93 protein-coding genes, 1 other RNA gene and 2 pseudogenes (1 of these 96 running past the window's edge) are annotated in these 115,343 nt (G+C 42.2%); 48 read left to right on the top strand and 48 right to left on the bottom strand.

Features of this window, described 5'->3' with window-relative positions; translation table 11 throughout:
• The 3 genes from lptA to radA form a co-directional block, all read left to right on the top strand.
• A protein-coding gene (gene lptA, locus JMX07_RS07940; protein WP_057760441.1) for a lipopolysaccharide transport periplasmic protein LptA crosses the window boundary here: on the top strand, positions 1–91 show its 3' end. 467 nt of this gene lie to the left of the window's left edge; only the last 91 of its 558 coding nucleotides appear in the window; its start codon lies beyond the left edge, outside the window; the stop codon is at positions 89–91.
• 143 nt (positions 92–234) lie between these two features.
• Positions 235–945, top strand: coding sequence for an LPS export ABC transporter ATP-binding protein (gene lptB / locus JMX07_RS07935; RefSeq protein ID WP_413786667.1), 711 nt, complete (start codon positions 235–237; stop codon positions 943–945).
• A gap of 377 nt (positions 946–1,322) precedes the next feature.
• The gene (gene radA / locus JMX07_RS07930; RefSeq protein ID WP_201607296.1) at positions 1,323–2,759 is read left to right on the top strand and encodes a DNA repair protein RadA; all 1,437 of its coding nucleotides are present in this window, start codon (positions 1,323–1,325) and stop codon (positions 2,757–2,759) included.
• Between the two features lie 161 nt (positions 2,760–2,920).
• On the opposite strand, the pseudogene JMX07_RS13750 reads toward radA, so the two are convergent.
• Together JMX07_RS13750 and rodA are read right to left on the bottom strand one after the other, a co-directional pair.
• Positions 2,921–3,262: pseudogene (locus tag JMX07_RS13750) on the bottom strand (septal ring lytic transglycosylase RlpA family protein); the annotation flags it as partial.
• Positions 3,263–4,369: 1,107 nt separating this feature from the next.
• Positions 4,370–5,512 (bottom strand): rod shape-determining protein RodA, encoded by a 1,143-nt coding sequence (gene rodA / locus JMX07_RS07920; protein ID WP_201607295.1) that lies wholly within the window; start codon positions 5,510–5,512, stop codon positions 4,370–4,372.
• A gap of 284 nt (positions 5,513–5,796) precedes the next feature.
• Here rodA and JMX07_RS07915 point away from each other — a divergent pair, with 284 nt between their 5' ends.
• Complete coding sequence (locus JMX07_RS07915; protein ID WP_201607294.1) at positions 5,797–6,744, top strand: D-Ala-D-Ala carboxypeptidase family metallohydrolase; 948 nt, start codon at positions 5,797–5,799, stop codon at positions 6,742–6,744.
• Between the two features lie 268 nt (positions 6,745–7,012).
• Positions 7,013–7,588 (top strand): hypothetical protein, encoded by a 576-nt coding sequence (locus JMX07_RS07910; RefSeq protein ID WP_102093395.1) that lies wholly within the window; start codon positions 7,013–7,015, stop codon positions 7,586–7,588.
• A gap of 148 nt (positions 7,589–7,736) precedes the next feature.
• Here the strand turns inward: JMX07_RS07910 and JMX07_RS07905 are convergent, their stop codons facing one another.
• From JMX07_RS07905 to JMX07_RS07895, 3 genes are all read right to left on the bottom strand, one after another.
• Entirely contained in the window at positions 7,737–9,314 is a 1,578-nt protein-coding gene (locus JMX07_RS07905) for a M16 family metallopeptidase (protein WP_201607292.1), read from the bottom strand.
• 67 nt (positions 9,315–9,381) lie between these two features.
• On the bottom strand, positions 9,382–10,878 hold the full coding sequence (locus JMX07_RS07900) for a M16 family metallopeptidase (RefSeq protein WP_201607290.1): 1,497 nt from the start codon (positions 10,876–10,878) through the stop codon (positions 9,382–9,384).
• A gap of 65 nt (positions 10,879–10,943) precedes the next feature.
• Positions 10,944–11,093, bottom strand: coding sequence for a hypothetical protein (locus JMX07_RS07895; RefSeq protein ID WP_201607288.1), 150 nt, complete (start codon positions 11,091–11,093; stop codon positions 10,944–10,946).
• A gap of 294 nt (positions 11,094–11,387) precedes the next feature.
• On the opposite strand from JMX07_RS07895, the gene ftsY reads away from it, so the two are divergent.
• Together ftsY and JMX07_RS07885 are read left to right on the top strand one after the other, a co-directional pair.
• Positions 11,388–12,779: a signal recognition particle-docking protein FtsY gene (ftsY, locus tag JMX07_RS07890; RefSeq protein ID WP_201607287.1), complete on the top strand. Its 1,392-nt coding sequence runs from the start codon at positions 11,388–11,390 to the stop codon at positions 12,777–12,779.
• Positions 12,780–12,833: 54 nt separating this feature from the next.
• Entirely contained in the window at positions 12,834–13,400 is a 567-nt protein-coding gene (locus JMX07_RS07885) for a methylated-DNA--[protein]-cysteine S-methyltransferase (protein ID WP_201607285.1), read from the top strand.
• Between the two features lie 74 nt (positions 13,401–13,474).
• Here the strand turns inward: JMX07_RS07885 and JMX07_RS07880 are convergent, their stop codons facing one another.
• Complete coding sequence (locus JMX07_RS07880; RefSeq protein ID WP_102091781.1) at positions 13,475–14,224, bottom strand: YebC/PmpR family DNA-binding transcriptional regulator; 750 nt, start codon at positions 14,222–14,224, stop codon at positions 13,475–13,477.
• Between the two features lie 317 nt (positions 14,225–14,541).
• On the opposite strand from JMX07_RS07880, the gene JMX07_RS07875 reads away from it, so the two are divergent.
• Positions 14,542–15,372, top strand: coding sequence for an ion transporter (locus JMX07_RS07875; RefSeq protein WP_057760421.1), 831 nt, complete (start codon positions 14,542–14,544; stop codon positions 15,370–15,372).
• 41 nt (positions 15,373–15,413) lie between these two features.
• On the opposite strand, the gene JMX07_RS07870 is transcribed toward JMX07_RS07875, so the two are convergent.
• Positions 15,414–16,715 carry an ABC1 kinase family protein gene (locus tag JMX07_RS07870; RefSeq protein ID WP_201607282.1) on the bottom strand — a complete coding sequence of 434 codons (1,302 nt, stop codon included), beginning with the start codon at positions 16,713–16,715 and terminating at the stop codon, positions 15,414–15,416.
• A gap of 123 nt (positions 16,716–16,838) precedes the next feature.
• Complete coding sequence (aroQ, locus tag JMX07_RS07865) at positions 16,839–17,375, bottom strand: type II 3-dehydroquinate dehydratase (RefSeq protein ID WP_201607280.1); 537 nt, start codon at positions 17,373–17,375, stop codon at positions 16,839–16,841.
• A 445-nt stretch (positions 17,376–17,820) separates the two neighbouring features.
• Between aroQ and JMX07_RS07860 the strand changes: the two genes are divergently transcribed.
• Positions 17,821–18,036 (top strand): cold-shock protein, encoded by a 216-nt coding sequence (locus JMX07_RS07860; protein WP_057760416.1) that lies wholly within the window; start codon positions 17,821–17,823, stop codon positions 18,034–18,036.
• A 290-nt stretch (positions 18,037–18,326) separates the two neighbouring features.
• On the top strand, positions 18,327–19,481 hold the full coding sequence (locus JMX07_RS07855; RefSeq protein ID WP_102091784.1) for a DEAD/DEAH box helicase: 1,155 nt from the start codon (positions 18,327–18,329) through the stop codon (positions 19,479–19,481).
• Between the two features lie 106 nt (positions 19,482–19,587).
• Here the strand turns inward: JMX07_RS07855 and JMX07_RS07850 are convergent, their stop codons facing one another.
• From JMX07_RS07850 to ilvA, 7 genes are all read right to left on the bottom strand, one after another.
• Positions 19,588–20,487, bottom strand: coding sequence for a sulfite exporter TauE/SafE family protein (locus JMX07_RS07850; RefSeq protein ID WP_201607278.1), 900 nt, complete (start codon positions 20,485–20,487; stop codon positions 19,588–19,590).
• Positions 20,488–20,584: 97 nt separating this feature from the next.
• Positions 20,585–20,845 carry a cbb3-type cytochrome oxidase assembly protein CcoS gene (gene ccoS / locus JMX07_RS07845; RefSeq protein ID WP_227684706.1) on the bottom strand — a complete coding sequence of 87 codons (261 nt, stop codon included), beginning with the start codon at positions 20,843–20,845 and terminating at the stop codon, positions 20,585–20,587.
• A gap of 115 nt (positions 20,846–20,960) precedes the next feature.
• Complete coding sequence (locus JMX07_RS07840) at positions 20,961–21,689, bottom strand: YdcF family protein (protein ID WP_227684704.1); 729 nt, start codon at positions 21,687–21,689, stop codon at positions 20,961–20,963.
• Positions 21,690–21,738: 49 nt separating this feature from the next.
• On the bottom strand, positions 21,739–22,779 hold the full coding sequence (gene murB / locus JMX07_RS07835) for a UDP-N-acetylmuramate dehydrogenase (RefSeq protein WP_265088360.1): 1,041 nt from the start codon (positions 22,777–22,779) through the stop codon (positions 21,739–21,741).
• A gap of 315 nt (positions 22,780–23,094) precedes the next feature.
• A complete protein-coding gene (locus JMX07_RS07830) occupies positions 23,095–23,595 on the bottom strand; it encodes a low molecular weight protein-tyrosine-phosphatase (RefSeq protein ID WP_102091789.1) in 501 nt (166 codons plus the stop codon).
• 207 nt (positions 23,596–23,802) lie between these two features.
• Positions 23,803–24,231 (bottom strand): RNA-binding S4 domain-containing protein, encoded by a 429-nt coding sequence (locus JMX07_RS07825; RefSeq protein WP_057760405.1) that lies wholly within the window; start codon positions 24,229–24,231, stop codon positions 23,803–23,805.
• A 244-nt stretch (positions 24,232–24,475) separates the two neighbouring features.
• Positions 24,476–26,029 (bottom strand): threonine ammonia-lyase, biosynthetic, encoded by a 1,554-nt coding sequence (gene ilvA, locus JMX07_RS07820; protein WP_201607273.1) that lies wholly within the window; start codon positions 26,027–26,029, stop codon positions 24,476–24,478.
• A gap of 306 nt (positions 26,030–26,335) precedes the next feature.
• On the opposite strand from ilvA, the gene rpiA reads away from it, so the two are divergent.
• Positions 26,336–26,995, top strand: coding sequence for a ribose-5-phosphate isomerase RpiA (rpiA, locus tag JMX07_RS07815; protein ID WP_057760400.1), 660 nt, complete (start codon positions 26,336–26,338; stop codon positions 26,993–26,995).
• 136 nt (positions 26,996–27,131) lie between these two features.
• Here the strand turns inward: rpiA and argF are convergent, their stop codons facing one another.
• The 3 genes from argF to dnaB all read right to left on the bottom strand — a co-directional run bounded on the left by argF (position 27,132) and on the right by dnaB (position 30,961).
• Positions 27,132–28,055 (bottom strand): ornithine carbamoyltransferase, encoded by a 924-nt coding sequence (gene argF / locus JMX07_RS07810; RefSeq protein WP_057760398.1) that lies wholly within the window; start codon positions 28,053–28,055, stop codon positions 27,132–27,134.
• Between the two features lie 216 nt (positions 28,056–28,271).
• Positions 28,272–29,378, bottom strand: coding sequence for an alanine racemase (gene alr, locus JMX07_RS07805; protein WP_201607271.1), 1,107 nt, complete (start codon positions 29,376–29,378; stop codon positions 28,272–28,274).
• Positions 29,379–29,557: 179 nt separating this feature from the next.
• Positions 29,558–30,961 (bottom strand): replicative DNA helicase, encoded by a 1,404-nt coding sequence (gene dnaB / locus JMX07_RS07800; protein ID WP_057760393.1) that lies wholly within the window; start codon positions 30,959–30,961, stop codon positions 29,558–29,560.
• Between the two features lie 298 nt (positions 30,962–31,259).
• Between dnaB and pdxA the strand changes: the two genes are divergently transcribed.
• Positions 31,260–32,360, top strand: a complete 1,101-nt coding sequence (gene pdxA / locus JMX07_RS07795; RefSeq protein WP_201607269.1) for a 4-hydroxythreonine-4-phosphate dehydrogenase PdxA — start codon at positions 31,260–31,262, stop codon at positions 32,358–32,360.
• Between the two features lie 161 nt (positions 32,361–32,521).
• On the opposite strand, the gene JMX07_RS07790 is transcribed toward pdxA, so the two are convergent.
• Positions 32,522–33,301: a transglutaminase-like domain-containing protein gene (locus JMX07_RS07790; protein WP_201607268.1), complete on the bottom strand. Its 780-nt coding sequence runs from the start codon at positions 33,299–33,301 to the stop codon at positions 32,522–32,524.
• A 520-nt stretch (positions 33,302–33,821) separates the two neighbouring features.
• On the opposite strand from JMX07_RS07790, the gene rsmA reads away from it, so the two are divergent.
• From rsmA to JMX07_RS07760, 6 genes are all read left to right on the top strand, one after another.
• The gene (gene rsmA, locus JMX07_RS07785) at positions 33,822–34,685 is read left to right on the top strand and encodes a 16S rRNA (adenine(1518)-N(6)/adenine(1519)-N(6))-dimethyltransferase RsmA (protein ID WP_102091795.1); all 864 of its coding nucleotides are present in this window, start codon (positions 33,822–33,824) and stop codon (positions 34,683–34,685) included.
• A 141-nt stretch (positions 34,686–34,826) separates the two neighbouring features.
• Positions 34,827–35,663, top strand: a complete 837-nt coding sequence (locus JMX07_RS07780) for a symmetrical bis(5'-nucleosyl)-tetraphosphatase (protein ID WP_201607267.1) — start codon at positions 34,827–34,829, stop codon at positions 35,661–35,663.
• 188 nt (positions 35,664–35,851) lie between these two features.
• Positions 35,852–36,193: a hypothetical protein gene (locus JMX07_RS07775; protein WP_058024042.1), complete on the top strand. Its 342-nt coding sequence runs from the start codon at positions 35,852–35,854 to the stop codon at positions 36,191–36,193.
• Positions 36,194–36,342: 149 nt separating this feature from the next.
• On the top strand, positions 36,343–36,789 hold the full coding sequence (locus JMX07_RS07770; RefSeq protein WP_102076270.1) for a MerR family transcriptional regulator: 447 nt from the start codon (positions 36,343–36,345) through the stop codon (positions 36,787–36,789).
• Between the two features lie 240 nt (positions 36,790–37,029).
• The gene (locus JMX07_RS07765; RefSeq protein WP_201607266.1) at positions 37,030–37,983 is read left to right on the top strand and encodes a hypothetical protein; all 954 of its coding nucleotides are present in this window, start codon (positions 37,030–37,032) and stop codon (positions 37,981–37,983) included.
• Between the two features lie 16 nt (positions 37,984–37,999).
• Positions 38,000–38,521: an endonuclease V gene (locus JMX07_RS07760; protein ID WP_201607265.1), complete on the top strand. Its 522-nt coding sequence runs from the start codon at positions 38,000–38,002 to the stop codon at positions 38,519–38,521.
• Positions 38,522–38,660: 139 nt separating this feature from the next.
• Here the strand turns inward: JMX07_RS07760 and JMX07_RS07755 are convergent, their stop codons facing one another.
• From JMX07_RS07755 to JMX07_RS07700, 12 genes are all read right to left on the bottom strand, one after another.
• Positions 38,661–41,105 carry a site-specific recombinase gene (locus JMX07_RS07755; protein WP_201607264.1) on the bottom strand — a complete coding sequence of 815 codons (2,445 nt, stop codon included), beginning with the start codon at positions 41,103–41,105 and terminating at the stop codon, positions 38,661–38,663.
• Positions 41,106–41,614: 509 nt separating this feature from the next.
• Positions 41,615–42,028, bottom strand: a complete 414-nt coding sequence (locus JMX07_RS07750; RefSeq protein WP_201607262.1) for a roadblock/LC7 domain-containing protein — start codon at positions 42,026–42,028, stop codon at positions 41,615–41,617.
• Positions 42,028–42,561 carry a GTP-binding protein gene (locus JMX07_RS07745; RefSeq protein ID WP_201587188.1) on the bottom strand — a complete coding sequence of 178 codons (534 nt, stop codon included), beginning with the start codon at positions 42,559–42,561 and terminating at the stop codon, positions 42,028–42,030. The genes JMX07_RS07750 and JMX07_RS07745 overlap by 1 nt, the downstream gene beginning before the upstream one ends.
• Before the next feature lie 3 nt (positions 42,562–42,564).
• Positions 42,565–43,311, bottom strand: a complete 747-nt coding sequence (locus JMX07_RS07740) for a BLUF domain-containing protein (protein ID WP_201607261.1) — start codon at positions 43,309–43,311, stop codon at positions 42,565–42,567.
• Between the two features lie 148 nt (positions 43,312–43,459).
• The gene (locus tag JMX07_RS07735; RefSeq protein WP_201607260.1) at positions 43,460–43,819 is read right to left on the bottom strand and encodes a hypothetical protein; all 360 of its coding nucleotides are present in this window, start codon (positions 43,817–43,819) and stop codon (positions 43,460–43,462) included.
• A gap of 1,090 nt (positions 43,820–44,909) precedes the next feature.
• Complete coding sequence (locus JMX07_RS07730; protein WP_201607259.1) at positions 44,910–46,694, bottom strand: acyl-CoA dehydrogenase C-terminal domain-containing protein; 1,785 nt, start codon at positions 46,692–46,694, stop codon at positions 44,910–44,912.
• A gap of 348 nt (positions 46,695–47,042) precedes the next feature.
• A complete protein-coding gene (locus tag JMX07_RS07725) occupies positions 47,043–48,836 on the bottom strand; it encodes an acyl-CoA dehydrogenase C-terminal domain-containing protein (protein ID WP_201607258.1) in 1,794 nt (597 codons plus the stop codon).
• A gap of 604 nt (positions 48,837–49,440) precedes the next feature.
• Complete coding sequence (locus JMX07_RS07720) at positions 49,441–51,153, bottom strand: putative bifunctional diguanylate cyclase/phosphodiesterase (RefSeq protein WP_201607257.1); 1,713 nt, start codon at positions 51,151–51,153, stop codon at positions 49,441–49,443.
• A gap of 171 nt (positions 51,154–51,324) precedes the next feature.
• A complete protein-coding gene (locus JMX07_RS07715; RefSeq protein WP_201607256.1) occupies positions 51,325–52,221 on the bottom strand; it encodes a 16S rRNA (uracil(1498)-N(3))-methyltransferase in 897 nt (298 codons plus the stop codon).
• Between the two features lie 300 nt (positions 52,222–52,521).
• Entirely contained in the window at positions 52,522–53,370 is an 849-nt protein-coding gene (gene metF / locus JMX07_RS07710) for a methylenetetrahydrofolate reductase [NAD(P)H] (RefSeq protein WP_201607254.1), read from the bottom strand.
• Positions 53,371–53,383: 13 nt separating this feature from the next.
• On the bottom strand, positions 53,384–54,808 hold the full coding sequence (gene ahcY, locus JMX07_RS07705) for an adenosylhomocysteinase (RefSeq protein ID WP_201607252.1): 1,425 nt from the start codon (positions 54,806–54,808) through the stop codon (positions 53,384–53,386).
• Between the two features lie 352 nt (positions 54,809–55,160).
• Positions 55,161–57,107 carry a TonB-dependent receptor plug domain-containing protein gene (locus JMX07_RS07700; protein ID WP_201607250.1) on the bottom strand — a complete coding sequence of 649 codons (1,947 nt, stop codon included), beginning with the start codon at positions 57,105–57,107 and terminating at the stop codon, positions 55,161–55,163.
• Positions 57,108–57,571: 464 nt separating this feature from the next.
• On the opposite strand from JMX07_RS07700, the gene JMX07_RS07695 reads away from it, so the two are divergent.
• On the top strand, positions 57,572–59,497 hold the full coding sequence (locus JMX07_RS07695; RefSeq protein ID WP_201607332.1) for a mechanosensitive ion channel family protein: 1,926 nt from the start codon (positions 57,572–57,574) through the stop codon (positions 59,495–59,497).
• Positions 59,498–59,558: 61 nt separating this feature from the next.
• Here JMX07_RS07695 and JMX07_RS07690 read toward each other — a convergent pair whose 3' ends face one another.
• The 5 genes from JMX07_RS07690 to JMX07_RS07670 all read right to left on the bottom strand — a co-directional run bounded on the left by JMX07_RS07690 (position 59,559) and on the right by JMX07_RS07670 (position 64,119).
• The gene (locus JMX07_RS07690) at positions 59,559–60,191 is read right to left on the bottom strand and encodes a DNA-3-methyladenine glycosylase family protein (RefSeq protein WP_201607248.1); all 633 of its coding nucleotides are present in this window, start codon (positions 60,189–60,191) and stop codon (positions 59,559–59,561) included.
• 206 nt (positions 60,192–60,397) lie between these two features.
• Entirely contained in the window at positions 60,398–61,129 is a 732-nt protein-coding gene (locus JMX07_RS07685; RefSeq protein WP_179798976.1) for a Smr/MutS family protein, read from the bottom strand.
• 107 nt (positions 61,130–61,236) lie between these two features.
• A complete protein-coding gene (trpC, locus tag JMX07_RS07680) occupies positions 61,237–62,106 on the bottom strand; it encodes an indole-3-glycerol phosphate synthase TrpC (protein ID WP_201607246.1) in 870 nt (289 codons plus the stop codon).
• Positions 62,107–62,276: 170 nt separating this feature from the next.
• Entirely contained in the window at positions 62,277–63,398 is a 1,122-nt protein-coding gene (gene trpD / locus JMX07_RS07675; RefSeq protein WP_201607244.1) for an anthranilate phosphoribosyltransferase, read from the bottom strand.
• Between the two features lie 97 nt (positions 63,399–63,495).
• Positions 63,496–64,119 (bottom strand): anthranilate synthase component II, encoded by a 624-nt coding sequence (locus tag JMX07_RS07670; protein WP_201607243.1) that lies wholly within the window; start codon positions 64,117–64,119, stop codon positions 63,496–63,498.
• A gap of 827 nt (positions 64,120–64,946) precedes the next feature.
• Here JMX07_RS07670 and glnA point away from each other — a divergent pair.
• The gene (glnA, locus tag JMX07_RS07665) at positions 64,947–66,356 is read left to right on the top strand and encodes a type I glutamate--ammonia ligase (RefSeq protein ID WP_057760355.1); all 1,410 of its coding nucleotides are present in this window, start codon (positions 64,947–64,949) and stop codon (positions 66,354–66,356) included.
• A gap of 201 nt (positions 66,357–66,557) precedes the next feature.
• The gene (locus JMX07_RS07660) at positions 66,558–67,301 is read left to right on the top strand and encodes a DUF4124 domain-containing protein (RefSeq protein WP_201607242.1); all 744 of its coding nucleotides are present in this window, start codon (positions 66,558–66,560) and stop codon (positions 67,299–67,301) included.
• 122 nt (positions 67,302–67,423) lie between these two features.
• Here the strand turns inward: JMX07_RS07660 and JMX07_RS07655 are convergent, their stop codons facing one another.
• Positions 67,424–68,140: an SIMPL domain-containing protein gene (locus tag JMX07_RS07655; protein ID WP_201607241.1), complete on the bottom strand. Its 717-nt coding sequence runs from the start codon at positions 68,138–68,140 to the stop codon at positions 67,424–67,426.
• Between the two features lie 334 nt (positions 68,141–68,474).
• Between JMX07_RS07655 and ffs the strand changes: the two genes are divergently transcribed.
• From ffs to serC, 5 genes are all read left to right on the top strand, one after another.
• An RNA gene (gene ffs, locus JMX07_RS07650) (signal recognition particle sRNA small type) lies at positions 68,475–68,571 on the top strand.
• Positions 68,572–68,839: 268 nt separating this feature from the next.
• Positions 68,840–69,436 carry a LemA family protein gene (locus tag JMX07_RS07645; protein WP_101204994.1) on the top strand — a complete coding sequence of 199 codons (597 nt, stop codon included), beginning with the start codon at positions 68,840–68,842 and terminating at the stop codon, positions 69,434–69,436.
• A 13-nt stretch (positions 69,437–69,449) separates the two neighbouring features.
• Positions 69,450–72,410, top strand: coding sequence for a M48 family metalloprotease (locus tag JMX07_RS07640; RefSeq protein ID WP_227684700.1), 2,961 nt, complete (start codon positions 69,450–69,452; stop codon positions 72,408–72,410).
• Positions 72,411–72,524: 114 nt separating this feature from the next.
• Positions 72,525–73,451 carry a DNA polymerase III subunit psi gene (locus JMX07_RS07635; RefSeq protein ID WP_201607240.1) on the top strand — a complete coding sequence of 309 codons (927 nt, stop codon included), beginning with the start codon at positions 72,525–72,527 and terminating at the stop codon, positions 73,449–73,451.
• A 92-nt stretch (positions 73,452–73,543) separates the two neighbouring features.
• Positions 73,544–74,671 (top strand): 3-phosphoserine/phosphohydroxythreonine transaminase, encoded by a 1,128-nt coding sequence (gene serC, locus JMX07_RS07630; RefSeq protein ID WP_165596967.1) that lies wholly within the window; start codon positions 73,544–73,546, stop codon positions 74,669–74,671.
• Between the two features lie 261 nt (positions 74,672–74,932).
• Here serC and tnpB read toward each other — a convergent pair whose 3' ends face one another.
• Positions 74,933–76,087, bottom strand: a complete 1,155-nt coding sequence (gene tnpB / locus JMX07_RS07625) for an IS200/IS605 family element RNA-guided endonuclease TnpB (RefSeq protein WP_201607239.1) — start codon at positions 76,085–76,087, stop codon at positions 74,933–74,935.
• A gap of 233 nt (positions 76,088–76,320) precedes the next feature.
• Here tnpB and JMX07_RS07620 point away from each other — a divergent pair, with 233 nt between their 5' ends.
• From JMX07_RS07620 to msrB, 7 genes are all read left to right on the top strand, one after another.
• Positions 76,321–78,153 (top strand): extracellular solute-binding protein, encoded by a 1,833-nt coding sequence (locus JMX07_RS07620; protein WP_201607330.1) that lies wholly within the window; start codon positions 76,321–76,323, stop codon positions 78,151–78,153.
• Between the two features lie 152 nt (positions 78,154–78,305).
• Positions 78,306–79,085 (top strand): hydroxyacylglutathione hydrolase, encoded by a 780-nt coding sequence (gloB, locus tag JMX07_RS07615; RefSeq protein WP_201607236.1) that lies wholly within the window; start codon positions 78,306–78,308, stop codon positions 79,083–79,085.
• Positions 79,086–79,188: 103 nt separating this feature from the next.
• A complete protein-coding gene (gene yejB, locus JMX07_RS07610; RefSeq protein WP_057760341.1) occupies positions 79,189–80,259 on the top strand; it encodes a microcin C ABC transporter permease YejB in 1,071 nt (356 codons plus the stop codon).
• Between the two features lie 62 nt (positions 80,260–80,321).
• Positions 80,322–81,371 carry an ABC transporter permease gene (locus JMX07_RS07605; protein ID WP_102093033.1) on the top strand — a complete coding sequence of 350 codons (1,050 nt, stop codon included), beginning with the start codon at positions 80,322–80,324 and terminating at the stop codon, positions 81,369–81,371.
• Position 81,372: 1 nt separating this feature from the next.
• Positions 81,373–83,052 (top strand): ABC transporter ATP-binding protein, encoded by a 1,680-nt coding sequence (locus JMX07_RS07600; RefSeq protein WP_413786666.1) that lies wholly within the window; start codon positions 81,373–81,375, stop codon positions 83,050–83,052.
• Positions 83,053–83,325: 273 nt separating this feature from the next.
• Complete coding sequence (locus JMX07_RS07595; protein WP_201607231.1) at positions 83,326–84,630, top strand: iron-containing alcohol dehydrogenase; 1,305 nt, start codon at positions 83,326–83,328, stop codon at positions 84,628–84,630.
• Between the two features lie 279 nt (positions 84,631–84,909).
• The gene (gene msrB / locus JMX07_RS07590) at positions 84,910–86,124 is read left to right on the top strand and encodes a peptide-methionine (R)-S-oxide reductase MsrB (protein WP_201607228.1); all 1,215 of its coding nucleotides are present in this window, start codon (positions 84,910–84,912) and stop codon (positions 86,122–86,124) included.
• Between the two features lie 98 nt (positions 86,125–86,222).
• On the opposite strand, the gene folE is transcribed toward msrB, so the two are convergent.
• On the bottom strand, positions 86,223–86,819 hold the full coding sequence (gene folE / locus JMX07_RS07585; RefSeq protein ID WP_201607223.1) for a GTP cyclohydrolase I FolE: 597 nt from the start codon (positions 86,817–86,819) through the stop codon (positions 86,223–86,225).
• Positions 86,820–87,360: 541 nt separating this feature from the next.
• On the opposite strand from folE, the gene JMX07_RS07580 reads away from it, so the two are divergent.
• Together JMX07_RS07580 and JMX07_RS07575 are read left to right on the top strand one after the other, a co-directional pair.
• Positions 87,361–88,170, top strand: a complete 810-nt coding sequence (locus JMX07_RS07580; RefSeq protein ID WP_201607220.1) for an enoyl-ACP reductase — start codon at positions 87,361–87,363, stop codon at positions 88,168–88,170.
• 134 nt (positions 88,171–88,304) lie between these two features.
• Positions 88,305–89,000, top strand: a complete 696-nt coding sequence (locus JMX07_RS07575) for a YoaK family protein (RefSeq protein ID WP_201607219.1) — start codon at positions 88,305–88,307, stop codon at positions 88,998–89,000.
• Positions 89,001–89,093: 93 nt separating this feature from the next.
• On the opposite strand, the gene JMX07_RS07570 is transcribed toward JMX07_RS07575, so the two are convergent.
• On the bottom strand, positions 89,094–89,246 hold the full coding sequence (locus tag JMX07_RS07570; RefSeq protein ID WP_166739249.1) for a hypothetical protein: 153 nt from the start codon (positions 89,244–89,246) through the stop codon (positions 89,094–89,096).
• Between the two features lie 408 nt (positions 89,247–89,654).
• On the opposite strand from JMX07_RS07570, the gene JMX07_RS07565 reads away from it, so the two are divergent.
• The 6 genes from JMX07_RS07565 (at position 89,655) to JMX07_RS07540 (ending at position 98,569) form a co-directional block, all read left to right on the top strand.
• A complete protein-coding gene (locus JMX07_RS07565) occupies positions 89,655–91,076 on the top strand; it encodes an SLC13 family permease (protein ID WP_201607218.1) in 1,422 nt (473 codons plus the stop codon).
• A 158-nt stretch (positions 91,077–91,234) separates the two neighbouring features.
• On the top strand, positions 91,235–92,233 hold the full coding sequence (locus tag JMX07_RS07560) for an alpha/beta fold hydrolase (RefSeq protein ID WP_201607213.1): 999 nt from the start codon (positions 91,235–91,237) through the stop codon (positions 92,231–92,233).
• Positions 92,226–93,020 (top strand): metallophosphoesterase family protein, encoded by a 795-nt coding sequence (locus JMX07_RS07555; protein WP_201607212.1) that lies wholly within the window; start codon positions 92,226–92,228, stop codon positions 93,018–93,020. Before JMX07_RS07560 ends, JMX07_RS07555 begins: the two co-directional genes overlap by 8 nt.
• 85 nt (positions 93,021–93,105) lie before the next feature.
• On the top strand, positions 93,106–93,696 hold the full coding sequence (locus JMX07_RS07550; RefSeq protein ID WP_102091714.1) for a DUF1543 domain-containing protein: 591 nt from the start codon (positions 93,106–93,108) through the stop codon (positions 93,694–93,696).
• Positions 93,697–93,855: 159 nt separating this feature from the next.
• Positions 93,856–98,088, top strand: a complete 4,233-nt coding sequence (gene hrpA / locus JMX07_RS07545; RefSeq protein WP_227684699.1) for an ATP-dependent RNA helicase HrpA — start codon at positions 93,856–93,858, stop codon at positions 98,086–98,088.
• Between the two features lie 40 nt (positions 98,089–98,128).
• On the top strand, positions 98,129–98,569 hold the full coding sequence (locus JMX07_RS07540; RefSeq protein WP_057760321.1) for a hypothetical protein: 441 nt from the start codon (positions 98,129–98,131) through the stop codon (positions 98,567–98,569).
• Positions 98,570–98,668: 99 nt separating this feature from the next.
• Here JMX07_RS07540 and JMX07_RS07535 read toward each other — a convergent pair.
• From JMX07_RS07535 to JMX07_RS07525, 3 genes and pseudogenes are all read right to left on the bottom strand, one after another.
• Positions 98,669–99,912: pseudogene (locus tag JMX07_RS07535) on the bottom strand (IS256 family transposase).
• Between the two features lie 133 nt (positions 99,913–100,045).
• Positions 100,046–100,375: a hypothetical protein gene (locus JMX07_RS07530; RefSeq protein WP_102091713.1), complete on the bottom strand. Its 330-nt coding sequence runs from the start codon at positions 100,373–100,375 to the stop codon at positions 100,046–100,048.
• A gap of 262 nt (positions 100,376–100,637) precedes the next feature.
• Positions 100,638–101,489 carry an AraC family transcriptional regulator gene (locus JMX07_RS07525; protein WP_201607211.1) on the bottom strand — a complete coding sequence of 284 codons (852 nt, stop codon included), beginning with the start codon at positions 101,487–101,489 and terminating at the stop codon, positions 100,638–100,640.
• A gap of 166 nt (positions 101,490–101,655) precedes the next feature.
• Between JMX07_RS07525 and JMX07_RS07520 the strand changes: the two genes are divergently transcribed.
• Positions 101,656–102,069, top strand: a complete 414-nt coding sequence (locus JMX07_RS07520) for an organic hydroperoxide resistance protein (RefSeq protein ID WP_201607210.1) — start codon at positions 101,656–101,658, stop codon at positions 102,067–102,069.
• A 185-nt stretch (positions 102,070–102,254) separates the two neighbouring features.
• Here JMX07_RS07520 and JMX07_RS07515 read toward each other — a convergent pair whose 3' ends face one another.
• Complete coding sequence (locus tag JMX07_RS07515) at positions 102,255–103,172, bottom strand: DMT family transporter (RefSeq protein ID WP_102091711.1); 918 nt, start codon at positions 103,170–103,172, stop codon at positions 102,255–102,257.
• A 322-nt stretch (positions 103,173–103,494) separates the two neighbouring features.
• Between JMX07_RS07515 and JMX07_RS07510 the strand changes: the two genes are divergently transcribed.
• The gene (locus tag JMX07_RS07510; RefSeq protein WP_201607209.1) at positions 103,495–104,178 is read left to right on the top strand and encodes a DUF421 domain-containing protein; all 684 of its coding nucleotides are present in this window, start codon (positions 103,495–103,497) and stop codon (positions 104,176–104,178) included.
• Between the two features lie 137 nt (positions 104,179–104,315).
• Here the strand turns inward: JMX07_RS07510 and creD are convergent, their stop codons facing one another.
• From creD to pnuC, 4 genes are all read right to left on the bottom strand, one after another.
• Positions 104,316–105,953 (bottom strand): cell envelope integrity protein CreD, encoded by a 1,638-nt coding sequence (gene creD, locus JMX07_RS07505; RefSeq protein WP_201607208.1) that lies wholly within the window; start codon positions 105,951–105,953, stop codon positions 104,316–104,318.
• Positions 105,954–106,122: 169 nt separating this feature from the next.
• Positions 106,123–106,647 (bottom strand): TIGR00645 family protein, encoded by a 525-nt coding sequence (locus tag JMX07_RS07500; protein ID WP_101204361.1) that lies wholly within the window; start codon positions 106,645–106,647, stop codon positions 106,123–106,125.
• A gap of 95 nt (positions 106,648–106,742) precedes the next feature.
• Positions 106,743–107,330 carry an ATP-binding protein gene (locus tag JMX07_RS07495; RefSeq protein ID WP_265088358.1) on the bottom strand — a complete coding sequence of 196 codons (588 nt, stop codon included), beginning with the start codon at positions 107,328–107,330 and terminating at the stop codon, positions 106,743–106,745.
• Positions 107,302–108,012: a nicotinamide riboside transporter PnuC gene (gene pnuC, locus JMX07_RS07490; RefSeq protein ID WP_102093029.1), complete on the bottom strand. Its 711-nt coding sequence runs from the start codon at positions 108,010–108,012 to the stop codon at positions 107,302–107,304. Before pnuC ends, JMX07_RS07495 begins: the two co-directional genes overlap by 29 nt.
• 296 nt (positions 108,013–108,308) lie before the next feature.
• Between pnuC and JMX07_RS07485 the strand changes: the two genes are divergently transcribed.
• The 5 genes from JMX07_RS07485 to dnaX all read left to right on the top strand — a co-directional run.
• Positions 108,309–109,454, top strand: a complete 1,146-nt coding sequence (locus JMX07_RS07485) for a beta-ketoacyl-ACP synthase III (RefSeq protein WP_057760302.1) — start codon at positions 108,309–108,311, stop codon at positions 109,452–109,454.
• A gap of 235 nt (positions 109,455–109,689) precedes the next feature.
• Positions 109,690–110,781: a peptide chain release factor 1 gene (gene prfA / locus JMX07_RS07480; RefSeq protein WP_057760300.1), complete on the top strand. Its 1,092-nt coding sequence runs from the start codon at positions 109,690–109,692 to the stop codon at positions 110,779–110,781.
• Positions 110,782–110,911: 130 nt separating this feature from the next.
• On the top strand, positions 110,912–112,450 hold the full coding sequence (gene lysS / locus JMX07_RS07475; RefSeq protein ID WP_165596983.1) for a lysine--tRNA ligase: 1,539 nt from the start codon (positions 110,912–110,914) through the stop codon (positions 112,448–112,450).
• 115 nt (positions 112,451–112,565) lie between these two features.
• Complete coding sequence (locus JMX07_RS07470; protein ID WP_201607204.1) at positions 112,566–113,828, top strand: hypothetical protein; 1,263 nt, start codon at positions 112,566–112,568, stop codon at positions 113,826–113,828.
• 69 nt (positions 113,829–113,897) lie between these two features.
• Positions 113,898–115,343: DNA polymerase III subunit gamma/tau (gene dnaX, locus JMX07_RS07465; RefSeq protein ID WP_227684698.1), on the top strand; the 1,446-nt coding region annotated here is incomplete at its 3' end.

Here is a 115,343-nt window from a genome sequence, read left to right as displayed (position 1 = left end):
AGGTGATGTTGAAGCGACTGCTGGTGGTAATCAGCGCGTTGAATTGGTATTCCCGCCTAACAATGGTACAAATCAGAGTGGCGTACGTTAATCCAAATAAACAGGCTATGAGTAAATCAGTCTGCCTTTAGCAATGCTTAAATTTTGTGAAAGTAAGAGTAAGTTATGAGCGATGATAAAAATCTAGACCTATCGGCATCAAATACTAATACGGCGCCTGTCGCTCGATTGACTATGCAAAATCTAGGCAAGCGCTATGGAAAGCGTTGGGTGGTCAAAGACGTTTCATTTTCTGTCGAACAGGGTCAAATTGTCGGATTGTTGGGGCCTAACGGTGCTGGTAAAACGACAAGTTTCTATATGGTGGTGGGACTGGTCAATATGGATAAGGGCCGTGTTACGCTAGGTAAAATGGATTTATCTAAATACGCAATGCACGAGCGTGCGCGTGCGGGTATCGGCTATCTACCACAAGAGGCATCAATCTTTCGTAAATTATCTATCGAAGATAATATCTTAGCTATCCTACAGACTCGTACAGAATTAAGTAAAGCTGAACAGCATCAAGAACTTGAAAAGTTGATTGGCGAGTTCCATTTAGAACATGTGCGCAAGTCTCAGGGTATGAGCGTGTCAGGCGGTGAGCGTCGACGCTGTGAGATTGCGCGAGCATTGGCCGCTGATCCTAAGTTTATCTTATTAGATGAACCTTTCGCAGGGGTAGATCCTATCTCTGTCGGTGATATTAAAGACGTTATTTTGACGCTTAAAAATCGCGGTATTGGCGTTTTAATCACCGATCATAATGTTCGAGATACATTGGCGATTTGTGAAAAGGCTTATATCGTATCAGAAGGCGCTATCATTGCAGAAGGCACTTCGGCTGAAGTGTTAGAAAATGATTTAGTCAAATCTGTTTATCTAGGTAAAGACTTTCAAGTATAAGTGAGAGCATTAAATTCCTTATCTCATACTCTATTTTATATAGTGCATTCAGAACAAAAAGATGCCGTTAAAGTAGAGTTGTGGTGGCATAGGTTTTCCTTACTTCCTATGTATTTGCTTTCCAAACGCTGCGTAAAATTTATACCAATAACTTTGTAATTTCTAATTAACTAATAGAGCTAGCTAAAACTATTTTATATAGAGCTTATAAGCCAGTTACTATTTATACCTACAATTAACATCATCCTCTTTCAAGTACAGCTTACAAAACCAATGGCTGACTTATCATAATAAATATTTTTGAATCAGCGCTTATAAAGCGTGACAATACTTTCTTCATTATTCTTGATTGATTCTCTGAATAAGGCTTATAAGCTATGGCAAAAAATAAAAGCAGCTATGTCTGTCAGCATTGTGGTGCACATTTTGGTAAATGGGCTGGACAGTGTACGGATTGCGGGGAATGGAATAGCTTGGTCGAAGCCCCAAATGTTAGCATGCCTCATCACAATAAGAGCACCGCGAAGCCCAATAACGCACGAGCTACTACTCGTGGTACCAGTGCGCCAGCTGGTAACTACTCTGGTACTCACAGTGCTGTCATGCCGCTTAATGCAGTAAGTGTCACGCTCGACACGCGCCTACCAACCGGTATCAGTGAGTTTGATCGCGTACTCGGCGGTGGACTAGTGGCAGGCTCTGTGGTTTTAATCGGTGGTGATCCGGGTATTGGCAAATCAACTATCTTGCTGCAAACAGCGACCAGTATGGCACGAGCTGATTCATTGGCAGGTAGTGCGTTATACGTGACGGGTGAAGAGTCGCTTGCACAGGTGGCCATGCGAGCCAAACGCTTAGACTTGCCTGCTGATAGACTGCTTGTACTGGCCGAAACTAACGTAGAAACCATTTGTGCTGCATTAACGCAAGAGCAGCCAGCCATCGCTATTATTGATTCTATTCAGACAATTTATACAGACGCTATTAACTCTGCACCAGGTGGTGTCAGTCAGATTAGAGAGTCTGCAGCGATTTTGACGCGCTATGCTAAGCAAACAGGGACAGCGCTATTTTTAGTAGGACATGTAACCAAAGAAGGTACGTTAGCGGGTCCGCGAGTATTGGAGCATATGGTTGATACGGTACTCTATTTTGAAGGCCAGTCTGACTCGCGTTTTCGTATGATTCGTGCGGTCAAGAATCGCTTTGGTGCGGTTAATGAGTTGGGTATCTTTGGTATGACTGATATGGGACTCAAAGAAGTCGCCAATCCATCAGCGATATTTTTAAGTCGTTATGACAAACCTGTTGCGGGTTCTGTGGTGATGGTCAGCCGTGAAGGTACAAGGCCGTTACTAGTAGAAGTGCAGGCCTTGGTCGATGACTCACAAGGCTCGCCTAGAAGAATGGCATTGGGTCTAGATTTCCAACGTTTATCTATGCTACTAGCAGTGATGCATCGCCACGGCGGGATACATACCAGTGGACAAGATGTCTACGTCAACGTCGTTGGTGGCGTCAAAGTCATAGAGACAGGATCTGATTTGGCCGTACTGTTGGCCTGTGCTTCAAGTATTAAAGAGAGAGCGTTACCATCTTCATTAGCAGTATTCGGTGAAGTTGGTCTATCGGGCGAGATACGCCCAGTACCTAACGGACAAGAGCGCCTGAAGGAGGCGATGAAACATGGGTTTAAGCATGCCATCATTCCAAAGGCCAATGCACCTGCTAAGGATGCGCCTCAGTTTAAAGGTATCAACGTGATTGCGGTTGAGCGACTCGATGATGCTATTGAAAGCGCATTTGAGTTATAAAGTACATAGGACTAATAGCACTTTGTTTTGAGTAGTTCAGTCGCTACTATGAGCCTAGAGCGATAAATATGAACCATAAAAAAAGCCTAACTAATTATTAGTTAGGCTTTTTTGCTATATGGGCTAGTAATATTATTGGTCTTTAAAACTGATACCTAAAATTAAGGTCCTGCAACGCGCTCAATAGCAACGTTACCCACACCTTTGCTCGTAATACCGAGTTTTTTGGCAGCACCATAAGATAGGTCTAATACACGGTTACCATGGAATGGGCCGCGATCGTTCACTTTTACCACGACACTTTTGCCATTGGTCTTGTTAGTGACTTTGACATAGCAGTTTAATGGTAATGAGCGATGCGCTGCAGTTAAACCGTTCATGTCAAAAGTTTCGCCACTGGCAGTCTTGCGACCATGAAACTTACGACCATACCAAGACGCAAGACCAGTCTGCTTAAATTTGCTGACAGAGTTAGAGGCAACAGCTGTTAAGCGCTCTAGTACGTCTTCATCATTGGTGACTTGTGTCGTATCATTGGCTAACAATGAGCTGCTAAGTGCCAATGAAGTCGGCTGACGGGCTGACTTTACCAAACTTGATGCACCATCATGTTGACGGCTTAATTCACCAAGTACACGGTCAATGTGGGAGGCGTTATCTTGCGAAATCATAGCAAGTGTGGTCTTTGCTTCTACAGCATTTGCATTGGTCGCGACTGCAGAGCCAGCAAATAACATTGCTGACATTGTAAGTAAACCAGATAAACGCTTGTTCATAAATACCTCTATAACTTATACATCAAAACCTAACTCTAAATATTTTAGATTGAGCATGGCATTAATCTATTATTTTCATATTGATTAATGAGCGGCTCTTATAGATATTAATATATGGTAATTTTTCATTTCATTATCATCAGTATTCAGTACATCTAATAGATAGAGTGACTGATGATACGCTCAAATGATAGTTAGCGATAAGCATTGAATACAAAGTCCAAAATCAGGACTAAGTGACAATGTCACTATATGTTGTATTTACATGATGTGCGATCTACAAACTTCTTTAGAGTGCTACGTTAATAAAAGGTTCAGAGGACATCGCGTATCGCTTTGTTATCAAACCGTTAATTAAGTAGTGTATTTGAAAGTCTGGAATCTACAAGATGCTAACTATACGGCTACGCTACAACCTAAATATATTTAAATGCAAAGTTTATTAGTAGCTATGTACGGGTTATGTATCAGAGTACAGTAAAACGAGGTTAACGCAATTTTTTGTAAAAAACAAGGAATAAAATCTTTCTGAACTTATAGGCGATTAACTCATATTGAAAATCATGTCTATTTACTATTAAAAATAAGAGGCACTAAAACGAACAATTATTTCGGATTTGTAACTATTCTAGTGATTAATACAAACATACATTATATGAAAAATATTAAAATAAAAAAGCCATAGCGCTAAGAATAAAACTTTGCTTCGCGCCATGGCTCATTGTCTTTTATCAAATCATTAGTAGTACAAAACAATTTATCTTAATGGTACTACCATAATTATTATAACGACTTACTTGAAAGACGAATTATACAGAAAGTATATTATACAAGTTAGCTGGATTTATGTGTATGGATAGACATGAGTAGGCCAAATCCTGCCATCAAAGTCACGATAGCCGTACCACCATAACTAATGAATGGTAGTGGAACACCTACGACAGGCAAAATACCGCCAACCATGCCGACATTGACGAATATATAAACAAAGAAAGACATAGCTATAGCACCAGCCAACAATCTACTATAAACATCAGGATGGGTGAAAGCGATATATAAGGCGCGTGATAGAAGGCAAAAGTAAATGAACATCAGTAGCATCACACCGAGCAAGCCAAACTCTTCGGAGAAGGCGGCAATAATAAAGTCAGTATGGCCTTCTGGTAGGAAATGTAAGTGCGATTGTGTGCCTTCTAGATAGCCTTTTCCAGTGAGGCCACCAGAACCAATGGCTGTCTTCGATTGAATGATGTTCCACCCAGCACCTTGTACATCTGCTTCAGGATTAAGGAGTGTCAATACTCGCGTACGCTGATAGTCGTGGAGTAAAAAATTCCAAGCAAAAGCAATAAACGGCACAGCTAAAATTACAGCAGCAGAAATCAATCGCCATGAAAGGCCTGCTAAGAAAAGCACAAATATACCACTAGCAGCGACCAGTAACGACGTACCAAGATCAGGCTCTTTAGCAATTAATAGCACCGGTACAATGATCAATGCTAAGGTGATAGCAATGCTAGATGCTGACGGTGGCAAATCACGCTTAGACAAAAACCAAGCACACATCATTGGCATACCAAGCTTCATAAACTCTGAAGGCTGCACACTACCGAACCCAGGCAAATTGATCCAGCGCTGAGCACCCATACGTACTTCACCAATAATATCTACCAATACCAATAAGATAAGTCCTAAGACATAAAATATGGGTGTGAAAGTACGATAGAGACTAGGCGGTATCTGCGCCATAGTAAACATTACCGCGAATGCCACTCCATAACTGACCATTTGGCGAATGACCATACCAATATCTTGGCTTGCGGCGCTGTATAGAATCGTCAGACCAATACAACAGACCGTCAATAACAGTAAAGTTAACCATGGGTCGATATGAATGCGTTGCCATAGTGTCGGTGCATGACCTTGACCCAAATGATGGCTCTGACGTGAAAAACGATATTGCGGGTTAGAAGACATAGGCAGAATTTGGCTAACAATTGGTGTAGGAGGGAAGTACTAACTAAATTATCTCATTATAAATAATGATGAGAAGCGTACTTAAAATTACCGATTTTAATAAAAGTATGCGAGCACGCGATGGCTATATAATTCACAAATAATAATAAAGTCACTCAATTATAAAAGTTGTAAGGATAAGTGTTAATTATCAATATTGGACTTCAAATTAGAAGCGATAGTTTAGCCTGCTTGTTGAAAATTTGATAGTATCGATAAAACGTTTTTAGCGGTAGTTTATTGCAATGATAAAATCAAAAATCCATGCGTATAGGCAAATTTGCCAACCTATTATCACCCTTATCCTATGTGCTGGCAGTGTCAGTGCTCATGCCGTTATCATCAGTGATGATAGTGAACGCCGTATTCAAATACGTCAAAGTAGCAGTACAAGCAATAACAGTAATGCGTATATAACGCCCTCTACTAACAGCTCAAATCAGCGTCCTGGTGTTACCATGTTGAGTGGTGCGAACGCATCAAATAGCGACAGTATGCAAAACTTGATTGTACAAAAACAGCGTGATTTCGAAATTGATGCTAGGTTGTCCATTGAAGAAAACAAACGTGTGAATGTAGTGAGACGCGGTACTACTTATAGTACAGCAAACAACACCTATAATGGTGCTTATAACGATTCTATGAATATGGACTTTAATGCATGGTTAAATAGCAATAGTTATCGTGCCAGACAAGTAGCAGAGTATGAGCGTTATCTTAGCGCACGAGTCGGATCACAGAATGTACCGCCATTGTCTCAACTGCTGACGACTGCCCGTAGTTGGAGTAAATGCGGATATGAGCCTTATCAACTGCCACCTCAAGAACTATGGTCTAACATTGTACCAACATTACGCCTTTATAGTGAGTTGAAAAACCAAGGCATTTTACCACTCAGCAGTGAGATACGTTCGGTATATCGTAACCCAGGTTTGAATGATTGTGCAGGCGGGGCAGACGGTAGTAAGCATATGAATGCAAGTGCTATCGATATCTGGGTACCTGAGTATGAAGACAATCTATGGCGCTTGAGTACTATGCATGATGGCTTATGTCAGTTTTGGCAGTATCAAGGACAGCCTTATAACTTTGGCTTAGGATTATATGCGACAGGGGCTATTCATTTAGATACTGATGGTTATCGCAAATGGGGATTCAATCACGCTAGTAGTTCCTCTTCTTGCCGCTATTAATTGATTTATCAAGAATCGAGAATTCAAATAATTATAAAGTTAGCCGAGATAACGCTAGATATATATTCATTTTTATATATACTATTCCGGTGTTTACTAAAAATAATAATTTTGTAATTATTTGGTAGGATTCATAGGATAGACGCATGAGTTCATTAAAAATTTGTTTGGTCTTTAAAAACTATGCTTTAATAATATCTGTTATCAATCGCCTTTATATTTTCATGGCTTATAAAGAAAACCACCAAATTTACTTTAAGCGAAAACTATGAAAAATCAGCGCTTGACAATGAAAAACTATCATAAATTAAATAACGAGAAGCAAAGTTTTTTGCACTCGAACTATAAGTATGGCGCTTTGTTTACTTCTGCACTTATGTCGGTATTATTGATTAATGCGTGTAGTACAGAGATGTCCTCTGAAAACAATATGATAGTGACGGATAAAGCTGATAGACATATACAAAGCTCTAAAGAGATAGAAGATAGTATCAAGAACTCTTACGCTCGTTTAGCCTCTAAGCGCTCTGATGTCTGTCCAAAATTAATTCAAGAAGAAACAGGTAATCAGGTTATCGAACGTATATCAGAGGTCATGGTAAATGACTACTGTGATTATTTCTTATATCCGCGAGAGGGTCAGCGCCTCAATGTTAAAGTAGATAACCGTCAAATAGAAGCGCTATTAATTGTGCCGACGCTACATAACTTTGCCAATGGTAATTATAAAGTGACGTCTTATGATAAGCATGTTATCCGTTTGAGCTATAACGGGGCTACCCATAAGCCTGAGCATTTTGTCTATGATGTTGCGCTAAAAATTTCTGACGCCAAGTATTCCTAATGCCAAGCATTAAGAATGTTCTGCTTCTTATTTAAAGATTATAGCCGTTCAAATATTTAAATGGACATATTATGAGTAGTATTTTTTACCATTTATAATACGTCCATTGGATTGATAACGCTTATTTCTAATATTGCTTCCTAGCGATTTATTTCTTGCTGGTTTTTTCTACCACTTTCTTTTCTTTCCAAGGATCTTCTTGCCCAACCGTAACTATTAAAAAGTTATCAGGCTTTAGCGTATCTCGCATGGTTTGATTGACCTCTGAAAGTGTGACTTGATCAATGCGATTGGTATAGTCAGCTAAGTAATTATTCGGTAATTGGTAAAAATTCATCATTCCAAGTAAGCTATTGATACCTACATTGCTCGCAAATCCCATCGGGAAGCTATTTTTCAGATTATCTGTAGTTAAGCGCATCTCCTCAGTGGTGATACCCTTGTCCAGCGTTTCGTTGATAACCGCTAAGCTTGCATCAATGGCCGCACGCGCCTTGTCATTACGTGTCGAAAAACCAATCTGGTAGGGACCTCGAGAGAGCATTGGGTTCATCGATCCTGAGATTCCATAAGTATAGCCAAGGTTTTGTCTCACCTCAGTCATTAGTCTCGCATTAAAATCACTGCCTGCCATGACTTCGTTTCCAACAGCAAAGTTGGTTTGCTGCTGCTGTGCTATTGGGTCGGTAGCTCGTTTGCTACCTAGCTGTCCCATGAGTACAGTGGTTTGAGTGCTTGGGAATGGAATATGAACGTGCTGCGCTTTGGTAAGCGGTTTCGGCTCAGGTAAATCAGTGGCAGCTTGGCCAGTAGGCAATTTAGCAGTGATGTCTTCTGCCAGTTTTTTGGCTTGTTTTAATGTCAGGTTGCCGGTCATAGCAACAGACGCGTTTGCTGCAACTAGATATTTATTTTTAAAGTCTATCAGTTGTTGCTTCTCAATCGTAGGAACGCTTTCTAGCGTGCCGACTGATGGATGCGCGTAAGGGTGAGTACCATATAGAGCCTCGTTGAAAGCGATACTTGCTAAGCTATTAGGATCTTGTTTTTGTTGCTGCAGGCCTACCAACAGTCTTGCTTTATTGCGAGCTAGAACTTGCTCGTCAAAGTTAGGTTCACTCACCATCTGTGTCATTAAGTCAATGGCTGGCAGGAGATGCTTATCATCAGATAGGCTACGCAGTGAAACAATAAACATATCCTTATAGGCGCTACTGCTTAGATTGATGCCCAACGTTTCCACTGCACGAGTAAATGCATTTTCATCTAGGCTTTTTGAGCCCTGTTCGAGCATCGTCGCTGTCATATTCGCAATACCGAAACCATCCTTTTTGATACTACCATCACGCGCGCTACCAGCATTAAAACGCAAATCAACATCGACAATTGGCAAGGTGGTCGTTTGTACAAACATAACAGGTACGCCAGACTTGGTCTTAAACTGTTGAATGGTCGGTACGGTGACTTTTAAAGGTTTGTCATCGGCTAAGCTGGTCAGTTTAGATAGAGCAGCAATTGGCGCACTTGCATCGACTGCAGCAGGTGCCCGGTAATCTTCAGCAGCTGTTGTATCAGCTTGAGCAGTAGTAGCCAAGACGCTAAAAGCGAGAATTACGCTAGCACTGAGGTAGGCTCGCTTTTTAGATGCGATAGTGCTTCTTACAGAAGGTGAAGCAATCTTAAAAGCTTGTTGTCTGACTTTATAGTCGTATTTATTCTGAATCATGAGTTTCTTCTTATTAAGAATACGGTGTTATGGTCATTTCTATGAGACGTTTGATAATAGGCAGCGACTATTTCGCTGAGGTTTTATTGTCTTTAGGTGGTACGACATGCATCACCGTTAAGTTGTCCTTGACCAAATATTTTTTACTGGCAGTTTGAATATCAGCCACACTAATACCGTCGAGCTTAGTTGGCAACTTAGCAAGCAGTCTGTCATCTAGACCGATAGATTGTAACGAGCCAATCATACGTGCCTGTCCTTCCATGCTGTCTTGCGCATAAATCAAACCAGTAACCGTATTGGTCTTGGCGCGACTGATCTCGTCATCGGCAATAGGATCGGTTTTTAGCTTTTCTATTTCCGAAGTTATAGCTTGTTGTGCTTGCTCTAAGCTGACGCCTTCACGCGGTGTTGCTTGAATCAAAAACAGCCCATCACCGCGATCTAGCAAGTCGTAAGAAGTACCAACCGTCGTCAATATACCTTGCTCACGTATCAGTCGACTCTCTAAGCGTGCAGATAAGCCGCCATCGAGCACATCTTGCGCAAGTGACAGGGCATAAGCTTGTTTTTCATTGTTGGTGCCTGCCGTGGCAAGGCTTGGCACGTTGTAACCCATCAGTAGAACGGGCACTTGAACGGCTTGCTCAGAGTCTACCTTTTGATAACCACGGAAGCCTTTTTGAGTCACAGAGGTACGTTTGGGTAGGTTGCTTTTTTCTAAATCACCAAAGTAACGTTTGACTTGAGTAAGTACTTCTTGTGGTTGCACGTCGCCGACGATGACTAACGTTGCATTATTTGGTGCATACCACGTCTTATACCAATTTTTTAGATCTGAAAGTTTAATCGATTCTAGCTCGTTCATAGGTCCAATGACAGATTCGCCTTTTGGGCTGTCAGGTAAGGCCAGCAGACGAAATGACTCATACGCTTTAGCAAGCGGATTGTCATCAGTACGTTGGCGACGCTCTTCCATGACCACTTGATGCTCTTTAGCAAATTCTTTGTCATCAAATATAAGGTTTTTCATGCGATCTGCTTCAAGCTCTAGCGCTAACGGCATACGATTGGCAGGGAATAGCTCGTAGTATCCGGTATAGTCATAGCTGGTAAAGGCATTATTGACACCACCAAACTTAGCAATTAGCCGCTCATAATCATCACTAGAAACGTTGGTCGTGCCCTTAAACATCATGTGCTCGAGTAAGTGAGAGATACCGCCTTTATCAAGAGGCTCATCTGCCGAGCCCACTCGGTACCAGATTTGTGTCATAGCGACTGGGGCACGGTGGTCTTCTTTTATGACGACTTTTAGACCATTTTCTAACTGATATTCATGTCGACCTGACATGTCCATTGTCAACTCAGACGGCTGAGTGTCTTTGCTCGTTTTATTTTCATCTGATATGTTTTGAGCCAAGCTATCTGTTGCGATTGAGCTTGTCACGGTTGCAGAGTCAGTAGGCATCGTATTGGTTTGACACGCAGCAAGTGACGCTGCTACTGCTAAGGCACAAGCCATGCGTAATGGCGCAGCTGCTAGAGGTAAAGACAATGGCATGATATGGTCTACTTATATAAAATAATAATAGAAGAATTAAATGCTAATCATAGTGATAGCAGGCATTACAAAGAGGTCTGAGCACCAACCATAACACTAGCAGTCGGTCTGAACTCTTGCGTCGTGGTGCAACCTGTCACCAATGTAGTCGTCGTTAATAAAACAGCCACACTGATGCTGCTGATTTTCTTATAGTGCTTAGAGAGTAATGACATAACGGATTCCTAATAAGTTTTTATCGAATAAGTCTTGGTAGAGTAGGCGAAGTCTGACAAGTAACAGGTCAGAATTTTGTGTCTAAACCTTAAGCAAAACTTTCTCAAATCATCGAGTGATTTTTTAAACAGATAAATTTTGACGATAGTCTAATAGGGTAAGGGCTGAGCATGACTTGAATTATGCTAAAATAGGTCAAAATTAGATGTCATGTCGCTCGTAGCCAGATGACAACCTATGAATCCATTAACAATAAACAAATAATTGATCGTGATAACTTTTAGGGCAAATTTATGAACAACCCAAACAATAGCAACCGCGTAGTCATTAACCTTGATGCTGGTCTTGACGACTTAGATGACGATGATATTACCTTACCCAGTCTACCGGTGCAATCTGTGCCCATTATTGATGAAACAGAAAATATTGCTCCGCAAAAGGACAGTATGGTAAACCAAGACGTCTCTAGTAATGATGCTGCGGACAATATTGCTTTAGCGACGCCAATTGTTATGACAGAAGAGCATAATGTCCCTAAAGGTAATTCTGAAAGCTTTTCAAGCGCTACAGAGACAGCCGCTGCTACAAGTCAAACTAATACTGCGTCAACCATTCCTGCTATGCCATTGCAAGAGCAATTGGGTGATACACCAAGCGTAAACCCAGTGGCTGACAGTAATGTACAGGCAGCTACTACCAAAGAGCCTGCTACAGAGTTACAAGAGTCACAAGAGACTAAAGAAAATAAGAAAAAGGGCAGCTGGTTTAACCGTATGAAAACGGGCCTCAGTAAGTCACGCAAAAACTTAGCCGAAGGCATGGTCAGTATCTTAATCGGTGGCAAAGAGATTGATGACGAGCTCTTAGAAGAAGTCGAAGATCAGCTATTGGTAGCCGATATCGGCGTCAACGCGACGAACCGTATCATCAAGAGCCTTACCGAGCAGACAGATCGTGGTGACTTGATTTACGCACACTCTCTATATAAAGCATTGCAAAGTGAGTTGGTTGATATCCTCACACCAAAAGTTGAGCCATTGGTGATTGATACTAGCAAAAAGCCGTTTGTTATATTGGTAGTAGGTGTCAATGGTGTAGGGAAAACTACAACGATTGGTAAGCTTGCCAAGCGTCTGCAGGGCGAGGGTAAATCAGTCATGCTGGCAGCGGGTGATACGTTCCGTGCGGCAGCTACTGAGCAGTTACAGATTTGGGGCGAGCGCAATCATATTCCAGTGGTAGCGCAAGGTCATGGTTCTGACAGCGCTTCTGTCATTTTTGATGCGATGCAGTCAGCCAAAGCAAAAAATATCGATGTGCTCATTGCCGATACTGCGGGACGTCTGCAAAACAAAACGCATTTGATGGCAGAATTGGAGAAGGTCGTACGTGTCATGCGTAAGGCGGATCCAAGTGCTCCGCATGAAGGTATGATTGTGCTGGATGCTGGCACGGGTCAAAATGCTATCAACCAAGTCGAACTGTTTAATAAAGTTGTGCCACTGACAGGCATCACCATTACTAAGCTAGACGGTACTGCTAAAGGTGGTGTGGTGTTTAATATTGCCGAAACGACAGATGTGCCTATCCGTTATATTGGTGTGGGTGAGTCGATTGACGACTTACGTTCTTTTAGTCCGAAGCAATTTGTCGCCGCCTTATTCGAGACCGACGATAAAGAATAAGAGAGCCAGTTTTATCTGGTAAATTATTTTGAAGACAATAGGGAAGTAGACGCTATGATAGTTACCACAGCAGCCTTTGGGTCACATCGATTAACACTGATTGCTCGTGTCAATGTGCATGGTCAGCCTATGCTCGTTGAAGCCAACTGGCTGCTGGCAGGTAACTCATGGCATAGCTCAAAATCTGTACCTAAACTTAAAAAGTACTATGGTCTGACAGATGAAGACTTTACTTTTATAGATAAAAATAGCCTAAGCATGAATGAGCCTGCTCAAGCATTATTAATAGAAACGATTTTCCAGCTCAAAGACTATGCTAATGGTAAACGTAAGACGTTGGATTTACCTTTAGACTTCTCTATGGGTACTGAGTTCCAGCAAAGAGTATGGCAGGCACTACAAGGTATTGAGTACGGCGAAACCATCAGCTATGCCACACTCGCGCAGCGTGTCAACAGTCCAAAGGGATTCCGTGCGGTTGCGCAGGCCAATGGCAAAAATCCTTTTAGCATTATCGTGCCTTGTCATCGAGTGATTGCGAGCGACGGTAAGCTTGGTGGCTATACAGGCGGGCTAGATAAAAAAGAGTATTTACTAGCACTAGAAGGAAGTTGGACGTAAAACTAAATCTATCTTAATAAAAAAGGGCCAAATACTTTTAGCATCTGGCCCTTTTTACTGAACAATTAATAAGTTTATGCTTCAAGCTGAGCCATGACGTCAGCAGAGAAGTTCACGTTAGTATAAACTTCTTGCACATCATCAGCATCTTCTAGCATATCAATCATCTTCATGATCTTTTCAGCATCATCGACATTGTCGATCTCAGCCGTGGTAGATGGTGACATAGTGACCTCGGCGTTGTCAGAAATCAGACCAGCCGCATTAAGGGCATCTTGGACTTGACCGAAACTTTCCCATTCTGTGATAACGAGTAAGCTTTCGCCATCATTTTCAATATCAACGGCGCCCGCATCTAGTGCAACGAGCATGACTTCATCTTCTAAGCTGACATCGTTAAAAGTGATTTCGCCACGTTTGGTGAATAGATACGCCACTGAGCCTGATGTGCCAAGATTACCATCATTCTTGGTAAAAGCATGACGTACTTCGCTGACAGTACGGTTAAGGTTATCAGTCATGGTTTCGACCAATACAGCCACACCACCAACACCGTAGCCTTCGTAACTGACTTCTTCCATATTCTCATTATCACCGCCGCCTGTACCACGGTCGACAGCACGATTGATCGTGTCGCGCGTCATATTGACGGATAGGGCTTTTTCGATAACGGCACGTAAGCGTGGGTTTTTGTCAGGATCGGGATCGCCTTGTTTGGCAGCTGAAACGATTTCACGAATAATTTTGGTAAATATCTTACCCCTTACTGCATCCTGACGGGCTTTACGGTGTTTAATATTTGCCCATTTTGAATGGCCTGCCATATAACATCCTTAAGTTCTACGTACTATTTTTATGGGTAAAAAAAGTGATTAACAACAACCTTCGATATCTGATTGCCTGATTTTATACTATCATTACTTTGTCTATTTGAGGTAGTAGCGCTACTGGCACGTTAACGATTTGTATGTTGTTGAGAGTGCTTTTTTGCTACACTGTGGCAACTTATAGATTGTATTCACTGTGATAGGTGAGCGATATTATAAACCAGTTTTAGCTATTTTGACCAACTTGCCCTTATCCATCACATTTTAAGTCATTGCGTGCTATCAAGCCATTGATTTTATAAAGTACTGATTCTATGAAGCAACCAACCGCCGAAGCTCTTACACACTTGCGTAACCGTACGCATATCATTATTGAAGGCACAGATACTCGTCTGGGTAAGCTCTTTGATATTGTATTGCTGATTGCAATTTTAGCCAGTGTGGCGGTCGTCATGCTTGATAGTGTGCTATATATGCGTTTGCAGTATGGCACGTTGTTCTTTTATGCAGAGTGGTTTTTTACTATTTTGTTTACTATTGAGTATGCGTTAAGGCTGTTTTCAGCACCCAACCGCTTACGCTATGCTTTTAGTTTCTTTGGAATAGTAGACTTACTGTCTGTATTGCCAAGTTATTTGAGCCTAATGTTTGTAGGCGTACAGTATCTACTCGTGATACGGGTATTACGTATTTTACGTGTGTTCCGCGTTCTTAAGCTCAAGGCCTATATGCAGCAGGCTGGGTTTTTGGCATCCGCATTAAAAACCAGTCAGCAGAAAATTACGGTTTTCTTCCTATCGCTTGTATTGTTGGTAACCATCTTTGGTTCGATTATTTATGTGGTAGAAGGGCCGGAGAATGGATTTACCAGTATTCCACTGTCTATCTACTGGGCAGTTGTCACGATGACTACGGTTGGCTACGGTGATATGTCACCCAAGACACCGCTTGGGCAAGCAATTGCAACCATGGTCATGATCACAGGTTACTCGATTATTGCGGTACCAACAGGTATTTTCACATCAGAGCTAGCACGTAACATGCGTCCGCAGCTCAACCCGGTGACTTGTCCAAACTGTGGTAAATTCGGCCATGCAGTAGGGGCAGACTTTTGCGATCGTTGTGGACACGCGCTACATATCTAAAGATAGATTTAATCGTGACAGTCAACATACCTAATACGCATCTACGCATCAATGTATTCATCAACCAGTGGTGACAGGTCGATCTCGACGCCTAGATTGACCAGATTCCAGTATTGTCCTGATACAGTACGATCTAGCATCATAGTGGTGGCTGAGGGTTGAAACTGACCAAAGTACTTCAAAGACGTACGCATCTGTGCAATGGCCTCGTGATGTACTTGGCTGCTGCCAAAATCAAACTCGCCTTCTTGATAGGGGCTAATGGATAAAGGTTTGAGTCCGATTGATAGCCACTTTTCATAAAACTCACCAGGGATGTTTTTGTCATCTTCGCGGCGAATATCTAGGGCAATCAAATCTTGTTCAAGTGCAGTGACGTCACCTCTTAGCGCATGTTTGACAAAGCGTTTGAATAGCTGCACTTCGCTATCACTATAACTGCGGATACCCCCAAAATCATATGCCACGACACTACCGTCATGACGGAACGCGAAGTTACCTGGATGAGGGTCGCAGTGCATACGGTATAAGCCAAATAGCTGACCTGCGGTAAAATTAAACAAGCGCTCTGCTATTTTTTGTTTGATGTCATTGTCCCATGTCGCAGCGACAGTCAATGTTTCTCCCATCTCTTCGGTCAACGTTAAAATCCGTCTAGAAGAGTGGCTACTAATCACTTTGGGAATAATAAGGCCTTCATCTTCTGCATGAAAAGCGCCGAATACGCGTAAGTTATGAGCTTCTTTAACATAGTCTAATTCATCGTGCAGACTCTGGCGAATCTCATTAAAAAGCTGCTCTTGTAGTTGCTTACTCATATTGAGCACGCCAGCTATTTTTAATGCCATACGTACTTGTTTGAGATCGCTATCACAGTTTTCATCAACATCAGGATACTGGACTTTGACCACCACTTTTTGACCCGATGGCAACGTCGCTTTGTGCACTTGTCCAATGGATGCTGCGGCAAAAGGTGTCTCTTCAAACTCGCTGAATAATTCTAAGATAGGCGCTTTCAATTCACGTTCAACTTGAGCTTGTATTTGCGCATACGGCATTGGCGGCGCATCTTTCTGTAGCTTTTCGAGTGCTGACGCAACCTCAGGCGGGAATACATCCTTATATTGTGAAGCAATCTGTCCGACCTTCATCACTGCGCCTTTCATCTCACCCAACGTTTCGGCAATTTGAACGCCCACGTCTTGCATCAGATCTGAGCGAGCTTGCAGACGTTTTTCTTCGTCACTTGAGAGATGCTTAAATGAGTTTTTAGCGGCTTTGCCAGCAATACTCGCTGTCATGCCAGCGAGTTTCATAAAGCGTTTTCCGGACGATTTTGCCATTCATGTCACCGTATAATGGGTTGTTTACTCAGTCGTAATTCTATTATTTTAATTGCAGGATTACTGTTTGACTAATGTGTGAAAACGCGAGTAATCATTGATAAAAAAGTAAGCACAGTCATATTATTTGCTTGTGTCAACTGCATACATAGTGCTCAACCAGTAATCAAGCGCCATTTGATAGCCTAATTGTCCCAAGCCGCAAATGACTCCTACCGCAACGTCACTTAGATATGAATGATGACGGAAAGGCTCACGGGCATGAACATTGGATAAATGTACTTCTATAAATGGCTTTTGGGTGGCCAATAGCGCATCGCGCAGAGCCACTGAAGTATGCGTAAATGCAGCCGGATTGATAATAATAGCGTCAATTTGGGCAGATTTATCCGCCAATAATCCATGATGCTGAATGTCGTCTACTAGCTTACCTTCATGGTTGGACTGTATACATATTAACTCTACACCGTGGCGAGCGGCGTGCTCAACTAGTTGCTTTTCTATATCAGCAAGTGTCGTATGACCATAAATGTGCGGTTCCCGCTTGCCTAGTAAATTCAAATTTACGCCGTTTACCAGTAGTAATTTATAAGTCAGTATTTGATTTGAATTTTCGTTAGTCGATTGTTCGGCTGTTTTTGATGGAGTAGAGGAGGTCATAATGGTCTCGGTAACTATTGAGCGATGTTAATAATTTATAATAATATATGAATAATTTAAGGCGCGAGCTGCCAAGCTAAATTGGCTTCAACGCATTTTGCTCTTTATCATAACAGCTTGCCAGCTAGGTTATAAAAATTTGTCTAAAAAATTATCTAGATATCAAAAAGCATATTAAAAGTCTTTATGTTGCTAAAAACCCGTGCTATGATATTTTTTATGCAATAAATATTGCAAGTTTGTTGCTATCATCAAATTTCATGACAATAAGCGCGTTTAGCGAATTCGTTATGGAAGCACTATGTAGGTAATTGAAGTACTACATAGACGATGGTAAGTAGAGTAGTAATACTCTTAATTTTTGATTTCATAATCTTAGACCCTGTTTATATGCAATGTCGCAAAGGAAGCTAGGGCTAAGCGGACTTTTTTAGGAAGTAATATTATGTCAGCTCGTGAGCAAGGTATCGTTAAGTGGTTTAATGACTCAAAAGGCTTTGGTTTCATTCAACGTGACAGCGGAGAAGATATTTTTGTCCATTTCCGCGCGATTCAGGGTGATGGCTATCGTTCTCTAAAAGATGGCGAAAAAGTTGAGTTCAGCGTAGTAGAAGGTGACAAAGGTCTGCAAGCTGAAGAAGTCAGAAAGATAGAAGAGTAATTTACTCAGACATTAAAGCGGTTTAGTTATAATGTCTGTACAAACTACTGATATACTACTGAGTCAAGCCCATCTTATCTTACCTATGTTGAGTGAACTGCAGCATATTTGGTAGGATTGGATTTGGGCTTGGCTTTTTTTATGCCTATATGTCTGATGGTTTCCCACAGACTTAATAAAGCTACTCTTACTGATTACGGTTTAAACACTACATTTGACACTATAAAGGTTCATTGTGAGCTTATTTATAATTAATAAAATACAAGTAATTCACTTAAAAGGATATTTTTTTGAGCAATTTTACAACGTTTACTGATTTGCCACTTTCAACAGCGACCCTGCGTGCAGTAAGTGATCTAGGCTTTACTGAATTGACGCCCATTCAAGCAAAGATACTACCGCATACATTGGCACATCAAGATGCTATCGGACAAGCACAAACGGGCACAGGGAAAACAGCGACCTTTCTACTGACTATTATGGAAGCCTTGCTTAAGCGTCCATTTACCAATGACGAAGAGCGCTATCTTGGTGAGCCGCGCGCTGTGGTCATGGCGCCAACTCGCGAACTGGCTCAGCAAATATTTGATGACTGCATTGCATTAACCAAATATACCTCGCTACATAGCGTCTGTATTATGGGCGGTACTAACTATGAAACTCAGCAACACGAGCTTGAACGTCAATACGTTGATATCTTGGTAGCGACGCCAGGCCGTTTAATTGATCTTGCTAATAAAGGTATGGTGTATCTAGATAGAGTAGAGGTACTGGTACTCGATGAAGCCGATCGTATGTTAGATATGGGATTCATTCCTGATATCAAGCGCCTAGTTGGTCGAATGCCTGCCAATACCGATCGCCAAAGCTTGTTGTTTTCTGCAACCTTTAACCAAGATGTGATGAATTTGGCCTATCGTTGGTTACATGAGCCTCAGTTTGTTGAAATTGAGCCTGAACACAAGACCAGTGAATTAGTAGATCAGCATTTTTATTTGCTGACAGAAGATCAAAAGCTAGACGCCTTGCAGCGTATTATCAGTGATGAAGCAGTAGAGAAGGTCATCGTCTTTGCCAATCGTAAAGACCAAGTAAAGCGTCTGTATCACAAACTGCGTCAAGCGCATAATATTGTGATGCTCTCGGGCGATGTCATTCAGCAAAAACGTGAGAAGTACTTACAGCGTTTCAAAGATGGTCACGCGTCTATCTTGGTGGCGACAGATGTGGCAGGGCGCGGTATCCATGTTGATGATATTAGCCACGTGGTTAACTTTACTTTGCCTGATCAGCCAGATGATTATGTACACCGTATTGGTCGTACGGGCCGTGCGGGTCAGACAGGTATTAGTATCAGCTTTGTGAGTGAGGATGATGCTTTTAATATACCGGCATTAGAGAAGCATTTAGAAACCAAGTTCACGCTTGAGCAATGGCAGGAATAGTTGCTATAAACTGAGCATTATTTAACAAGCAAAAGCCCTCAATATCAAAAATGGTATTGAGGGCTTTTTTATATGCTAAGTGCTAATAGTATCTGTTTAGATGACTTTATTGAGCATGTTCCATCATCTCAGTATGCTCATGGTGATTCATGTCCATTGATTCATCACTCATGTCATGCATGCTATGGTCCATATGGTCGTCCATATCCTGCATGTTGTGATCCATGTCTGCTGCCATATCCGTATCATGATTCATTTGGCTCATATCATGAGAGCCCATATTGGACATCATAGCAGCGTGGCTACCATGATTCATCTCACCATGGCCGCCATGCATATTTGCCATGACCATCGGCACGACCGCTACTGCCAAACCTGATATTACCATAACCGCGCCGTTTAGCTGTCTTAGGCGAAAACGTCCAATCTTATCACGTAGCCAACCGACCGTCTCATGCGTCGCAACCAACATCGGTATGGTTCCTAAACCAAAGACAAACATCAACGCAGCACCGCTTAATGGATTGTGAGCAACGACCGCAATTAGTAGAGCGCCATATACCAAACCACAAGGCAAAAAGCCCCAAAGCAACCCTGCTGTTAATGCGCGCGGAAAAGTATTAAGTGGAAATACCTTTTGACGCAGTGGGCTAAGGTATTGCCAAAAGCGCATACCAAAACGTTCGAGCTTAGTCAAAAACGGCGCACCAAGCATCGTCACACCGACGAATACCAGTACCAATCCTAATAAAATACGCGGTGTACTATTACCCATCATCAATGGCTTTAATACGGTAATACCGATTAGCCCTGCAATTAAACCCAATAATGCGTAACTCGTTAAACGCCCAAAATGATACGTGGCCACCAAAGCACGACGTTTGGCGGGGCTGACATCTTTCATAGACAGACCAAATGCGGTCACAAGACCGCCACACATGCCTAAACAATGCGGTGAACCAAAGAATCCCATTAGTAATGCCGCCACAAGTAAAGCGATGGTCATGAATGCGTCTCCTAAGAATGGTAAAGGGCGAACTTGCTAGTGCTGAATTATTTAATAAAACGGCACCAATAAATTACGCATTTATAAGGCAGATAAATTAGATTTCTGAATCTTTATTTATCTCAGAATGATCGTTATTTCCATCAGTTGCGGCTGTTTCATCTTGTTGCTGAGTAGGTGCTGAGCGTTCATGAGCCTGCATGGTTTGGCGGCGTTCTTGACGGTCATCCAATATAATACGCTGTGATGCATTGTCCAGATCTTCGAATTGATTTGACTTGACCGCATAACGCACCGCCCAGATGGCAACCACAAATAGCATGAGACTTAATGGGATTAATAAAAATATACTGAGCATGGTAACTCTCTTCAATAGCAGTGTCTTTTATTATTATACACCTATCGCAAATGTAGTGGATGATCGGTAGCATTTAGAACGAGTCTCTCAATAGTATCGTATACATCTTTAACGTTTATTCGTCAGAGTTTTTTGTGGCATTGCCTCTTGGGGTCAATAGCTGCTGCGAAGTCACATCATTGGCATGGCGACAGTCCATCTGGGGGCGTATCACATCGCGCAGGTAGGCTGCGACCTCATAGACAGCGCGCCGTGAGTGACTTAAGTTGTGGGCAGGCTTCATCCAGTCGCGTCTAACTGGTAATGGCGCAGGAAGTGGTGTGCTGTTAATACCATTTAAGGCAAACTGTCTGCGTGCACGCGCCATATGATAGCTATCAGTAATCAGATATACATGGCGTAGCGGAATACGTTTAGCCGTAAAACGGGCGTTTTCACACGTATTCATGCTGGCATTTTCACTGATCAGTCCATCGATACCGTGTTCCATCAACCATTGACCGAGCCATGGAGCTTCAGCGCCACTCAGTACAATCGGTAGAGGTAAGTCATGGTAAGCGCCTGCAGCGGTACGGGCACGATTGAGACTATAGCGATTTAGGATAATTTGGTTGTTGTGGTCATTGGTCAGACCGCCGCCTAAGACTACATAGGCAGTAGGCGGTGAGCTCATTGCAGCAGAAGGCATATCAGGTAGTGGCAATAGAGAAAAGATATAAACGATTGCTTGCGAAAACAGCGGAGTAAATAGGCTAATAATCACTAAAATGACAGACGTGGAGCCTAGTATAAAAGTAATATTGATAATGCGAAAAAGCGTCACCATGCGTTCAGAAAACCGCAAGTAATATCGCCATAATCGTTTAGATAATAGCCGCTTAGACCATGATTTTTTAGGCCACATGCTCAGCATATCCAATTGAGCCATCAGCATTTACCCAGACTGGCTCACGTGACAATTGAATGGCAAATTTTTCATAGACAGTAGCAGCGATATGTTTCTGCGCTATGGCTACATCCTCTTGTGTGGCTTGCTGAGGTGTATGGTTGGTCAATACTAGTGCTTGCTGTTTATGCGTAAAAATAGGTGCAATGCCGCCCCCTTTTAACCCTGCTTGCTCAATGAGCCAGCCTGCGGCAACCTTTACCATTGCATCAGGCATCGCGTAACCAACGATAGCTGGATAAGTTGCTTGCAGCGCTGTGAACCGCTCCTGAGCGATAATAGGGTTTTGAAAAAAACTGCCACAATTAGGTAGCTGTTTTGGGTCAGGCAGCTTTTGTTGTCTAATATCTATAATGGCTTGCATAACATCATGAGGCATCGCTTGCTCGCGCCCTTGTTGCTCCGCATAGCGCTGCGCCACAGTCTGTACATCGCCATAACTGGCTAAAATATTGGCAGGATTAGTATGTAATCTGAAACCCACACGGCTAATAAGCCATGTGTTTGGCGTACGTTTAAAGATACTGTCACGATAGCCAAATTGGCAATCAGCAGCTGACAAATGGCGCCAAGTTTGTGTCGGCAAATGATAGGCGCGTACATACTGTAAGCGGTCTTCTAATTGTACGCCGTATGCACCGATATTTTGTATGGGTGCAGCGCCTGTCAGACCCGGTATTAAGGCAAGATTTTCTAACCCATACCAACCTTGATTGACCGTATGTACGACCAAATCATGCCAGTTTTCGCCAGCCATTACTTCGATATCGACATAATCGTCAGTTTGTTCGGTCAGATGAATACCACGCATCTTTGGCTGCAGTACTATGGCTTTCAAATCGGCAGGCAATAAAACATTACTACCGCCAGACAGTACAAACAGTGGTAGCTTGTCTGCTGTATCCTCTATATAAGCTGCCATAAAACTGTCAAGCTGCGCCTCATTCTCTAATGTCACGACAGAATCAGCAACACAGGCCAATGCCATAGTATTGTCGTGTGACAAGTCGATTGAATCATTGACTACGGCAGTCGCTGAAACATTCGAAACATCAGAGCTGATGGTAGACTGAGTACTGTGGTCAAGGCGTGAAGCTTGGGTCATAACATAGCCTATGTGGCAAAAGGATAATAAATGATAAGGTAGCTATAGTTGATTCAATTTAAAAGAGATACAAGGCAACTGAGTGCAGACGTAACTGTGATACTTCAAGCGAGGTTAACGCTGTAGCTCTTTTATAGAGGATTAACCATATTATAGAGGATACCGGATGCAAGAGTAGCAGAAATATAGACAGTATGGCTAGCAGGCTTTCCAGCTTTCTATCCAAGCTTGGGCGCTTGATTCGATACGCTCGATCACTTCTTCAAAATCATCGTTATCGCCCTTATAGGGATCTGGCACATCACTGCCGCAATAGGTAGGGTCTTCTTCACTGAACAGTGCTAGTGTTGCCAAATTATCCTCTGACTTTGCTGTAATGCTGTCTTTAATAGCTTGTAGATCAGCTAGATTCTGTGAATCCATGGCTAAGATTAAATCAAAATCACGAAAGTCATTGGCACTGACTTGACGAGCGACCAGCTTATTAATTTTGTAGCCGTGTGACTTAGCATGACGTTGTGAGCGAGCATCAGGCGCACTACCAACGTGCCAATCACTGGTGCCTGCTGAGTCTACTTTTATAGATAGTCCAGCAATCGCTGCTTGCTGACGAAAAACTTCTTCAGCAGTAGGGGAGCGGCAGATATTTCCTAAACATACCAATAATACAGACGAGGGAGTACAGGCTTTCATCAGCATAATATGACCTTCTATAACAAAAAAAACATGCTATAAGAGACCAGCATTGTTAATGCGGCTTTTATTAGCATGCAATCGATTGAATCAGCTGCTAGCGTAACGCTTAATGCTTGGAATGGCAAGGATAGAGACTAAACAATAGCGTCATTTAACAATGAAAATTTGGCCATATGATGCATGGCCAAAAGGCGAAATAGTGAAACGGTTTTAATCTTGATTACTTTTAAAACGTTGTAGATCGCGTCGCTCTTTTTTGTTGGGTTTGTTGTCAGGACGAGCAAGGTTGGCTAGTTTGCGCTGTTCGGCATAGTAAGCACGGCGCGTCTCGCTTTCTTTGGTCTCTGAATATAGTACCTCAGCGGCGGTCGCATTGCCACGCTGTGCAGATAGCGCCTCAACAACGACCGTCTTTTCAGTCATAGCGGTCGCTGAGCCTTGACGAATGGTTAGCTCATCTCCGACTGAAATCTCTTTACTGGTTTTTACCCGGCTACCAGCATAGTGCACGCGTCCACTTTCAATCGCTTGTTTGGCTAGGGTGCGTGTACGATAAAACCTAGCTGCCCAAAGCCATTTATCGAGACGGATTTTCACCAAACCTTGGTTATTATCATCAGCATTAGCATTTTTCTTCATAAGAGTCACTCTGCATTCGTTTTTATATTAAATCATAGTTTTATATAAATAATATTAGGGCAACTTTACTATTTGCAAATGTATTTTTGTGATTGTAGTGCTTAGGACGTGTTCCCAGTTCAAACGTTTATCACCATTTTTAAAATAGGGACATTCCCTAGTATCGGGTTATATGATGCAAAAAGCGGCTAATCATAAGAGAAGCCGCTTTTGTTATTCATCTTAGGAACATACTCTTAGGAGGTTATCTTAAAAACAACTGATAGCCAATGTTGTCATTGACCGTGGCACAGTCATAACCAATATCTAAAAGCGCGTCTTGTAGCTGACGAGAGTTACCTTCAGAGGCTTGCAGGCCAACCAGCACACGACCTTCAGCAGCACCATGGTTGCGGTAATGGAATAAAGTAATATTGAAGTCATCACCCAATTTTTCTAAGAACGTTAGCAATGCGCCTGGACGTTCTGGGAATACCACTTGTAGCAATTGCTCGTTTTCGACATGAGCATGACCACCAATCAAATGACGGATATGTGATTTAGCGATATCATCATCAGTCAGGTCATGAGCAGTGTAGCCATCGTCTGACAATTGGTTACTGATGGTTTGACGCTCTTTTTCACCTTCTTTTAAAGCGATACCTACGAAGATTGAGGCAGGCTCCATTGAGTCTGGTGATTTTTTGCTGTCAGCGCGGTAGTTAAACTCAGTAATATTACGGCCATGTAGACTACGACAGAAGTTCAAGAAAGCACCTGTTTGCTCGGGGATAGTAACCCCAAAGATGGCTTCTTTTTTCTCACCAATTTCAGTACGCTCAGCGATATAACGCAGGCGGTCAAAATTCATATTGGCACCGCAAATGATGCCGACGCAATTTTTGTCTTGAATATTATTGGCTTCGATATATTTTTTCATACCAGCGACTGACAATGCACCAGCAGGTTCAACGATGCTACGGTTTTCTTCAAAGATGTCTTTGACAGCCGCACACACCTCATCATTGGTACAAGTGATCACTTCAGGCTCAACGATAGGACCTGAGTTATCGCTTTTTTGTGTACGGACAACGTCAAAAGGCAATTCACCAATCTGTGCGACTGCCACGCCATCCACGAACAATCCTACTTGCTCAAGTTTGACACGTTCACCTGTTTCAAGCGCTGCTTTTAGACAAGCTGACTGCTCGGCTTCTACTGCAATCACTTTTACATGTGGTGCCACTTCGCCTAAGAATGCGGCCACACCAGAAATTAGGCCACCACCACCAACGGCAACGAATACATAGTCCATATTACGCCACTGCTGGGTCAGCTCAAGACCGATGGTACCTTGTCCTGCGATGACCAGTTCATCGTCATAAGGCGGAATAAAGGTCAGTCCTTCGCGTTTAGCGCGGTCAATCGCATAGCGATTTGCTTGATCGAAGCTATCACCGTGCAGATCTACATTGCCACCAAGTGCTCTTACCGCATCTACTTTGATGTCGGGAGTCGTGGTTGGCATGACGATGATGTTGTTTAATGATAATTTGCGTGCAGAGTACGCCACGCCTTGTGCATGATTACCTGCTGAAGCGCAAATGACGCCACGCGCTTTTTGCTCATCGCTCAATTGACTGATACGGTTATAGGCACCGCGCAATTTAAAAGACTTGACCGGTTGTAAGTCTTCACGCTTAAATCGAATGTCATTGGCAAAACGTTGGGTCAGCTTGGGCGCCGTTTCAAGTGGTGTTTGAATAGCAACGTCATAGACGGTGGCTTGTAAGATGGCTCGTACCCAGTGTGACAGCATAGTAATCCCTAAACAGAATGAATATAAAAAGTGTAAATGAATATAAAAACGAAATAGATTAGCCTATGCCGATTTTTAGTATCTTGCAAGACTCAATTGCAGTTTTCTTGAGATTTCATGCTCAAATTTACATGAAGTGCAAGTATTTGACGAAGTTAAGTCTTAGGTCGGCAAGATAGGACTCACAAATTAGCGTCATGATGCGCTAACATCCATTAATATCATCGGTTATAATAGCCGCGCATTTTATCTGTTTTAGCCTTTTACTTTTTTTAAGACCATACGTTTATTTTCCAAGGATTTATGATGAGTGATCAGCAAGCACAAAAGCAAGCCGCGGCCAAAGCTGCTCTAAGCTATATCGAAGACGATATGATACTTGGGGTAGGGACAGGTAGTACGGTCAACTGTTTGATTGAGTTGTTGCCACAATTGAAGCTTGCTGGCGCTGTCGCTAGCTCACAGGTGACAGAAGACAAACTTCGTGCGCTTGGTATCGAAATAGTCGATTTAAACTTTGCTGGTACATTGGATGTTTATATCGATGGTGCGGATGAAGTCAATGAACACTTGCAACTTATCAAGGGCGGCGGCGGTGCATTGACTCGCGAAAAGATTGTGGCAGCAGCTTCAAACAAGTTCGTCTGTATGGTCGATGATAGTAAAAGTGTTGATATATTAGGTCGCGCATTTCCAGTACCGATTGAAGTATTACCACAAGCACGTTCTTATGTGGCTCGCCAATTGGCCAAATTGGGCGGTGAGCCAGTATATCGTGAAGACTTTGTCACTGATTATGGTAATGTCATTCTAGATACTTATGATTTGGATGTGAGTAATCCAATCGCGCTCGAAAAAGAGCTAAATAATATCGTAGGTGTGGTCTGTAATGGTATCTTTGCGGCAAACCAAGCAGACGTTCTGCTAAAAGCAGGTGCTAATGGTGTGACAACGCTCACGCGTTAATCTATGATCAAATCATTTGTATAAATAAAAAAGCCGTCCAGATCTGGACGGCTTTTTTATTTAGAAACTTATTTAGGAGTGTGTTAGCAAGTTACCTTACTATTTATCCCACGGTCTTTTTATAGAATAGCCTAAGTTATGCAGGTAACTTGATTTTGTCTTTAAGTAAAAACTCCATCAATGCTTTTTGTGCATGTAGGCGGTTTTCAGCTTCGTCCCAAACGACAGAACGTGGGTCATTAAGCATGTCATGAGAGATTTCCTCGCCGCGATGGGCTGGCAAGCAATGCATAAACACCACTTCAGGGTCGGCTTTGTCTAATAGAGACGGTGTCACTTGATAAGGCGCAAAACGACGTGCACGTGTGTTTTGCTCTGATTCTTGACCCATACTTGCCCACACATCAGTGACAATTAAGTTAGAATCTTTTGCCGCGTCCTGTACGTTTTCTACCAGACTGACGCAATGTGAGAAGCGTTCCATAAGTTTCGGATCAGGCTCAAACCCATAAGGTGCTGCCACGCGTAATTCAAAACCAAACTGATTGGCAGCTTGCATAAATGACGAGCACATATTGTTGCCATCACCGACCCAAGTGACGATTTTATTTTCGATACTACCGCGATGCTCGTAATAAGTCTGCATATCAGCAAGCAACTGGCATGGATGGTAGTCATCGGTCAATGCATTGATAATCGGTACGCTTGAGTATTCAGCAAAAGTTTCAACTTTTTCGTGCCCAAAGGTACGAATCATGATGATATCAACCATGCTAGAAATCACGCGTGCTGAATCTTCTAATGGCTCGCCGCGACCGAGCTGCGTATCGTTTGGTGATAAAAATATGGCGTTACCACCAAATTGACCCATACCGGTCTCAAACGAGATACGGGTACGCGTTGAAGATTTTTCAAATATCATGCCAAGCGTACGACCAACAAAAGGCTGGTATATCTCGCCTGCGTGTTGCATCTTACGCAGTTCGCTTGCGCGTTTGATTAAGTTTTCTAGTTCTTGTTTGGTTAAATCAGATAAGGTTAAAAAATGGCGCAAACTCATAGTAATCCTAGCAGTCGATCGCAGTCAGTGAAACGTCATCAGTCTTCAATAGCATCGCGTCAGTGCGTTACTGGGTTGACAACAAACTTTTAGTATAGCGTATTTACTTTCAATGTAAACGTTCATTTTTATCAAGATCAAATGGCTTGCCAAATAGACCGAAATCACATTAGCAAGCCACAATATCTTATATGCTAATGACTGTGCCGCTAATGATTATGCCTGTGTACGGTTTGGACGTATGCTAAGGCGACATAATAGCTCATAGCTAATCGTCCCAGCATGACCTGCAACTTCATCGACACGAGGCGCATCGCCCCAGAGCATGACCTTGCTATCTATAGCAAGACTCTCAGGTGCGCTACTGATATCAATAACAATCATATCCATAGCCACTCGCCCAATCACCGGGCAGCGGTAGCTTTGGCTGTCATTAGCATCCATGACAGTAACATATGCATCATCCGTGACCACACGTGGATAGCCATCGCCATATCCAACGCTGACCAAAGCGGTTCTAGTATCTTGCTGCGCACGCCAGCGACTACCATAGCCAATTGCATCATCTGCGCTAACGGTTTGTAGAGCAATAATTTGAGCACTAAATTCCATCGCGGGCTGTAAGTCTAGTTCTTGTACGCTTTTATCAACGACAGGTGAGCTACCGTATAAAATAATACCTGGACGTACCCAATCATAATGATGTTCTGGGAAGTTGACGATACCAGCAGAGTTGCATAATGAGCCTTGGATATTTGGGCTAATGGTGTCTTTCAAAGTCGCTAGCACGCTTGAGAAACGCTCAATCTGCATTGCATTCAATGGGTGATCGTGGTCATCAGCATTGGCAAAATGCGTGGCTAGAATCAGCTGATAACCCGCTTCATGTAAGCGTTTTGCTGCTGATAGCACACCCTCAGCGTTAAAACCCAAACGGTTCATACCTGTATTGTATTTGAGCCAAGCTACTCTAGTTGCACTGCCAGCTGGTGGGATATTTTGTAGTGCCCATTCTAACTGTGGTCCGTGGTGAATCACGCAGCTAATCTCATGATCAATCGATTGCTGCCACTCATCAGCGCTAAACGCACCTTCTACTAGACCGATGGTTTTCTCCCAACCTAACTGTCTGGCTTCTAGCGCTTCAGTCAACGTAGCGACACCGATACCATCTGCTTGCTGCAGGGCTGGCAAGACTGCCGCTACGCCATGTCCGTAAGCATTGGATTTGACCATGGCCAACACTTTCGATTGGGGTGCACGCTTTTTTACTTGATTTAGGTTATGAGTAAGGGCTTTTGGTTTTATGGTGATAGTGCGCATAATCGCCTTCTGTATGAGTAGAATTATGAAGTTATAAAGCCAGTACTGCATCGATTGAGTTGATGCGGTACTGGCTATTGTATTAAAAACTGGTTATGTAAAATTATTCATTAACCTATAATTGAAACTGAGTTTATATAAGGCTCAGTCTTTGTTAGGGTTAAGTTTTATAAGGTTAATTACTCATCATTCTCAAAACTCACGCCTTGATAGTACTCTGGCGTTAGATTAATAAAGCGGGTAAATTGACCTTCAAAGCCTAAACGAATAGTACCGATAGGGCCGTTACGCTGTTTACCAATAATGATTTCCGCCACGCCTTTGTGGTCTGAGTTTTCATTATAAACCTCATCACGATAGATGAACATAATCAAATCGGCATCCTGCTCAATCGCACCAGACTCACGTAGATCCGACATGATAGGGCGTTTATTTGGACGGTTTTCTAGACTACGGTTAAGCTGTGATAACGCAATCACTGGACATTCAAGCTCACGTGCGAGCGCCTTTAGACTACGAGAAATCTCGGAAATCTCGCCAACACGGTTACCATCTAGACTTGGCACTTTCATCAGCTGAAGATAATCGACTACGATAGCACCCAAGCGACCGTCATGATTTTTGGCGATACGGCGGCAGCGAGAACGCATCTCAGACGGCGGTAGGGCAGTACTATCATCAATATATAAATGCTTTGATTGCAAATGTTGAATGGCGTTCATCATCTTTGCCCATTCATCTTCATTCATTTGCCCAGAACGCAGGTGCGTCTGGTTAATCGCGCCCCATGAGGACAGCAAACGCATGACGATTGATTCAGCGGGCATCTCCATCGAAAACACCACGACGGGCAAATCTTCATTAAACAAAATCCCTTCTGCCAAATTCATCGCAAAAGTGGTTTTACCCATCGAAGGACGCGCAGCGACAATAATCAAGTCACCCGCTTGTAGGCCTTGGGTTTTGTTATTCAATTCAGCAAATGGTGTCTGCAAACCAATCATGCCGTCGGGATTAGATTTTAGCTCTTGAATCTTATCGATAACATTGGTCAAGACAGAAGTGATACCAACAGGTCCGCGCTGTTCCGCACGTTTATTATGCTGCTCATTGATACTAAATATCTTGCCTTCGACATTGTCTAGAATGTCGCTAACGCTTTGGTCTTTTGGATTATAGGCAAGCGTCAGCATGTCATTACCAGTGGTAATCAGTTGACGCAGCGTTGAGAGCTCACGCACACGCTGGGCGTAGGCAGTCAGGTTAAATAAGGTCGCAGGACTTTGGCTCAAAATATCGGCCAAATAACTGTCACCACCTGCGCCTTTTAGTAGCTTTTGCGCTTCTAACCAGTCGTGTACCATGACCGTATCATAAGGCTCATTCACTGCCGCCAAATGAGCAATGGCATCAAAAATGTATTGATGTCGCCCAGCATAAAAGTCATCTTTGGTGACAATATCGGCAATCTTGTCGTACGCCTCTTCGATACTCATCAAAGACGCGAGCAATGCCTTTTCAATATCAATATTGTGCGGCGGTGTCTGATTGAGTAAGTCGTCGGTTTTGTCGTTTTCTGCCATGAGTGCCTAATGAGTTAAAATGGGTATGAAAAAAGATGTCGATGATAGGGCAATACAAACATAGCGCGCCTCTACGATAGAAGTACCAAAACGCGGTTTCAGGTTTGTCTGTAAATGCTACAATCAGATGCGAAAGTTTAACACATAATGTGGTTTTTTAGACTTGATAAAGCACTAAATATGAAGTGATTGTTTTTCATGAACTAAGAAATACCATACAATAACTAAGTATAAAAACTTATAATATCAATTATAAATACAATAAAATCAATAATTTGAACAACATAAGGCTATTGTTATGACAGAAGAAAAACGCCCGCTATTAATCACCACAGGTGAGCCTGCGGGTATTGGCATGGACGTAGTACTAGGACTAGCAACAGAGAGTAAGTTGCAAGACTTTGCTCGGCCAATTTGGGTGACTGCTGATGCTAAAGCCATGCAAACTCGCGCGGAGGAATTGGTTGCAGCTAGCGTTCTCAAAAGCATACCTAGTTGGCATACTATCAATACAGATATAAATGCCGATAACGTCGATGTTAACTTGGTAGATCAGATATCGCAGCAAGATATAGACGCTGATAGTGCTTTCATCCTACTGGATATTCCTTGTGCCGCACCAGTTGTCTGCGGGCAAATCAATATCGCTAACTCAGCGATGGTGGCTCAGCAATTAGATATTGCTCATAAACTGGCAATAAATAATACAGTCGCTGCCATCGTCACTGGGCCATTGCAAAAATCAGCGTTGATAGATGCTGGTATCAAGCTATTAGATGGCACCATGTTTAGTGGTCATACTGAATTTTTTATGCAGCAAAGCGATCGTAAAAAAGTCGTCATGATGCTGGCCAATCAAGCGATGAAAGTCGCGCTTGTCACTACGCATTTACCATTAAAGGACATCCCTGCTGCGATTACTGCCGATAATGTACGCCAAACGGTACAAATTGTCATCGATGATATGCGAGAGAAGTTTGGTCTCACGCAGCCTCGCATCTTGGTTTGCGGCCTCAATCCACATGCAGGCGAGGGCGGGCACTTGGGAAGTGAGGAGATTGAAATTATCAATCCTGTGTTGCAAGAATTCATCGATGCAGGTGTTAATATATCAGAGGCGATGCCAGCGGATACGTTATTTACTACCAGACATTTAACAAACTGTGATGCGGTCATTGCCATGTATCACGACCAAGGATTGCCAGTATTAAAATCGCACGGTTTTGGCGATACGGTCAATCTAACCTTAGGCTTGCCTTATATTCGCACTTCTGTCGATCATGGTACGGCGTTAGACTTGGCAGGAAGCGGCGGTGCGAGTGCGACCAGTTTATATCAAGCACTAAATATGGCTAATGAGATGGCGGATAAGTCACTTATCGATGTACCTGCTGTATAAGTCAGTGCTTATAAATATTTTTCACATAGTACTTAATAATTTTATTATCAGTAATGCCTACCTAAAAAGGCAGCCGCTTAAGACGATTTAGTAAAGTTTTTATCGTGTATGACAGGCAGCATCTGTCTTAAACACAGGCTCGAAAGCCTAGGATCAGGACCCTAAGCTTGTCTGGTGACGGATACCGATTGGTTGATCAGATCCATGGATCCGAACGAGGTTAAGAACGCGACGTTGGACGCATCGGACCCAACACCGATGCGGGCCATTGTGTCGGCACCTGCCATGCCAGTCGGATCAATGAGGTGCCAGCTCCCTTCAAGATAGACCTCGGCCACGGCATGAAAGTCTTGTGGTGTCACATCGGGCGCATAAACGCTCACAAACCTAGCTGGTATCGACGACGCGCGCGCTAGTGTTACGAGAACATGCGCAAAGTCGCGGCATACGCCCTGACGTTGAGCAAAGCTGTCGAGCGCGGTGGTTTGTGCATGGCTCGATCCGGGTACATAGCTAAATGCCGACTCGATCCAGTCGCGCATTGCGGCAATCCGTGCGCCGCCAGTGAGATCGCCAAACTCGGCGTCCACGAAGGCATGGAACTGTTCTGACGGGCAATAGTGAGACGGCATTAAATGCCTGATCGTCTCTCCGGGCAAAAGATGCAAGGGCGTTTGGGACAGTGCCGATATGTCTAAGGCAGGACGGTCAACGGCGATTTCTGCGAGATAAGTGCAGCTAAAATCCCCTTCGGCATGAATCCAAATCCGCTCTCCTATGCCATCATCGGCGGTAACCCGTGAAAAATGCGCAACGTCTGATGTCCAAATCTCGGCTGACCGTACCCGTTGATCCGCAAGATCGGCAGCTTCAATCTGAAGCAAAAGATCCATTGGCTCTGAGAGTCGATAATGGAGGGTGACGTTAAGTTTCAGGATCATATGTGAGTTCCCTAAGGGTATTTATCTGGCGGGCTGACGATCGCGTAGGGCTAAACTGCCTCGACCATATCAGAGACTGGCTTACTTTACTGGAGTCAGACAGCAATGCCTGACAGGGTTAAATTATCATAATAGCGCTTTTCAAACTCAAAAGGTGAAACATAACCAATTGCGTTATGCAGTGGGGCTTTATTAAACCCAAGAAGCGTTAAAAATCGTTTAATTATCGATTTAGTTTTACGCCGCAATCGTTATGATGTCGCCATCTTTGGACCTGTTTCTGTCTGCTAGCACTTGATTTGACGCTACTATTTAGCATAGTCAGAGTTTATATTATATGAATGTAGAGGTAAAAAGTTACCGGGCCGGTTACTCGAAAGCATGGCTCGTCTATCGATAATAATTATTCAAAAACACAGCCTAATTATGAGCTGTGGTATAATTCACCATTATAAAGTCAGTATATCGCTGCCATTACATTATCATCGCCCATTTATCTTTTATACATTAAGACTCTTTTATGTCCAAAACTTCATTTGATGCTCAAACTATTTCTAACAGCTTACGTGCTGCCAAACATCAGCCGCGTAAGCGCTTTGGCCAAAATTTCTTGCATGATACTAGCGTCATTCGCGAAATCGTCGAAAGTATTCGTCTAGAGCGCGATGACAATTTGATCGAGATTGGGCCTGGTATGGGCGCATTGACCGAGCCGTTATTGGCAGAAGTGGATGCAATGACAGTGGTGGAGCTAGATCGTGATTTGGCAGATAGCTTGCGTATTCGTATCGGTGCCAATAGCCATCCAAACTTTGAGATTATCAAAGACAATGCGATGCATGTGGACTACCGTGAGCTATATAGTGAAGAGCGCGGTAAGCTGCGCGTAGTGGGCAACCTACCGTATAACATCTCAACGCCTATCTTATTTCATCTGCTTAGCTATGCCGATGTGATTCAAGACATGCATTTTATGTTGCAAAAAGAAGTGGTCGAGCGTATCACAGCCGACGTGGGTAGCAAGACTTATGGCCGCTTGTCGGTCATTATGCAATATCACTGTGATACAGATTACTTGCTGACCGTTCCTCGCGGTGCGTTTAATCCACCACCCAAGGTGACCAGTGCTGTCTTCCGCCTGACACCGCATATCAACAAACCAGTCGTCGCAAATGATGAAGAGCATTTTGCCATTGTCGTACGTGAGACTTTTAACCATCGCCGCAAGACGCTACGTGCTATCTTCAAAAAATCAACGTTGCTACCGACATTGAGCGAAGACGATTTTGAGGCTTGTGGTATTGATCCGCAGGCACGACCTGAGACACTAAGCGTCACAGACTTTGTGAACCTAAGCAATCATTCACAACAGCTAGACGTATAATGTATTTTTGATACATAAAAGCATGCTACTAACCGTCAATTATAATGGCGGTTTTTTATGCTTTATTTTTATGACTAGTACTTAAGTATTTATTTCTTATCGAGCTGTCTTTAACTATCGTATTTAAATCGTTGAGGTGTTATGAGTTTTCGCCATCAGTATGTTATCGGTGACTTACAGGGTTGCTATGCTGCATATCTACAATTGCTAAAGACACTGGATTTCGATCCTGCCCAAGACAAGTTATGGTTTGCTGGTGATTTGGTAGCACGCGGCGAGGACTCATTGAACACGCTGCGTCATGTCAAAGCGTTGTGTGAGCAAGGCGCTGCGGCAACGGTATTGGGCAATCATGATCTTAATTTGATAGCAGTCTGGCGTGGGGCAGCCAAGCTTAAAAATAAAGACAAAACCGCACCTATCTTTGCTGCGGATGATTGTGATGAGTTGCTCGAATGGTTACGCAGGCAGCCGATATTAGCCTATCCTGATGAGCATACGGTGCTGGTACATGCAGGGATTCCACCGCATTGGAGTATTGAAGCAGCTGCAGGATACGCACAGCAATTAGAAGCTCAGCTGCAAAGCAATTTGGCGCAGCTCGATCAATTACTGCCGAATCTATATAGCAAAGAAGCGGATGAATGGCATGCAGGTATCGAAGGATTTACCAAAATGCGGGCGATTGCTAATTACTTTACGCGTATGCGCTTGTGTAAGCAGGATGGATCGCTTGAGTTTAGCTTTTCAGCAGGTTTAGATGAGGCTATGCCAATCGATTTTTTACCTTGGTTTGAGTGGCAAGTACCGCGCACTCGTAAGATACTATTTGGACATTGGGCTGCGCTAAAAGGCGAAATTGATTTGCCACATGCGCGCGCACTAGACGGTGGCTGCGTGTGGGGTAATTATCTATTGGCTTATAGATTGGGTGACGGCAAAGTAACAACTTCAAGCGCACAGTGCCCGAGTCCATAAAGAGGGTTATAAGCGTCTTAATATATAAGGCTAAATAAACAGTCTGTTATAAGTAGTTCCATTATACCAGTCTATTTTAAGTGGTATGTTAATAGACTTAAAGGGTGAAACATCTGGTTTCGTTGGGGTATGCCCTATAAAAAATTGTATAGCTAACGTTATTTCAGGAAATTCGATAGGCAAATAAAATGAATAATATAGATAAATTAACTGAGCTAAATCACTATTTTTTAAAATTGAGAGAAATTTTACTTCAGGAGGATGAACACAACTATATAAGAGGAATTAATGTAATTATAAATAGAATACAGTACTCGTTAAAATATAACGAAGACGCTAAAGCAACCATTAAAAGCGTTGGAGACACCTACAGTCTTATGAACTCCGGTAATGGTAGCTTTTCGGATTTCTTCATTTGGAGAGAAGACTTTAACGAAAGAGTTGAAGCAAACAAAGTGTTAACAAAGTTGAGAAGTGATATAACTAGTTTGATAGTAAGTGTTGACAATAATTTATTGAATAGCCGTTAGTATCCAACAGTTCGGTGCCTGTATAGCGCACCGATCATGTTCCCACAACAGAGTTTATGACGTTGGATGTCAGAAATCAGTTCTTACTGGTTCTATTTAGGTATAATTATTTAAAACTAGATAAAAATTATATTTTTAAGGTATATGGTATGGAATCTGATACATCATTCTTATTAATAGGAGCTTTAGCAGCCCAAGCTAACACAACCAAAGATACTATTCGTCATTACGATGAGATGGGGTTACTGAAATCTCGAAAACGCCAAGCAGGATCACGCCTATACACTGAATTTCATCCTGAATGTATTGAGCGTATTAAAATGATTAAAGGCGCACAAGCTATCGGTTTTACTCTTAATGAATTTAAAAGACACCTAAATGATCATTTCAATGGCACTCTCAATATTGATAAAGATTTAATTACTATTTCCAAAAAACTTACTGAAGCGAAACGTCAAAAAACTGAGATCATCAATACTATTAACCGGCTTAGTGCTTATTATATTATTCTAGAAGAAATAAAGTCAGACAATATCGGCTTCATTTCTAAATCTGAATGGGAAAAGCGAATAGCGGCGCAGCTCTGCTTAACCTGAATCGCACCGATCATGAATAGAATATGTATGTTAAGTACACCATGAAGTACACTGTGAATATTTCAGCGATTTAAAACGTTGATAACATTAGCCCGCAGCTTAGCATTCAAGTCCTCACTAGGGGACCGAACCAGTGAAGGAACCTGATTGGTTCGGTGTAGGTATATTTTAAAATGAATCCTTCTAGCATTATCGCTTCTACTAGCACGATTAATGACTCCTCTTTCAGAAAAGATTAACATGAGTAATATGCAACGATTGAAATCAACATTGTTAAATAAAAGTAACGGTAAATGGTATCAGAAGGGTAAATGGTATCAGAAGGGTAAATGGTATCAGCGCGACAAGCTATACACAGGCATTATCTTCTTTGATAAACCTGACCATCAACTTGAAGCTTATGAAGTTAAAAACGGAGAGATTGTTAAACCGTATGTCTCACCGTGTCAGATAGGGCTATCTTCACCTATTCAAATAGACTCTTCAGGGTTTTGTAATGAAGATGAAGACGAGTATGGTTGTGGAACAATACCGCAATTTTATCAAGGTAATTTATATCAAGGTATGTCATATACCTTCAACGAAGGTATATGCGATAGAGAGGTCTATACCATTGAAAATGGCGAAACAGAAAATCAAATTATGTGGAAGACAAAACCCCATGAGCCATCCATGTTTGAACTTCGATACGAATATGATCAATCAGGATTCTACTATAGAAATAGTAGAGATGATATAAATTTTGGTTATAGTAAAACTTGTAAAGAAACCAATCGGCTTGAAGATATAGATATTACATATATCCCAAAATTAAATCGTATAAAACGTTTTACAGCTATAGATGATATTATTCACTCAAGAAACTACCTTGATTGCCCCATCCCTGTTCCAGAGATATATGAGCTGATAGAAAATTATCAAAATTTTACATTTGATACATTCATACGTTTGAAGATAAGCGAAGATGTTGCAGAAGATTTGTTTGATAAATGGGCAAAGAACAATAGCTTTATACACGTGGAGTTTATGTACATCACTGGATTAAACGGACTTCATAATTTAGAAATATTTAATGATAAAGAAGAGTTTAGTAGTTTAAAGGAGCTACGTATCAAAGAAAGTGAGGTACTACCTCAAAAAATTGAGCAGCTGAAAAAATATAGTAATAACTTTAAATTGATTATCTATAAATAGATCTATGAGGGCTAAATTGATATTTTTAATATTAGATGTGCATTATCAAACAGACGTGGTACAAAAGCTGGACAGCGCTAAAGTAGCGGGCATACGTTTTCAAGGTATAGAGATTAATGAGATATTAAGTGAGCATACTGTCAACGTAAATAATGTTGCGCCTTATGAGTCAGGTCAGTTCTATAAACGAGAAATGCCTTGCTTACTGGCCTTGATCAACCAAATCAAAGAGCCTTTTGATGTAATTATCATAGACGGCTATGTATTTCTGGATAGTGTTGGCAAAGCAGGATTAGGCAAATATCTGTATGATAACCTAGCTAATAAAAAGCCAATCATCGGTATCGCTAAAAATCATTTTTATGACATTACAGAAGACTATGCTGTTTGGCGAGGGATAAGTAAGCGCCCTCTATATGTCACCAGTATTGGTATAAACATTACAACGGCGAAAGAGATGGTGAGTAAAATGGAAGGTGAACATCGCATACCTAAAATGGCCGCTGATGTAGATAAACTAGGCCGTGTCATCAATTAGAACAGCTATACCTATTGAAAGAGTTTGGACTACAGCCAAACCCTAACTAGGGAACCGCTCTTCTTCCCATAACGGACGTTATGACAAATAACTTTAATATCAACGATTGATCGAGCAAAAACCCACCGCAACTACCTATTTAACTAGGCAGCTTTGGTGGTTTTTTAGGTTTTGGTAAAGGTGTTTTTGCGTCACCAGTCTGCTTGTCATCAGAGTCAGTATGGTGTGGCTCATCACTAACAACATCGTTATCAATCGCACTTATCGTTTTGGTGGCCTTATCGTATTGAATATCATCGGTATAAGGAACGCTGTTTAGTTCGTCATCGACTAAACCATCATCCAGATCCATTACTTTTTCAGGAGAGTTATACGGCTGCGTATGCTCATCTGTCGGCTGCTTTTCATAGTTGATGTCGGTGTTGGTCTGTGAATGTTGAGCATCAGCGTGTTTAGATTCAGGCAGGATTCTGACATCAGACAAACGCCTTACCACATAATTACTTGGTATAGATTTACCATTTTTTTGTGCGGAAGTATCATCAAATATCATGTGACCCTGACTATCGATACGCGCATATTTCATTGGCTTATCACGTGGCCAGAAAAAGTCAGACGGATGGCTAATAATATGGCCAAACACCAGTTTTGTGAGGCGACTCCATTCAAAAAAGCGAACTTCTTTAGAACGTAGGGCGACAAACAGCGCCAGTGAAAAGCTAACGATTAAGTTGACGAGACCAATAAGGGCCACGCCAAGTATAGAAATTAGGATGAGGCTCCAACTGATGTCATCAGCAGATATATTGAATAGTCCGTGTGCCAAGTTTGCTGAAGCAAAGGCAATGTGACGAATATCAATTGGTAGGCCAAAGATATAGCCGATAGTCGCGGTACTACCTAAGAACACCCCGAATAAGAAATTACCCATGATAGCGCCCAAGTTGGCTTCTATAAAACCGCCTAAACGCTGAAGCCATGAGCTAGGCAATATGTATTTCAACAATCTGTGACGTTGTATACGTGCGCCTACGTTGTTATAAACTGCCAAGTTGTCGTAGTAGCCGGCAATCAAACCAGATAAGAACAGATAAACCCCAGCAATGGCAGCATGGGGCAGTGCTAATGAGTGGAACGGGTCGAGATCATGTAGCAAGTGTCCTGCTTTTTCGGTGTCGATCATTGGCGCGCCAGTATATTGCAACCAAGCAAAAGATATAATCAAAGCGACGGGTACGGCTAACATGACGTTACCCATGATAGCGATAAACTGGGTACGCAAGATATCGACGACCAATTCTGATAGCTTAGTCAACTGATGCGATTTTTTACCAGAGCCTTCAGAAATGGTAGAGGCAATCGCAGCTGCGGTCATGGCTGGCTGCTTGGTCGCGACTGTGCCGCGAATAACATGAATAAATACGAAACCCAACCCATAGATCATACTGTTGATGAACGCGCGACCCATGGGTGCGAGCGCTAAGTGGTACGCCAGTATTTTTATAGTTGCCATAAATGCAATGATAAAGCCACCGATAGAGGCTTTTTTGAGCATCTTTTGATAGCCAGCTTTATCGGTACTAATATAATGCTCACCGACGCGGCTGGCATTTTCTGTGACTTTTCGAGAGAGCAGTTTAGTATTGTTATCAATCAAATAACCAATACTATAGCGCTGATTGGCTGTAGTGATGAGCGCCTGTATCAGTTCGATAACAGCGCGATCTCGCTTTTGATTATCGTCTGTGACCAGCTCAGTCAAAATCCGCATACGCTGCAAGCTTTGATCTAGACGCAGCATCATATTAGTCAAACGAATAGAGATACCAGTTTTATAAATCCGCTTGCGTACGGTAGCGACGATATCTTCGCACTGTTCCAGCATAACCAATAGGGGTGCGGGATCGACTGCTTGCTCGGGCGTAATATCTGTCAAGGTATCAAGCTCATGTGCTTGACGATATTGATTGACGAAGAGTACGGCTTCTTGATTTTGTGCAACAAAAGACGCGGAATAGTTCAGTATCTGCGGATAGGCCTCCATCAAATCAGGATGCAAGCCGATACCGCTGATGCGGTAAGACAAAATGATAATAGCATTTAAAATACTGTTTTTTGCGGTAGCGACTAGGTTTAAATGTTTCTCTTCTACGCGAACCAGCTCAACCAGTTTGTCCCATTTTTCCTTTTCGATATTGGCAAGCCAGCGTTCATCAGAGCGCTTATTAAATAAGTAGCTCACCAGTTCAACGACAGAGTCATCTTGTGGTAATAATGGTAAAAACCGATGGCCAATCAAACGGCGTAAACTGTTAAAGAACCCTTGATCGGACATGATACCAGTGTCGGTATACAGCGCGATTTGTCGATATTGGATAATCAGTTTTAGCACAAAACTAGACAGCCCATCACCATATTCTGGATGCTGATGTATGATATCAATAAGGGATTGAATTTTTTCGTTGGCCAATGCAGGTTCTTTATCACTGACTCGTAGCTCATCAATCAAGCGTTTGAGTACCGCAGGATCTGGCACGTCGCTCAAGGCGGTAATCTGTTGTAAAATGCGTTTTAATTCTGACACGTCGCACCCTTTATCATGGTTGTTTCAATCGTTTTTATTATTTAAGTCGGTATAAGTGGTTGAGTAATGTTTACCAATCGTTCAATTGTAGTCGAGCGACATCTTGTCTTGCGTTATTTTAATCATAACGATAGTTCGGTGGTGAATTATTTTGTTAGCAGTTATTTTTACTAGGGTATGTTGACAATTACCGTAAATGGATAATCGTCGCTGCTAAATAGATATGAGCAGCAAACGACTCATCCGTTTTTCAGCACGCATGGCAATTTTCTTGAAACCTTTCCATGATGGCGCTTCCTTTTTTCGGTATTGATTTTATATCGTGATTGGCAATACAGCTTATATAAGCCGCCTATGAGTATTGATTATAGCCATGCTGATAATATTTGTTTATCGAGTATAGCACCTAACTTATGGTACTTCGCTTATACCAGCTAATAAAAAAGCGCTGACTAAATATCATATCCAGTCAGCGCTTTTTATAAGCTTAGAGGCTATCTTGAGTCGCTTTATGCGCTGATAGCCGTTATCTCATTGGCGAGTCTTTTTGTCTTATATCTGGCTTCGGCTAACGTCATCTTGTTTTTGGCAACCACAGTCAGCACGCAAGGCTTACTCAGGTAGTCTGTTTTTACAAACAGCATATTACCCGACGTCGCCTCCACGATAGTGATCTCACACTCTCCTTGCTGCATTTGGCTAGCAGACGAATCGCTGAGTGCTGAAAGCGTGCTACTCATCGCCGCAAACTTATCTGCTTGATTGCTCAGCTCGTTTATCGAAAAACAACTAATGGGAAAGCCATCAGTGGTACACAAAGTCACGAGCGCAATTTCTCTATTGGCTTCACAAAGCTCTTTGATACAGCTTGAGAGCACCGCTTTTGCTTGGGAGTTTTCATTTATCATAATCGTATCTAACATTACTGTTCATTATTAAGAGTATTAAATAGCTGCAATAGACCAATAGCGGACTCTCGGCTTCTAGGGTCGGCATTGATAATAGGCGCGACTACATTATGATGCATGAGTACCGCTCTAACCTCTTGTCCTAGCGCCGCTAGGCTTGCAGGGTCGGCGTCCTCACAGTGGGTCACTCCTACGATACAAGTGGTTTGGTTTTTTTCTGGTGCAAAAAAAGTCAGCAGTTTGTCCAAGTTATTATAGTCAGGGATGTCGCCATACTTAATCAAAATAAGCAGACCCCACAAAGAGCGATTGACAAACTCCCACAAAAAAGAATAACGCTCTTGACCTGGCACTCCATAAATACCTAATGCCATATCATCGGCTAAGGTGATACGTCCATAGTCGATACCGACAGTCGTATATTCCTTGCCTATATCGATACTAGACTTGGCTTCAGTTTCAAGAGGACTTATCTCGCTTAAAGTCTTGACCAGCCGAGTTTTTCCGGCACCTACTTCTCCGATTATCGCTAGCTTCTGATAGTCCACTGCTTACCCCATTCCTAAAAATCTTTTAATCGCACCATAAAACCTGCTCGGTTTTTTTGCTGGTATATCTTGTGGTTTGGCCGGCTCTGACACAGCACTGGGCGCAGGCTCGGTCACCGTCAGTATCCCTAATGACTCAAAATCTTTGATAATATCAGTGACCTGATCATAAGTCCCAAACTCATCACTCGCGACTAAACTATCAAAAGGATAAGGGTTTTTGGTCAATTTGACGCAAAGATTCATGATCAGCTGCGGTTGACTGGTCCGATTAAGGTCAGGCCATGCCAGCAGTTTTAGATATTTGCCATCGTAATAATGAGTCGCTATGGCATTGTTATTGCCTAAATTGATAAAATCTTGCAGACGTGCTTTTTGCTCAAACGTAAAAGCATCTAATGTCTGTTGATGGTCTTCAATAAATGTCTTAAAAATAGGGCCTTGATCGATAAAATCAAAGATACTGACCCTCCACTTATCGAAGCTACGCTTCGTCACTTTTTCGTCGACAAACACCCATATATCGTTATGCCTAGGATCAGCCAATACCTTTTTCATCAAGTCATCGATCTCGATAGCCGGCCCTTCTAGCACTTGCACGTACTGGCCTCGGCGATAGGATAGAACACCTGTGATTTGCGCGGCTGTATTGCGTTTGCGAGATATCTGTACGATGTTTGACAAACCGGCAGGCAGATTGATACCGCGCTCATTGGCTGTGGTTCTACTGACATACGCAATACATTTCATGTTGCCCTCACTTAAATAAGGCATATAAAGTAGCTTGTTCAATGATGACGATAGCTACTGATAATTAAGGGGTGAGTATTGAGTCATCGCTCTTTAAAGTGGCAGCAATAGCAATGACTCAATAATAAGAAGCGTGATTTTAGCTTATTTATACTTCAAGCTTAGCTTCGATGCCTTGTACTTTACGGCGCGCCAAAGCTAGGTTTGATTTGGCTTTATCGAGTACCAAGTACAAAAACAAACCTTCGTTATGCGCTGATGGGCGAATGATATGAATCTGTGATTCTAGAGTAATCAAGATATCATCGATATCACCTTTGATACCTAATGATTCCATCGTCGCCATTTTGGCTTTGACCACTTGCGAGTTACCCGCACCAGCAAGCTCTAAATCGACGCCGCCACCAGCCATGCCTAGTACCATGCCTGACATATAGTCGACAATACAGGTACCCATAGCGCCATCAACTTGCATTAACTCTTGTAAAGACTGATCGATATTTGACATTTTCTTTCCTCAATTATTTTAAATGGTGAAGCACTTATACTTTATTTTAAAAATAAAGTGATTGTTTGTGCCGTGTTTTATCTAAAGCTATCACTGTATATTAATAATAAAACCACACTATGATTAGTGAATCTAAATTATTATATTTAACTAATTAGATAATTTACATAATAACTTCAGTGGCAGCTATTATAGTAAACAATTCGACTCTTAGCATCACTAGAACCAACCAGTCATCGCTATATAGCTACCGCTTAAAGAAGCAATCAATAATTATTGAGCTTTTTGTTCTTTGTTAGCGTGGTAGGCTGGTCGTAATATTCGAGAAAAGCTGTTTGACCTGCACTATTTTTAATCCAATATCATCTAATGGAATAACTCATAATGACTGACTTAATCATAAAAAACGCCCGATTAGCGACTCATAAAACCCTTGTAAATATCTTAATAACAGACCAGCATATTGCTCGTATTGAGGATATAGCTGACGATAATGCTAACAGCCAAGACAGTCAGTAAATCCATCAGCCGCGAGTTACGATGCTCAAGGTAACTTTGTCTGTGGCGGCTTTTATGACAGTCATACTCATCTGGATAAAGCCTGTATTTTAGATCGCTGTACTATAGAACAAGGAAACTTAGAAGAAGCGGTAGAGGAGACGGGAAAAGCGAAAGAGGCGTTCACGGAAGCAGATGTGTACGCGCGTGCCTCAAGAGTGATTGAGATGGCTATAAAAAAAGTACCGTCGGGCTGCGCACTTTCGTTGAGACCGATCAAAAAACAGACCTACGTAGCTTTGAGGCGATAAAACGCGCGCGTGATACCTATGCTTTTGCCATTGATATAGAGATTTGCGCCTTTGCGCAATCGGGTCTCACTAGGGCGTGTCCTTAATACAATCGACAGTCACCTAAATGGACTAAAATGGCTAAATACTATCAAACGGCGTCAAATTACTCACGAATATCTTGATATCCATAGATTTCCATAGCATAGACCTATAACACAGACCAAATGGTTTGGGCAAAAAAAGGGACAGTCACCTAGCTGTCCCTTTTTTATATATTTTAATGTGCCAATCGCGACCGATTAGCTAGCAGGTACATCAAAGTAATCAAGATCAAAGTTCATCATTGGATCACTACCGGCTTTGACCATTTGTGCATGAGCGTCGATACGCGGTAGGACACGACCGACGAAGTAATCCGCAAGCTTGGCTTTATTGGTATAAAACTCGCCTTCTTTACCATTAGCGGCTTCTACCATCAACGCAAACATGTACGAGTAGGCAAGGTAGCCAAACGCATGCATGTAGTCAACCGCACAGCCATTGATTTCGTTTTTGCGTTCGCCAATGTTGTTAAGCACAGTGGTGGTTAGCTCTTCAATAGTATCCGCTGCACTCAGCGTAGCTTGTTTGATAGCGTGGTCTGCTTGCATGTTGCTAACAAAGTCACGAATCTCACCCAAGAAGTGAGTGACGTACTTACCGTTGTTACGAGCAACTTTACGACCTAGTAAGTCAAGCGCTTGAATACCGTTGGTACCTTCATAAATCTGTGCAATACGTGTATCACGAACGATCTGCTCCATACCCCATTCGCGGATATAGCCATGACCACCAAATACTTGCTGACAATCAACAGTGGCTTCTAGTGCTTTATCAGTCAGGAACGCTTTAGCAACCGGTGTCAGTAGGGCAACACGAGCCGCAGCTGCTTTGGCTGACTCAGGATCGGTACTAAACTTCTCTTCATCAAGATTTTTGGCAACATACATCGCAAAACAGCGCGACGCTTCAGTGTTTACTTTGGCGTTCAATAGCATACGACGGACGTCAGCATGATGGATAATAGCATCAGCGGGTTTTTCTGGGCTTTGTAGCTGTGTATCGCTACGGCCTTGACCACGGTCATTGGCATATAATGCTGCATTTTGATAGGCAAGCTCAGAGCCACCAAGGCCTTGCAAGCCCATAGTGACACGCTCATAGTTCATCATGATAAACATTGATGATAGACCAGTGTTTTCCGCGCCAACCATCCAGCCTTTGGCGTTATCAAAGTTCATGACACAAGTTGCAGAGGCTTTGATACCCATTTTGTGTTCGATAGAGCCTACCGCTAACGTATTGCGCTCGCCTAAGCTACCATCTGCATTGACCAAGAATTTTGGTACGACAAATAGTGAGATGCCTTTTGAGCCTTCTGGTGCATTTGGTGTTTTTGCCAATACCAAATGAATGATATTGTCAGTAAGGTCATGCTCACCACCAGTGATAAAGATTTTGGTACCAGAGATATCATAGCTACCATCATCATTAGGCACGGCTTTGGTTTTGATAATACCCAAATCAGTACCAGCATGCGGCTCTGTCAAGCACATGGTGCCCGCCCATTCGCCGTTGTACATTTTTTCTAGATAAGTTTGCTTTTGCTCTTCAGAACCAGCCGCATTTAAGCAAAGCGTCGCGCCTACTGTTAGGTTTGGATACAGGGCAAATGATTGGTTGGCAGTGAAAACCATCTCTTCGGTGAGCATGGTAACCATTTTAGGGAAGCCCTGACCGCCGTATTCAGCATTACCGCTTAAGCCAACCCAGCCTGACTCAGCATATTGCTTATAGGCTTCTTTAAATCCTGTCGGAGTCGTGACGACGCCATCACCTTCGAAAGTTGCGCCTTCTTCATCACCGCTACGGTTAATAGGAAGTAGAATGTTTTTTGACAGTTTTCCCATTTCTTCTAAAATCATATCGACAGTTTCCATGTCGACATGAGCCAAGTTTTCGTTGTTTTGCCAAAACTCTGGCGCCTTAAATACGTCATTTAAGATAAAGCGCATGTCATTAAGAGGGGCATTATAAACAGCCATAAACATTCCTTTGGTTCAAATAATTAAAATTGAAGTTGTTAAGATTATCAACTGTTTTCTTGGTATAACCTTAGCGATTAATAATCAAAGTTTAACAAATAAGCTTGTGAGCGAGTGTATTTCTTCGTGAATTGTGCGTACACCAAAAGTTAGCAGCGGCTATTGAAGTACTTATAGACACCTCGCTGATAACTATAATGTGAGAAGGTAGACAGGTCGGTGCTTATAGATAGTTGCTACTGTTAAAACTATGTTGATAGTTGTCATAAGCACGCGCAAAACAAAGCGGCAACACACCGAAGTATATTGCCGCTCAAGACTATACGATTGCAAAGTTTAGCGCTTTAATTAAAAGGAAAACTGATCAACGTCCATGCTCATGTATGGCTCTACACCAGTGCTGATACGCTGTACGTGCGTAGTCGTACGTGGCAATAGCTTAGCAAAGTAGAACTGAGCTGTTTTAACTTTAGCGTCATAGAATGCTTTTTCGCCAGTACCGTTTGCGATAGCAGTTTGAGCAACCAGTGCCATACGTGCCCATAAGTAAGCTAGGGTCACATAACCACTGAAATACATATAGTCTACTGCAGCGCCGCCGACAGCGTCTGGCGTTTCAGTTGCTTGCATACCGATGCGTGCAGTTAAATCGCCCCATTCTTTAAGATGCTTGGCAAGTGTGCGGATAAACTGACCCATCTCGTCGTTTTCTTTGTTTTCTTCACAGAATTCTTGGATAACGTTTACAAAGTTAGCAAGTAGTTTACCTTGTGAACCTAGAACTTTACGGCCTAATAAATCAAGCGCTTGAATCTCTGTGGTACCTTCGTATAAGCAAGAAATGCGCGTATCACGTACGTTCTGCTCCATACCCCATTCGCTAACGAAACCATGACCACCATAAACCTGAATACCATGGTTGGCAGCTTCTAGACCTGTTTCAGTCAAGAACGCTTTAGCAATTGGTGTCAGTAGTGATAACATTTGGTCAGCAAACTTCAACTCTTCGCCTTCGCCTTTTGCAACGGTATCTGCAAAGTGTGAGAGATAATAAACTAGCGCACGACCACCTTCAGCAAAGGCTTTTTCAGTCAACAACATGTTACGAACAGCTGGATGTACAATGATAGGATCAGCGGCTTTTTCTGGTGCTTTCGTACCTGATAGTGAACGCATCGCTAAGCGGTCTTTTGCATAAGTCAATGAACCTTGAAACGCATACTCTGCTGCAGTCAAACCTTGCACAGCAGTACCGATACGTGCCACGTTCATAAAGGTGAACATACACTGTAGGCCGCGGTTTTCAGGTCCAATCAAGTAACCCGTTGCACCATCGAAGTTCATGACACAAGTTGCAGAGGCCTTGATACCCATTTTGTGTTCGATAGAGCCACAAACGACATTGTTGCTTTCGCCAATGCTACCATCTGCGTTTACCGTCATTTTAGGAACGATAAATAGTGAGATACCTTTGGTGCCAGCAGGTGCGCCTGGTAGACGAGCCAATACAATATGGATAATGTTGCTAGTTAGGTCATGCTCACCGGCAGAGATAAAAATCTTTTGCCCCGTGATGCTATAGCTACCATCTTCTTTAGGCTCAGCTTTGGTACGGATAATACCCAAGTCAGAACCAGCATGCGCTTCTGTAAGACACATGGTGCCTGACCATTCGCCAGTGACCATTTTTTCTAAATAGGTTTGTTTTTGCTCGTCAGTACCATGATGCTCGATGGTTTGAATAGCACCATGTGATAGGCCAGGGTACATAGAGAATGACCAGTTAGCCGTACCAACCATTTCATTGATGACAGTAGATAATGAGAACGGCATGTTTTGACCGCCAAAATCTTCTTCAGCAGATAAAGCAGGGAAGCCAAGCTCACAATACGCGTCATAAGCTTCTTTAAAGCCTTTTGGCGTGGTGACCTTACCATTATCAAACTTACAGCCTTCAGCATCACCGCTTTGGTTCAATGGTGACAGTTCGTTTTCAGCAAAGCTTGCAGCCATTTCAAATAGGCTGTCCATTAGCTCGCGGTCAGCTTCTTGGAACGCAGGCAGAGTTTTGTAGTGGCTTTCACTATCGAGTAGTTCATGCATAACGAATTGGATATCACGTAAGGGCGCTTTGTATTGCATAACTTCCTGTCCTTTTTGGAATGTAACCGATCATAGCCAATAATGAGCATATGGTCGCACTATCCTCTAGTGCGTTATTCTTACCTAGCCAATCTGAAAATCTAAATAAATGATAAACAGTAAAGCAGGTCAACCATGCTATCGATTACATAAAATAGTGTTAAAAAGAGTGGTGATTATCAGAGTCAATGATAGATTAAATGTACTCTAACAAATTCACTATAAAAGATAGGCTTTCATAGGTGATTATACAAGTTTGGTGACAGGACTGATAAGTCATGAACCTATCTTGCATCGGTTATGCAATCGACGTTAGGCGCTAGGAAGCAGCAGCATTAAGCATATGAAAACTCTAACGTTACTAAGACAGATAGTCCTTTATATGATTAGTATTAACATGAAAAAACGACAGCCAAAAAAATAGCGTTCGCCATAAAGACAAACGCATCGGTATAAATGACAACACTATTTGGTAGAACCGAGCATATAAGTTATTTCACAGATATACACGCGATAAACCGTGATAAACATCAAACATGATCGTATGCTAGGAGTCTGAACATAGTAGCTTATGGTTAATAACTTATAGCGAATAGCTTAGCGTTTACTCAGAAGCATTTTGTTTAATCAGCATCGCAGTGGCGACATCAGCAGCCACGGGTTTGCTAAACCAATAACCCTGACCAATTTTGCAACCCATATCTAACAACACATCACGCTGCTGCTCAGTTTCGATACCTTCAGCAACGACCTGCATGTCTAAAGCGACTGCTAAGTCTAAAATGGCTTTTACAATTGCGTGCTGGGTACGATCGGTTTCAATATTAGAGATAAAGCTCTTATCAATCTTGATAAAATCAAATGGATATTCTTGCAAGTAGCTCAATGATGCATAACCAGTACCGAAATCATCGAGCGCTAGACGTACGCCAAGCTCTCTAAGCGAGTTAAGCTGTTTTTTTACATTGTCATGACGCTGAATCAAAGACGATTCGGTCACTTCGATATGCAATTGATGGGCAGCAACGCCATTCTCTGTCAGTAGTGTGCTCACCATATCAAAGAAGTCAGGGTGGCTAAATTCCGCGGCATCAGCGTTGATACAGACGTGTTGCTGAAACCCTTGCTGTTGCCAAACGGCTAGTTGTTTGACAATCTTAATGGCCAGTTGCGAAAACAAATCAAAGGAGAGCTTGTGCGCGATAATGGCATTGATGAAATGAACGGGCTTGAGTAATCCGCGAGTAGGATGTTGCCAACGTACCAATGCTTCAAAACCTGTGATAGCCCCAGTCTCCAATGAGAACTTTGGCTGATAGTAAGGAACGAACTGACCTTCAAGGGTAGCAGTCCTAAGCTCAGACTCTAACTCTAAGCTACCAGCGGTGGCGCTTTCAATGGTCTCATCATACCAACGAATATCATCGCCACCTTGCTGCTTGACATAGTCCAATGCTTTTTCTGCTTTGGTCAATAAACCCGTTACTTCGTTATCGTCTTTTGGAAAACAGCTGACACCCACAGAAATATGGTAATAGATATTTGCATCTGTTGCATGGCTCTTATCAGTAGAGAAGGGACGCTCACACATTTGCATGAGTGTGTCTAGCTGATGACGTACCATGTTGGCATCTTTAACTTCAAACAATAGCGCGAAATCATCACCACCAAAGTGAGAAAAAGAGCGTAAATTATGCAGTTTGAGCTTTTCGACTCCTTTTACAAAGTTTTTTATTAAGTCATTGGCACCATCAGGCCCTAGTAGGCTGGCAAGATTGCGATAACGGTCAATGTTTAAGCGTACAAGGACAACCTCTTGGTAACTATCCAATAGCATGTCACTTGTCTGACTTAAAAATACCTTGCGGTTAGGGAGACCTGTGAGCTGATCATAGTTGAGTAAATGGGCGACCTGTTTTTGATCTTTAATAACTGCAGACATATCACGCAGCATACCAATATGATAAGCCATTTGATCTATATAAATTCTGCGATAAGTAATATGACAGTCAATATTCTGTCCATAACGGTTGGCCATCGAAAAATCAAGTTCATAAAAACCATGTTCGTTTAAGTTTTTCTTGATATCTTTTAGAATTACTTGCTCTGCTTCTGATAAAAATTCAGCAGCATATATACCAAGTGGACGACCGATTAAAAACTCTTCTTTGTAGCCAATCAAAAGCTCATAGCTAGGATTGACAGATAAATAACGTAGATTTTCGTCTAGTATAAATATGGCATCTTCAATTCTCTCACACAGTTCGGTCATTAACCGTTGCTTAATCGATGCTGGGATAGTGTCAAAATCGCTCATAATAATGGCTCACAAAATAATGGCTTATAAAAATAAGAACTGCATTATCAATTTATTAACATTGAGTTGGCATCGCATTTTACTATGCACGATGAAGAACAGACGTTATTTTTGACTATAAGCATAAAAGATAAAAACTACGATAGTCATACTAGTACTTATCAGTTTTTACTAGGTGCTTAAGGCATGTAAAGTAGCTAACGCTACCACTGGTGCAGTCTCGGTACGCAAGACTCTTGTGCCGATTTGCCAAGGCTCAAATCCAACACTCTCTGCCTGCTGACATTCATCTTGACTCAGACCACCCTCAGGCCCGATCAACAGTTTGATATAAGGGGTCTGTTGTTTGAGTATATTAGATAGAGCGTTAGGCATGGCAGGTTGTCCTGCTGCTGGTACACTCATCTGCATACACAGATCTGCAGCGCTTGCTAATACTTGGTAGTAAGAATCATGACTAAGCACAGAAACGATAGAACTGACGGCCATTTTCGTCTTCGTAAAGTCAGTAGCCATAGCCTCAGTAGTCTTAGCGTCAGAATTGGTATTGCTTAGCCATTCGTTGATAGGTTGTGGCGCAAGAATGAGGGGCGGACGATTAAGGCCGCATTGTTCACAAGCAGCGATGGCCACTTGTTGCCAGTGCGCCAGTTTCTTTTCAACTTGAGCAGGTTTCAATGTGACTTCGCCATGGTGGCTGCTGAGTAACTGAATGGCAGTCACTCCAAGCTCAGTTGCTTTTTGAATAGCATAATCCATACGCTCACCGCGGCTCATTACCAAACCAATCTGAGTGATAGTAGATGCCGTACGATCGTCGTCTATATGTGTAAGCAAAGTAGCAGTGGCATTTTTTTTACTGATTGCCTGTAGCTCTACTGTATATTCGCCGCCAAATCCATCGAACAAAATCCCTTGATCACCAATATTGGCTCGTAGTACACGGCACCAGTGATGGACAACACTATCTGGTAATTCGACATTGCTACCTAGCGGTAACTCACCCAATTTAGGCAGTGGTGAGGTATCAGTATTGTCGTTGTTAACGGCATAAAAAAAACGTCGCACGTGGTCTTATTCCTATTATTTGATTGAGTATAGTTATTATTAGATCTATAGAATATCACTTGAGACAATTAATGACATTTGTTTTATGAGAATTTTTCTTAATAAAGATAATTATTTTTAGAGCAGTATTATTACACAGTGAAGAAATTTTTAAAAATCAAATAAGATAAAGTGTATGAATAAAACGGTAAAGGGCTATTGGTCAAAATTTTGACAATAAAAAACTGGCGCTCCTAAAAGCGCCAGTCATTAATAATGTATTCAGGAATGATTAAAGGATATTCTAGAACGCTTAAGTATTTAAGCAGTCAATCCCAAAGCTTCTACTAAGCGTTTGTTTGGCTCAACTTTGTTCATGCTATAAAAATGCATGGCAGGTACGCCCTCGGCAATCAAGCGTTCACACAAGCGATAAACCACATCAAAGCCAAACTCACGAATAGCCTTACTATCATCGCCAAAATCCGTCAACTGCTTACGTACATAGCGCGGAATATCGGCGCCACAGCTATCAGCAAAACGCAAGAGATTGCTTGAATTGGTAATTGGCATGATACCAGCGACCAAAGGCTGAGCTACTGTATCAATACCGCGTTTCTCTAACTTATCACGCAAGTACAGATAGCTGTCAGCGTTGTAGAAAAACTGGGTAATCGACGCATTGGCACCAGCTTGGTATTTATTTACCAAGTTATCAATGTCAAACTCAAAGCTACGCGCTTGTGGGTGCATTTCAGGGTAGGAGGCCACTTCGATATGGAAGTGATCACCCGAATGCTCACGAATGTACTTTACCAAATCTACCGCAAATGGTAGTTCACCCATGCCCACCTGACCTGATGGCAAGTCGCCGCGTAGCGCTACTAAACGTCTAATACCTAAAGTCTTATAATACTCTAGCAATTCAGCGATTTCACTTTTGTCATCGCCAATACAAGACATATGCGGCGCGATTTCAGTGGTACCACGCGCACTTAGTGCCTGTACGATATCTAAGGTGCGGCTACGGGTTGAACCGCCCGCACCATAAGTTACCGAAAAATAAGCTGGCGACAACTTATTAAGCTCATCGTAAGTGCTGAGAAGCTTTTCGTGACCTTGCTCGGTCTTTGCAGGAAAGAACTCAAAGGAGAAAGCAGGCTTACTCACAGTCAGGCTCCTTTTAGTATTTATAAGCGTCAGGCTTGAATGGACCTTCAACTGGCACACCCAAATACTCAGCTTGCTTTTGGGTCAGCTTGGTTAGCGTACCGTTAAAGCCTGCAACCATCGCAGCGGCCACTTCTTCGTCTAACTTCTTAGGCAATACTTTTACGTATAGGTTGTCAGTACGTTGGTCAGCTGGCAAGTCAGCGAATTTTTCTTCGAACAGATACATTTGAGCCAATACTTGGTTGGCAAATGAGCCGTCCATCACGCGTGATGGGTGACCAGTAGCATTACCTAAGTTCACTAGACGACCTTCAGCAAGCAAGATCAAATAATCGTTCTCATCGTCTGAGCGGAAGATTTGATGAACTTGTGGCTTAATTTCAACCCAGCGCCAATTATCACGCATAAACTGAGTGTCGATTTCGGTATCAAAGTGACCGATGTTACATACCACAGCACCAGGCTTAAGGGCTGCTAGCATATGTCTATCACAAACATGGTAGTTACCAGTAGTCGTGACGATCATGTCAGTGTCTTCAAGCAAACGCTTGTTGATGCTGGCTGCGCCGCCCGTGTTGTCACCGTCGATGTATGGTGATAAGACTTCAAAACCGTCCATACATGCCTGCATAGCACAGATAGGGTCAACTTCTGAAACACGTACGATCATGCCTTCTTGGCGTAAGCTTTGTGTAGAGCCTTTACCTACATCGCCATAACCTATAACCAAAGCGCGACGGCCAGCAAGGAACATATCGGTAGCGCGTTTGATAGCATCATTTAAGCTATGACGGCAGCCGTATTTGTTGTCATTTTTAGACTTAGTAACCGCATCATTGACGTTGATGGCTGGTACTTTAAGTGTACCTTTACCAAGCATTTCAACCAAGCGATGAACGCCAGTGGTGGTTTCTTCTGAGATACCATGAATGGTATCAAGCAGCTCTGCATAATCGTTGTGAATCAAAGCAGTCAAATCACCGCCATCATCCAAGATTAAGTTAGCATCCCAAAGTTGGCCTGACGCTTCGCCGCCAACATGTACTTGCTGACGTAGGCACCATTCATACTCTTCTTCTGTTTCGCCTTTCCAAGCATAAACAGAGATACCAGCAGCAGCAATCGCAGCAGCAGCATGGTCTTGAGTTGAGAAGATGTTACATGATGTCCAGCGTACTTCAGCACCTAGCGCGACTAGTGTCTCGATAAGTACGGCAGTCTGAATAGTCATGTGGATACAGCCAGCGATTTTCGCGCCTTTAAGTGGCTGGTCTGCTTCGTAGCGACGACGCAGGCCCATTAGGGCAGGCATTTCGGCTTCAGCAAGGGTGATTTCACGACGGCCGTAATCAGCAAGGCTGATGTCAGCGACTTTATAGTCAGTGAAAGAGGGATCGATCGTATGGGCAGATGGTGTAGTAGACACTGCGTCCATAATATGCTCCTATCAGTGGTTAACGAATGATAAAAAGAATAAAAACGCAGGTGCCGTTGTTTGCGCTGTGAGCGACCAAAAATATGGTCTCTCGACAGTTAACCGAGCCTAACATAACCTGTGATTGCATAACTATAGAATGTTAATGCAGTAAATCACTATTATGGCGCAACACCTCTCGGAGGTCGTTATTGTAATAGATGAGTGGTTAATTGTCACCTATTGACTGAGATAAATGATAAGCAGTCATGGCATAAGCACCTGTATATTTTTCATAGGTATAAAAAAAGGCCACCTTTAGATGACCTTTTATATTTACATAAGCGCTAGAGTTTTATAGTGCTAAATCAGCTTAGTACCAGTTGTAAGTTAGAGAGGTAAAGAAATTGGTGCCGTCTTGGTTATAACGTGAAGCATATTGACCAAAGCTTTCATTGGTCGAGTAATCTACATTTGTTATATTGTTAATACGACTAGTCCATGTCAGATTTGGGCTTACATAATAGTTACCGCTAATATTAAACAATGTATAGTCATCTATAAATGTACTGTTATCTGAAACATTATATGTTTTGCCAACATACTCAGCTTCAGTACGAATGTCAAATTCGGCAGCTTGGTATCCTATATATACTAAGCCAGTATGCTCTGGTCGATAGACCAACTGTTTGCCTTTATTGGCGCCAGAAAGCTCTTCTGCATTGGTATAGGTATATTGGCTACCGAATAGCACATTACTGATCTGCCAGTCTGACGTTAAACTGTAACCAGACAGTTCTGCTTGATCAATATTAGTTGCTTGATACTTGAAAGTTGATGGATCATATTCATTGCTAATAAGATTCTTTACACGGCTATAAAATCCTGTCAGACGTGTGGTCTGTAATGCATTGTTAGATTCGATAAACACTTCTAAGTTTTTACTTTCTTCAACTTTTAAGTTTTCATTTGGTACATAATAAGCACTTTCAATATATAAGTCATTCAAAGAAGGTGCTCTATAACCAGTGGCGAAGCTAGTGCCAAGGCGTAAACTAGGTGCTAGCTTCACAGCGTAACCTAAGCTATAGGTGCTTTCGCTATCGAATTGCGAATTGTCGTCAAAACGAACGTTTGCTTGAAGATCGTAAGCCTCTTTGTTGAGCTGATAGCCAAGGAAACCACTCTTTATGGTGCGATCATTTATCTTATAGCTATCGTTACCATTATTGCTAGGAGTATTGTCATTAACATCTACTTCTTGCTTTAGCCATTCTGCACCAGCCTGTAGCTGTCCTGTAGGCAAGCGATAAATACTTAATAAGTTTGCTTGTTTTTGTTTCGTTTCAAATTCATCACCAACTTTGTTATCAACTTTATCTGAACTTTGACCTGTTGATAGTTGTACTGTTATTTTATCGTTTTCATATTGTGAGAACGCTGATACTGCACCGTTTTCTTGATCAACTTCTGCATTCTGACCTGGTCCAAAACTATAGTTATCAAACTCAGTATTTGACTTAGAAAAAAGACCTGTTGCACCGATAGTAATAGTGTCCGTTAAAGATATACTTGTATTTAGTGCAAAGTTATTACTCTTAAAACCGTCGTCATCTTTATCGTTTCCTGATCGATTCTCAAGAGCTGTAATACCCTTAGTTTGGTTACGGTTAGCAGATAGACTCAGTTTGGCACCTGCTTCATTTGCAAACTGCGCGGCTGCGCCATAGACATAATGGTCGTTTGAACCAACGCCAGCAGTCACAGAAAAGTTGGTCTGCTCAACATTACTACCTTTAGTAAAGACTTGAATAACACCGCCCATTGCATCTGAACCATAGATACTAGAGCCTGAAGCACCATATAGTATTTCAATACGATCAATTTGATCGGCAGGGAGTAAGCTTAACGCCGGCTGTCCAGATGACATTGAGCCATAACGTACACCATCGATTAGTACCAATACACGTTTGCTATCATAGCCACGAAGGTAGAAATTACTGCTTTGACCCATGCCGCCATCTTGTTTAATACTAAATCCTGGTTGACGTCTAAGCACTTCCATTACCGTTTGACCTTGATAACGTTTGAGCTCTTTACTATTCACAACACGTGTTTGCGCAATTACATTGCTCACCTTAGTAGGTGTGCGAGTCGCTGTTACGATGATCTCATCAAGCTCAACTTGTGGTAAGTTACTATCGTCAATTGAAGTGTTTTCAGAGGTGGCTGCCATTGCGGTATTTACTGCAAGTAAGCCAAGCGCGCTCAAAATACTTAAACGAAGATAGGTACGTGAAGATGCACGTGATACAGACATAGTCGATTCCAAAGTAATCAAATGAAAATGCAGAAATAAAAAGTAACTATTATGACGTAGTGGATGTCAAAAATTACAAAAAAAATCATATAAGTAAGACTGCGCTTATTATCTATAAAATCCTTTGATTTATAAACTACTTTAACCTAATGTTTATTCAGGATAGGCTGAATGTTATTCATGAGGATTTACCAAATAGTCAGTTAAAAATTATTTTATTTAATTAGGTTATGAATGTCTCGTCACTTTTATTAAAGATGTTTATAAATCAAGAAACCAAATGCCAATACAGTTAGCTACAAAATTGCGTAATCAAAAGTACTGCTGTTATAAATAATTGTTACTATAGTATGGACGTCATTCGTTATTTATCATGCCATTTCTAAATTAAGAGGTTTGTTTTGTCTATCAAGCATAATCTGACTCCCAGTCCTTCGCCTCATTCGTTCTATTATATTATTAAGATGCCATTTATAGTCGCAATGCTGTTACTGGCTATGCTATTAAGTATTGCCTTGCCAAATAGTGCTTATGCTGTTGAGGCGGGGGCTCTTGGAGTGGGTAATGATAGTAGTGGAGAGGCAGTAAGTACGCCATTGCCTGATTCATTCGGCCGAGATACACCGCGTCATACGGTACAAGGATTTATCAGTGCGCTGGGCGAAAATGACTATCTGCTGGCAAGTAATTATCTCAACTTATCTAAGTCTGACAACCCAACGACCGTTGTGCGACAGTTTAAACAGGCACTGGATGCCGGAGGGCGTTTTCAGCCGGATCTACAGATTAGCAATTCACCTGAGGGTAATCTAACTGACCAACTGCCACCTAGCCAAGAAAATGTCGGTGTGATTAATATCGGCGAGCGAAGTGTTCCGCTATTGCTAGAAAGAGTGGTCTCAAAACAGAATGAGCAATATTGGCAGTTCTCTAGCGATACGCTGACCTCAGTACCAGAAGTGATAGAAAATACTGAGCCGACCTTGGTCTCGCGCTATACGGTTGATTCTTTAGATGGTAAAAAGCTTTTCGGCTATCAACTAGCTGATTTGGTCGCCGCGCTCACCATGATTGTGACTAGCTTTGTACTTACTTATGTCGCGGTATGGTTGCTATACCACTTATTAAGGATTGTTTATCCGTATTTGCGTGGTACGCCATTGCCGTTACCTAACAAAGTAATATTGCCACTCTCTGTGGTCATTATGGCATTGATACTATCCGAAGTTATGGTTTATGCAGGCGTATCGGTGACACTACGTGAGCCAGTCAATCGCTTTACGGATATAGCCTCTTGGTTGGCGCTGACTTGGCTACTATTGCGAGTGATCGATGCGATATTTACCCGAGCGGTAAATCTAAGCTACAAGAAAAACTATACTGAGCGTGTCTCAATTTTGGGACTGCTGCGTAAGGTCGTCAAAGCGCTATTACTGATATTTGCAGTGATTGTTATTTTTGGCAATTTGGGTTTTGATTTGACCACTGGTATTGCCGCACTGGGTGTGGGTGGTTTGGCGTTGGCCCTTGGTGCGCAAAAGACAATTGAAAACTTAGTTGGTAGTGTCGTCGTCGTCGCTGATTCACCTGTGCGTATCGGTGATTACTGTAAATTCGGTACTTACGAAGGCACAGTTATCGACATTGGTATTCGCTCATCGCGCGTGCGGACATTGTCGCGGACGATTGTTACGGTACCAAACGGTGATTTTTCATCGATGCAGATCGAAAACTTTACCTCTCGCGATATGTTTCGTTTTTTCCACTACTTATATATTAAGCGTACCGCTGATCTTGACGTAATATTCAAAATGGTTAATGACTTAGATGAATTTATAAAAGAGCATGATTTGACCAATCAAGAATGGAATCAGGTCAATATTTTGGAGCTGCGCCAAGATTGCTATGTTATTCAGTTGCAAGCTTATGTGAATGCTATTGGTATCATTGAGTTCTATGACAAACAAAACGCTTTGTTTGTCGATATATTAAAGAAAGTCGCGAAATATAAAGTAGAACATGCATTGCCGACTCAGCAGTTGATTGTTAATCAAGCTGAACTTGAACATCATGTGGGAAGTAGTACTGATGAATCAGCAGAAGGAAATGAATCAGATAACAGTAGTAACTCTGCTAATAATGAAGTGTCTGATAACAAGGAAGTAAACACAAGCGTATACAGGAAAGATTACAACGACGATGGCGTTGATATTCGTAAAGATAGCGACAAGGCTAAAAATGATGTTGCAAGTCACCACAAATTCTCTATGGCGACCGTCAGCAGAAGTGGTGCGCTTAAGGCACTAAAGCATAAAAGTCATATGCTAAGAAAAAGTAAGTTTAAGCACACTAAAAACAAATCTGGCTTTTCTATATGGAACCAGCCTTAAAAGAGACTTTTTGCTCACGAATGGTAGTGAATAACACTAGCTATGTTTTTTGCTCTATTAGTTATAAAGGTACTGCGGTTTTATCACGTAATGAGCCGTAGTACGACCAAAGCAATAGGCTGGCAGCACTGCGATACGGTGACCAGTGCTGAGTGAAGTTTTTGAGCTGCTTGGGTGTTGGTCGTTCTGCTAAGCCTAATAACTCCATCGCCGCAACTTTAATGGCCAAATCATCGACTGCAAGTATGTCTGCACGTTTTAGCGAAAATAATAAATACATCTCAGCTGTCCAACGTCCAATCCCTGTCACGGCTGTCAAGGTTGTTATGACTTCTTCATTTGGCAAAGTTTCTAATGCTGAAAAGTCTATATCATGATCCACTAAAGAGCGTACATAACGAGTTTTTTGCTTAGACAATCCTTGCGTCTTCAAAGTATCGTCTGTCGCTTCACGTATTGCTTGCGGGGTGATCAATTCTGCATCAACCAACCGTTTCCAAATGCTGGCAGCGGCGGCAACTGATAACTGCTGACCAACCATCGCTCTCATCAACTGCTCAAACCCACCTGCATTATGCCTAAGATTAGGTGTGCCAACCTGTTTATGCACAGGAGCAAACCTTGGTTCAGTGGCAATTAGTGCAGCAATTTGCTGTTCTAGCTCGTTGGTATTTTCAATAATCTGTATGCTCATAGTGTTTTCGCTTTGCTAATTAGAAGGTGCTCAAGTCTATATATTAATAAAAGGTGAGAAGCTCACATTAAATGGAATGTACATGAAAGAGAGTATTCATTAAAGGAAACATCGTTATAGTCTACGTCTAAACCATGGATGATTGATAAAAAAGGACTGCAAATAAGCAGTCCTTTTTATATAGTACCGTATCACTAACAATAGACCTATTCGCCATCTGCTTTAGGTTTTTTGAGTAGTACTAGTACCGCACCGTTACCACCATCTTTTGGTGGCGCAGAGCAAAAAGCTAATACTTCTGGCAATTGACGTAACCAGCCATTGATACAGGTTTTTAGAATCGCTTCGCTACCTTTACCATGGACGATTTTTACCATGGTTTCGTTTTTCTGCTTGGCTTGGCTCAATAGTTGAGTCATCGCTTCGCGAGCTTCTTCTATTGTACAGCCATGGATATCTACCGCATCATACCAACGCAGCTTGCCTTTTTTGAGCTGATCAAAGATTTTATTTTGCAGTGTAGGCTGCTTATAAGACAAATAAGCTTCAGCAGCGACAGGGTTCAGTAGTGCTTGCATATCTGACAAGCCTGCGCCTAAATCACTGGCTTCACTACCTTGAGCTGCAGCACGTTTTGATAGTGTCGCTGCATCAGGCTTACCTGCTTTAGTTGCGCTGGCAGGTGAGCGGACATTTTTGTCTTCTAGCTGATTGACACCATGCATGGCTTGCATAAACAGAACTTTATCGTCATCGATGTGTTCACTATCTAGCTGCTTGACTGTCTTTTTTACTTGCTTTTGAGTCGGTAGCGACACTGGCTCAGTCGGCTTTTGATTCTCACCTTCAGGTGAATTGGTATCACGGCCCTTGCTCAGCTGGCCTTTAAGTTCTTTGAGCTGGTCTTGCATTTCTTTTGAAAACAGAGAGTTTGACATAAAAGTTAACGTATCGTTGATTGATGAATGGTTGATTGAACTATGTATATAGCGCAGACATTGTTCAAGCTATTAGTATATATTTAAGCATAAATTATTGAGTTACTTTACCCGTCTGCTGCGACGCCCGCAAGTAAGGATTGTAACGCTTGCCCTGGATGATCAGTTTTCATAAATTGCTCACCGATTAGAAAGTGCTGAATCTCATTACTTAGCATGAGACGAATATCATCACTGCTATGAATACCACTCTCGGTCACGATAAGTGGTTTTTGCTCAGCGCTATCAGCAGCGAGTGCATCGTTTAAAATATTTTTAAGATCAAGCGTGGTTTGCAGGTCAACATCAAAGGTATTCAAATCACGGTTATTGATACCATAAATATTGTGTACTGAACGTGGCAACTGTAGCGCACGCTCAAGCTCAGATTTGGTATGCACTTCTATCAATACGTCCATACCAAGCTCAATACTGAGTGCATGTAACTCTCGTACTTGCGCATCATCTAGGCAAGCCATAATGAGTAGGATGCAGTCAGCGCCCATTAGGTAAGATTGATAGATTTGATAGACATCAATCATAAAGTCTTTACGTAATATCGGTAAGCTTGAGGTATTAGCTGCTTGAATAAGATAGATGTCATCGCCCTGAAAGTAATCACGATCGGTCAATACAGACAGACAACTAGCGCCCGCTTGCTCATACTGCTGCGCAAATAGAGCAGGGGTAAAGTTATGATTGATAATGCCTTTAGACGGTGAGGCTTTTTTAATCTCAGCAATAATACCGATACCATTTTCTTTAGTGCCAGCAGCACGTAATGCCGCGGCAAAACCTCGGCGCGGTTTATCATCAGCTGCGATCTGTGCTTTCAAGTCCTCTAGAGACAATGCTTCGCGAGCGGCTTTTACTTCTTTTACTTTGGTGGCGACAATGCGCTGTAGCACTGACGGTATGTCTGAATGGGTTGTGGTCATACTGGTATCCGAATATCGTTAAATGTAAATATAGTCAGCAAGCTGTTAATAACTACTAAATGGCTACGGCGTTATCCTCCTTAGATGTACGATTTGTACAATCTATGGTTGGCTGCCTTGTATCCGTTTTAGATTTCTTTGACTATAGACAGTAGATGAGTGCTTATAAGTTAACCTTGAGCGACTAGCTGTTGGGTATAGTTGGCTAAAGACTCAAGTTTGAGTAAAGCATCGCCATTTTGAATGATTTTTTGTGCTCGGCTAACACCGTTAGGGTAGTTGCTGGCAAGTCCTGCGGTGTATATCGCGGCACCTGCATTTAGCGCAATCATGTCACGTGCTTTAAGTACGGCACGGTCATGAGTGTCAGCTCCAGATAGTGCAGCACGAATCAACTCAAGGCTTTGTGCTGGAGAGTCGACATCGAGGCCAATAAGGGTTTGAGACTCGATACCCGCATCTTCTGGCATCATGTCATAGACTGATATCTCACCATCTTTTAGCTCAGCGACTGTGGTCGAAGTCGCAAGACTGATTTCATCAAGACCATCTTTTGCGCCTACTACCATGACATGACGTGCGCCTAAGTTTTTCATCACCTTAGCAATTGGCTCACATAACTGCGCGGTAAATACACCGATGACTAAGTTTGGCGTGCCAGCAGGATTGGTCAATGGGCCCAAAATATTAAAGATGGTACGTGCTTTTAATTCACGGCGTACAGGGTTGGCATAACGCATGGCGCTGTGATGATTGGGTGCAAATAAAAACCCGATACCTTGGTTTTCGATACAGTCTTTTGCTTGCTCTGGAGTGAGCGCAAGACTGATACCTGCTTGCTCAAGTAAGTCTGAGCTACCAGATTTGGTTGAGACGCCGCGATTGCCGTGCTTAGCAACTTGTGCACCAGCTGCCGCAACAACCAATGCCGATGCAGTCGAGACATTAAACAGATTAGCACCATCGCCGCCAGTACCAACGATATCTACCAAGTAATCGCAGTTCTTTGGTTCAATGTTGGCGGCTAGTGCACGCATGGCGCTGGCTGATGCAGTAATCTCGTCAATGGATTCGCCCTTCATGCGCAGCCCCGTCAAGATAGCGCCCATCATAGCGTCGCTGCATCTACCTTGCATGATAATCAGCATCACTTGATACATCTCATCAAAGGTTAAATCGATGTGTTGAAATATTCTACCCAAAGCTGTGGTTAGCAATTGATGTGTTTGTTCATCAGACAATTTTGCAATACTCTCTGGCGTGTGCGTTTCTTCTATTCTTGTCGTACTCATTATGGTCTCGCTTACTATTATTTTTTATGTGAATCTGTGTGAAATTTGGTATGGGCTTATGAAAGCAGTATTTTTACCAAGGTGCTTTTAGTCAAATCTAGCCAACTTTTGGTAGCTCATCGGATGTCAGGGTAGCCAAGCCGTGAGTCTGTAAAAAGTTATTGAGCAATTGATAACCTGCTTCGCTCAATATTGACTCAGGATGAAACTGGACACCTTCTACCGCAAAATTTTTATGACGAATACCCATGATTTCCTCAATACTACCATCGGCATTTTGTGTCCATGCGGTGAGTTCAAGGCAGTCTGGCAAGCTTGTCTTATCAATGACGAGCGAATGATAGCGCGTGACTTGTGACGGGTTAGGTAATCCAGCAAACACACCTTGCTCGTTGTGATAGATAGCTGATAGGCGGCCATGCATGACTTCGCCAGCTTTGACCACTTGACCGCCAAAGGCTTGACCGATCGCTTGATGACCCAAGCAGATACCCAGTATGGGAATAATTCCTTTAAATGTCTCAATGGCTTGCAGCGAAATACCTGCACGGTCAGGATCGCACGGACCTGGGCCAATCACAATAACATCAGGTGCAAGGGTTTTAATCTGCTCAATGCTGACCTGATCATTACGCCAGACAGTGATGTCCTGCTTTAGCTCACCGAAGTACTGTACGATATTGTACGTAAAGCTATCGTAATTATCGATCATCAAAATCATTAAGGCTTCAACTTATCAGTTTTATTATATTTTTAACATGAAATTTGTTCTCACTGTTATCGAGTCACTTGATTGCCGAACACAAGCAGCTCTGACTATAACAGAGGAGGTTATTGCGCGCGGTTATCTTACCACTATTTTGTTTTCTATCAAATGTAGGGTACGGGCTATCTAAGTAAGCACCAAGTAAAAACATATTTTTTATTATTTTGTCGATAATAAGAATAGTTTGATTCCGGATAGTGTTATAAATTCAGCTATTAACATTGCACTATAAAATAGCATTTCAATAATAAATATATTTGTATTTGCACCAATTAAGTGCCTTTGGTTCTCAACTGGTGCTCTAATTAAGTGCTATTCTAAAAATTAATTTGATGGGAATTAATGAATATATAACGATATTAATCGTATAAATCACTGTAAATATTGATAATTAAATCTATCTATAACTATATCTGTTATCAGAGTGGCAATACATTGGCATAGCCTTTGCATTATTGCTGTTATGATTATTTTAAAGCCAAAAAATTGGTCTAAAAATAATTATTAACAAGAGCCCGAAGAGTTCAGCATTATGAGTTGTATATTGCTAGAATGTCGTTAGGATTGAATTGGCGTATGTTAGACCATGTGCACAAATATTGGTCTGATTGAGTAAACGCTTTAGATGAGCATCTTGACTAATACGCAAAATAGTGCTGATAATAAGCATAATATCGAATGCGCTGTTTTAGTATTGAGAGCACATCTGACATTCTTGGACAAGAACATCATATTAATAATTTTAAATCGCAATTACGTGATCAACACAACGGAGACTATTCATGTCGAATAAACTATTAGATCTTATCCAATCCTCTAATGCTAAATGGGTTGATTTTCGCTTTACTGATACACGCGGCAAAGAGCAGCACATCAGCTTCCCAGCGCATACCGTTGATGAAGATGTCATGGAAGACGGCAAAATGTTTGATGGCTCATCAATCGCTGGTTGGAAAGGTATCGAAGCGTCAGATATGATCTTGCGTCCTGATCCAGAAACTGCTTTTGTTGACCCGTTCTTTGACGCGGTGACTGTGGTAGTGACTTGCGATATCATCGAGCCATCAACGCTACAAGGTTATGACCGTGACCCACGTTCTATCGCACGTCGCGCTGAAGAGTATTTAAAGTCTACTGGTATCGGTGATACTGCTTATTTCGGTCCAGAGCCTGAATTCTTTGTATTTGACGATGTTAAATGGTCAGTCGATATGTCTGGCGTTAGTCATAAGATCACGGCTGAAGAAGCAGCATGGTCGACTAACGAGACTTATGAGTGGGGCAACATGGCACATCGCCCACGTGTGAAAGGCGGTTATTTCCCAGTACCACCGATCGATAGCTCACATGATATGCGTGCTGTTATGTGTGAACGCATCGAAGAAATCGTTGGTGAAGGTTCAGTTGAAGTTCATCACCATGAAGTGGCTTCTTGCCAGTCTGAAATCGGTGTTGCATTTAACACGATGGTACGTAAAGCGGATGAAGTTCAGCAATTGAAATATGTTGTTCATAACGTTGCGCATCAGTTTGGCAAAACAGCGACCTTTATGCCTAAACCAATCGTTGGTGATAACGGTTCAGGTATGCACGTACATATGTCAATCTCAAAAGACGGTGTAAACACATTCTCTGGTGATGAGTATGCTGGTCTGTCTGAAACAGCATTGTATTTCATTGGCGGTATTATCAAGCATGCTCGTGCGTTGAACGCGATTACCAACCCATCAACGAACAGCTATAAGCGCCTAGTACCACATTATGAAGCGCCTATCAAACTTGCTTATTCAGCATCTAACCGTTCAGCATCTATCCGTATTCCACACGTAAGCAGTCCGAAAGCGGTACGTGTAGAAGCCCGTTTCCCTGATCCAACGGCTAACCCATACTTAGCGTTTGCTGCATTGTTGATGGCCGGCCTTGACGGTATCCAAAACAAAATGCATCCAGGCGAAGCTGCGGACAAAAACTTGTATGACTTGCCACCAGAAGAAGAAGCACAAATCCCAACGGTTGCAGAGAGCTTAGACGTTGCACTACAAGCATTGCGTGACGATCATGACTTCTTATTAAAAGGTGATGTCTTCACTGAAGACATGCTAGAAGCGTTTATTGCTTTGAAAGAAGAAGAAGTACAACGTTTGAACGTAACTGTACACCCTGTCGAATTTGACATGTACTACAGCTGCTAATTAGTCGCTAAAACACTCATTTATTTTGAGTCACAAAACCAGCTAAGGTTAACTTGGCTGGTTTTTTTATGCGTATTAATAAAGTGTATCATTCCAATTGCTGAATTTTCTTTGAAATCGCTACTGATTTCATGTCAAAACTCACGCATAATAGTTTTATAAAATTATATTAATAGTAGACACTATTTAGGTTGATGGATTATGACTTTATTAGCAAAACCGAGTTTCTTGAAGGGTAAGATTAGAGTTGCGCTATGGACTACGGTTGCTCTCGCTAGTCTTTATGCACCTCTTATCAATGCTGCACCTATTTATAAAGTGGTCGATGAGCAAACCGGCCAAGTCACCTTTACTGACCGTCCACAGGATTATGAGCAGCAAGCTGGCAAACAAGTCAGTCAGATGGCTATTACGACAGGTAATGATACGAGCAGGTCAACTAGTCTGAATACGACAACCAATTCTAATACAAGTCGCCAATCATTAAATGCGTCGCAGACAGTGACTGCTACTAAGTCGACTGCGATAAATACTAAGGTGACCACGCCAGTAAACTATCAGTTAGCCATTACTGAACCTAGCGAAGAAAGAGCTTATCGTCGTCCGGTACAGAATATCGATGTTAATGTACAGATTCGGCCTGCGTTACAGGTAGGGGATAGTGCCCGTATTTATTTTGATGACAAAGAGGTTGCACAAGGTTTAAGCGCATCTATTGCTACTGTTGATGTTTTGCCAGGTGCTCATACAATCAAGGCTGTTATACAAAGCGAAACTGGCCAAACAATTAAGCAAATCACACGTACCGTATACGTGATTCAAAACACGACCACATTGCAAGACAACAAAAGAAAGGCAGCGCAGCTATTGGCTTATCAAAAGCTAGCTTGGTATCAAAAATTGATGCTAAAACTGCGTCAACAGGAAGTTGCTCAGTCACAATAATGGTCTCAATAATGATTGAATATAATGGATAGATATCGCTAGCAAAATAAAAAGGCAAGCACCGTTAACGATGCTTGCCTTTTTAATGTAAATCACTTATTTTATTTTAACTATAAGCTGTCTTATTTAGTTAACTCGATGGTACCGTTAGCAGTCACAGAAATAGTGCTATTACCAGACTCAAAGCTTTGGCTTGGTACTGACTCGTCTGCCATTCCTGATTTCATGCTCATAGCGCTATACATTGGACGTGGATAGTTGCTACCTGTGTTTAGGTTAACATTGACGACGCGGTAGCTACGAGCATCCCAAGCGCGGGTAAGGCTCTTAGCTTGCTGCTGAAAAGCGCGAGAAGCTTCGGTCATTAATTTTTGTTCTAGCGCATCTTTTTTGGTGTCTGAAACCCCAAAGTTTAGATTATCCATGACCAATGTTTCTTGCAAGTCAGCAATGAGCTGGCTGGTCGCTGCAAAGTCAGTACTTTTCAGATCTATATTTGCCTGTCCTGTCCAGCCGATGATTTTATCGTTTTTGTCGTAGCGTGGATAGGTGCGCTGTTGCCCTGTGCTCACGGTCACGCTAGGGTAGCGCTTAGCGATTTTCATGGCATTGTTGACTGACGTATTGAGCATTGTGGCTAGGGTCTTAGAGTCAGTTGCTTGTGCTTTTTTGTACAAGCTGGCGCGTACTTCGTCGTTCTGAATCTCTTCTTTTATTTCTGTCTGAAACGTCAGTTGATCATAGCCTGTTGGCTCTGCATGGGCGCTACCCATCATCGCTGTCATGAGACAAACCGTACCAGAAGCTAGTGCTGCTTTATTCAATAAAGTATTTTTCATTATTATCTCCTAAGTTGATTCTAATAATATATAAATGACAATTATCAATGCTCATTTATACATGAAAAGTTGTCCCTATTGTTCTCTAGAAATCGACATGGGTACAACTTCATTCACTAAAATAGCAAAATTCATATAAGTTGCTGTGAGAATTTTGTGACCTAAGTTGCTGATATAATTTATGCTCATATATTGCTGATATAATTTATGCTCATATATTGCTGACATAAGCTAATGAACTAAATGACAGTACTATTTAGGGTCTAAAGCAAACAGTTTTAAGATAGGGGTTGTAAAATTAAAAATTTCTTGTATAATTTGCGACTGGTGGCTCCATTGGTAGCCTCGCAACATTGTTCTATGAATCCCGCCAGGACCGGAAGGTAGCAACGGTAATAGTTATAGTGTGTGCCGAGGATGTGCTTTTGGAGTCGCTTTTTTTTGCCTAAAATTTGATAATTATATCAATAAAGTACAAAAAACCTATTTGTGATGTATGAAGCCCTTCATTGTAAAGGGCTTTTTTTTGGTCAAAATTTCGTCTGATCGTTATCTATTTGCTTATGGAGTTTCCAATTTAATTTCCTGTTCGATTTCCTTTGTAGTTCTTATCTAGTTCTAAGGTTTTATTGATTAATATGAGTTAAAATACAATGTATTAACTTTTTATTAACATTCTAGACACCTTGGAGTTTGATTATGAAGATGTTTGTTTGGCTATTCATTGCATTTTTGGTGTTGGTGGTCGTATTTGGGGTATCCATTTTTAATAGATTGGTACGCGCACGTAACCAAGCAAAGAACGGCTTTGCTCAAATAGATGTGCAACTAAAGCGTCGTCATGATCTGATTCCAAACTTGGTCGAAACTGCCAAGCGTTATTTGAGTCATGAAGAAGAAACACTCACTCGCGTCATTAGCGCGCGTAATCATGCTCAAGATCTACAAGACTCTAATAAGCATCAGCCAGACTCGCTAGAGCATATGGCACTGTTTGCAAAAGCAGAAGGTATGTTGTCTAAAGCGTTGAGTCAGTTCTCTGCTGTCGTCGAAGCCTACCCAGAGCTAAAAGCCGATAGTATGATCAAAGAGCTCATGGACGAACTAACCAATACGGAAAATCGCATCGGGTTTGCGCGTCAACATTATAATGACAGCGTGATGTTTTATAATAACGATCGCGAAGTATTCCCGAATAACCTCGTTAGTACGACGTTTGGCTTTCGTCCGCTCAGTCCGTTGGTATTTGAGGATAGAGAAGCGATTGCTCAGGCACCGATTGTCAATATGGGCTAAGGTTTAGATAATTTTGGCGAACTCTAGGCAGCCTAATCTGATGGATTTTTTTGGTGAACAGCGGATACGTACGCGGCGCAGTCTATTACTTTATGGACTGTTTTTCCTGATTGTACTTGCTCATATGGCTGTAGGACTGGCTGTCATGTCTATACTGCTAACAGTATTTACAGGCGGTATATATCATTGGGTATTGGTTCTGGTCATTGTCTTGACGTTAGGCAGTTTCGTTGGTGGTAGTTTTTTAGAGTATCGACGCCTGCGAGCAGGTGGTCGCGCTATTGCTCAGCGAGTAGGGGCGGTTAGGCTGTTCATTGATAAAAGTCAAGAAGCATGGGAGCACAGTCAAGGAGTCGCTCATCAACACGAAGCTAAAGAAAAGGTTCGCTATCGTTCGCGTCATATAGCAGTACGTGACGAGCGCGATTTTCCGCCCGTTTATCGTCGCTACTATGAAATCGCTCAACAACTGGCCATTGCTTCAGGTTTGCAAATCCCTATTTTGTACGTGCTACCTGACGAGCAGGGTATCAATGGTTTCGTCGCTGGTCGCCATAGCTCAGATATGGTACTCGTCGTTACTCAAGGTGCGTTAGATAAACTGTCTGATGAGGCGCTATACGGACTCATTGGTCATGAATATGGTCATATATTGCACGGTGATGCTACGTTCAATCTACAGCTGATGGTGGTATTGGCAGGCTTGCAGATACTATATGACTGGAGTGACCCAATATCTAATCGTCTCTCTAATTATAGTCACTTTGATAGCGATAGCCTCTCCCAAAAATCTTTATCACAGAGACAGGTTGATATGCTGGCACGTAACACAGAAGCGCAAACCGCCAATTTCACCATGCATAGTGAATGGGTCGCTTACTGGCAGCAGCAATCACAACAACAGCAGTCCTCAGTCAAGCGTCAGTCTAAATGGGTACAAATGCCACCTATAATAGATCGTCAAGCCTCGCGTAGTATCTGGACATTGCTACTGCATGGTTTAAGCTTCTCTAGTATGGCAAGCGCGCAGTTGATTAAGCACAGTTTTAATCGTGAGCGCGAGCTACTTGCTGATGCCACTAGTGTTCAATTGACACGTACGCCTGCGATTATCGAAACCTTAAAAGCCATTCATCAAGACTCGCTCGGCTCGCGTTTGTCTGGTATCGCAGATATCAATGGACTCAGCCATTTTTTCTTTGCTAGTAGTGGGGCAGACTTGGGTGATGTGTCATGGTTTGCCACCCATCCAAGCTTGACTGAGCGTATGAGCGCTATTAATGCGGATGCTTATCATGAGTTTGCGGTACAAGTTGCCAAAGAAAAGCGAATAAATCAGCAAAAGGTCAAAGAAATATATAGGCAACGACGCTTAGGTGATTGGGGGGCAACAAAAGAAAATAGCCTAAGTAAATATTTGCCAGAAAGAAACGTGCAGCATTCGTCAGTATTTGAGACTCAAACAGCTGCAACGATTAATATAAGAGACAATAAACAGATAAGTGACGCAAAAGTTCTTGCTGAATCTATAAGCGAAAATCGTAATAAAGATAATGGCGAATTAGAGATTGATGACGGTTTAGAGTTTGCCGTAGAAGCTGATGTGGTGGTCGATGGGCGGCTTCAAGTACAGGCCGAAGACGTTGGCGTTCATCAGCTATTAAAACCGTGGCAGTCCAAACCTGACGCTGACCTACCAGAAAACACATTAATTGGGTTTAATGATATTAAAAAGGTATCACTACCTCAGTACATACTCAACCATAGTCATCATCCTTTAGGTGCGCTAGCATTAGTCGAAGCTGTCTTGCTTTGTCATCAGCATCAATCATTATCAACGACTGCCACTTATAGTTTGAAGGATATTTGGAATGATGGCTTCTCTGTTGCGACTGACTCGACTTCCCATGAGCAAATATTACCGCATAGGATAGATACTAAGCTGATGACAGTAGTAGCCAGTTTGGACAGACGTTTAGACAGCGCTTTGATTGAGCTCGCCTTAAACCAATTGCATCAAAAGAATTTATCTGAACTATGTATTGAAGATCTAAAGCTCAAAAGTAAAAACGATCATAGTCACGACAGTCATCAGTACTATAAAAAACAAGAGAAATGCCGTACGATGTTGTTGCGTTATCAGCAGGGCATATTTGAGCTGTTTAACCAACAGCTGACATCTGACTTAACCAAAAGCTTAGCTTATGATTCGTCAGATCAAAATATACCTAGTGGTAACGATCATGCAATTGCTCTGAATAACCCGTTAGCTTTAGCACATCAAAAATTGCCAATATTGTCACTATGGCAAGCGCTACATTTGCAGCAGTTACTACCGATATTGTCTGAAGTTTTACAAGATACAGACGCGCAATCTCTATGGCCGCAAATACTGAAGACTGGTATGGAAGACGTAAGGGCGCAACTAGATCCTTCGGGCCAAGTATTTACAAGACTTAGTAAATCAGAAGTATCAGTTGTTGTCTTATTGGCTTATCGACTATCAAAAGATGCCAAAGGTCAGATGATCTCAATGCATGACCGATCGCTATTGAGTGAGGGTAACGACAGTTTGGCGCATTATATTGTAGATTTGAGACGGCATGCGCGCTTGATTGATATTGATCTCGTGACAGTAAGTGATGTTAATTTGCAGTGGCTATTATTGACCGCACAGCACTTGAATAGCATTCAGTTATTGGCGATTATTTCTGCGGTTCCTGTCTCTGCCAATCACTTTATCAAGCGCTTGGTAGGTGATCCGAATGCTGATAATTATCGAGAGAAGCAACAGGATGGTAGTCAAATAGATTATAATGAAAGTGAAATGAGCCAGCCTACTCATAATGAGTATCGCCAATGGCTAAGTACGTTGCATACGGTGATGTTACACGATACGATAGTCAGCCAAGATGAATACGATTGTTTGTTGGCAATATCAGAGCGTTGGCTCGGTATTCGACAGCTGTTTTGATGGGCATGTATTTATTACTTAATTGATAGTACAGCGCATGCTTAATGAGAGCTGCCAAAACCATAAAAACATCTATAAATGATATAAACAAAATGAGTAGGATAGTAGAGTCGAATGAGTGATACCCAAGACCCACTAACTGTATTACAGCGCCGTGTGCAGCAACGCCAAATTCTAGCGATGATGGGTATCAATCAGTGGGTACAACCTGAGTCAGAAACCATCAATATGGCTGACATTGCGACAGCTTCGGTTGAGCAGTCAAATATTGATTCCACTGATATTGAGTCTAATAACAATGAAGTAATAGCGAGCGTTAGAGTGGTAGACACAGTTGATCAACCGTCTGGTGGTTATGATATCAATGATTATAACGCTAGCGACTATGTTGCCGATGAGTATGGTACTGATTTGCAAGCTACTACTGAACAGACGGCTAGTGAGCAAAGCCCTGTTACTTATAGTTTTGATTCCGTTGATTCAACTACGGTCAGTTCAAGTGCTGCTAGTTCAAATACTGTTAGTTCAAGTACTGGGTCTAACTATCATGACATCCCAAGTACTGCATCGAACCAAACTGCTGTAACCTCTACGAATGCACCTATTGAGCAGCCTCAATTCGCGCAGAGTAATTTTCCGCAGAGTACTAGTGATGACAGCATAAATGATGATAGCTTAAAAAAAGTAGCACCATTTGACCTGCAAGGTGGCCGCTATGGTGACTGGGTGATATTGGTTGATATCAAAGCGCTAAATAGTGACAGTCAAAAACTATGGCAAAACATCACCCAAGCGCTATCAATCACTTGCGAGACAACATCATTCCCGATTTGTGATGGTATGGATACTGCTGAGCTTGCCAATGCCAGTCTTGCAGGATATATTTTTCGAATTGGCCGAAGCGAAGAAATACAAGTTGCTGCACTGACCGCGCTGCCTGATGGCCTTCAACATCCCAATCTGACCACTGTGCCGACATTAGAAGAAATGCTCGCAGACAGTGATGCTAAACGTCAGCTGTGGGAGCAGATATCTCATTGAGTTGTATAAAAACTAACATCGATACCAATGCCTTTATCAACAAACTGAAATAAAAAACATCCTTTTATTTCATCATACCTAGGACTGTGATTATGCCTACAACCCCAACGTCTACAGCAACTGCCACCCCGCATCGCCTGCCAAATTTTTGTGCTGGTCCTGCTACTATGCCAACAGCCGTATTAGAGCGCGCGCAGAGCGAACTGCTTGATTGGCAAGGTCGCGGCCTGTCGGTCATGGAAGTCAGCCATCGTAGTAAAGAGTATATGGCCATTACTGACAAGGCGGAAGCTAAGCTACGCACGCTTATGGAAATACCAGATAACTATAAAGTGCTGTTTTTGCAAGGTGGCGCAAGTTTGCAGTTTTCTGCGATTCCATTGAATCTGTTAAATGGCGGACGCGGTGACTATTTGACGACAGGCGCGTGGTCAGGTAAAGCAATCAAAGAAGCTAAGCGCTATGAAGCATTGGGTTTGGGCGAGATTAATTTAGTTGCGACTGGCAAAGAGAATAACTTTACTGACGTACCAGCGCAAAGCGATTGGAATATCAGTAAAGACGCCGTTTATTTTCATTACTGTGCTAATGAAACAATTCATGGCCTACAGATATTTGAGCCGCCACAAGTAGATGCGCCAATCATTGCTGATATGTCATCTTGTATCTTGTCGCAGCCGATAGATGTGTCTAAATTTGGCATGATCTACGCGGGCGCCCAGAAAAACATCGGTCCTGCAGGTCTAGTCATTGTCATTATCCGTGACGATTTGATGGGGCAAGCAAGTGAATGGTGTCCTATGCTGTTGAACTATGAGCATCAAGCTGACAAAGAGTCTATGTCTAACACGCCAGCGACGTATTCTTGGTACTTAGCAGGGCTGGTGTTTGATTGGTTGGAAGAGCAGGGAGGTGTAGCTGCTATCGGTAAAATCAATCAGCAAAAAGCTGACTTACTTTATAAGACAATCGATGACAGCAGTTTTTATAATAATCCAGTAGATTCTAAGTATCGTTCTATCATGAACGTGCCATTTACTTTAGCAGACAGCAGCCTTGATAAAGTATTCTTAGAAGAGTCAGAAAAAGCTGGCTTGTTAAATCTAAAAGGTCATCGTGACGTAGGCGGTATGCGAGCCAGCATCTACAATGCCGTACCAATTGAGTGGGTACAGCAGCTGGTTGACTTTATGATTGCGTTCGAAAAAAAGCATGCATAAGTCATAATAGCCTTTAAAATAAAAGACGCTGCTTTTACAAGTTGCGTCTTTTTTTATGAGTATATTTGTCGATGCGCAGTTTTAGGAAGAAGCGTTTAATATCTGCCGCCATTATATCTAATATCAATGATGTCGTACTGATGGATGCCGCGTAACACGGCAAACCATTAGGATGAACTACCCACTACCTTATAGGTAGGGGTTTCTTAGGTAACGCTCATACTTGACACGATATTCTGTATCAGCGGTTAAGCGAATTGACTAAGCTAACCCTGTCGCACCGACAGTTTTTGAGTGTTTAGCCAGTAGCAATCCTTGATTTAAGATGTTAATACTGGCGTTGAGGTCTCGGTCATTTTCTTGCAGGCAACTTGGACAATTCCAAGATCTTAACGACAGCGGTAATTCAGCTTTCGTTAGCAAGTGACTGCATCCTGAGCACGTTTTAGAGGATGGATACCACCGGTCTATTTTAACAAGCGTTTTACCGTACCATTCCGCTTTATATGCCAGCATGGTGGTAAAGACCGACCAAGCGCTGTCCGATATGGCTTTGGCAAGTTTCCTGTTCTTAACCATACCCTTTACATTCAAATCCTCAATAGCAATAACATCGTGGTTTTTGATGATATTGAATGAGAGCTTATGTAGAAAGTCTTTGCGGCTATTGGTTATTTTCTCGTAGACTTTAGCAACTTTAAGTTTTTGCTTTTGGTAGTTACCGCTCTCTGATAGTTTACGTTGATCCGCTTTGGCCACAGCTCTACGTTTGGCTAAAATCTTTTGTTCTCGCGCCAGTTTATCTTGCAACTTTGCCAGAAACTTAGGACTGGCAACTCTGCATCCATTTGATAAGACGATGAAGTGGGTCAGTCCTAAATCAATGCCGATATTAGAGTGAGTCTTTGGTAGTGGCTCAACGACCGTTTCAACCAATAGGCTGACGTAATACTTGTCTGATGGGGTTTTGCTTATGGTGGCACTTTTTATTAAGCCGTTTATTTTACTGGGGAATTTGGCGTTGATGTGGCCTATTTTAGGCAGTTTAACGGTGTTTTTTGTGACGGCTACCGTTCCCTTTTGATTGTTGGTGGTGTAGCTGTCTTTAATGCCTTTTTTCTTGAATTTAGGAAAACCTGAGCCTTGTTTGAAAAACTTGCTATAGGCAGCTCTTAGCTGTTGCTGTACGTTAGCCAATGCCAGGCTATCCACTTCTTTGAGCCATTCAAACTCTTTTTTGTACTGAGCTGGGGTGTTGTTTAGGGTGGTTTTAGTAGCTTTGTAATGATCAATCTTATCACCAAGCATTTTATTCCAAATAAAGCGCGTACAACCGAATGATTTAGCAAAGAATACTTGCTGATCGGCATTAGGATATATCCTAACTTTATGGGCGTTTAGAATTTGAGTGGGCATACAGACGGTGCTTATATTTCGTGCTATATTTATTATTAATAATACCACATGTAGAAATAGTTACTACCAACAATGCATTCATCCCACTACTTTAGAAGTAGGGAAATTCTGCGCTAAAGTGTTAAAAAACCTAAGTTTGTTATGATAAAATTTTGCTATAACGCTGTTTTGCTGTCAGGCTTTACGTTTTGATATTTATATTGGTTAGCATAGAGGTTTGTTATAACGTCATGATAATAAAAAACGCCCTGTTAAAAGCTGTATTGCTAACCATCACCGTCAGTTTGATACCGAGCAGTATCGCTGCACCTATCACGACGACCGCGCTTGGTCACAATAGTCCTACTAAGTACATCGATGCACCTTACTTACCTTATGCCAATCCAAAAGCGCCATCAGGAGGTACGCTGTCTCTAGATGCTCGCGGTACGTTTAATAGCGCCAATAAATGGATGACCACGGGTGTGGCGATGATTGGCACAGACTATCTGTATGATACTTTGATGACTGGCTCATTAAATGAAGCATTTACCATGTATCCACAGCTGGCAAGTAAAGTGACATATGATCCAGATGATACCAGCTGGATTATCTATCATCTCAATCCTAATGCTCGTTTTTGGGATGGGTCGGGTGTGACCAGTCGCGATGTAAAAGCGACTTTTGAGGCGATATTGAACAAAGGCCCCATGTATATTCGCAGTTATCTTAGCGATATCAAAGACATTCAAATCATTAATGATCAACAAGTAAAGTTTGTCTTCGCCTCTGCTGAAAACAAAGAGATTTTACTGACTGTTGGCCAGTTCCCTATATTTGCCAAGTCTTCCATTGATGCCGATTTTGAGAAAATCAGTCTGTCACCATTGATGGGTAGTGGTCCTTATAAGTTGGGACGCGTCGATGCTGGGCGTTCGGTAAGTTATATACGTGATCCCAATTATTGGGGTCGTGATTTGATGGTCAATCGTGGCCGCTACAACTTTGATATGATCAAGTTTGTTTATTATCAAAGTGATGAGATTGCCTTTGAGGGTTTTAAATCTGGTCAATACCGTTTTCGCCCCGAAAATAAAGCATCGAACTGGGTAACTGGGTATAATTTCCCTGCCGTAAAAGCAGGGCTTATCCAAAAAGAGACGATAACCAGTCAAAATCCAGTACCGATGCAAGCATTGGTCATGAATTTGCGTCGCCCAATCTTTCAAGATATTAAAGTTCGCCAAGCACTGACAGCTGCTTATGATTTTGAATGGATGAATAAAACCCTATTTCATGGGCAGTACGAGCGTTTGCAGAGCTTCTTCCATGGCTCAGAGCTTGCAGCAAAGGGTACGCCATCTGATGCAGAGATGCAGGTATTGACACCGTTATTGTCTGAGCTCGAACCGATTCAGCGCAAAGCAACATTAGCAGAATGGCAGCTATCCACCAGTGATGGTAATGGTTTTAATCGTCAAGGATTATTAGAAGCGCGCCAGCTTCTATTAGAGGCTGGGTTTTATTATGAGGATATGAAACTATATCAACTTGATGGATCGCTTGCTCAGATTGAGATTTTGATGACAGGCGAGACCATGGGCCGTGTCTTGTTACCTTACATCCGCAATCTAAAACGCTTGGGATTTGATGCTACTTTGCGCCAAGTCGATGGGCCGCAATATTATGAGCGTATGCGCCATTTTGATTATGATATGGTCGTGGACGTATTTGCCCAAAGCCTATCTCCTGGTGCTGAGCAAGCGGCATTTTGGGGTAGCGCTGCTGCTGACGAGCCGGGTAATCATAACAGTGCTGGTATCAAGAATGCAGCCGTCGATCAAGTCGTTGCTGCCCTTGGTAATGCTAAAAATCGTGACGAGATTGTACTGTATACACAAGTGCTAGATAGGTTGTTGCGCGCAGGTCATTATGTCGTACCGCTATACGGCAAGTCTGGCACCAATGTCGCCTACTGGGATCAGTATCGCCATACCGAAAAACTACCAACCAATGCTGTTGGTATCGATTACTGGTGGGTCGATAAAGAGGCAGAAGGGCGTATCAATAAGTATTTAAAGCAGTAGACAGTTTTTACTATGAGGTTTGACCCGATAACAACGGACAGCTGAGCATATATGCTGTTTTTATCGAATATATGCTATTGCTATCAGATAACAGTTAGATTAAATAATTTAAAATAACACGTAACAAAAATAACTACCGGTAAGGATTTAACATGAGTATCCGTATTCACCCAATCAAAGCATTTAGCGATAACTATATCTGGACATTGATTAATGAAAATAATAAGCAGGCGATTGTCATTGATCCAGGTCAAGCCCAGCCGGTCATTGATTATCTAGAGACGCATGAGCTTGAGCTAACCTCGATTTGGACGACTCACCATCATCATGATCATATCGGCGGCGTCGCAGAGTTACAGGAATCGTATCCGATGACTCATCTGGTTGCGCATAGTGAGCATGGCGTCGATGAAGATCAAACTATCAAAGATGGTAGCACAGTGAGCGCATGGGGCTGCTCTGCGCAAGTCTGGGATGTGTCAGGGCATACCGCTAGCCATATGGCTTATATCTTAGATATCGATGGGCAAAAGCACTGCTTCTGCGGTGATACGTTGTTTAGTGCAGGTTGCGGGCGTGTCTTTACTGGTACGATTGAGCAATTGCATGAGAGCTTTAAGCGTTTGAACGGGTTGCCTCATGAGGCGCTACTGTATCCGGCACATGAATATACGGCCAGTAACCTACGTTTTGGTCTGTCTATAGAACCTGACAACGAAGCGATGCAGCAAGCCTTAGCACGAGCAGAGGCGCAAACTGAACAAGGCATGGCAACGCTGCCAGTGACACTAGAGCATGAGCGTGCGGTAAACGTGTTTTTACGTACGCAAGAGCCGAGCGTAATCGAAGGAGTAAAATCCAAAATGTCTATCGATGATGAGAAGTCGTTAACGGTATTTGCAGCGTTACGTGAGCTGAAAAACAACTTTTAAAGTAAGTTTTTAACAAATAGTTTGCTTTTAAGCACCTATTTAATACACCACAATTCGCTGCTGAACGTCATTGCTATCTCTCTTTATTTAGGAAGTCGCCATTATGGGTCGTTATATCTTAAAAAGACTACTACTGATATTGCCGACACTATTTTTGATATTGCTTGCCAATTTTGTGATCGTACAGGCGGCACCGGGCGGGCCTGTTGAGCAGCAGCTGGCACTTATTGAGCAGGGCGCAAAAGATAATGCGCTTGGCGGTAATATTGGTGCGGGCAGTGCAGGTGGCAACGACAGTACTTATCAAGGCACGCGTGGTCTCTCTGAGGAGATGGTCGCTGCGATCAATGCTCAATATGGCTTTGATAAATCCGCTCCAGAGCGATTTTGGCTCATGCTAAAGAACTACGCTCAGCTAGATTTTGGTGAGTCGTTTTTTAAAGGGCAGTCGGTGACCGATCTTATCATAGAGAAGCTGCCAGTCTCGATATCGCTTGGGCTGTGGAGTACGTTGCTCATCTATATGATCGCTATTCCGCTAGGCGTCTATAAAGCGATGCATCATGGCTCAGGCATTGATAAAGCCACTGCTATGCTGCTAGCGATCGGACATGCAATACCTGTGTTTGTCTTCGCAGTGATTTTACTGGTTTTCTTTGCAGGTGGCAGCTATTGGAATATCTTTCCATTACAGGGACTGACGTCCGAAAATTTTGATCAGCTAAGCGCGCTTGGTAAAGTAAAAGATTATTTTTGGCATTTGGCGTTACCGCTGCTGGCAAGTACTGTAGGCGGTTTTGCAGGTTTGACCTATCTGACCAAATTCAGCTTTTTAGAGGAGCTGGGCAAACAGTATGTACTCACTGCTCGTGCTAAAGGCTTAGGTGAGCGTCAAGTACTATACGGACATGTTTTTCGCAATGCGATGTTGATTATTATCGCAGGTATTCCGGCCGCTATCGTTGGTATCTTCTTTGCCGGTAACTTTTTGATTGAAATTATCTTTAAACTTGATGGCCTCGGTTTACTAGGTTTTGAAGCCATTCAACAACGCGATTATCCAGTGATATTTGGCACACTATTTATCTTTACCTTAGTGGGGCTGCTACTGCAGTTAATCAGTGATTTGAGCTATCACTTAATCGATCCTCGTATTGACTTTGAGGGGCGCTAATGTCAAATAATCAACCTTCACCAAATCGCAGTACTATTAATAGCGAACCAGATAAAGCGCCAATGCCTGAGCAGCTATCTACCACAAAAAAGCAACGCTTGAACCCTATCTGGCAAGCACGACTCAATCGCTTTCGTCAAAATAGACTTGGGGTGATATCGCTGTTTGTTTTCGCAGTGATATTTGTTATTTGTATGGCAGCTAACGTCATTGCCAATGACAAACCTTTACTGGTTCAATATCAAGGCGATTATTACTTTCCGGTATTAAAGGCCTATCCTGAAACGACGTTTGGCGGTGTATTTGAGACCGAAACCAATTATAAAGACCCTGCAGTGCAGTCGCTGATTGATGAGCAAGGGTTTTATATAATGCCGCCTATTCCGTTTGCCGACCAGACGCCCAACGTCGAGCTTGGTCTGCCTTATCCAGCAGCACCCAATGCTCAGAACTGGCTTGGTACTGATGATATGGGACGTGATGTGCTGGCACGGATACTTTATGGTATGCGAGTGTCGTTACTGTTTGGTCTGGCCTTGACGCTTGCGGGTGCACTGATTGGGATTATCGTCGGTGCGGTACAAGGTTATTATGGCGGCTGGGTAGATTTAGCAGGGCAGCGATTTATGGAAGTATGGGGCGGTATGCCTCAGCTATTTATGATTATTATTTTGGTCAGTCTGTTTAGTCCTAGCATTATTATGCTGTTTGCCATGATGCTACTGTTCGGTTGGATGGGACTGGTTGGTTTGGTACGGGCAGAGTTTTTGCGAGCCCGCAACTTTGACTATGTGCGAGCTGCACGCAATTTAGGCGTTTCGGACAGCCAAATCATGCTCAGACATATCTTACCCAATGCGTTAGCTTCTAGCTTATCGCAGTTGCCATTTATTCTAACGGCCAATATTATCGCTTTGACTGCGCTGGATTTCTTGGGATATGGATTGCCACCTGGCTCGCCGTCTCTTGGTGAGCTAATGGTACAAGGGAAGAACAACCTGGATGCACCATGGCTTGCCTTGTCAGGATTCTTTAGTTTGACCTTTATTTTGTCATTGCTCATTTTCGTCGGCGAAGCGCTACGTGATGCATTTGATCCGAGGCGTTCTTAATATGACTAAAAATATTGTCGCCACCAAGCACAGCAATGCGCCAAATGAAAGTCTTCATCGTGCACAAGATAAGCTTATGCTGACAGTGGATAGTTTAGGTATCACGACTGCTACAGGTGTTCAATTAGTTGATGCGCTGTCTTATAAGCTAAAACAAGGACAAACTTTGGCTATCGTTGGTGAGTCAGGCTCGGGCAAATCGATCGCCAGTCTTGCGCTATTAGGTCTGTTACCTGATAGTTTGACCATCACGGGTGTGGTACAGCTTGCAAATACGGCAGGTATGTCTACCTTGCCCATAGCGAATGATAAGGCGCGTAATGCTGCACTGCGGTCTATTCGTGGACAGCGTATCGGTATGGTATTTCAAGAACCGATGACCGCATTAAATCCTTTACATACGGTTGCTAAACAAATTGCTGAATCGTTGCGTCTAAGCGGCGTACCTAAAAAGCAATGGCGAGAAACCAGTATCGCTTTGCTAAATGATGTCAATATTACAGATCCTGCTGACAAGTTGAACCGTTATCCACATGAGTTATCGGGTGGTCAGCGTCAGCGAGTGATGATAGCCATGGCATTGGCTCAGAAGCCTGATATCCTAATTGCTGATGAGCCAACGACTGCGCTCGATGTTACCTTGCAGCATGAGATTTTGGCGCTACTAGATGATCTCAAACGCAAGCACAATATGGCGATGATATTAATCAGTCATGATCTCAATCTGGTCAGGCGCTATAGTGATGAGATCATCGTTATGCGCCAAGGTCAAACGATTGAACAGGGTAAAACATCTTCGGTATTTGATCAGCCTAAGGCCGATTATACTCGCACACTTATCAAGCAAGACTTTGGGCAGGCATTAACCATAAAAGACGATAACGCAGATAAACAATCAAGCGTATTAGAAGTGAAGTGTCTTAATGTACAGTTCCCAATTGAAAAAGGTCTGCTTGGTGGTACCAAGCGCTGGTTCGATGCGGTCAAAGATGTCGATATGACACTGCAAAAAGGTCAGGCATTGGGTATCGTCGGTGAGTCTGGCTCCGGTAAAACCACCATTGCGTTGGCGCTTAGCCAACTACTGAGCAACCAAGCACGTGTGAATGGGCAGATAGTGGTCAATGATCAAGATGTCTCAGCATTGTCCAAAAAAGCGCTACGTGACTTCCGCTCGCAGATACAGATGGTATTTCAGGATCCATTTGCCAGTATTAATCCGCGTATGACGGTCATGCAAATCGTGGAAGAAGGATTGCTGGTACAAGACGTGGAAAAAGTTGCCCGTCAGCAAGCGGTGCTAGATAGTCTTGCTACGGTACATCTGCCTTTAGCATTTGCGCAGCGTTATCCTCATGAGCTGTCAGGTGGCCAGCGTCAACGCGTGGCACTGGCGCGTGCACTCATTATGAAACCAAGCTTACTTATATTAGATGAGCCGACCTCTGCGCTCGACAGTACCACACAGGTCACAGTAGTTAGTTTATTACGTGAAATTCAAGAAAGACTGCAAATCAGCTATGTTTTTATCAGTCATGATCTCAAGGTAGTACGTGCACTGTGTCAGCATATTATGGTGTTAAAACAAGGCATTTGCGTAGAATCTGGACGTACCGAAGATCTCTTTAATCACCCACAACATGCTTACACTCAGCAACTGTTAAAGGCAAGTACTGACTAGTTTAAACGACTTACTGTAGCCACTGAGACTGATCAATTAAATTAAGCGACTAAAATAAGCGGCTTGGTATAAAATTGACACATCGCAGTTCATAATAATAGCGACATATTGAAAAAAGCAGTGGTACAATAATTTTAGAGAGCTGCCCATTTTATAATGCTGTGATACGTATCTTTATACATTTTGGCGCTCGTAAATTAGTAATATTTAACTGGCTGCCCAAAACGGTCTTTATTGCCGTTAAAACCATCATTAAAAAGGATTTTTGTGCTCATGAAAACACAAAATAGTATTACTAAATTGGTAAAGAACAACAGTTTGCAGCATGCTGGTTATTTGGCTGTCGCTAAGACTCGGGCAAAGGTATTAAAAGCAGTGTCTTATGTGATACCTATAAGAAGACCAATGTTATTCGTTGGTGAGACTGCCTGCGATGAGCTATGCGATATGCTTATCAATGAAGGCAACACCAATGTGTTTATTGTCACGGATACAGTGCTCAACGAACTGGGTATACCTGCAAAAGTCACTGATTATCTAGATGCGAAAAATATCAGTTATCACATCTATGACGGCATTACGCCAGATCCTACTTTTAAGGTAGTTGAAGAAGGGCTACGTCAGTCTATAGAAGCCAATTGTGACTCTATCGTAGCCATTGGCGGCGGCTCAGTGATCGATGCGGCCAAAATGATTGCCATGTCTCAAGGCAACAAGTGCAAGCCAAAGCAGCTAATCGGTATTCTTAAAGCAAGAAAGCCCGCGACTCCGTTATACTGCGTACCAACGACGGCTGGCACGGGTTCAGAGGCGACACTTGGTGCAGTAGTATCGGACGATAAAACGCACCAAAAAGCATTGTCTATCGACCCAAGAATGGTACCGCTAGCCGCAGCGATTGACCCAGTTATCATGAAAGGCATGCCAGCCCATATCACCGCAGATACTGGTATTGATGTATTGACCCATGCTTTAGAAGCATGGATGAGTGCCAATGCCAGCGTAGAGACAGATTATTATGCAGCCTCTGCCGTAAAGTCTGTTATGCATTATCTACCACTAGCTTATAAAGACGGTGGCAATCTAAAAGCAAGAGAAGAGATGGGTATTGCTGCTCATTACGGCGGGATCGCCTTTAACAAAGCAGGTCTGGGTTATGTGCATGCTATCGCGCATCAGTTAGGCGCTTACTATAGTATTCCTCATGGTCGTGCCAACGCCATCGTGTTGCCTTATGTACTTGACGTCAATCGCAAAGCGAGCAAAAAGAGACTGGCTGCATTGGCTAAAAGAACCGGTATGGTACAGAATGGTCAAGCAGCTAATGGCGATAGTGAGATATCAGATAACCTGATTGCGCAAGTTAGAGGCTTGATTGCAGATCTAAATATTGATCCAACTGTCAATGGTATGCAAACTAGCGACTTTAATGATATCGCAAAGGCAGCTGCAAAAGAAGTCAGCGATACTTATGCCGTGCCAACTTATCTATCAGCCGCTGAAATCAAGGAAATTCTAACGAAGATTAAGCAGGCTAGTGATGAACGTGCTGATAGTAATAATGAAACAGCGTCATAGTTTTTTATAGAGCTAGTGATATTAAAATAAAAAAGTCTATTACTCTTTGGAGGATGGGCTTTTTTAATGCATTGAGGTAATAAAGTTTCCGTTTTATTTCTATAGTTAACTCATACTAAAATATATAATCGTTATCAAATAATCGTCTAATTTATCTTGTGATTGCACTCAGTTGATAAAAAATATCTTAATAAACTGTAAATATATTACAGTATAGGAATGTTTCAGTGATACAAAAGCGTTAGGATATTTAAAGGACATTACGCTTAGGAGATTTTTATGAATCGCATATTACCATCTAAAATTATAGGGTTATTTATCATAGCGAGTAGTGCGATTTACGCAGGCTGCGCATCAACTGAAAACAGCTCTACTGTAAAGAATACAACTGCCGCTAACCCATATGCACCGACTACGCCAGGATTGGCAGTAGCCACGGTAGCGGGTGGATGTTTCTGGTGTGTTGAAGCAGGTTATGAAAAAATCCCTGGCGTGGTAGAAGTCGTGTCTGGCTATACGGGTGGCACCGCTGAAAACCCAACCTACAAGCAGGTGTCAGCAGGTGGTACTGGGCATACCGAGGCAGCGCAGGTGTATTATGATCCTAAAAAAATTACTTACAATGGCATAGTACAGGCGCTATGGAGAATCGCTGATCCTACTGATGATAAAGGGCAGTATGTTGATCGCGGCACACAGTATCGTCCAGCGATTTTTTATAACAATGCGCAAGAAAAGCATATCGCAGAAGCGGCCAAGCAATCACTGCAAGCATCTGGTGTGTATGAAAAGCCAGTAGTGATCGAGATTGTTCCTGCTAGCACTTTTTATCCTGCTGAAGAGTATCATCAAGATTACTATAAAAAGAACCCGCTACGCTATAAAGCTTATACCTTCAATTCTGGTCGCTATCAATTTATCGAGAGTGTCTATGGTAAAAACTATGAGCTTGATTTTAGTAAGTTTACGCCCGAAGCAGATAGCACACAGCAAGTGACGTCGAATAACACATCAGATAGTAAAGTAAGCAAAGGTTTTAACCCAGATACATTTGTAAAACCTTCACAAGATGCGCTAAAGAAATCGCTTAGTGATATTCAGTACAAAGTCACCCAAAAAGAAGGGACCGAGCGTGCCTTTGATAATGAGTACTGGGATAATAAAGCGCCTGGATTATATGTAGACGTCGTATCTGGTGAGCCACTGTATTCTTCGCGTGATAAATATAAATCTGGTACGGGCTGGCCGAGCTTTACTCGCCCATTGGATACGAGCTTAGTGGTTGAAAAGCCAGATCGAGGAATATTTGGAACTCGTACTGAAATTCGTAGCCGTTACGCGGACTCACACGTGGGACATGTATTTGACGACGGTCCAGCACCGACTGGCAAGCGCTATTGCATGAATTCAGCAGCGCTCCGCTTTATTCCGCTTGCAGATATGGAAGCTGCTGGTTATGGTGATTGGGTAGATGATGTAAAGCCAGTGAGTTAGTACGATTTTTCTACCGCTCAGCCAAATAAAAAGGACGCATATGATGCGTCCTTTTTATTTGGTTGTTATTCACAACAGTCTAAGCAACTAACAGCGACTTAAAACGCTGGCTGACGCTTAGGTACCGCACCCAAAAATTCATTACGGGCTTGATTATTGTGTTGATATTCGCCAAGCATCGCGGTACTACGCGTGGTTGAATGTTGTTTGCTAACACCGCGCATCATCATACACATGTGCGATGCATCCATAACGACTGCTACGCCGCGGCAGCCAGTAACATCCATAATGGTCTGCGCAATCTGCTCACTTAGGTTTTCTTGTATCTGCAAACGACGGGCAAACATATCGACGATACGGGCAAATTTTGACAGTCCTAGTACTTGGCCGTCAGGTAAGTAACCGATATGAGCGACACCATGGAACGGTAGCATATGATGCTCACACAGTGAATAAAATTCAATGTTCTGTACCAGTACCAGCTCGCGATTCGCTGATGGGAACACAGCATCATTGACCACTTCATCTATACTTTGATGATAGCCTTGGGTCAGATGGGCAAAGGCCTTTGCAGCACGTACAGGCGTATCTAGCAAACCCGGACGATCTAAGTCTTCGCCAGTTGAAGCAATCAGTTGGCGATAAGATTCGGTACTTTCTTTATAATCTGGGATTATGATGGGGGTGTTACTCATAAGTTTGGCAGCCATCCAAAATGTGGGTGTAGCTTAACGTTGAATCCTATCGTGTGAGGACTCTTATAAAAATTGTGCAAGCTGGGAAGGGCTGTGATTATACTCGAAATCTGCTGAACTTCATACTGCTGTGGCTAGCAGTTGAGTCTTTAATCAATAAAGGAGCGTTTGGTGCTTAATCGAAACGGTTGTAGTGTTAATATTCGAAGTGCGATTTTTTCATAAAATAAGCAAACTACTATAGCCTGAGTATTTTATCTTGAAGCGTTGATGCTAAAATGCAATCTAATAACTCACGAAAAACTCTCATTGTCGATACTACTTCAAGTGATAAGTTGCTATTAGTCATTTTGACGTTATTAGTTGTTTGTATCAGTCGATCTAATAACAAGCACCAAATACAGTTTACGACTGTTTACTTAAATTAATTCGTGTATAATAACTCATCTTTTCATTTGTACTATTTAGTAGTCTCAATCTTCTAATTACTCTAAATAAATTCTTATTCTAAATCATCTCGATTGATTCAAAAGGAAATCTTATGCTACTGCAAGGACAACGATTTGTCGTAACTGGCATCGCAAGTAAACTCTCTATCGCTTGGGCTATCGCAGAAGCGCTGCACCGCGAAGGGGCATCACTAATTCTGACTTACCCGAATGACAAAATCAAAAAACGCGTCGATATGGCCGCTGAAAAATTTGAAGCAGATTTGGTTCTAGAATGTGACGTAGCTTCTGATGAGTCAATTGCTGCGTGCTTTAAGCAAGTGACTGCTCATTGGGGCGACGGTATTGATGGTGTGGTACATGCCATTGGTTTTGCACCTATGGATCAGTTGGATGGGGATTTTGTTAGCGCAACGACTCGTGAAGGCAGTCACATCGCGCATGACATCTCTAGCTATAGCTTCGTTGCATTGGCAAAAGCGGCTCGTGAGTTACTAGCGATGCGCCATGGTTCTATGTTAACCTTGACCTATGAAGGCAGTATTTCAGTATTGCCAAACTATAATGTCATGGGTATGGCAAAAGCCAGTTTAGAAGCCAGTGTTCGTTATTTAGCAACGTCTATGGGCGGTGAAGGTATCCGTGTTAATGCGATATCTGCAGGTCCTATCCGCACGCTAGCGGCTAGTGGCATTAAGTCTTTCCGCAAAATGCTCGATATCAGCGAAAAAATTGCGCCATTACAACGCAATATCACACAGACAGAAGTAGGTAACGCTGCGTTATTCTTATTGTCGCCGTGGGCATCTGGTATCACAGGTGAGATTATGTTCGTTGATGCGGGTTTCAATACAGTTGCTATCAGCGAGCAGTTGATGATGCTTGATGAACCAGCACAGTAATTGTTATAGATGATTCGTTTGATAATAGAAAAGACAGCCAATTGGCTGTCTTTTCTAGTTATACTATGAGTCTTTTTGGCTACGTGCTTTTTTAGCAATGCGGCTTTTTAGCTACGTGCCTTTGGACGAGGGATATGATAACCAAGTTACCAAAGTGGATACTATGGGGCGGGGCAGTATTGGCATTTAGTGCTGGTTGCGTGAATACGACGGCGTTAATGGGGTTTGCCAATTTATCAGTGTCGCACGTCACGGGCAATGTGAGTTTGTTTGCAGCGGCAATCGCTCATTCAGACGCGCGTAGTATTTTATATATTGGTACCTTGTTGCTGTCCTTTTTGGCAGGGGCTATACTAAGCGGCTTTGTCATTGGACAGACATCATTGAAACTCGGTCGTCGTTATGGACGAGCGCTATATCTAGAAGCAGCACTACTGTTGGTTAGCTATTGGTTGTATCAGCAGCATGATTACTTAGGGCAATTAGCAGCAGCAATGGCATGTGGACTGCAAAATGCGATGGTCGCAACTTATAGTGGGGCGGTCATTCGTACCACCCACTTGACAGGGCTGACCTCAGACATGGGGGCGGCAATTGGTAATTGGCTTGCTGGTCGTTCTATTAGTAAGCCAACCTTAGGGTTTCAAGCCATTATCTGGTATTGTTTCTGCGGTGGTAGCGCAGTAAGTGCTTTCTTGTTTGCAAAAGTCAGCTATGATGCTTTGTTTGTTCCCATCGCCATTGTATCGACAGCAGCATTTGTATACAACTATGTTTCAGATCATCTGCCAGAGGTGAGAGAACCAAAAAAAGATAGGCGCTTATCATAGTAATAAACGCCTATCGTGCCTATTATTAACTGTATTGGTTTTTGCATGTTTATTTAGGTGTAGAATAGCGAGCTATCAAAACATGCTTTGGTCTTATTCTTTATGATCTTCGTGCTCATGCATCCCTTGCATCATATCGAGCATAGAGTCGTCAGTACGTTGTTGATCTTCTTTGGCTAGGCCATCTTGATTGATGTCTTTTGGTGCCATTTTGGTCGTTGAGTCCGTTTTATTTGAGTCTGTCATAAAGTACTCCAGTGTTTTTATTTACTTCTTAATAGAGATGTTTTAATTAAATCTTTATTCGTTGACGCTCGCATTTATTAGCGCTTGGCTTTTATTTAACTTACCTAGTATGCAATGTGGTCATAGTCTTGTACATATACAGAGTACACTTGTTTAGTGACTATGTGTAACTGAGACTGCAATCAACCATGCAACTAATAATAAAGCTGATCACGTGGTTAGCGACTAAGTTTACGGATTACTAGCATAAGTTGTAGAAAAGCGAGTTTCGACGTATATATCTCAAGTGATGTCTGCAGATAATTAGATTTACCTCAATGGTAATGTGTTTATCAAAATACACTAACCGATAATTTATGTTTTATTTTTAGGTTTCTTACACCGTCTTTGATTCAATAAGGACATTCTATGTCAGAGCAAAAGCTAGATAGCCATCTTCCTAATGATGGTAATGAATATTTATTTACTGATACCTTCCCAAAAGGTACAGGAAAAGGGTTAATTGTGGTCGCTATTGCCGCGATTATTGCGTTGATTATTTATAATGTGTTGCCGTTCGATATCAATGCTAATAAAGGTCTCGCAGTCCTGTTTTTCATTGGGGTGCTTTGGCTTACAGAAGCTGTGCACGTCACCATAACAGCGCTACTTGTCGTAGTAATCGGTGCCTTGGTTGGCATACCAGACTTCGATGCTGAAATCGGTCTGCAAAGCTTTGCCAATCCTACTATTTATCTATTCTTTGGTGGTTTTGCCTTGGCAGCAGCATTGCATGTGCAGCAGCTAGACAAAAAAATCGCACTAAAGATTCTATCGATGTCTGGTGGCAAACTGAGTACAGCAGTATTTTTGATATTTGGTGTGACGGCATTTTTATCGATGTGGATATCGAATACCGCTACGGCTGCGATGATGCTCCCATTGGCACTCGGTATCTTGACGCAAGTCGATCGTGAAAAAGACCGCGGTACGTTTGTCTTTGTACTATTAGGTATTGCTTATTCAGCCAGCCTTGGCGGCCTAGGTACGATTGTTGGTTCGCCGCCCAATGCTATTGCCGCAAAGGCGCTCGATATTGCCTTTGTAGACTGGATGAAGTTTGGTATTCCGATGATGTTGGTACTGTTACCATTATTGTTGGGTGCGATGTATGTGTTCCTAAAGCCGAACCTAAATCGTACCATTGTCCTAGTTGATGATGCACCGATTGCTTGGAACAAGCCACGTATCGTCACTATCATTGTCTTTATCGTTACGGCATTGAGCTGGATATTTTCCAAAAAGATTGGTGCAGCTTTAGATATTACGGACACTGATGCTATCGTTGCACTATCAGCAGCAGCAGCGGTAGTAAGCTTAGGATTGGTATCTTGGAAGCAAGTATCAGACAATACGGATTGGGGTGTGCTCATGTTGTTTGGTGGTGGTATTGCGCTATCGACAATTTTGAAAGTATCTGGGGCGTCTTTGGTACTAGGGGAAACCGTAGCAACTGCGCTGTCTTCTGCACCACTTATCATTGTGATGATGGCAGTCTCAGCATTTATTATTTTCTTGACAGAATTTGCTTCCAATACTGCCTCGGCAGCATTGTTAGTGCCTGTATTTGCCGCTATTGCAGAGCAGATGGGTTTGCCACATGAGGTGCTCGTATTGGTCATCGGTATTGGTGCATCGTGTGCTTTTATGTTGCCAGTTGCCACACCGCCAAATGCTATTGTGTTTGGTACAGGTTTGATCAAGCAAACAGAAATGATTCGTACAGGTATCATATTAAATATCATTGCTACTATCGTTATCGGGCTATGGGCGTACTTTTTCTTGATATAATCAAGTAGTCATTACAATCCTAGTCATATCTGCTTAGTATAAGTGAAACCCCGATGTTCAAGACAAATTGAACGTTGGGGTTTTTTATGGCTTATCATATAAGCTAACGGTATAGAATGTTTATTATTAACGTCATCTTATTAAATGGATTTGATCACATGACACAGTACTTATTAAAAGCAACTGTTCTGATATTACTAGGCGCAATTGCCGTGTTAATGGTATTTATAGCAAAATATTGGGCACCTGATCGTACCATCGCTGAGCTAAAACAATGGCAACTACCTAACAGCGAATTTATAGACATACAAGGTATGCAAGCGCATGTAGCGCAGTCAGCTAATTGTTATACACACCGTGGCAATACAGCCGAAAAAAACCGACCCGAAACAATCGTTTTATTGCATGGTACATCGGCAAGCTTGCATACATGGGAGGGCTGGACCAAGGCGCTGTCTGATCAATACTGTGTCGTGAGCATGGATTTACCAGGGTTCGGTTTGACCGGTCCTTACGTGGATGAGAGCACGCGATACAGCAGCGAAAATTATGCGGCGTTTGTTATTGAAGTACTCAATCATTTGAAGCTGGACCGCGTCACACTAGCCGGTAATTCATTAGGAGGCAAGGTAGCGTGGCGTACCGCCGCTTTGTATCCTGAGCGTGTCAATCGATTGATACTGGTAGACTCAGTTGGTTATCCAGCGACACCCAAACATGTCCCTATTGGTTTTAAACTTGCTAAATATTCAATGATGTCACCAATTTTAAATCGTATCCTACCCAGAAGTGTTATTGAAAAAAGCGTTTTAAGCGTGTATGCCGATAACAGTAAAGTCGATGAGGAGTTGATTAACAGATACTATGAATTGACCTTGCGCCAAGGTAATCGTCAAGCTTTGAGTCGTCGCCTAAATGAGAGCGATGATGACAGTGATCAAGCTCAAATAAAGCAGCTGGACATACCGACTTTAATCTTATGGGGTGCAAAAGACGATCTTATTCCTGTAGAAAACGCCGCGTTATTTCATAGAGATATACGTAATAGTCAGCTCAAGATATTTGATAATTTAGGTCATGTACCGCACGAAGAAGATCCGTTAGCAACCGTTGACGTTGTAAAGCAGTTTTTGATTAGTGAGTCAGGAAATGAATAACTTAGAAAAGAAACAGATAACAACCATCGCTGCGATTTCAGATATTCATAGTAATGTCTACGCTCTCGAAGCTGTGCTTGCCGATATAAGACATCGAGATGTTGATCAGATTGTCAATCTTGGTGATATTTTATACGGGCCAATAGCGCCTCATGCTACCTATGAGCTATTAATGGCAAATCGAGATGATATTATTACCATTAGAGGCAATCAGGATAGGCAGATTTATGAAGCCACTACAGCAGAAATTGCTAATAATCCAACCATGGGTTTTATTATCAAAGATCTCTCTAAAAAAGCGATTGAATGGATGCGGTCTTTGCCATTTTATTTTCATGTCAGTGAGGATGTATACCTCTGCCATGGTTCGCCGACCGATGACATGATATATTTACTAGAGGATATCGAAACGGGTCAACCAATAGTGCGTAATGATGCGACTATATTGGCGTTACTTGATGGTATTGATAATGATGTTATCTTATGTGGTCATACACACATCCCGCGTACAGTAGTACTGTCGTCAGGACAAACTATTGTGAATAGTGGTAGCGTTGGCTATCCAGCTTACGAAGACGATTTGCCTATTATTCATAAGATGCAAACTTATTCGCCTCATGCTAATTATGCTCTTATCAAATGTATTGAGACTCAACAAGGTAAACATTGGCAAACTGAGCATGTCAGGGTCGCTTATGACCATGAAGCAGCAGCAAATATGGCTCTAAGAAACGGACGTGAAGATTGGGCATTTGCATTGAAGACGGGTAGAGTGATTCCAGTATGACAGTACTTAAAAACGTTCTATCCTAGCAATGACAGCATTACCTTTAGATTAACTATGGGTTTTTATTTAATAGAGATTACGTAAAATGCTAACACTATATATGGTTCAATTGGGCGGCCGTCCTAAAGGCCGTCTGATTGAGCAACACGATATTTTTTTTGGTGCAGCCAGTCAAGTGAGTGACTTGATAGGAGATATCAATGAACATTGGCCTGAGGTAAAAAATAAATGGCATATTGATTCGTATCGAGCGATTGCCAAAGTGGGTAGTTATGCCATTAAGTTAATTGAACCAAGTCAGCAATTAAAGGCTGCTGCTGACTTAAAGTTATTCTTTATCAATCTAGGTGGCTATCAGCAGGACAGTTTTGAAGAATTCCATTATAAGCTACTCATCGTTGCACCTAACCAAGCTGACGCGATCAAACAAGCAAAAAAAAGTGATTTTTATAAGCAATCTACTTTTAAAGATAAAACGTCACCTTTCAATGCAGCTTCTCATATTGATGATAAGTTTGCAGTAGATATAGATGACATATATAACGTAAATGATCTTATCTCCAATGTTCAGCTTTCGATTGAGCCTATTAGTGATACAGATGAGCTGAATGCTAAAGAAGACAAAGAGTACGTCGGCTATCTAAGCATCAAGAATTTAAAGAAATTGGCGCTATAATAGATTTATCTAAATTTCATAAAAGTAACTCAATACATGCTTGATTAAATAAACCTAATGGACAGCTTACGAGAGCAATCAGGACTCGACTAACTTGAATCATACCCCAATTACCCCCATAATCTAACCAATTCTACATAATAAATAGCCTAAGCAAATATGCCCAATACTTCTAAGCCCAATATTCCTGAAAACAGCGATTCAGATACATCTACTGTAAATGAAACTCAAGATACTAAGAAGCCAGCAGTACCACTGGCGGATCTACCAGTACTTGCTAAAGACAGCTATTACTTAAGCCGTCTTGAACGAGAGCTGGCACGTGCTGCTGTGTCTAAGAAGAAACAACCTAATCAGGGTTCTGAACAAAAGAACAACTCAGATGATGTACTCGCTAAAAAACGTGCTCAGTACGAGAAAATAAAAACGCGTTCTCAAGAAGCTGTGCAGGCACGTATCGATAGTATTCCAAGTGATTTACCTGCCAAACTAAATCTAGATCTGCCTGTTAGCCAGCGCGCAGAAGACTTAGTACAAGCGATTATCGATAATCAAGTCATTATTGTCGCTGGTGAGACGGGTTCTGGTAAAACGACGCAGTTGCCTAAGCTTGCGATGCTAGCAGGGCGCGGTATTACAGGCCAGATAGGGCATACACAGCCAAGACGATTGGCTGCTCGTAGTGTGGCAAACCGTATCGCAGAAGAGCTGGGTGAGCCATTAGGTAATACGGTCAGTTTTAAGATTCGCTTTAATGAGCAAGGGACAGCGCAATCTGTTGTAAAGCTCATGACGGATGGTATTTTGCTCGCTGAGTTGGGTCATGATCGGTTCTTGAGTAAGTACGATACGATTATTATCGATGAGGCGCATGAGCGTAGTTTAAACATCGATTTTATTATGGGTTATCTTAAAAAGATGCTGCCCAAGCGCCCAGATTTAAAAGTCATTATTACCTCGGCAACCCTTGATACCAAGCGCTTTAGTGAATACTTTAGCCGTTATGATAGCAAGCTTAAACGGCAAGTCCCTGCGCCTATTTTTAATGTAGAAGGCCGTAGCTTTCCAGTAGAAGTCCGTTATCGTCCGTTGACAGATGATCCAGTGAACAGCTCAGAAGATGACAGCTACGATGATTTTGAAGAGAACCTGCCGCGCGCTGTGGTTGCTGCGGTCGAAGAGTGCTTTAGCGACGCGCAGAGTAAAGGTCACGCCGATCAGGCTGATATTTTGATATTTGCTGCAACTGAAGCTGAGATTCGTGAGACGCAGGAAGTGCTTGAGCGTCATGGCCCTCGCCATACAGAAGTACTACCACTGTTTGCACGGCAGACTTACGAAGAGCAGCAGCGTATCTTTCAACCATCGGGTCGGGGTCGCCGCATTGTTATCGCGACCAACGTTGCTGAGACTGCATTGACTGTGCCGGGTATTCGCTATGTGATCGACTTAGGTTTTGCGCGGATTTCGCGTTACTCGTATCGCTCGCGCGTACAGCGTTTACCGATTGAAGCAATTTCGCAAGCAGCGGCTAATCAGCGTAAAGGTCGCTGTGGCCGTGTCGCTCCAGGTGTTTGTATTCGTCTTTATAGTGAAGAAGATTTTAGTGGTCGCCCTGAATTTACTGAGCCTGAGATTTTACGTACTAACTTAGCGTCAGTAATCTTGCAAATGGCCAATCTACGTCTAGGTAGTGTGGATGACTTTGAATTCATTGAGCCGCCTGATAGCCGATTGGTCACTGATGGTCATAAATTGCTAGATGAATTGGGCGCTATTACTTCTAAGAAAGACATTGCTGCTCAAGACAAAGCTAACAAGCCAAAAGCTAGAAAAGGGCTTGATCATCTGCGTTTGACAGCAACTGGTCAGAAAATGGCACGTATGCCAATCGATCCAAGGCTGGCACGTATGCTGGTGGCTGGTTCTGATTTTGATTGTATTCGCGAAATGCTTATCGTTGTGGCAGCGCTTGCTGTGCAGGATCCACGCGAACGTCCTGCCAATAAACGTACGCAAGCGGATCAAAAGCATGCGGTTTTCCGTCAAGACGATTCTGACTTTTTGTTTTATTTGAGTCTATGGAAGGCGCTGTTTGAAAAAGATGAAGACGGCAATAAACTGTCTGGCAATCAGCGTAAGCAGTTTGCTAAGAAAAACTATTTGAGCTTCCCGCGTGTACGTGAATGGCATCAGACGCATCGTCAGTTGGTACAGATGGTCACTGAGCTGAAGCTAACTGATGTTAATGAATCAAAAGCTTCTGATAAAAATGTGGCTGTTAATGATCCGACAGCGATCGAAGACGAAGAGTTAAAAGCAGTCAAATATGCCAATCTGCATAGAGCATTGTTAACAGGATTGTTGTCTATCATCGCGCACAAGACCGAAAGCCGCGGTGAGTATTTGGCTGCGCGTCAGCAAAAGGCTAAGATATTCCCAGCCAGTACGGTGTTTAAACAAATACCCCCTTGGGTGATGGCATTTGAGATGGTGGAGACTTCACAAGTCTTTATGCGTACTGTTGCCAAAATCGAACCGGAATGGATTATCTCAGCAGCAGGTGATTTGCTGAAATATCATTACTTCGAACCACATTGGTCCAAGAAAACAGGACGCGTCAAAGCTTACGCTCAGATTAGTCTGTTTGGACTGATTATTATTAGTAAGCAGCTGACTAACTATGAGCAAGTCAATCTAGTTGAATCACGAGAGATCTTTATCCGTGATGGCTTGGTGACGGGTAACTTTGGTCGCAATGCACCATTTTTGCAACATAACATGGATAAGATTGCTCATGTTGAGCGGATCGAAGACAAGCTGCGTCGCCGTGATTTGTTGGTGGATGAAGAGACGCTCTATCAGTTCTATGATAAGAAAATCCCTGAGCACGTTGCCAGTCGCAAAGCGTTTGAGGATTGGCGTGCAGAAGTCGAAAAGCATGATGCCAAGCATCTATTCTTCACCGATGAAGATGTGCTTAATAGCCAAGCGCCGACCACAGGGGACTTTCCAGAAGTGTGGAAGCTGGGCGATTTAAAACTGCCGCTCCGCTATATCTTTGATCCGGCCAGCGATGATGATGGTGTGACCATACGTGTACCGCTTGCCGCATTACCGCAGCTCGACGCGATTGAGCTACTGTGGGGTGTGCCCGGTTGGCGCTATGAATTGGTATTGCAGCTGCTCAAGTCACTGCCAAAGGAGATACGTCGTCAAATCGTACCGATACCCAATACTGCAGACAGTTTGTTTGATGAGTTGCAGCCAAAGGGTGGACAAGGATTGCTGAAACAGCTATGTCAGGCATTGCATCGTCGCGGTATCATGTCGGTGACACCAGAGAACTTCAATCCATCTACGATTGATCGCTATTTGCAGCCACAAATCTGCGTGGTCGATGAGAAAAACCGTATCATCGAAAAAGGCCGTGATCTGCAAACCCTACAGATTCGTCATGCATCTGAGACCAGTCAAGCGGTAAATGAACAGCAAGGCGTGCATACTGAGTTTCCTGAGCATTTTGCTTTCAGCAAAAATCATCATAGTGCAGGTGTGGTGATGAAACAGTTTGCAGCGCTCGTCGCTGATGAAGCGGGAGAAGCTGTATCGATTCATCAATATACTGATGTCAATGCAGCACTTCAAGCACATCGTATCGGGGTGCTGACTTTAATCAAAGGCAAACTTGGTGCAAAGAAAAAGCAGCTAACGAGCCAAATCGATAGTATATTTAAACTGGCATTTGCGCCACTTGGCGACATGGATAAACTTAAAACGATCGTTATAGATGCTGCGTTAGACGCGGCTCTCGAAGAGCACTATGTCTTATTTGATCATACTGAGGATTTGCCTGAGAGCGCCGACGATATCGCAGTTGGATTGAGCGAGGAGTTACCATTTACGCCTGAAGAGTATACCCAGACGCTCGACGTCGTACTAAATAATTTCTTATTAACTGGTCAAAGCGTTATCAAAACGCTTAAGAATGTCTATACTCGTTGGCAACGTATTCGCCAAGGGTTGCTGATGTTAGATCGTGAAATATTTGGTGAGTCTATCGATGATATCGAAGATCAGTTAGAAGATTTACATTTGGCTGATTTTGTTTATCGGATGGATTACAGCCACTGGCAACAGTACCCACGCTATCTTGAAGCGCTACAGATTCGACTAGAGCGTCTGGAGCACAATCTCGACGCCGACCTCGATGGTGTTTATGCTCTTGACTTGCATATGGAACGGCTAGCAGGACGTGCGGACAAAGAAGCCATCAGTGAGTATCGCTGGATGGTGGAGGAATACCGTATTCAACTGTTTGCCCAGCCTATGAAAACTCGTATGGTAGTATCGCCCAAGCGTCTAAGCAAGATGTGGGACAAGGTGAGTTAGAAGGTTGTATATAATTCTCTTTAATTGTGAGGTTTATAAAATGTTTCTAACTATAATTGCAGGTGTCACAATTTTTGTCATAGGTCAGTTTATTTTAAAGTTGATTTTAGAACCCATAGTAGGGTTAAAAGAAACACTTGGAGAAGTTTCATCTCTATTTCTTCGAGAACAATCGGGCTTTATAAATGATAATGTCAATAAGGATGTACAAAATGAAGTTATAAGATTATCTTCAATGATTTTGGCAAAGAAACAAGCTATTTTACTTTATAGTGTTTTTGCAAAAATATTGAGAATGCCAAGCGAATCAAATCTTATTGAAGGTTGCCGTAGTTTGAATTTGATTTCTTATCTCGTTATAAAAAACTCTTCAGACACATTACAGAGAAAGTCTCATACACGGGAAATATATGAGGAAATGAAGTTAGTAAGTAAGCATTTAAAAATCCATATTACATATAGTGAGCGGATTGAGACGTGATATAAAAGATCTTATCAGGTATTTGTTTAGAACTTTAATGCACAAATAGAAAGTTTAAGTTAGCAAGCGAGACCATCCCAGATTCTGTGTAACTGCCATTTAGATTAAATGCTTACTGATACGGTCATCAAACATAATCATAAAACGATTCAGAGCAGACGTCCAGTTACGGATTGGCATCGACCACTTTTTAGACGCCTGCTGGGTGGCTAAGTACACCACTTTGAATGCTGCCTGATCAGATGGGAACACCTTACGCTTATTCACTGCCGTCCGAATCACACTGTTTAGCGACTCTATCGCATTGGTGGTATAAATCACTTTTCTGATGTCTTTCGGATACTCAAAGAACACCGTTAAGCCCTCCCAGTTATTGCGCCAAGACTTGATGACATGCGGATACTCTTTGCCCCAAGTCTCATCAAAGTGCTCAAGATTGGCCTCTGCCATCTCAAGGGTATCAGCGCCGTAAATGGCCTTTAAATCAGCCGCTACGGCCTTTTTATCCGTCCACGGCACAAACTTCATTGAATAGCGCACCATGTGTACGATACACAGCTGAACCTGTGCCTTTGGATAGACGGTGTTAATGGCATCGGGGAAGCCCTTTAAGCCATCGACACAGGCAATGAGGATATCTTGTACCCCGCGGTTTTGTAGCTCAGTGAGAACGCCCAGCCAGAACTTAGCGCCTTCATTCTCTGATAACCACATACCAAGCAGCTCTTTTTTACCATCAAGAGCAACACCTAGCGCTAAGTAAATGGCTTTGTTGATAATCTGCTTATCTTGACGTACTTTGACGACAATGCAGTCTAGATAGACGATAGGATAAACACTGCTCAGCGGCCGGTTCTGCCAAGCGGTGATGTCCTCTAATATGTTATCGGTGACTCTAGAAACCAAGCTGCTTGAGATGTCGACGTCATAGAGCTCTTTAATGCTCTCTACGATCTCAGTGGTGGTTTGACCCTTGGCGTATGAGCGAGGATAAGCAAGTGTGTGGGGCACACTTGCCCGAAGCGCAAGACGGAAGGCTATGCCTGTAGTGACAATATGATTTTATCATCGAGACCTGAGATACGGGTTTGATGCTTACTAACGAGTACAGGCTCAAAGCTGCTATCACGGTCTCTTGGGGTAGAGATTTCAAGATCGCCTGTATCACTGCGGACGGTCTTTTTAGTGTGTCCGTTGCGCTTGTTTGGTTTATCTGCTTTCTCATGCTTGGGGTAGCCGAGATGGTCTTCCATCTCAGCCTCTAAGGCAGTATCGATAAAGGATTGCATGAGCTGCTTTTGGAAGTCTTTGATGTTATCAAAGCTTTTCATGCTACCAGCCATTTGCTCGGCCAGTTTTTTAATGTCAGATTGAGTAGTCACTGCTTATTCTCCTGTTAATGGATTATAAGCAGTTACACAGTTTTTAGGAAACTCCCTAGCAAGCACTAATCTAGCCTTTCTATTTGTATAATATCTAATGGCTAATCTTTTCTGTCAGTACACCCATGCTATAAAGCACATAGGCAATCACGGTTAATGCGACGATAAATGGAGTAAGCATCCAAATCACAATATTGATTAAAAGTGATGGTAGCAATCCATTGAACAATTCAATATCTGGTGCGAAAAAATCGGTCATAACATCGACTGCACGCTTAGCAATAGGGAATAGCAAAGTGCTAAAAGCTAACATATAAATGTACTTGCTAAAGCCAGGGTCACTCATGACTACCATAAAGTAGAACACTGTAAAAAACGTGATGCCAAGTGCCCAGCATTTGAGAGTGTAGCTTAAACGAATCATGTTATCTCCTCCCTAAGCTTTCTATTGATCGCTTTACATCGATCGTACGCAGAATAAAGCTACTCCCATACATTCATTTTTTTAAATATATAATATGTTATAATACGAATATATAGTCGAGTCAACCAATTTTTCTATTTATTTAAAATACTCCATAAATCATTCAATTTAAAAATGAAGTTTTTTGAGGAAGAATTTCATAGATATAATAGAAAGTAGCCTAAGCGAGTTAAATTTATTCTATTAAAAAATAAGATTATAACTACAACTCGTTACTCGGGCTCAGACCAAAAAACCGCTTATATTCTCGGCTAAATTGACTAGGGCTTTCGTAGCCTACTTGCATCGCTATTTGTGATATTTGCGCGCCGTGTATCTTAATCAAACGTCTCGCTTCCATTAATCGCAAGCTTTTTTGATATTGTAATGGGCTTAATTGGGTAATTTCTTTAAAGTGCTGATGAAACCCTGAGACACTCATGCCGCACCTACTAGCCAAGCTCTCAACCATAATAGGTTCATCTAGATGTGCCTTTATCCAGTCAGTCGCTTGAGCAATGCGGTGTGTATGGCTACCGCTAACGACCAATTGCTTAAGTTTGTTGCCTTGCTCAGCCAAGAGTAGGCGATAGTATATTTCTTGTTGAATTAAAGAAGACAGAAAATCAATATCGTTTGGATAATTAAGCAAGCGTATCAATCGATCAAACGCGTCCATTATGGTGTCATCTAGGTGCCACTTTATCCCTAAATGGCTGCCTGCCATTGGTTGTGTGGTCGGTAGCTGCGCTAATACATCTCTAATCATGGCTAAATCTAATTTCATTGATAAAACAATGACAGGGTTTTTTATCGAAGCATGTTTAATATGCATACTTAGCGGTATATTAACTGGACAGAACATCAAGTTACTATTGTCAAACCTTTGACAGTCAGCACCCAAATAAATCTCGCGTTCTCCCTGCAATACAATACAAATACTTGGCTCTTGAATATAGCTTACGGCTTTGCTTGGTTTGTCCGCGCAGTAAAAGAACAAGCCTGAAACAGCGGACTCGATGGTTTTATTTCTAGGTAGTACTGCTAAAAGTTGGTCAATAGTCGTTTGATTCATCACGAGTGCTTATTTTATAGAGTTGCCTGATAGTATAAATATTTGTAGGATTAGGCAAGAGTTATAGAGGTTTGTTCTAACGTATAAATGCAGAGGATTCTATAATAATCTCATCGCAACAGCGTAAGTACGACCTCTAATAATATGAAACAAGGAATAATTACTCATGAAAATATTTTATAAAACGCGTGCAACCGCTACTGGTGGACGTTCTGGCCATACTGGATTAGACGATGGTTCTTTAGGATTTGACTTGGTATCTTTTCAAGAGCAAGACAAAGAAGGCGTGAATCCAGAACAGCTTTTTGCCATGGGTTACGCGGCTTGTTTTGATAGCGCTTTGAGCATGACTGCACAGCACATGAAATTGCCTGTTACCGCTTCAAACACCTCTGCGCAAGTAGGTATCGGTATGAAAGCTGACGGTAGCTACAACCTAGAGATAGAGCTGTCTGTAGAAGTATCAGGTATTGATGAAGCGCAGGCGCAGCAGTTGATCGAAGCTACGCATCAGGTGTGCCCGTATTCTAATGCTACTCGCGGCAATGTCGATACTCGTCTAGAAGTTACTGTTGCTTAAATGCTGTTGCTTAAATGCTGTTGTTCAACGACTGTTGACCGTAGACTAGCAATATTAAAATAATAACTCGAATATAAAACGCCTCGATTTATAAGAGTCGGGGCGTTTTATGTTGTCTGGTAGAATCATAAGCTGGAACTTTTTCTGAGCAGTTTAGCTAATGATAGGTTGTTAATAGCATTATTTTATACCGGTACTTTTTTATTTAAGGTAAACACCAAGACCGCGCCCAAAATGACCGTACTTGCGATAATAAAGGGCATAGTTAACTGCTCAGATAAAAATATCACACCTAGCAACGCAGCAATCACAGGGACACATAGCTGAACGATAGCGGCTTGTGTGTTTTTCAATAGTGGCATCGCTGTATACCAGATACTATAGCCCAACCCTGAGGCGATCGCTCCGGATGCACAGGCGAGTAGTACACCTTCAATGGTAATACCATCCAAATTGATATTTTTCAAACCTAAGTCATCTAGATACGTCATACCTACCAGTAGTAGTATAGGCACAGCGACTAAACTACGCACAAAATTAAACCCTGTCGCTCGCAGCGGTGAGACACATGATTTGCCGCGTATACTATATACTCCCCAAGCTATGCCGCTCATAGCCATTAACGCTGCAGCCAATGGTGACGGTATGGCAGCGGATGGCAACATCAGATATACAAACCCCGCCACTGCAACGACAAACGCTAACCATTGTAGCGCGCTGAGCTGTTCTTTTTTATAGATACCCCAGCCAATCATCGTCAGCTGAACCGCTGAAAACAAAATCAATGCCCCAGTGCCAGTATCCAGCTCTACATACGCAATTGAAAAGCACAGCGCATAAATCACCAAGCTGAGACTACTTAACCAACTGCCTTTGTCATTTAATATAGCGTGGACAGTAGATTCGTCATGATTAGACGTTTGGCGTCGCAGTCTGTAAGCATGTATAGCCATGATAATGCCTAGACAGGCCGTCGCACTAACTAGCCTGATGATGGTAAAGCTCCAAGCATCGATGTAGCCTTCCGCCAATGCCATTCGGCAAAACAGAGAATTTGCAGCAAAGGCGATTAACGCAATAATAGTATAAATCGTGGCTTTCAAAAGTAATTCCTACAATGAATAAATGGCACAAAACAGGCAAACATAGGATTTTAGTTTTAGGTCTTAAGATACGCTGTTATAACGAACGTTTATTCTTAGCAAAGATAATAGATTTATAACTAATTAATCTAATCTATAGCCGTCTCACAAGACAGGATATTTTGTCGTACTTATGGCAAAAAGTCTCTTTTAAATCAGAATAACGATAGTTGTATTGACGATAAGGTCTAAAAATAGGGATGATGTGCTTTGCATCAAATGAATCTTTAGAACAACATTCATTAAACACAATAAATCAGATAAATAAATAGGAAACGATAGTATGGATTGGGCAAGTATTTTTATTCATGACACAACTTGGTTATTTGCCTTTGAAATCTTAATACGTGTCACTGTCATGTTTGTATTGATTATCACATTTTTACGATTTACTGGTAAGCGCGGTGTCCGTCAGCTCTCTATTTTTGAGTTAACCATCATTTTATCGCTAGGTTCTATTGCAGGTGATCCCATGTTCACCGAAGACCTGCCCATCATTCAAGCGGTATTAATCATGGGTACCGTCATTTCGCTCTATAGGCTTTGTACTTGGGCGATGATGAAATTTCAGCCTTTTGAAGACCTGTTAGAAGGCAAGTCACTTTATATTGTAGAAGATGGCATGCTGGTGCTTGATAAAATCAAAAAAGGTGAAATGTCACATGATGAGTTTTTTGCTGAAATGCGCCAACAAGGGGTTGAGCATTTAGGTCAAGTGCGTACCGGTTTGCTCGAGACTGATGGCAATTTTAGTATTTTATTGCACACCTCTGAAAAGACAGACTACGGTATGCCGCTTTTCCCTAAGCAATATCGACCGGTCGAGCAAGTAGAAGCAGGGGTTTATTATGCTTGTATGTATTGCGGTTACGTTGATGAAATCTCTGACCCTGATCAGTGTTGCCCGCGTTGCGAGGATAATTGCAATAATTGGGCTAAAGCGTTAAACAATCATATCGTCAAATAATATAACGATTAGCTGCCTTAGCTCAGTTGATAAACTAAGGCAGCCAAGTGCTTTTTTCCTTTAAATTGCCAGCTCAAAATATACTATCTACTACCAGTTTGTCTGACTTGTTTTATACAGCGCATGGCTCTCATCATTTATGTCACTTTATACCAGTCAAGTTTGCGAGTCATCACCATCACGCAGGCAAGTATCACAAAGCAGAATATCGCACCCAGTAATAGATTGAGATCTTCTGTACTTAAAATACCGAAAAACGCAGCATATAGTCCAGCAAGTGTTGCGGTAAAGATGGCTGCCCGTTTTAAACCGCCAAATACATAGTAGCTATACCAGCCAATAAGCCCAACACAAGCACTGGCCGCTACCATATAGGCTTGCCAAAATGCGATTTGTTCTGCAAGTGGTAGTAATAAGACATAAAAGACAAATAGTGCGCAGCCGACGAGCAGATACTGAATAGGGTGGATACGACTTGATTTGAGCACTTCAAATAAAAAGAAAGTGCCAAAAGATACCAAAATTAATAGCAAGGCGTACTTCATGGCTCTTTCAGTTTGTAGATAGACATCGTTGGGGCTTGCAAAACTAACGCCAAAGCTGTTTAGCAGAACACTTTGATTACTACCAGCTACTGCTGTACTGTCTGTCGTCAGACCTCTTGATGCCTCAAGCGAATCAGGATTGTACGAATGACTATCGATATTGAGCGTTGATTCACTTATGACAGTACATTGATGGTTAGGCACGCTGAGACATTGAGAGAGGTACTGATTATTTGCAACGGTTAAATACTGATTTTGCCAACTGGCATCAAATCCTTTAGCGGTGATGCTCTTAGTATTTGGTAATGCTTTACCGATGAAGTTTGGTGTCTGCCAATCGCTGTGCATAGACAGAGTAAAGTTCTGCCCAGTTGGGACAGTCGTCACACTACTAATGCCAGCTAACGGCAAGTCGATCACAATATTGAGCGCTTGATTGTCTCTAGGATTAGATAACTGGCTATTTACTTCTGATTTATCTAGATTTTTATTTATTGAGCCTGTGGCGATAAGGCTATCTTTATTATGCTGGCTAGTAGGATTAATTAATTGCTCCAATATATCTTTAGGAATATCTACTTCGACATAGGTTAAGTTGTCTATCATTGGTATCTGCGGATAGTTTGCTGCAATTGATTTTTGATTGATTGTGACAGTAGGCAGGGTAGCGACACCGCGCAAATCAGATACAGGAATGATAAGTTTTGCTTTATTCCAGTGGGTAATGGTTTTGGCTAGTTGTATTTTGTCTGTATTAGGAGGTATACCGACTGAATCTGCATCATTGTCAATTGTAGTGCCAACCTGATCTAAATTTACTAAAGTCTCTGCGAACGTATAACTCTGATCGAATGTCAGCTGACCATCATAGCTAGTAGCACTATAGATACCGCGTTTATAGGTGTCTGTATTTACTTTTAGGTTTTGTGCAGCCTGCGTCTGAGAGGCAAATATCGTCTCAATCTTCGAGTATGACGGTTCACATTTGCTCTTTATATTTGGTGTATCAGATGCATTTGACTGACATTCCGGTGTGACTGTCGTGGGAATAGCGATAAATGGGTTAATGACTTCTTGTGGATTGACATGCTGCTCGCTGATTTCTTTTATTACTGACTCTGCGTAGTATTGCCTCTCATATATGATATCGCCAATCATGGTGAGACCAATCGAAAAAACGATACACAGTCCTATAATGATGGATAACTTAGTCAATAATGTTTTTTGCATGTTGTCGCCTCCTAAGTGTCTTTAATCCACAGCTGCCGAGATAGCAGACTGTGGCTTTAAAAGACATCATAGAGAGGGCATAACGAGAAGATGTGCAGGAAATATGGAAAAAATGTGAAAGGGTAAAAGTTGATATTTTCGGATAATTATTTTTCGATTATTAATGTGTTTAATGCTTTTTCGTGTCGCCAACGACTTTATCCATAATAGCGAATAACAAACCAGACAACACAAAGGTCATGTGAATAATAACCTTCCACATGAGCTTGTCAGCATCGAGCTCACTCATTCCGCTAGATATATCCATAAAGGATTTCAAAAGATCAATCGCTGAGATAGCAACAATCGCTCCGATGACTTTGAGCTTTAGACCAGAAAAATCTACTTTTCCCATCCAACTAGGGCGATCATCATGAGTGCCAGTATCGATTTTTGAGACAAAAATCTCATAGCCACTGAATATAATGATAAGCAATAAACTGGCAACCAGAGAGATATCAACCAATACCAATATATCTACAATCACACTGGCTTCAGAAGCCGTCAGAATGTCAGCAAACATATACCATAGCTTTTGGACAAACTTAATAAATAATAAAATAATGCCCAACACAAGCCCTAGATAAAAAGGTGCCAGTATCCAGCGGCTATTAAATATGGTTTTTTCTAAATAAAGCTCAAACTTCTTTAGCATGGGTATCTCTTAGGTTTTAAAGACAAGAAAGTCTTAAAGACGAAAAATTTGTAAGACATAAATATGGGTAAGCTTGTAGATATAACTATTTAGTTTTAGTCATATGAGATTTTGTCTATATCATCGAGCTGCGCTACTACTTGCAGCACGCGCGCTTTTCTATCGCCACTAATGCGTTGAAAAGGTTTTTGGTGCTTGCTTAATTGACTGGCGAAATAAGCACTTATCTTATCACGTTGATGCGGACTGTCGCGCAGATCATCGGCCACCCAAGGGGTATCAACATCAGTCAATAATATTAAGTCATAGTGATGCGCCAACGCTGCTTGCTCAAGGGTCGTAGGGCAGTCGCCATAATACCAATAGGAATAAACCATCAGCTCAAACAAACTGGTATCGCAAAACAAATAATGACTGGCATTAGACGACTGAGCGACTTGTTTGGCCAAGGTATTCTCTAGTGTAACCTGTCCCTGTGCGATAGGGATCAGATCTTCCCACGTACAAGTCAGCTGCTCGTCGTCCCATTTTGCCTGTAAGTAGGTGCGCATGTATTCTGACACCCAAGGAGTATCAAAATGCTCGGCCAAATCACGACATAAGGTCGTCTTACCCGTACTTTCTGCCCCTAAAACCGCGACGTTGATGACAGATTTAGGCGTATGCTGCTCGAGGTTGTACACGGTAGCGTCGTTGCCATTCATAGTATGCCCAGATTGCGATAAGAGTGAAGACTACATATTGTAGCGCGGTAAAAGTAAAACCTTTATAGAAGTATAGTGGTACCGATATCGCATCAGCGATGATCCAGAGTATCCAATGCTCGATTTTGCGCCGTGCCATGAGCCACATTGCCATCAAAAATAAAGCAGTAGTGAGCATGTCAGTATAATCGACCCAAGTAAATAGATGGATTCCAAGTACCGCACCATCGAAACTGAAGCCATTATTAATCACTGGACGGAAGTAATAAACCAATCCTACAAAAGCTATCGTTCCTGCTGCCAAAGCAGATAGTATCGGGATGTCACCTGCATGCAAATGCTCAATACGGACATTATTGGCATTTGACTGCTTGTGCTCAACAGACTGGTTTTTCTTATTCTTTGACCAGTTAATCCAGCCATACAAGCTCATCACGGTATAGTAAGCATTGATGAACATATCGCCAAACAGCTGCCACTTCCACAGTAGGTACACAAATATAGCAGTGCTGACCAGACCGATAGGGAAGACTAAAATATTGGTTTTGCTGGCGAGTAAGACACTTGCTACGCCGAAGACAACGGCAATCAGTTCAAGAATGATGAATATTGTAGAGTAGTCAGCGTATTGACCAAATAACCAGTTGAGAAGTTCTGCCATTAGTATTCCTAAATATGAGCGCGTATCAATATTCTGAATAATCAAGATAGTTCGATGAATAGTACAGACCAAAATGATACCAATTATAACGTAGCTATCGCAAAAGGACGGCAGTCTTTGCTAATTTATGGCAAGAAACAGATTATTTGTAACAAAGTATTAGAAAAATTATAATATTCAGGCATAATAAACACACTGATTTTAAGTTTACAGTTATTCACTGAATTTGAATGGCTATTATTTTTCCACTTTTATGCTTATTCCAAGCACCACAGTAGTAGACAAGGAAGCTTATCATGACGACTTGTATCACAGGCACTGGTCTTTATATCCCACCTTACAGCATTAGTAACGAAGAGCTAGTTGAGTCATTTAACCAGTATGTTGAAAACTATAATACCGAACATGCTGAAGAGATAGCTGCAGAGACAGTGACGGCACTTGAGCCTTCTTCAGCTGCCTTCATCGAAAAAGTATCTGGTATCAAATCACGTTATGTGATGGAAAAAGAAGGTATCTTAAATACTGAAATCATGGCGCCAGTTATCCCTTACCGCAACTTGGGCGAAGAGTTGTCAGTCATGGCCGAAATGGGTGCAGCAGCACTGAGAGACGCTTTGGCTGATGCTGGACTTGAGGCCAACGACTTAGATGGTATCATCCTTGCTTGCTCAAACTTCCAGCGTACTTATCCTGCGGTTGCTATCGAGATCCAAAACGAAATTGGTATGATCGGCGGCTTTGCTTATGATATGAACGTTGCGTGTAGTGCGGCGACTTTTGGTCTGTCACAAGCACATGGTTCTATCATCTCTGGTTTGGCCAAGCGTATTGCTGTGGTCAACGTTGAGATTACCTCAGCGCATCTAAACTGGCGTAACCGTGACAGCCACTTTATCTTCGGTGATGTAGCGACCGCTTCTATCGTTGAAGAATTAGATACGCCAAAAGGTTATGAGATTCTAAACTCTAAGCTATTTACTCAGTTTTCGACCAACATCAAAAACGAATATGGCTTTATGGATCGCTCAGAGTATCTAGCAGCGCAGACTGAAATGTATCCAGATATCAAAGCACCAGTCACTGACAAGCTGTTTTTGCAAAACGGTCGTAAAGTATTCCGTGAAGTCTGTCCAAAAGTTTCAGAGATTATCACTGAGCACTTGCAAGAAAACGACATCCCAACATCTGATGTTAAGATGATGTGGTTGCATCAAGCCAATGCTAATATGTTGGATTTGATTCTGCGTACCGTGGTTGGTAAAGATGCCGATAAGTCGATTGCTCCAAGTGTTATTGCTGAATTTGCCAATACTAGTTCAGCGAGTCCTATGATTGTATTCCATCGCCACAAAGACGACTTAGTATCAGGTGATTTGGGCGTTATTTGCTCATTTGGTGCAGGTTACTCTATTGGTTCGGTCTTAGTTCGCAAGGTCTAATACTTTAACTACCTGTCTTGATAAAAATAGCTAAGAGTCTTCTTAGCTATTTTTTTTGTCTGTCGTTTTTGCTATTGAAATTACGTCGTGACATCTAAATATAAACAGAGATGTTTGAGAAGATAACATTAAGATTACCGACAATATCAACAAGAATGATTAGAGGTTTTAATTTACCCCAAAAAATTTGCTATAATCACGGGCTTATTCCTCTTATCTAATTAAAAGTCCTTTTATGAAAGAATCCTTACGCCTGCGTTTAGACCAGATGGTAGACCGTTATGAAGAGGTCACCGCTTTATTATCAGATCCTAGTGTCATCAGTGATAATAATAAGTTCCGTGAATTGTCTGTTGAGCACAGCGACTTGATGGAGATCACGACGCTGTGGCAAAACTACGTGGGTGCAGAAACGGATCAAGCTGATGCAGAAGCGATGCTAGCTGATGCAACAGATCCTGACATGAAAGAGATGATGATCGATGAGATTGAGAGTGCGCGTGATACCATCGTAGAGATGGAAGAAGCACTCAATCTGATGATGCTACCAAAAGATCCCAACGATAAAGTACCAGCGTTTTTGGAGATTCGTGCAGGGACAGGCGGCGATGAAGCAGCGATTTTCTCTGGTGACTTGTTCCGTATGTACCAGAAATACGCGCAAAGCCAGGGTTGGACACTAGAAGTGCTCTCTGCAAATGAAGGTGAGCATGGTGGTTATAAAGAAATCATCACTCGCGTATCTGGCAATAGTGTATATGGTCGCCTAAAGTTTGAATCGGGCGCTCACCGTGTACAGCGTGTCCCTGAAACCGAGAGCCAAGGTCGTGTGCATACGTCAGCTTGTACGGTCGCAGTCATGCCAGAAGTTGAGATTGATGATACCGTTGATATCAATCCTGCTGATATCAAAATGGATACTTTCCGCTCAAGCGGTGCTGGTGGTCAGCACGTGAACACAACTGACTCTGCTGTACGTTTGACGCATATTCCAACGGGTACTGTGGTAGAGTGTCAGCAAGAGCGTAGCCAACACAAAAACCGTGCGCATGCTATGAAAATGCTGGTCTCTAAAATTCAGCAAGCCAAAGTACAAGCACAGGTCGATGTGGCGGATTCTATACGTCGTGACTTGGTCGGTAGTGGCGATCGCTCAGAGCGTATCCGTACCTATAATTTTCCACAAGGCCGCATGACCGATCATCGTATCAACCTTACCTTATACAAACTCGACTCCATTATGGAAGGCGACTTGGATGAGATTCTTGATGCACTATTACGTGAGCACCAGGCTGATTTGATGGCCAGTATCGGTGGCAATGACTAGTAGTTAGTCTTTAAAAGTACCAATAGTTTTATCGTTTTTATCACCATGTCTGTTCTTATAATAATAAGTATTGATTTAATTTTTCTGTTTTCGTTTATCCATTTAATTACCTAAAAATATTGAGAGTGTTATGTCAAAGCACAATAATCAGAACCAAGATCAAACCCCAGTCGTAGAAGATGCTAACGAGCTAATCGCACAACTGCAAGCCAAGCTAGACGATATCAGTGCTTCAGGTAAACAGCCGTATCCTAATACGTTCAAACGCACTGATTATGCGCAAGACTTACAGACGGCTTTTGATGGTGTCTCAAAGCAGGAAATTGAAGAAAAAGCAGCAAATGGTGAAAAAACACAAGTAAACGTGGCAGGTCGAGTCATGCTCAACCGTGGTTCGTTTATCGTGATCCAAGACATGACAGGCCGTATTCAGCTATATGTAGCACGTAAAGAGCTTGATGAGGAAACGCGTGCAAGCATTAAATCACTAGATTTGGGTGACATCGTTGGTGTATCAGGCTATATCGGTCGCTCAGGTAAAGGCGATTTGTATGTGCATATTGAAGAAATTACGCTACTGACCAAATCACTACGTCCAATGCCAAACAAATTCCACGGCTTGGCTGATGTCGAAGCGCGCTATCGCAATCGTCATCTTGATTTGATGACCAATGAGACGACTCGCAATACCTTTATGGTTCGTAGTCAGATCGTTAGTGGCATTCGTCAATTTATGCTTAATGAGCGTTTTATGGAAGTTGAAACGCCAATGATGCATCCGATACCAGGCGGCGCAGTAGCCCGTCCGTTTGAGACACATCATAATGCATTAGACATGCCTTTATATCTACGTATCGCGCCTGAGCTTTATCTTAAGCGTCTGGTCGTTGGTGGGTTTGAGCGCGTATTTGAGATTAACCGTAGTTTCCGTAACGAAGGCGTTTCAACCCGTCATAACCCTGAATTCACCATGATTGAGTTCTATCAAGCATACGCTGATTATCATGACTTGATGGATTTGACTGAGCGTCTGTTTAATCAGTTAGCAATAGATGTGTTGGGCACAACAGAGCTGACTTATCAAGAAGAAGCCATTAGCCTAAAAGCACCATTTGCTCGTCTATCAATGTCTGATGCGATTGCAAAATATGCTGAAAACTTTGACATGACACGTATCAATGATCGTGAATACCTAGCAGAATATGCATCTATGACACTTAAGCAGCAAGTCAAAGATGTGTTTGGTGTGGGTAAACTACAGACAATTATCTTTGAAGAAACTGCTGAGCATCAACTGCGTCAGCCAACGTTCATCACTGAGTATCCTGCTGAGACCTCGCCACTAGCGCGCCGTAGTGATGACAATCCTGAGATTACTGATCGCTTTGAGCTGTTCGTTGGTGGTCGTGAGTTGGCTAATGGTTTTAGTGAGCTTAATGATCCAGCAGACCAAGCTGAGCGTTTCCGTGGTCAGGTTGCTGAAAAAGACGCGGGCGATGATGAAGCCATGCATTTTGATGAAGAGTATATCGAAGCATTGTCTTATGGTTTGCCACCGACAGCTGGTGAGGGTATTGGTATTGACCGTTTAGTAATGCTATTTACCGACTCTGCTAGTATCCGTGATGTGATCTTGTTCCCGCATATGCGCCGCAAACAAGACAGCTAAGATGGGTTTGCTTGCTATAAATCCAAACTGATACTTAACTCAGCATAAAAAGCTTTTGCTCATTTTCACAGAATGGGTATCAGCTTTTTTGTGAAATATCGTTTATAGAGGTATTATGGATATTCAGCAAGCATCATATACGCTATGGCAAAAAATGATTCAGCAATGTTTTTTATCATTGTATGAGTTGCCTGATGACAAAATCACTGACTCTGATCATTTTCAGGGTTATGATTTTGTTTTTGAGTTTTCCGGCGCTACTATTTATTTGCTCGTCAATACCGTCGTGATGCAGGCAACTAAGCAAGAAGTGGATAATGCTAAAGCTCGTGAGTGGAGAAAAGAAGTTGTTAACCAACTTATCAAACGCCACGCTCAGATTTATCAAAAAAACGACAGCCTAATTGTAGATAGAAATGCCGCGACAACTGATAAAGCGGTTTATTTTATTGGCTTAACGTCATTGTCTATTAATCATCAAGACGATCAATCGGGCCATTCATCTTATGCAGTTGGCTACGAATATGGCAGTCGGTTTTTTGTAGAAGACTGTGTTTTAGACTTGGATGATGAGCAAAGTATCCTACAAGTCTTTAGTCATCAAAACTTCGTTGATATCCTCAATCAATTGGTGACGCCAAGTGATTTGACAACCTTTTTAGATTTTCATCGTCGTCAACTATCTAGCTTTGCATCATTTCAAAACGAATCAACATTGCTTAAACAGTTTCTACAATCACCGGACTTTCATCAAAGAACGATTAGGGTACAAGAACAGCTAATTGATAACGAGTTAATTGAGCAAGTTGAATTACGCTTACTTAAAGCAGTAGAGCCGAATCAGACTGTGTATGCCGATGCCTTAATGGCTGAGATGCAAAAAAATACTGGAATGTGGTTCAAGCTATTCAACAGTGTGCTTGAGCGTTATCATGAAGCAGGTACACCTTTACCAAATGAGCAGGTTGATATTTTGGTAGATGAGTCAATGTATACCTATGCATGTCTAGTAGAAAAAATCTTAGCTTATAGAACCATGGATCAAGACTCGCGCTGGAATGGTTATGTCCGTCATGAGCATTCTTATCATGTATTTGGACGCCATTATCTCATGGTGTTTTATGCGCAAGACGATAGCAGTTCGCTGAGCGCAGAAAATGTTCGGCTCTCTTATAAAGATTTATTGTCAGATATTAATGTCCAGTTACAAGAGCCAGTAATGGACGATTTGTTTTTACTGGGCGTAGAGTTTCGGCCATGTGAAGACAGTGTAAACACTGAGGTTTATCTGGATATTTTTCATCAAGCAGGCTCATTGATTGATGAAAGTACTCAACGCTTATATGACCGACTGGCACAACTTCAAGCTCAGTTATAACCTAAACATAGTATGACTCATTAGTTTGACGCTCCCTTTATATTTGTATTATTTACATTGGCATTTCTTATGACGCAGCAATATCAAGTTTTAGCTCGCAAATACCGACCAAAAAACTTTCACGAGTTGATTGGGCAGACGCATGTGTCTCAAGCGCTGATTAATGCGATTGATTATAATCGTCTGCATCATGCCTATCTGTTTACAGGTACACGCGGTGTGGGTAAGACAACGATTGCGCGTATTTTATCTAAATGCTTGAACTGTGATACAGGTATTACTAGTACTCCTTGCGGTGTATGTGATAACTGTGTTGCTATTGATCAAGGGCGTTTCATTGATCTTATTGAGATTGATGCCGCTTCTCGTACCAAGGTCGAAGATACGCGTGAGCTGTTAGACAATGTGCCTTATGCGCCAAGCCAAGGACGTTATAAGGTCTATCTGATTGATGAAGTACATATGCTGTCTACGCACAGCTTTAACGCGCTACTTAAAACGCTAGAAGAGCCACCTGAACATGTGAAGTTTTTATTAGCGACGACTGATCCACAAAAGCTACCGATTACGATTATTTCGCGCTGCTTGCAATTTGTCCTACGCCCATTACCACAAACGTTACTTAGCGAGCACTTAGCAAATATCTTGACCAAAGAGCAGGTAGGCTATACTCAGCCAGCCATTTGGCAGTTGGCAAGTGCAGCTAAAGGTTCTGTACGTGATGCGTTATCATTGACCGATCAAGCCATTGCTTTTGGTCAAGGCGCACTGGATGATGCGACTGTCAATGCAATGCTTGGTCTTATTGATGCTGCTGACTTAGTACGTCTAATCACAGATATCTATAACCATGATAAGTCTGCGGTTGCTGCTCATATTGAGCAAATGCGCGCGCAAATGGTCGATGCGACTAGTATGTTTGATGGGCTTGCTGAACTGTTACATCAGTTGGCATTAACTCAGCTGTTGCCCGAGGTCGCTCTTAATGTCAATGAGGCGCAAGCAAAAGATATTTATACGCTAGCTCAGCATATCAGCCCTGATGTTTTGCAACTGTATTATGAGATTGTTGTACAGGCACGTGAAGGTGTCAAGCTTGCAAGTACACCGATGCAAGCGCTTGAGATGTGCATTTTACGATTACTGGCGTTTCGTCCATTGCCAGTCAATGAAGTCTTGAGCAATACTTGTGATAATGATGGGTCTGTTACCAAAGTACCAGCTATAGAACCAGTATCTTCGGTATCAGCTCCAGATGCTATTGCACATGAAGCGTCAGCACCGCCGCCAGAGCTTTATAATGCTGATTATCAGACACCAAGTCACGATGAGCTGCAAAGCGGTATTGATGATAATGACCATTTAGCGCAGTCAGTTAATAGTGTTATGCCTGAACCAGTTGTTGAGCCTGAACCAGTTGTTGAGCCTGAACCAGTTGTTGAGCCTGAACCAGTTGTTGAGCCTGAACCAGTTGTTGAGCCTGAACCAGTTGTTGAGCCTGAACCAGTTGTTGAG

Origin of the sequence: Psychrobacter immobilis (assembly GCF_904846235.1) — a bacterium.
In the GTDB taxonomy this organism is placed as follows: domain Bacteria; phylum Pseudomonadota; class Gammaproteobacteria; order Pseudomonadales; family Moraxellaceae; genus Psychrobacter; species Psychrobacter immobilis_C.
This window is presented reverse-complemented; position numbering and strand designations above follow the sequence as displayed.

Excerpts from the sequence above, each read along its gene's own strand:
- lptB (WP_413786667.1), top strand. The coding sequence starts at position 235 with ATGCAAAATCTAGGCAAGCGCTATGGAAAGCGTTGGGTGGTCAAAGAC.
- radA (WP_201607296.1), top strand. The coding sequence starts at position 1,323 with ATGGCAAAAAATAAAAGCAGCTATGTCTGTCAGCATTGTGGTGCACAT.
- rodA (WP_201607295.1), bottom strand. The coding sequence starts at position 5,512 with ATGTCTTCTAACCCGCAATATCGTTTTTCACGTCAGAGCCATCATTTG.
- JMX07_RS07915 (WP_201607294.1), top strand. The coding sequence starts at position 5,797 with ATGATAAAATCAAAAATCCATGCGTATAGGCAAATTTGCCAACCTATT.
- JMX07_RS07910 (WP_102093395.1), top strand. The coding sequence starts at position 7,013 with ATGAAAAATCAGCGCTTGACAATGAAAAACTATCATAAATTAAATAAC.
- JMX07_RS07905 (WP_201607292.1), bottom strand. The coding sequence starts at position 9,314 with ATGATTCAGAATAAATACGACTATAAAGTCAGACAACAAGCTTTTAAG.
- JMX07_RS07900 (WP_201607290.1), bottom strand. The coding sequence starts at position 10,878 with ATGCCATTGTCTTTACCTCTAGCAGCTGCGCCATTACGCATGGCTTGT.
- JMX07_RS07895 (WP_201607288.1), bottom strand. The coding sequence starts at position 11,093 with ATGTCATTACTCTCTAAGCACTATAAGAAAATCAGCAGCATCAGTGTG.
- ftsY (WP_201607287.1), top strand. The coding sequence starts at position 11,388 with ATGAACAACCCAAACAATAGCAACCGCGTAGTCATTAACCTTGATGCT.
- JMX07_RS07885 (WP_201607285.1), top strand. The coding sequence starts at position 12,834 with ATGATAGTTACCACAGCAGCCTTTGGGTCACATCGATTAACACTGATT.
- JMX07_RS07880 (WP_102091781.1), bottom strand. The coding sequence starts at position 14,224 with ATGGCAGGCCATTCAAAATGGGCAAATATTAAACACCGTAAAGCCCGT.
- JMX07_RS07875 (WP_057760421.1), top strand. The coding sequence starts at position 14,542 with ATGAAGCAACCAACCGCCGAAGCTCTTACACACTTGCGTAACCGTACG.
- JMX07_RS07870 (WP_201607282.1), bottom strand. The coding sequence starts at position 16,715 with ATGGCAAAATCGTCCGGAAAACGCTTTATGAAACTCGCTGGCATGACA.
- aroQ (WP_201607280.1), bottom strand. The coding sequence starts at position 17,375 with ATGACCTCCTCTACTCCATCAAAAACAGCCGAACAATCGACTAACGAA.
- JMX07_RS07860 (WP_057760416.1), top strand. The coding sequence starts at position 17,821 with ATGTCAGCTCGTGAGCAAGGTATCGTTAAGTGGTTTAATGACTCAAAA.
- JMX07_RS07850 (WP_201607278.1), bottom strand. The coding sequence starts at position 20,487 with ATGACCATCGCTTTACTTGTGGCGGCATTACTAATGGGATTCTTTGGT.
- ccoS (WP_227684706.1), bottom strand. The coding sequence starts at position 20,845 with ATGCTCAGTATATTTTTATTAATCCCATTAAGTCTCATGCTATTTGTG.
- murB (WP_265088360.1), bottom strand. The coding sequence starts at position 22,779 with ATGGCATTGGCCTGTGTTGCTGATTCTGTCGTGACATTAGAGAATGAG.
- JMX07_RS07830 (WP_102091789.1), bottom strand. The coding sequence starts at position 23,595 with ATGCTGATGAAAGCCTGTACTCCCTCGTCTGTATTATTGGTATGTTTA.
- JMX07_RS07825 (WP_057760405.1), bottom strand. The coding sequence starts at position 24,231 with ATGAAGAAAAATGCTAATGCTGATGATAATAACCAAGGTTTGGTGAAA.
- ilvA (WP_201607273.1), bottom strand. The coding sequence starts at position 26,029 with ATGCTGTCACACTGGGTACGAGCCATCTTACAAGCCACCGTCTATGAC.
- rpiA (WP_057760400.1), top strand. The coding sequence starts at position 26,336 with ATGAGTGATCAGCAAGCACAAAAGCAAGCCGCGGCCAAAGCTGCTCTA.
- argF (WP_057760398.1), bottom strand. The coding sequence starts at position 28,055 with ATGAGTTTGCGCCATTTTTTAACCTTATCTGATTTAACCAAACAAGAA.
- alr (WP_201607271.1), bottom strand. The coding sequence starts at position 29,378 with ATGCGCACTATCACCATAAAACCAAAAGCCCTTACTCATAACCTAAAT.
- dnaB (WP_057760393.1), bottom strand. The coding sequence starts at position 30,961 with ATGGCAGAAAACGACAAAACCGACGACTTACTCAATCAGACACCGCCG.
- pdxA (WP_201607269.1), top strand. The coding sequence starts at position 31,260 with ATGACAGAAGAAAAACGCCCGCTATTAATCACCACAGGTGAGCCTGCG.
- JMX07_RS07790 (WP_201607268.1), bottom strand. The coding sequence starts at position 33,301 with ATGATCCTGAAACTTAACGTCACCCTCCATTATCGACTCTCAGAGCCA.
- rsmA (WP_102091795.1), top strand. The coding sequence starts at position 33,822 with ATGTCCAAAACTTCATTTGATGCTCAAACTATTTCTAACAGCTTACGT.
- JMX07_RS07780 (WP_201607267.1), top strand. The coding sequence starts at position 34,827 with ATGAGTTTTCGCCATCAGTATGTTATCGGTGACTTACAGGGTTGCTAT.
- JMX07_RS07775 (WP_058024042.1), top strand. The coding sequence starts at position 35,852 with ATGAATAATATAGATAAATTAACTGAGCTAAATCACTATTTTTTAAAA.
- JMX07_RS07770 (WP_102076270.1), top strand. The coding sequence starts at position 36,343 with ATGGAATCTGATACATCATTCTTATTAATAGGAGCTTTAGCAGCCCAA.
- JMX07_RS07765 (WP_201607266.1), top strand. The coding sequence starts at position 37,030 with ATGAGTAATATGCAACGATTGAAATCAACATTGTTAAATAAAAGTAAC.
- JMX07_RS07750 (WP_201607262.1), bottom strand. The coding sequence starts at position 42,028 with ATGTTAGATACGATTATGATAAATGAAAACTCCCAAGCAAAAGCGGTG.
- JMX07_RS07740 (WP_201607261.1), bottom strand. The coding sequence starts at position 43,311 with ATGAAATGTATTGCGTATGTCAGTAGAACCACAGCCAATGAGCGCGGT.
- JMX07_RS07735 (WP_201607260.1), bottom strand. The coding sequence starts at position 43,819 with ATGTCAAATATCGATCAGTCTTTACAAGAGTTAATGCAAGTTGATGGC.
- JMX07_RS07730 (WP_201607259.1), bottom strand. The coding sequence starts at position 46,694 with ATGGCTGTTTATAATGCCCCTCTTAATGACATGCGCTTTATCTTAAAT.
- JMX07_RS07725 (WP_201607258.1), bottom strand. The coding sequence starts at position 48,836 with ATGCAATACAAAGCGCCCTTACGTGATATCCAATTCGTTATGCATGAA.
- JMX07_RS07720 (WP_201607257.1), bottom strand. The coding sequence starts at position 51,153 with ATGAGCGATTTTGACACTATCCCAGCATCGATTAAGCAACGGTTAATG.
- ahcY (WP_201607252.1), bottom strand. The coding sequence starts at position 54,808 with ATGGACGCAGTGTCTACTACACCATCTGCCCATACGATCGATCCCTCT.
- JMX07_RS07700 (WP_201607250.1), bottom strand. The coding sequence starts at position 57,107 with ATGTCTGTATCACGTGCATCTTCACGTACCTATCTTCGTTTAAGTATT.
- JMX07_RS07695 (WP_201607332.1), top strand. The coding sequence starts at position 57,572 with ATGCCATTTATAGTCGCAATGCTGTTACTGGCTATGCTATTAAGTATT.
- JMX07_RS07690 (WP_201607248.1), bottom strand. The coding sequence starts at position 60,191 with ATGAGCATACAGATTATTGAAAATACCAACGAGCTAGAACAGCAAATT.
- JMX07_RS07685 (WP_179798976.1), bottom strand. The coding sequence starts at position 61,129 with ATGTCAAACTCTCTGTTTTCAAAAGAAATGCAAGACCAGCTCAAAGAA.
- trpC (WP_201607246.1), bottom strand. The coding sequence starts at position 62,106 with ATGACCACAACCCATTCAGACATACCGTCAGTGCTACAGCGCATTGTC.
- trpD (WP_201607244.1), bottom strand. The coding sequence starts at position 63,398 with ATGAGTACGACAAGAATAGAAGAAACGCACACGCCAGAGAGTATTGCA.
- JMX07_RS07670 (WP_201607243.1), bottom strand. The coding sequence starts at position 64,119 with ATGATTTTGATGATCGATAATTACGATAGCTTTACGTACAATATCGTA.
- glnA (WP_057760355.1), top strand. The coding sequence starts at position 64,947 with ATGTCGAATAAACTATTAGATCTTATCCAATCCTCTAATGCTAAATGG.
- JMX07_RS07660 (WP_201607242.1), top strand. The coding sequence starts at position 66,558 with ATGACTTTATTAGCAAAACCGAGTTTCTTGAAGGGTAAGATTAGAGTT.
- JMX07_RS07655 (WP_201607241.1), bottom strand. The coding sequence starts at position 68,140 with ATGAAAAATACTTTATTGAATAAAGCAGCACTAGCTTCTGGTACGGTT.
- JMX07_RS07645 (WP_101204994.1), top strand. The coding sequence starts at position 68,840 with ATGAAGATGTTTGTTTGGCTATTCATTGCATTTTTGGTGTTGGTGGTC.
- JMX07_RS07635 (WP_201607240.1), top strand. The coding sequence starts at position 72,525 with ATGAGTGATACCCAAGACCCACTAACTGTATTACAGCGCCGTGTGCAG.
- serC (WP_165596967.1), top strand. The coding sequence starts at position 73,544 with ATGCCTACAACCCCAACGTCTACAGCAACTGCCACCCCGCATCGCCTG.
- tnpB (WP_201607239.1), bottom strand. The coding sequence starts at position 76,087 with ATGCCCACTCAAATTCTAAACGCCCATAAAGTTAGGATATATCCTAAT.
- gloB (WP_201607236.1), top strand. The coding sequence starts at position 78,306 with ATGAGTATCCGTATTCACCCAATCAAAGCATTTAGCGATAACTATATC.
- yejB (WP_057760341.1), top strand. The coding sequence starts at position 79,189 with ATGGGTCGTTATATCTTAAAAAGACTACTACTGATATTGCCGACACTA.
- JMX07_RS07605 (WP_102093033.1), top strand. The coding sequence starts at position 80,322 with ATGCCTGAGCAGCTATCTACCACAAAAAAGCAACGCTTGAACCCTATC.
- JMX07_RS07600 (WP_413786666.1), top strand. The coding sequence starts at position 81,373 with ATGACTAAAAATATTGTCGCCACCAAGCACAGCAATGCGCCAAATGAA.
- JMX07_RS07595 (WP_201607231.1), top strand. The coding sequence starts at position 83,326 with ATGAAAACACAAAATAGTATTACTAAATTGGTAAAGAACAACAGTTTG.
- msrB (WP_201607228.1), top strand. The coding sequence starts at position 84,910 with ATGAATCGCATATTACCATCTAAAATTATAGGGTTATTTATCATAGCG.
- folE (WP_201607223.1), bottom strand. The coding sequence starts at position 86,819 with ATGAGTAACACCCCCATCATAATCCCAGATTATAAAGAAAGTACCGAA.
- JMX07_RS07580 (WP_201607220.1), top strand. The coding sequence starts at position 87,361 with ATGCTACTGCAAGGACAACGATTTGTCGTAACTGGCATCGCAAGTAAA.
- JMX07_RS07575 (WP_201607219.1), top strand. The coding sequence starts at position 88,305 with ATGATAACCAAGTTACCAAAGTGGATACTATGGGGCGGGGCAGTATTG.
- JMX07_RS07570 (WP_166739249.1), bottom strand. The coding sequence starts at position 89,246 with ATGACAGACTCAAATAAAACGGACTCAACGACCAAAATGGCACCAAAA.
- JMX07_RS07565 (WP_201607218.1), top strand. The coding sequence starts at position 89,655 with ATGTCAGAGCAAAAGCTAGATAGCCATCTTCCTAATGATGGTAATGAA.
- JMX07_RS07560 (WP_201607213.1), top strand. The coding sequence starts at position 91,235 with ATGACACAGTACTTATTAAAAGCAACTGTTCTGATATTACTAGGCGCA.
- JMX07_RS07555 (WP_201607212.1), top strand. The coding sequence starts at position 92,226 with ATGAATAACTTAGAAAAGAAACAGATAACAACCATCGCTGCGATTTCA.
- JMX07_RS07550 (WP_102091714.1), top strand. The coding sequence starts at position 93,106 with ATGCTAACACTATATATGGTTCAATTGGGCGGCCGTCCTAAAGGCCGT.
- hrpA (WP_227684699.1), top strand. The coding sequence starts at position 93,856 with ATGCCCAATACTTCTAAGCCCAATATTCCTGAAAACAGCGATTCAGAT.
- JMX07_RS07540 (WP_057760321.1), top strand. The coding sequence starts at position 98,129 with ATGTTTCTAACTATAATTGCAGGTGTCACAATTTTTGTCATAGGTCAG.
- JMX07_RS07530 (WP_102091713.1), bottom strand. The coding sequence starts at position 100,375 with ATGATTCGTTTAAGCTACACTCTCAAATGCTGGGCACTTGGCATCACG.
- JMX07_RS07525 (WP_201607211.1), bottom strand. The coding sequence starts at position 101,489 with ATGAATCAAACGACTATTGACCAACTTTTAGCAGTACTACCTAGAAAT.
- JMX07_RS07520 (WP_201607210.1), top strand. The coding sequence starts at position 101,656 with ATGAAAATATTTTATAAAACGCGTGCAACCGCTACTGGTGGACGTTCT.
- JMX07_RS07510 (WP_201607209.1), top strand. The coding sequence starts at position 103,495 with ATGGATTGGGCAAGTATTTTTATTCATGACACAACTTGGTTATTTGCC.
- creD (WP_201607208.1), bottom strand. The coding sequence starts at position 105,953 with ATGCAAAAAACATTATTGACTAAGTTATCCATCATTATAGGACTGTGT.
- JMX07_RS07500 (WP_101204361.1), bottom strand. The coding sequence starts at position 106,647 with ATGCTAAAGAAGTTTGAGCTTTATTTAGAAAAAACCATATTTAATAGC.
- pnuC (WP_102093029.1), bottom strand. The coding sequence starts at position 108,012 with ATGGCAGAACTTCTCAACTGGTTATTTGGTCAATACGCTGACTACTCT.
- JMX07_RS07485 (WP_057760302.1), top strand. The coding sequence starts at position 108,309 with ATGACGACTTGTATCACAGGCACTGGTCTTTATATCCCACCTTACAGC.
- prfA (WP_057760300.1), top strand. The coding sequence starts at position 109,690 with ATGAAAGAATCCTTACGCCTGCGTTTAGACCAGATGGTAGACCGTTAT.
- lysS (WP_165596983.1), top strand. The coding sequence starts at position 110,912 with ATGTCAAAGCACAATAATCAGAACCAAGATCAAACCCCAGTCGTAGAA.
- JMX07_RS07470 (WP_201607204.1), top strand. The coding sequence starts at position 112,566 with ATGGATATTCAGCAAGCATCATATACGCTATGGCAAAAAATGATTCAG.